Annotated in this window: 47 protein-coding genes, 2 pseudogenes and 1 CRISPR repeat array; of the genes and pseudogenes, 23 read left to right on the top strand and 26 right to left on the bottom strand. The window is 72.1% G+C overall.

The annotated features are described in order from the left end of the window. From AC060L_RS30800 to AC060L_RS30780, 5 genes are all read right to left on the bottom strand, one after another. Positions 1-671: urease accessory protein UreF (locus tag AC060L_RS30800; RefSeq protein ID WP_483800311.1), on the bottom strand; the 671-nt coding region annotated here is incomplete at its 3' end. After that, positions 668-2,392, bottom strand: a complete 1,725-nt coding sequence (gene ureC / locus AC060L_RS30795; RefSeq protein ID WP_483800312.1) for an urease subunit alpha — start codon at positions 2,390-2,392, stop codon at positions 668-670. The genes AC060L_RS30800 and ureC, both read right to left, overlap by 4 nt. After that, entirely contained in the window at positions 2,392-2,790 is a 399-nt protein-coding gene (locus tag AC060L_RS30790; RefSeq protein ID WP_483802244.1) for an urease subunit beta, read from the bottom strand. The genes ureC and AC060L_RS30790 overlap by 1 nt, the downstream gene beginning before the upstream one ends. Before the next feature lie 43 nt (positions 2,791-2,833). Further along, entirely contained in the window at positions 2,834-3,580 is a 747-nt protein-coding gene (locus AC060L_RS30785) for a sirohydrochlorin chelatase (protein ID WP_483802243.1), read from the bottom strand. A gap of 3 nt (positions 3,581-3,583) precedes the next feature. Next, positions 3,584-3,889, bottom strand: coding sequence for an urease subunit gamma (locus tag AC060L_RS30780; protein ID WP_483802242.1), 306 nt, complete (start codon positions 3,887-3,889; stop codon positions 3,584-3,586). Between the two features lie 404 nt (positions 3,890-4,293). Between AC060L_RS30780 and AC060L_RS30775 the strand changes: the two genes are divergently transcribed. Further along, the gene (locus AC060L_RS30775; protein ID WP_483802241.1) at positions 4,294-5,859 is read left to right on the top strand and encodes a nucleobase:cation symporter-2 family protein; all 1,566 of its coding nucleotides are present in this window, start codon (positions 4,294-4,296) and stop codon (positions 5,857-5,859) included. 86 nt (positions 5,860-5,945) lie between these two features. On the opposite strand, the gene AC060L_RS30770 is transcribed toward AC060L_RS30775, so the two are convergent. After that, the gene (locus AC060L_RS30770) at positions 5,946-6,149 is read right to left on the bottom strand and encodes a cupin domain-containing protein (protein WP_483802240.1); all 204 of its coding nucleotides are present in this window, start codon (positions 6,147-6,149) and stop codon (positions 5,946-5,948) included. 469 nt (positions 6,150-6,618) lie between these two features. Between AC060L_RS30770 and AC060L_RS30765 the strand changes: the two genes are divergently transcribed. Continuing rightward, the gene (locus tag AC060L_RS30765; protein WP_483802239.1) at positions 6,619-8,079 is read left to right on the top strand and encodes a DNA adenine methylase; all 1,461 of its coding nucleotides are present in this window, start codon (positions 6,619-6,621) and stop codon (positions 8,077-8,079) included. Between the two features lie 137 nt (positions 8,080-8,216). Here the strand turns inward: AC060L_RS30765 and AC060L_RS30760 are convergent, their stop codons facing one another. The 4 genes from AC060L_RS30760 to AC060L_RS30745 form a co-directional block, all read right to left on the bottom strand. Then, the gene (locus AC060L_RS30760) at positions 8,217-10,499 is read right to left on the bottom strand and encodes a ricin-type beta-trefoil lectin domain protein (protein ID WP_483802238.1); all 2,283 of its coding nucleotides are present in this window, start codon (positions 10,497-10,499) and stop codon (positions 8,217-8,219) included. A 600-nt stretch (positions 10,500-11,099) separates the two neighbouring features. Next, positions 11,100-13,964 (bottom strand): helix-turn-helix transcriptional regulator, encoded by a 2,865-nt coding sequence (locus AC060L_RS30755; protein WP_483802237.1) that lies wholly within the window; start codon positions 13,962-13,964, stop codon positions 11,100-11,102. Between the two features lie 186 nt (positions 13,965-14,150). Then, positions 14,151-14,849 carry a response regulator gene (locus AC060L_RS30750; RefSeq protein WP_483802236.1) on the bottom strand — a complete coding sequence of 233 codons (699 nt, stop codon included), beginning with the start codon at positions 14,847-14,849 and terminating at the stop codon, positions 14,151-14,153. After that, positions 14,846-16,066 carry a sensor histidine kinase gene (locus tag AC060L_RS30745; RefSeq protein WP_483802235.1) on the bottom strand — a complete coding sequence of 407 codons (1,221 nt, stop codon included), beginning with the start codon at positions 16,064-16,066 and terminating at the stop codon, positions 14,846-14,848. Before AC060L_RS30745 ends, AC060L_RS30750 begins: the two co-directional genes overlap by 4 nt. Positions 16,067-16,199: 133 nt before the next feature. Between AC060L_RS30745 and AC060L_RS30740 the strand changes: the two genes are divergently transcribed. Genes AC060L_RS30740 through AC060L_RS30730 form a run of 3 tightly spaced genes read left to right on the top strand, consistent with a single transcriptional unit; the run spans position 16,200 to position 18,088 of the window. Further along, entirely contained in the window at positions 16,200-17,111 is a 912-nt protein-coding gene (locus tag AC060L_RS30740) for an ABC transporter ATP-binding protein (protein ID WP_483802234.1), read from the top strand. Next, a complete protein-coding gene (locus AC060L_RS30735) occupies positions 17,108-17,950 on the top strand; it encodes an ABC transporter permease (RefSeq protein ID WP_483802233.1) in 843 nt (280 codons plus the stop codon). The genes AC060L_RS30740 and AC060L_RS30735 overlap by 4 nt, the downstream gene beginning before the upstream one ends. Positions 17,951-17,953: 3 nt before the next feature. After that, positions 17,954-18,088 (top strand): hypothetical protein, encoded by a 135-nt coding sequence (locus AC060L_RS30730; protein WP_483802232.1) that lies wholly within the window; start codon positions 17,954-17,956, stop codon positions 18,086-18,088. A 31-nt stretch (positions 18,089-18,119) separates the two neighbouring features. On the opposite strand, the gene AC060L_RS30725 is transcribed toward AC060L_RS30730, so the two are convergent. Then, positions 18,120-18,557, bottom strand: a complete 438-nt coding sequence (locus tag AC060L_RS30725; protein ID WP_483802231.1) for a hypothetical protein — start codon at positions 18,555-18,557, stop codon at positions 18,120-18,122. After that, the gene (locus tag AC060L_RS30720) at positions 18,554-19,507 is read right to left on the bottom strand and encodes an alpha/beta hydrolase fold domain-containing protein (RefSeq protein WP_483802230.1); all 954 of its coding nucleotides are present in this window, start codon (positions 19,505-19,507) and stop codon (positions 18,554-18,556) included. The genes AC060L_RS30725 and AC060L_RS30720 overlap by 4 nt, the downstream gene beginning before the upstream one ends. A gap of 192 nt (positions 19,508-19,699) precedes the next feature. On the opposite strand from AC060L_RS30720, the gene AC060L_RS30715 reads away from it, so the two are divergent. Then, complete coding sequence (locus AC060L_RS30715; RefSeq protein WP_483802229.1) at positions 19,700-20,332, top strand: TetR/AcrR family transcriptional regulator; 633 nt, start codon at positions 19,700-19,702, stop codon at positions 20,330-20,332. 10 nt (positions 20,333-20,342) lie between these two features. Here AC060L_RS30715 and AC060L_RS30710 read toward each other — a convergent pair whose 3' ends face one another. Beyond that, positions 20,343-21,101 (bottom strand): DeoR/GlpR family DNA-binding transcription regulator, encoded by a 759-nt coding sequence (locus AC060L_RS30710; protein WP_483802228.1) that lies wholly within the window; start codon positions 21,099-21,101, stop codon positions 20,343-20,345. 150 nt (positions 21,102-21,251) lie between these two features. Further along, positions 21,252-23,246 carry a ricin-type beta-trefoil lectin domain protein gene (locus AC060L_RS30705; protein ID WP_483802227.1) on the bottom strand — a complete coding sequence of 665 codons (1,995 nt, stop codon included), beginning with the start codon at positions 23,244-23,246 and terminating at the stop codon, positions 21,252-21,254. Between the two features lie 518 nt (positions 23,247-23,764). On the opposite strand from AC060L_RS30705, the gene AC060L_RS30700 reads away from it, so the two are divergent. From AC060L_RS30700 to AC060L_RS30670, 7 genes and pseudogenes are all read left to right on the top strand, one after another. Next, positions 23,765-25,042: an extracellular solute-binding protein gene (locus AC060L_RS30700; protein WP_483802226.1), complete on the top strand. Its 1,278-nt coding sequence runs from the start codon at positions 23,765-23,767 to the stop codon at positions 25,040-25,042. 264 nt (positions 25,043-25,306) lie between these two features. Continuing rightward, a complete protein-coding gene (locus AC060L_RS30695) occupies positions 25,307-26,260 on the top strand; it encodes a carbohydrate ABC transporter permease (protein ID WP_483802225.1) in 954 nt (317 codons plus the stop codon). Beyond that, positions 26,260-27,105, top strand: coding sequence for a carbohydrate ABC transporter permease (locus AC060L_RS30690; RefSeq protein ID WP_483802224.1), 846 nt, complete (start codon positions 26,260-26,262; stop codon positions 27,103-27,105). The genes AC060L_RS30695 and AC060L_RS30690 overlap by 1 nt, the downstream gene beginning before the upstream one ends. A gap of 72 nt (positions 27,106-27,177) precedes the next feature. After that, a complete protein-coding gene (locus AC060L_RS30685; protein WP_483802223.1) occupies positions 27,178-28,134 on the top strand; it encodes an SIS domain-containing protein in 957 nt (318 codons plus the stop codon). Beyond that, positions 28,127-29,101, top strand: a complete 975-nt coding sequence (locus tag AC060L_RS30680; RefSeq protein ID WP_483802222.1) for an ROK family protein — start codon at positions 28,127-28,129, stop codon at positions 29,099-29,101. The genes AC060L_RS30685 and AC060L_RS30680 overlap by 8 nt, the downstream gene beginning before the upstream one ends. After that, positions 29,098-29,241: pseudogene (locus AC060L_RS30675) on the top strand (1-phosphofructokinase); the annotation flags it as partial. The gene AC060L_RS30680 and the pseudogene AC060L_RS30675, both read left to right, overlap by 4 nt. A 133-nt stretch (positions 29,242-29,374) precedes the next feature. Continuing rightward, a complete protein-coding gene (locus AC060L_RS30670; RefSeq protein WP_483802221.1) occupies positions 29,375-30,211 on the top strand; it encodes a class II fructose-bisphosphate aldolase in 837 nt (278 codons plus the stop codon). 162 nt (positions 30,212-30,373) lie between these two features. Here the strand turns inward: AC060L_RS30670 and AC060L_RS30665 are convergent, their stop codons facing one another. From AC060L_RS30665 to AC060L_RS30630, 8 genes are all read right to left on the bottom strand, one after another. Then, positions 30,374-30,574 (bottom strand): hypothetical protein, encoded by a 201-nt coding sequence (locus tag AC060L_RS30665; protein ID WP_483802220.1) that lies wholly within the window; start codon positions 30,572-30,574, stop codon positions 30,374-30,376. Between the two features lie 8 nt (positions 30,575-30,582). Further along, positions 30,583-31,332: an SRPBCC family protein gene (locus AC060L_RS30660; RefSeq protein ID WP_483802219.1), complete on the bottom strand. Its 750-nt coding sequence runs from the start codon at positions 31,330-31,332 to the stop codon at positions 30,583-30,585. Between the two features lie 55 nt (positions 31,333-31,387). After that, positions 31,388-32,665, bottom strand: coding sequence for a cytochrome P450 (locus AC060L_RS30655; RefSeq protein WP_483802218.1), 1,278 nt, complete (start codon positions 32,663-32,665; stop codon positions 31,388-31,390). A gap of 11 nt (positions 32,666-32,676) precedes the next feature. After that, positions 32,677-32,892 (bottom strand): MbtH family protein, encoded by a 216-nt coding sequence (locus AC060L_RS30650; protein ID WP_483802217.1) that lies wholly within the window; start codon positions 32,890-32,892, stop codon positions 32,677-32,679. 3 nt (positions 32,893-32,895) lie between these two features. Beyond that, the gene (locus AC060L_RS30645) at positions 32,896-56,910 is read right to left on the bottom strand and encodes a non-ribosomal peptide synthase/polyketide synthase (RefSeq protein WP_483802216.1); all 24,015 of its coding nucleotides are present in this window, start codon (positions 56,908-56,910) and stop codon (positions 32,896-32,898) included. A 105-nt stretch (positions 56,911-57,015) separates the two neighbouring features. Next, positions 57,016-59,274: an ATP-binding cassette domain-containing protein gene (locus AC060L_RS30640; protein ID WP_483802215.1), complete on the bottom strand. Its 2,259-nt coding sequence runs from the start codon at positions 59,272-59,274 to the stop codon at positions 57,016-57,018. A gap of 249 nt (positions 59,275-59,523) precedes the next feature. Continuing rightward, positions 59,524-59,865, bottom strand: coding sequence for a DUF5132 domain-containing protein (locus AC060L_RS30635; RefSeq protein WP_483802214.1), 342 nt, complete (start codon positions 59,863-59,865; stop codon positions 59,524-59,526). A gap of 256 nt (positions 59,866-60,121) precedes the next feature. Continuing rightward, on the bottom strand, positions 60,122-61,864 hold the full coding sequence (locus AC060L_RS30630) for a DUF885 domain-containing protein (protein ID WP_483802213.1): 1,743 nt from the start codon (positions 61,862-61,864) through the stop codon (positions 60,122-60,124). A gap of 223 nt (positions 61,865-62,087) precedes the next feature. Between AC060L_RS30630 and AC060L_RS30625 the strand changes: the two genes are divergently transcribed. The 5 genes from AC060L_RS30625 to AC060L_RS30605 are packed head-to-tail and all read left to right on the top strand — an operon-like array spanning position 62,088 to position 68,731. Further along, entirely contained in the window at positions 62,088-63,671 is a 1,584-nt protein-coding gene (locus tag AC060L_RS30625) for an ABC transporter substrate-binding protein (protein WP_483802212.1), read from the top strand. A 14-nt stretch (positions 63,672-63,685) separates the two neighbouring features. Further along, positions 63,686-64,699 (top strand): ABC transporter permease, encoded by a 1,014-nt coding sequence (locus tag AC060L_RS30620; protein WP_483802211.1) that lies wholly within the window; start codon positions 63,686-63,688, stop codon positions 64,697-64,699. A 7-nt stretch (positions 64,700-64,706) separates the two neighbouring features. Beyond that, complete coding sequence (locus AC060L_RS30615) at positions 64,707-66,608, top strand: dipeptide/oligopeptide/nickel ABC transporter permease/ATP-binding protein (RefSeq protein ID WP_483802210.1); 1,902 nt, start codon at positions 64,707-64,709, stop codon at positions 66,606-66,608. Continuing rightward, a complete protein-coding gene (locus AC060L_RS30610; RefSeq protein ID WP_483802209.1) occupies positions 66,605-67,378 on the top strand; it encodes an ABC transporter ATP-binding protein in 774 nt (257 codons plus the stop codon). The genes AC060L_RS30615 and AC060L_RS30610 overlap by 4 nt, the downstream gene beginning before the upstream one ends. 30 nt (positions 67,379-67,408) lie before the next feature. Further along, a complete protein-coding gene (locus AC060L_RS30605; RefSeq protein ID WP_483802208.1) occupies positions 67,409-68,731 on the top strand; it encodes an NAD(P)/FAD-dependent oxidoreductase in 1,323 nt (440 codons plus the stop codon). Here AC060L_RS30605 and AC060L_RS30600 read toward each other — a convergent pair. Continuing rightward, positions 68,721-69,803: an alpha/beta fold hydrolase gene (locus AC060L_RS30600; protein ID WP_483802207.1), complete on the bottom strand. Its 1,083-nt coding sequence runs from the start codon at positions 69,801-69,803 to the stop codon at positions 68,721-68,723. The genes AC060L_RS30605 and AC060L_RS30600 overlap by 11 nt on opposite strands. Positions 69,804-70,317: 514 nt before the next feature. On the opposite strand from AC060L_RS30600, the gene AC060L_RS30595 reads away from it, so the two are divergent. Continuing rightward, positions 70,318-70,896 carry a hypothetical protein gene (locus AC060L_RS30595; protein WP_483802206.1) on the top strand — a complete coding sequence of 193 codons (579 nt, stop codon included), beginning with the start codon at positions 70,318-70,320 and terminating at the stop codon, positions 70,894-70,896. 16 nt (positions 70,897-70,912) lie between these two features. Here AC060L_RS30595 and AC060L_RS30590 read toward each other — a convergent pair. Beyond that, positions 70,913-71,353, bottom strand: a pseudogene (locus AC060L_RS30590) (flavodoxin family protein); the annotation flags it as partial. A gap of 343 nt (positions 71,354-71,696) precedes the next feature. Here AC060L_RS30590 and AC060L_RS30585 point away from each other — a divergent pair. The 4 genes from AC060L_RS30585 (at position 71,697) to AC060L_RS30570 (ending at position 81,348) form a co-directional block, all read left to right on the top strand. Continuing rightward, complete coding sequence (locus AC060L_RS30585; RefSeq protein WP_483802205.1) at positions 71,697-73,379, top strand: AAA family ATPase; 1,683 nt, start codon at positions 71,697-71,699, stop codon at positions 73,377-73,379. A gap of 6 nt (positions 73,380-73,385) precedes the next feature. Beyond that, positions 73,386-76,817, top strand: coding sequence for a hypothetical protein (locus AC060L_RS30580; RefSeq protein ID WP_483802204.1), 3,432 nt, complete (start codon positions 73,386-73,388; stop codon positions 76,815-76,817). A 1,383-nt stretch (positions 76,818-78,200) separates the two neighbouring features. Further along, complete coding sequence (locus tag AC060L_RS30575; RefSeq protein ID WP_483802245.1) at positions 78,201-78,332, top strand: hypothetical protein; 132 nt, start codon at positions 78,201-78,203, stop codon at positions 78,330-78,332. A 1,423-nt stretch (positions 78,333-79,755) separates the two neighbouring features. Then, a CRISPR array of direct repeats spans positions 79,756-80,272; the repeat unit is 29 nt; unit sequence CTCCTCCCCGCGCGCTCGGGGCTGCTCCG. A gap of 191 nt (positions 80,273-80,463) precedes the next feature. Continuing rightward, positions 80,464-81,348 (top strand): HD domain-containing protein, encoded by an 885-nt coding sequence (locus tag AC060L_RS30570; RefSeq protein ID WP_483802203.1) that lies wholly within the window; start codon positions 80,464-80,466, stop codon positions 81,346-81,348. A gap of 131 nt (positions 81,349-81,479) precedes the next feature. Here AC060L_RS30570 and istB read toward each other — a convergent pair whose 3' ends face one another. Both istB and istA read right to left on the bottom strand, forming a co-directional pair. After that, a complete protein-coding gene (istB, locus tag AC060L_RS30565) occupies positions 81,480-82,253 on the bottom strand; it encodes an IS21-like element helper ATPase IstB (protein WP_483799922.1) in 774 nt (257 codons plus the stop codon). A gap of 60 nt (positions 82,254-82,313) precedes the next feature. Beyond that, on the bottom strand, positions 82,314-83,789 hold the full coding sequence (gene istA, locus AC060L_RS30560; RefSeq protein WP_483799923.1) for an IS21 family transposase: 1,476 nt from the start codon (positions 83,787-83,789) through the stop codon (positions 82,314-82,316). Positions 83,790-83,937 lie beyond the last annotated feature (148 nt).

The following is an 83,937-nucleotide window of genomic DNA, read 5'->3' as shown; positions in this document are numbered from 1 at the left end:
TCGGCGCGCTCGTGGCGGCCCGACATGACGTCGGCGAGCGGTACGCAGCCGCCGAGGTCGGCCGCCTCCCGGTGCAGTGCGGCCTCGGTGACCTCCTTGATCACCGGGGCGATCGCCCGCAGCGTGATCTGGGCACGGCGGTGGTCGGTCAGCCGCAACCGCAGTGCGGCTCCGGTGAAACTGACGGCGAACGCGAACAGGTCGCCGGCCACCGCCTGTTCGGCGCCCACGCCGCCGGCCGCGTACGCTACGCCGGCCGCGACGGCCTGACAACAGGGCGTCCGCTTCGCTGCCACCAGCTCCGCGAAGCGGTCCAGGGCGGCGCCGCCCAGCGCGAGTTGCGCCGTGTCCAGCATCTGCCGTCCGGTCCGGGTGGCGGCCAGCCGCAGCTCGCGGTTGAGCTTGCTGGCGTGCAGCCGTTGGTCGATCTCGACGACGGTGTCCCAGTCCCCTTTGGTGGCGGCCCGGTTGGCGATGGCGAGTGCGGTGGCGTCGGCCGGGCCGACCGAGTGGCGCAGGAGGTCGGTGAGTAGTGCGGGCATGCTGTGCTGGTCGACCTGCCCGGCCTGTCGGAAGCCCTCCAGGCTGTGGGAGAGGGTGTAGAGGCCGCTGGGGAACGCGGAGTCGGTGAGTTGGAGGCTGACCAGCAGTGCGTCGAGGGTGGCGGTCATGCGAGGTAGAAGAGGTGGTTGAGCGGCAGGGTTTCGGCCGGCGCGATGGTGGCCGGTTCGCCGTCCAGCGTCACCTGGTACGTCTCCGGGTCGACCTCGATCCGGGGCAGCGCGTCGTTGCGCACCATGTGCTGCTTGCCCACCGTCCGGCAGTGCCGAACCGGCAGCACCCGGCTCTCCAGGCCGAGTTCGGTCGGCACCCCGCGGTCGATGGCGGCCTGGGACATGAAGGAGACGCGGGTGGCCTGTCGGGCGCGGCCGTAGGCGCCGTACATCGGGCGGTAGTAGATCGGCTGGGTGGTGGGCAGCGAGGCGTTGGGGTCGCCCATCAGCGCCCAGTTGACCATGCCGCCCTTGATGACCAACTTGGGTTTGGCGGCGAAGGAGTTGATCGGCCACAGCACGATGTCGGCGAGTTTGCCGGGCTCGAGTGAGCCGATGTAGTCGGCGGTACCGGCGGCGATCGCCGGGTTGATGGTCAGCTTGGCCAGGTAGCGCAACACCCGGAAGTTGTCGTGGCGTTCGCTGTCGCCGCCCAGCTTGCCGCGCTGGTCCTTGCAGTGGTGGGCGGTCTGGAACGCCCTCGCGAAGGACTCGCCGATGCGGCCCATGGCCTGGGAGTCGGAGGAGAAGATGCTGATCACGCCCTCGTCGTGCAGCACGGTCTCGGCGGCCACCGTCTCCGCGCGCACCCGCGAATCGGCGAAGGAGACGTCCTCGGGGATGTGGTGGCTCAGGTGGTGGCAGACCATCACCATGTCGAGGAGCTCGTCGATCGAGTTCACCGTGTACGGCAGCGTCGGATTGGTCGAGGAGGGCAGGACGTTGGGCTCGCCGGCGATCCGCATGATGTCGGGGGCGTGACCACCGCCGGCGCCCTCGGTGTGGAAGGTGTGGATGGTCCGGCCATCGATCGCCGACACCGTGTCCTCGTAGAAACCCGACTCGTTCAGGGTGTCGGTGTGGATGGCGACCTGCACGTCGTACTCGTCGGCGACCCGCAACGCGGTGTCGATCGCCGCCGGCGTGGTGCCCCAGTCCTCGTGCACCTTCAGACCGCACACACCCGCCTCGACCTGCTCACGCAGCGCCTCGGGCAGTGAGGCGTTGCCCTTGCCGAGCAGGCCCACGTTGACCGGCAGGTCCTCCACCGCCTGGTACATCCGCCCGATGTTCCACGGCCCTGGCGTGCAGGTCGTGCCGTTGGTGCCATCGGTGGGCCCGGTGCCACCACCGATCAGCGTCGTGATGCCGTTGGTCAGGCCCTCCTGGACCTGCTGCGGGGCGATGAAATGGATGTGCGTGTCGATACCACCGGCCGTCGCGATCAGATGCTCACCCGAGATCACCTCCGTGCCAGGGCCGATCACCAGCTTCGGATGCACACCACTCTGCAACCGCGGGTTCCCGGCCTTGCCGACCGCCGTGATGAAACCGTCCCTCACACCGATGTCACCCTTGACGACACCCAGCACCGCATCCAGCACCACCACATTGGTGATCACCAGATCCAGCGCACCCTGCCCACTGGTCGCGGCCGGATCCTGGGCCATGCCGTCCCGGATGACCTTGCCACCGCCGTAGACCGCCTCGTCGCCGTAGTGGCCCTGGTTGAAGTCGTGCTCGACCTCCACCACCAGGTTGGTGTCGGCGAGGTGGAACCGGTCACCGACGGTCGGACCGAACAAGTCGGTGTACTGCCTGCGAGGGATCATCGCCATCAGAGCTCGCCCCCCGTGTGCTCGATCGCTGCGCCCCGGAAACCGAGTTCACCCGCGCGGCGCAGCGCCTTGGCGCGGGTGTCCGTCGAGCCGAGGCCGCCGTTCACCAGGCCACTGAAGCCGACCAGGCGGCGACTGCCCGCGTACGCCGTCAGCTCGACCTCTCGGGTGTCCCCCGGTTCGAACCGGACCGCGGTGCCGGCTGGCAGGTCCAGGTGCATGCCGTAGGACCGGTTGCGGTCGAACGCCAACGCCCGGTTGACCTCGAAGAAGTGGTAGTGCGACCCGACCTGGACGGCCCGGTCGCCGGTGTTACTCACCGACAATCGCACCTTCTCCCGGCCCGCGTTGATCTCCACGGGATCGTCTCCGTACAGGTAGGCGGGTCTGCCTGCCATGGCGTCTCTCTTTCGGACGTGCGTCGGCGTGGTGGGGGCGCGGTCAGTGCTGGTGGGCCGCGTGCGGATGGGGGCCGGGGTGGGGGTGCGGGTGGCCGTGGCCGTGGCCGGCTGCGATTCCGGCGGTGATGCCGTCCTCGCCGTGGCCGAGCAGGTGCAGGGCCGCGGCGGCGCGGGCGTGCAGCACCTCGGCGACGGCCCGGTGACTCAGCAACGGGCCGCCGAAGCCGGCTGGGAGCTGGGCGACCCGTCGGGCGCCGAGGCGGCGACAGCGCTCGAGCCCCTCGGCGATGTCCGGGTCGCCGCCGTCGAAGGCGACCTCGACCGTGCGGTGCTTGCCGTACTGACGCACCAGCCGGGCTGTCCGGTACAGCTCCGCATCCGCCTCCGGGCCGGCGGCGGGTGCCGTGACCAGCAGGGCGTCCGCGTCCGGCTGGGCGCCGGCGGCGGCCCGGAGCCAGCCGACCAGGTGGCCGGTGGTGCCGAACGGCTCGGTGAGGGCGAGCCGGCCCGGACCGGCCGACCCGGCCAGCCAGCGCAGTGCGCGCGCTGTGTCCGCCACCAGCTCGGGGTCCCGGCCCAGGGTCATCGGGACCACGCAGACCGGCTGGGTACCGAGGGCGAGGGCGTCGGTGACGGCCCGGATGAGCTCGCGCCCGACCGGTGCGGCGCGCAGCGCGTATCCGTGCTCGGTGAGGCTGTACAAGTCCCGGGCGCCGTTGCTCTCGTGGCCGCCGGCCAGGACGAGCGTGACGGCGGGCCGCGGGTGAGTCGGGGAGGTGGGCCGCACTGTTCAGGCGCCGACCGGGTCGTGGCAGGAGACCAGCTTGGTCCCGTCCACGAAGACCGCCTCGACCTGGAGCAGCGGGAGCATCTCGCGCACGCCGGGCATCACGTCCTCGGAGCTGACGACCGTCTTGCCGAGCTCCATGCACTCGGCCAGCGAGAGGCCGTCCCGGGCGCCCTCCATGAGCGCTTCGCTGATCAGCGCGACGGCCTCGCTGTAGTTGAGCTTCACACCGCGGGCGCGACGGCGGCGGGCCAGATCGGCCACCACGTAGATGTACAGCTTGTCGATCTCCCGCGGGGCGAGGTTCATCGGACCCTCCTTCGAGAGGTTCAGGGGTGGGTGAGCACGGCGGTGCAGGCGACCCGCCGGAAGCGTCTGCCCATGGGAGCAACGGTTTGTTTCGGGGAGTTTGACGAATTGTCACAACCACCGGACCGGTTGCCGGATATGTTGGAACGTACAAGCACGAGTGGCTGAACCGTCCGCCCTGATGTCAGATCACACAGTTGCCCGGGTCACTGTCGGGACCTCTAGAGTCTCCACATCCGGATGCCGGCACCCCGTACCAGGCGGGATCAACGCCTCCCGGACGTTCTTCCCTCCCTCTTCTCCCCCCTCTCCTCGCCACCCCTGGCACCGTTCCTGCCGCCAGGAACACCTCGTCGTAGCGCCCGGCCTGACACGGCGCTGTCCGCGCACAACCGGAGGTCCCGATGCACCCGCAGAGCGAGTCCGAGAGCGCCACACCCGGCCCCGCGCCGGCCCATCCCGTCGACCAGGTGCTGCCCGCACCCCGGCTGGCGGTCCTCGGTCTCCAGCACGTCTTCATCATGTACGCGGGCGCTGTGGCCGTCCCGTTCATCGTGGGCAGCGCCCTCAAGCTCGACCTGCACACCATCGCCCTGCTGGTGAACGCGGACCTGCTGGTAGCCGGCATCGCGACGATCATCCAGGCGGTCGGCATCTCCCACCTCCTCGGCGTCCGGCTGCCGGTGGTGGCCGGTGCCACCTTCACCGTGGTCAGTCCGATGATCACCATCGCCGCCAGGCACGGACTGCCCACGGTCTACGGCGCGATGCTCGTCTCCGGCGTGTTCGGCCTGCTCATCGCGAAACCCTTCGCCAAGATGATCAGGTTCTTCCCGCCGCTGGTGGCGGGCACGGTCATCGTGATCATCGGGCTCTCACTGATCGGCCCGGCAGCGGGCATGATCGCCGGCCATGACACCTCGGCCGCCGACTACGGGAAGCTGTCGCACATCGCCCTCGCCTTCGGCGTGATCGCGCTGATCGTGCTCTTCAGCCGGCTGCTGAACGGCTTCCTGGGCCAGCTCGCGCCGCTGCTGGCGCTGGCCCTCGGCACCCTGGCTTCGATCCCGCTGCACCTGTTCGACCTGAGCGGTGTCCGCTCCGCAGGCTGGTTCGGCATCGCCGCGCCGTTCCACTTCGGCGCACCCCGGTTCGACGCGGCGGCGATCATCTCGATGTGCGTCGTGATGCTGGTGACCTACACCGAGTCCACCGCGGACATGCTCGCGGTGGCCGAGATGACCGGCAAGGAGCTGACCGACGCCGACATCGCGCGCGGCCTCGCCACCGACGGCCTGTCCGCCGTGCTCGGCGGCTTCATGAACTCCTTCCCCGACACCGCGTACGCGGAGAACGTCGGCCTGGTCCAGATGACGGGGGTGCGCAGCCGCTGGGTGGTCGCCGTGGCGGGCTGCTTCCTGCTGGTGATGGGCCTGGTGCCCAAGGTCGGTGCGCTGATCGCGGCCGTCCCCGAGCCGGTGGTCGGCGGCGCGGCCCTGGTGATGTTCGCGATGGTCACCGCGGTCGGCGAGCAGACGCTGAGGAAGGTCGAGTTCAACGGCAACCACAACCTCCTGATCGTCGCGGTCTCGCTCGGCGTCGGCCTGCTGCCGGCGGTCGCCACCGACCCGCACGGCAACGAGGTGTTCTTCCAGCACTTCCCCGCCTGGGCGCAGACCATCTTCGGCAGCCCGATCACCCTGACGGTACTCCTCGCCTTCACCCTCAACCTGCTCTTCAACCACCTCCACCTGCCGACCCCCGGTCCCACCTCGCCGCCCGCCGCCACAGAGACGGAGGCGGCGACGGAGCCGGAGCCGGAGCCGGAGCCGGATCGGGTGCCGCCGGTGGCGGGTTGTTCGACGTCATGCGCTCAGCGGGCCACCTCGTCATCACAGACGTTCTTCTGGGAGTCCCCGCACCCCGGCGTCTCCACAGCGCGAACCCGACTGTGCGGGTGCGACGGCTGACCACCGCGCTGCCGACACCCCGTTGCCCCCACGCACTCATCGGCCGGCCTTGACCGAGCGCCCGGGCAAGGCCGCCTGACGAACAGTCACTCTTCAGCCGACTCCACGATCACCAACGCACCATGGCTTCCGGGGCGGACCCTGTGCCCGGCTCCCGCCGGCACCATGTACAGCTCGCCCGCCCGGACCGTCACCGGCGTGCCGTTCACGTCCAGCTCCAGTCGGCCGTCGAGCACGATCAGCGCCTCATCAGTAGCGTGGCTCTCCTCCGCCACCGACAGCTCGTCCATGCGCAGGACCTTCACGCAGGTCGCCCCCACCTGGCCCAGCCTGCGAGAGCTCCACGCTTGCGGCAGACCAGCCGCAGTCGCCATCAGATCGACCACACTCACGGCACACCCCTCCCAACGGACCCGTTCGGTCGCGCCGACCAGTCCCGCATCAAGATCAATGGATGCCTCGGAAACTACCCGAGCAGGAGCACGAAGCGGTCGACCGTTTGGCAAAGACTTCCGTCTTCCACCGACGGGCGCGGGGTGGTCAGCCATGCCGGATCTCTGACCGCGCCTCGCCGGCGGGCGGCCGTGCGATAAACAGCCCTTTGACAGCGACTATATGACGGATCATCAGTTGCCACAGTCATTCCTGTTCCCCCGCCACGGCCCTACTGTTCTGTCAGACAGACGGGGGCAGACCCTGAGGGGGACCATGCACATCTACTGCGATCGCTGCGGGTTCGAACGCGACTACACCGGCGCCATGAACCAGAACGGCGTTGTGTGCGCCGTCTGCGGCTTCGGCCGCATGCGCAACGGCGTGCCGCCCCGTGGCTTCACCATCACTCCGGACCGCCGGGCGATCCCGCGCAACCTGCCCGTCCGGCCGTACAGACCGGTCACCACGGGTGGGATGGGCGTCTCCTCGGACTTCGAGTACTTCGCCGGCCAGACGGGCGGGCTGTACGAGAAGTACGTCCGCGCGAACAGCCTCTACATCGGCAAGCTGACCAACCTCTGGGTGCCCGAGCCGGAACAGTTCGCCTGGCTCACCCCGTACACCGGCAACAAGCACAACCGCGCCCACTTCACCCAACTCGTCCTCGCCAGGGTCGGGCGGGCCAAGTTCACCGACAACGGCGGCAAGCTTCCCCGGCTGATCGAGCCGTTCGTCGGCTCCGGCCAGATCTTCCTCAACGCCTCGTGCTGGGGGCCGTCGCTCAACGACGGCCTGCCACTCTTCGGTTCGATCGTGGCGGGCGATCTGAACCCGTACGTCATCGGCCTGTACCAGGCGGCCATCGAGCTCGGCGACTACTTCGTCCGCAAGTACCGCAGCCTGGCGATCGAGTGGGACACGACCCCGCAGCGCAGTTACGGGCAACTGGTGGAGGACCTGGAGTACGGCGGGCGGGCGGCGCTCGCCGGCGCCGCGGGCGATCCGGACTTCGCCCGGCTGACGATCAGCAAGTACATCTGGCTGGTCAACCGCTGCACGCGCGGCACCAAGCTCACCAAGCGCGGCGGCGTACAAGGCGCGCTCAACCCGGAGGCGGTGCCGCGCCTCCAGGAGATCCGCGACCGCGAAGTGCGCACGCTCACGGCGGTGGTGGAGCTCTGCGGGCAGGCCCCCATCGAGGACTTCGCCTGCCGCGACTTCCGGGAGACCTGCTACCTGGCCCGACCCACCGACATCGTCTTCATGGACTGCCCGTTCCCGAAGTTCACCAACGCGATCCCGCCGCGCGGCACCGCCAACCCGGAGACGTACCAGTCGGAGTCCGCCAACACCTACGGCACCGGCGACGACGGCGCCGCCTTCCAGACGCTGATCCTGGACATGGCAAGGCAGTTGGTCCAGCGGGGCACCACCGTGCTGCTCTGCAACTTCGCCAACCCGGGGCTGATCCAGGCGTACTCGCGGCTGCTCGGTGACGTCCCCGCCGCCGAACTGAAGTACTACACCTACACCTACCGCTCGCCGAGCACGCTGAGCGAGGCGTACCAGCTGACCGTCCTGCCGGGCCGCAACAACCCGACGGTCGCCGGGTGCCCGGAGCGGATCCTGTCCGACTGGGTGCGCAGCGGCGGTGACAACGCGGTCGCCGGCGAGTTCTTCGCATCGCAGGAGCGACTCAGCGCGGCCGACCGCGCGTACGACGCCCGGTACGCGGAACAGGAGCAGAAGCGCCAGGAAGCCGACGGGGACTTCGACATGGGCTAGCCTGCGCGTCTCACTCGGTGCCGAGCTCCTGCTCACCCTTGGAGGCCCCACGGTAGGGCGCGAAACGGCCATGCGGACCGCGCGGGTGAACCGCATGGCCGTTTCCGCTCACCTACCGACCGAAGGGGCGGGTGGGGCTACGGCAGCTTCCACTGCTGGTTGGTGCCGCCGGTGCAGTCCCAGATCTCCAGCCGGGTGCCGTTGGCGGTGGCGGCGGCCGGGTCGTCGAGGCAGCGGCCGGACTGGGTGCCCTTCAGGGTGCCGTCGGCTTGCGGGACCCACTGCTGGTTGGCACCGCCGTTGCAGTCCCACAACTCGACCTGGGATCCGTTGGCGGTGGCCGCGCCGGTGACGTCGAGGCACTTGCCGTCATGCGTCAGGCTGCCGTTGGACCAGTTCCACACCTGCGAGCTGCCGCCCGTGCAGTCCCACAGCTGAACCGCGGTGCCGTCGGCGGCGGAGTCGCCGTTGTCGTCAACGCACTTGGCGGGCAGGGCCGAGGCGACCGGGCCGGTGTGGTTGCTGGGCGTGCCCGGGGTGAGGGCGAAGTTGTCGAACTGGTCTGTCTGGTAGCCGGTCACGCCCAGGCCGGCCTGGCCGTTGGTGAAGCTGCCGTCGGTGGCACTGCCCACGGTGCGGCCGTCGATGCTCGCGGTGAGGGTGGTGCCCTGCATCGACAGACTGACGGTGTGCCAGTGACCGGTGCCCAGCGGGGCGGTGGTGGTTCCGCCGGCCAGGGTGGTGAAGTTCCAGCTGGTGTCGCTCTTGACGATCGACCAGGCGCCGGTGTCGCTGACCCGCAGGTGGTAGGCGTTCAGGCCGTTGTTGTTGCGGCCTTGCTGGTTGACCCGGCCGAGCAGCTCGACGCTGCCGGCCTGTTCGAACATCGTGTCGGCGCTGACGGTGTAGTTGGACCAGCTGCCGTCGCCCATGATGGTGTACGGGGCGTCATAGGGCTCGTCGGTCCAGCGGATCGGCTCGGTCGGGGCCATCTGGCGCAGGCAGGTGCCGGTGCGGCCACCGCCGCAGCGGACCGTCTGGAAGGCGCCGTTCATGTCCGTGAAGTACTTCGGCGAGGTGGTGGTGGCCGGCGTCTCGAAGCTGTCCGCGTACGGCAGTTGGAGCGGGCCGGCGGCCGGCGGGGTGGCGGCGCCCTTGCCCTGACCGGTGGTGGTGGTCACCGTGTAGACGTGGCCCGGCTGCAGGCCGAGCGTGTAGCTGCCGTTGACCGGGGTGATGTCCTGCTGGTGGACGAACCAGTCGGCCGGATTGGCGGAGTCGAGGTCGGTTGCCCAGACGTGCACCTTGCCGGTGGACAGGCCACCGGTGACGCTGAACTTCGCGGTCTGGGGAGCGGTGGCGTCCATCGTCTCGATGACGCTGCTGTAGTCGCGGTTGTCGGGCGACTTGAGCGTGACGTAGCTGCCGTTGGCGCGGTCGCCGCCGAGGTAGCCGTCGGCGGAGTCGATGTACTGCCAGCCCGGCTTGGTGAACTGGGTGGTCTGCGCGGTGACCCAGGTGGTCTTGCCGATGGTGTAGTTGCCGGACCAGGGCTGGTTGGCGATCGACATGCCGTCGGTGGAGAAGAACAGGTTGGGGTAGAGCGCGGCGATCACCGGCCAGTTGATGAACGAGGTCATCTTGCCGTCGATGTAGTCGCGGTTGATCGCGCGCGCCACCGAGGCCGCGCCGTCGTTGGCGTCCTCCGAACCGTTCTCGCTCGCCCACAGCGGCTTGCCGAGCGCCTGGGCGTTCGCGGTGCTGGGGCAGCTGGTGAAGGACCCGAGGTAGCCGCAGGGGTAGTGGACACCGACGATGTCGACGGCGTTCTTGAACGCGGGATCGGCGGCCATGTCATCGGCCACCGACCAGTCGGAGTCGGCCGCGACCACCTTGGTGGCACCGTAACCGCGCGACACCAGCGTCGACTTGAGGTTCTCGTACCAGCCCTTGTCGTAGCCGCGCTCGTTCCAGCCGCCGAGGTAGCTGATGTCCAGCTGGTGCTTGCCGGCGCAACCCATCCAGTCCATCAGGTAGTTGATGGTGTCCTGCGACCAGAAGTTGCCGCCGCTGCCGGTGTTGCCGATCCAGCCGGGCGCACCCCAGGCCAGACCGTAGAACCTGATGTTCGGGTTGCGGGCCTTGGCCTGTGCGGCCAGCCACCACTCGTAGCCCTGGTTGCAGTCGACGGTGCCCTTGGTGTGCTCGATGCTGGGCTCGGCGCCGTCGGTGGAGTTGGCGTCACCGCCGATCTCCAGCTTCAGCACCTGGAGATCGGCGCCGTAGCCCGGCTTGAACAGGTAGTCGAGCAGCCGGCTGCGCTGCGGCTCCGGATAGTCCACCAGCAGGCGGGAGTTGCCGCCGCCACCGGAGATCGCGCCGACACCGTCGAAGGTGAGGCCCGGCTTGGTGCCGTCCACGGTGATGGGGGTGGATATGGGAGTGGAGATGGGGGTGGAGATGGGGGCCGGTGTGGCGGACGTGGCAGGAGCGACGGCCAGGGCGGGGGTGGCAGCCTGTCCGGCGACGAGTGCGCCGGACAGCAGGAGCGAGGCGGCGACGGCCGCCCTCCTGAGGGTGCGTCCGGGACCGGACGGGACACGCGGGACACGCGGGACACGCGGGACACGGAGGAATCCGTGCATGGGGGATGCCTTTCGTACGACGCCGGAAGTGGCTTACCGCACACCGCCTCCGGGCGGTGGGGTGGGTGGGGAGATCGCAATTGCCCAGAAGCAAACAGATACGACCAGCACCGCACAGTAGGGCCACGGAGAGTCGACGGTCAACGGCCCCATCGCGGGCACCGCCAAAGATCCTGGTACGCATTCTTTTCGCGGAACCGGATCAGTGCGGCCGGGGCCGAAGAATCCGCCGTATCCGCCGCATCCGGGTGGACTCCGCATACGCAATCAATGGATCGGAAATTACTGAGTAGTCCTTTCCATGGGTATTTTCGGGTTCCCGTCAGCTTTTGAAAGTGATGACACGTGATCGGTCCTGTGGCATTCGGTCCGGCCTCACTCGTCCGTCCGATAGACGGCCGCCACCCGCTTCCGGCTGGTGCCGAGCTTCTTCAGCACCTTGGCGACGTGGTTCTCGACCGTCCGCGGCGACAGGGACAGGGCCTCGGCGATCCGCTGGTTGGTGACTCCGGCGGCAAGGAGACCGGCGACCTCCTGCTCACGCGGCGAGAGGCTGCTGCCGTACCCTCGGCGGCCGGGACCGCGGCGCAGGACACCGAGGTCGCGCAGCACCTGTGCGCAGCGCGCGGCATCGGCGGTGGCCCCGAGGTCCGTGAAGAGCGCCAAGGCCCCCGTCAGGGGTTCGACCGCCGCCCCCGGGGCGGTTCGACGCCGTGCTTCGCTCTCCCGCTCGAGGGCGCGGGCGGTCTCGTACGGGCGGCCGATCCCCCGCCACCTGCGTGCTGCCTCGGCGAAGTGCCCGGCGGCGGAACCGGGGTCGGCCTGCTGAAGCAGCAAGCCGCGGATGACGTCCAGGTCGGCGGCGGCCGCCGGGGCGTCGCGCCCGCGGAGTCCGCGCTCGATCTCGGCGCTCAACTGCTCGGCGGCCCCGCGCCGGTCGCAGGCCAGCGCCGCCTCGACCGCCGCCGACAGCAGGCCCGCCGCCCGTGGCCACGCGGCGGCACGCCGCACGGTACCCACGGTCTTCTCCGCGACCGCCCATGCACGGGGGCCGTCGCCGGTGGCGAGGTGGAGGGGGATCAGGCCGGCGGCGGCCCGCAGCTCGAAGCCCACCAGCAGCTGATCGGCACCGGTCGCGAAGGCCTCGCCGAACAGTTCCAGCGCCGCGGTGCGCTGTCCCCGGACAGCGGCGAGGGTCCCGGCCAGGATCGCTCGCTCGGCGCGAAGGCCGGCCGCGGTCGGGTACTCCTCGATGAGGGAGTCGAGGCGTCCTCGGAGCCCGTCCCAGCGGCCGGCGAGGGCGTCCTGCCGCAGCAGGACGCCGCTGGACAGGACGACGGAGACGGGCCTTGCGCCGTGCGTGCCGAGCTGCCGGGCCTCGGTCGCCATCGAGGCGGCCCGCCGATCGTGACCCAGGTAGGTGGCGGTGTCGGCGACGTTGAGCAGGGTGCGCGCGGTCTGCCCCAACAGCTCGCGGTCTTCGGTGTGGCGTGGCAGTCGTTCGGTCAGCTCCCAGACCGCCGGGTCGCCCTGGCACGTCATCAAGGTGAGGCGGGTGGCGAGCACCGTGGCCCGCAGCACCTCGCTGCCGCTCTCGCGGGCCGTCTCCTCGGCACGCTCCAGCCAGGCACGCGTGTACTGCGGCCCCTCGGCCTCCTTGAGGGCCAGGGCGACCATCGCTCGGACGGCGAGCTCGGGGCGGCGGCCCGCCAGCTCAGCGGCCGCCTGCTCGACCTCCTCGAACGCGGCGCCGACGGCGTTCTCGTTCAGCAGACCGATGCCCAGGCGGAGCCGGATCTCGCCGCGGATCTCCTGCGGCAGCCGGCGGTCGTCGAGGAGCCGGCGCAGCAGCCCGGCATGGGTTCGGAAGTCGAGGCTGGTGGCGGCGACCCCGGCCAGGGCCAGAGCCGCCCGGGACCGCGCCTCACCCTCCAGTTCGGGCCGGTCGAGCACCTGGTGCAGCAGAGTCGCGGCCGTGCCGCCGTCGCGCACGGCGATCGCCTGGTACGCGGCCTCCTGAGCCCGCAGCAGCCAGCCGGCCGGGTCGCCGATGGCGAGGGTGTGGTGCGCGATCTGCACCAGCGGGACCGGAGTACGGGCCTGGAGCACCTCGATCGCGCGCCGGTGCAGCCGGAGCCGGGCGGGGGCGGGGACGTGCTGGTAGGCGGCCTGCTGGGCGAGCGCGTGCCGGAACGCGTACGCGCCATGCTCCGCCTCGCGCAGCACCGACGCCCGGAGCAGTTCGATCAGCGCATCGGCGCCCTGATCCGCGTCCAGGCCGGCGAGGGCGGTCAGCAGCTCCTCGGGCGCGGGGACCTCGAGCACCGCGGCCGCCTCCGCGATCGACGCGGCGGCGGGCGACAGCCCGGCGAGTCGCTCGGTGACCGCCTCGCGCAGCCCGCGCGGCACGTCGGCCACCCGCAGCCGCTCCACCGCCTCGGTGTGGCCGTCGGTACCGCTGTGCTCGGCGAGGGTGATCAGGTCCTCCTCGGCGACCAGCGGCAGGCCCTCGCTCCGCCGGTAGAGGGTGGCGCCGAGGGCGGCGGTGGCGCGCGGACCGAGGGCGGCGGCAGCCAGCTCCCGGACTTCGGACTCCAGCAGCGGGCCGAGCTGGATGACGGATCCCCCGGTGCCCGGCGGGCGACGGTAGGCGGCACCGAGCACGGCACTCCCCTGCGGCAGCTCCTCGGCCCGGTAGGTGAGCACCAGGCTGAGCCGCGGGGGCAGGTCGCGGGCGAGCAGCAGGAGCAGATCGCGGGTGGCCTCGTCCGTCCAGTGCAGGTCCTCGACGACCAGCACGGTCGGCCCGAGCGCGGTCAGGAACGACCGGACGGCCTGCGGAAGTCGGAAGCGCCAGCCGACAGGGCCGACCGACGGGGGTGGCGGCGGGAGCCGGTCGGCCAGATCCGGCAGCAGCAGGGCCAGGGCGCCGGCGCTGGGCGGGAACGCCGGGGCGTTCGCCAGGTCGGCCCTGCCCAGCGCGTCCGCCACCGGCCCGTACGGGAGCGGCTCGCGCAGCGGGTGGCAGAAACCGGTCAGCACCTGGTACCGCTCGGCGCGCAGCACGGCGCAGGCCTCGCGAACCAGACGCGACTTGCCGATCCCGGCCTCGCCCTCGACCAGCACGACCGCGGGCGGCTTCCGCACCGCTGCCAGCAGCCGGCCGAGCTCCCGCTGCCGCCCCACCAGCGGGAACCGCTCACTGCGGCCCGCCGTCCCGCCATCGAGGCCCCGAATCACATGATCACCATGCCGCGCAACCCTAGAACGCGACGTCGAACGGCGACAACGCGGCCCCGGGCCCTGCCTGGCAGCTGATCACCGCGCGGAGCACGAGCGGAGCACGAACGGCGAGGGCCGGACGCCCAACGCACCGCCGCTGGCGTGCGCGCGGTGGCCTGGAGGGCACCTCGACCGGGGCGCTGCTCAGCGGGGCAGTGTCACCAGGCCGCTCTCGTAGGCGAGGATCACCAGTTGCACGCGGTCGCGGGCGTCGAGCTTGGAGAGCAGCCGTGTCACGTACGTCTTGACGGTCGCCATGCTGATGACCAGCTCGGTGGCGATCTCGGTGTTGGACAGGCCGCGCCCGACGAGGGTGAGGATCTCGCGCTCGCGGTTGGTGATACCGCTGATCCGCCGCGCCGCGGGGGCAGGTGTGGGTGCGAGTGCGGGGGCGGGTGCTAGTGCGGGTGCGGCCTCGCGCCGTCCGGCGAACTCGGCGATCAGCCGGCGGGTGACGCTGGGCGCGATCAGCGCGTCCCCGGCTGCGACGACCCGGATCGCGGCGAGGATGTCGTCCAGCGCCATGTCCTTGACGAGGAAGCCGGACGCACCCGCGCGCAGTGCGGCGTAGACGTAATCGTCGTCGTCGAAGGTGGTGAGCACCACGACGCGCGCGTCTGCCGGGCCGGCGGTGACCAGGTGGGTGGCCTCGATGCCGTCCATGCCCGGCATGCGGATGTCCATCACCACCACGTCGGGGCACAGCTCCTCGGTCAGCCGGACCGCCTCGGCGCCGGTCGCGGCTTCCCCGACGACCTCGACATCGGGTGTTTCGGAGATGACCATCTCCAGGGCGGCCCGGACCAGCGGTTGGTCGTCGGCCAGCAGGACGCGGACGGTCATCGTGCTCCTCCCGCCACGGGCAGCCGTGCCGAGACGCGGAAGCCGCCTTCGGGCCGGGGTGCGGCGTGGAACTCCCCGTGCAGTAGGGCGACCCGCTCGCGCAGTCCCGCCAGGCCGTAACCGCTGCCCGGAGTAGTGCCGTGGCCGCGGCCGCGGTCGGTGATCTCGATGGCCACCTCGTCTCCTCTCCTGCAGTCGATGGACACGTGACAGGAGCGGGTGTCGGCGTGGCGCACCACGTTGGTGACCGACTCCTGGACGATGCGGAAGGCCGCAAGGTCGATCTCCGGCAGAAGCGGGGACCGCTCGCCGTGCCACCGGACGTCGACCCGCACACCGGCGGCCGTTGTCGCGGCGGTCAGCCGGTCGAGGTCGGCCAGGCCTGACATGTGGTGCGGGTGGGTCGCCTCCGCGCCTGCGTCCTGATCGGCTTGGCGCAGGGCGCCGAGCATGCGGCGCAGCCCCGCCAGCGTCTCCCGCCCGGCGGCCTCGATGTCGGTCAGCGCTTCGCGCGCCCGGTCCGGCCGGCTGTCCATGACCCGCCGGGCCGCACCGGCTTGCAGGGCGACGATGCCGATGCTGTGGGCCACCGTGTCGTGCATCTCGCGCGCGATCCGCAGCCGTTCGGCGGTGACCGCCTGCGCGGCCGCCTGAGTACCCAACGTCGCAGCGTGCTCCCGGGCCTGACGCATCGAGCGGCCGACCAGCCAGGCGATGAGGGCCATCAGGAGGCCGCCGTCCGAGGCGCCGATGGTGGTGCCGGTGTAGAACAGGCCGCCGCCCATCTCGTGGAGCAGAGCCAGGTGGCCGAACAGCACACCGACCACCATGGCTGCGGCGGCGCGCGACGTCCGGCGCGGACAGCCGGCGGTGACCAGACAGAGCGCGGCATCGACCGCCAGCAGTGCGGTCGGCGGGAGCTGCACGTTCGAGCGCCACGCTTGCGTCTGCGCGATCGTGGCGACGATCAGCAGACCGGTCGCCGTCAGCGGCCGACGGCGCAGCAGAGCGGCGGCGGTGAACGCGACGAGCGTGGCGAGCGTGATGGTCGCCCAGTCCCGGTGCCCCGGAAGGAGGCCCGGGGAGGGTGAGAGAACCGGCTGGCGGTCCGGCCGGGCCACGATGGAGGGGTACGCCACCGACGCGCACCAGGCCAGGGCCGTCCACGCGCCCGGTGACACGCGCTTCAGCAGGGGCAGGGGCGGCTTCACAGACATGCGGTGATCGTAACCAAGCGCTCGTCTGCGGGCATCGGACCGCGGGTGTACGACCAGGGTTGACCAGCGTCGCGACCGAGTGTCAGCTCTGCTCTGATGCCCGGCCGGGTTCTGCCGCGGCACCGTTGGTCACGTGATCGAAGTCAACGAACTGACGAAGCGTTACGGCCGCACCACCGCGGTCAGCAACCTCACCTTCACCGTCCGCCCGGGTCACGTCACCGGGTTCCTCGGCCCGAACGGCGCAGGCAAGAGCACCACGTTGCGCATGGTCCTGGGCCTGGACGATCCCACCAGCGGCACCACCACGGTCGACGGCCGCCCGTTCCGAAGTCGCCCGCGCGGCCTGCGCCATGTCGGCGCACTGCTCGACGCGAGCGACGTCCACGGCGGACGCAGCGGCCGCGCCCATCTGCGCGCTCTGGCCCGCAGCAACGCCATCCCGCGCAGCCGGGTGGAGGAGGTGCTGCGCGAGGTCGGGCTGGCCGGCGCGGCGGGCCGCCGGATCGGTGGGTACTCGCTCGGTATGAAGCAGCGGCTCGGCATCGCGACCGCGCTGCTCGGTGATCCACCGGTGCTGCTGTTCGACGAGCCGCTCAACGGGCTGGACCCGGAGGGTGTGCTGTGGGTGCGCGGCCTCTTCAGGCGCCTCGCGGCCGAGGGGCGGACGGTGTTCGTCTCCAGCCACCTGATGAGCGAGATGGAGAACACTGCGGACCAGCTGGTCGTCATCGGTCGCGGCGAGCTGATCGCCGCCGAGAGCGTGGCGGAGTTCGCCGCCCGCGGCACCCGGCTGACCGTGACCGTCCGTACGCCCGAACCCGCCACGCTGACGGGCCTGCTGACCGCCGCGGGCGCCACGGTCCACCCCGGCGAGGACGGCACGCTCAGCGTGACCGGTCTCGACGCGACCCGGATCGGCGAACTCGCCCTCCACCACCGGCTGCTGCTTCAGGAGTTGACCACCCGCACCGCCTCCCTGGAGGAGGCGTTCATGGAACTCACCGCCGACAGCGTCGAATACCTCGCAGGAGATCACCGATGACCACCCTGTCCCCCGCCCCGGACGCACGCCGGACCGCCACCGAACCACCGGGCCGATTCCGCGATCTACTCGCCGCCGAATGGATCAAACTCTGGTCGCTGCGCTCGACGCCCTGGGTCCTCGGGATCAGTGCACTGGTCATCATCGGCGCCAACCTCAAATCCGCGAACTACACCTACGACCACTTCGACCCGGACCCGGCCGCCAGGTACCTGCAGACTGCGCTGGACGACTCGTTCAACGCGATCGCCGCCGACATCCTCATGCTCGTCGCGGGCAGTATCGGCGCCATCGTGATCGTCAGCGAATACGCCAGCGGGATGATCCGCACCACCCTGGCGACCGTCCCCGACCGCCGCGCGGTCCTGACGGCCAAGGCGTGCGTACTGACGGCGGTCATGCTCGGGTACGGCATCCTCGCCGCGGGGGCCTCCTTCGGCCTCACCCAGGCGATCCTGTCCGGACGACACATCGGCCTGTCGATCACCCACCCCGGCGCCCTGCGGTTCGTCGCGGCGGCCGCGCTACTCGCCCCGGTCTGCGCGCTCGTCGGCATGGGCCTGGGCGTCCTGATCCGGCACAGCGCGGCCACCGTGGTCGGCACGGTGCTGGTGCTCTTCTTCCTGCCCTCGTTCTTCACCGACACCTACCACTGGACGGCCGACGTCTCGCACGCCATGCCGCTCACCGCCTGGCGCCGCCTGGCCCAGGTCGACATGACGGACCAGTTCGTCTCGCACTACCCGGCAACGGTCGGCGGCGCGTGGATCACCTTCGCAGCCTGGCCGCTCGTCTCGGCCGTGATCGCCACGATGGTCATCCACCGCCGGGACCTGTGACGCGTGCTCGCCATCGCCACGTTCATCGGGCTGTTCATCGCACTGCGCCGGGGCCGCGTGCCCCAGGCCGCCGCGAGCAGCACGGCGCTGAGGACCTTCGGCCGCGGCTACCGCCTCGTGGTGGCCGCCGAGTGGTGATGCGCCGACCGCCTGGCTCGCCATGACAGGCTCACCGAAGTCGAGCCGGCGCCCCGCTGCTCAGCAGGCCGGCATGGACGGGCCCGGGATCGCCCGGGACCGTCCAGGTGGCGGGAGCGGCCGGCCTCGGCCTGGCGGGGAGTTCGATCACCCGGCAGTCGGCGTCGGTCAGTGCTCGGATCACCACGTCGGCCTGGAGGGTGTCGAGGCCGAACACCCACGGGCCGGGGATCAGCACGACCTGGTAGAGGCCGCCGGCGACCGCGTCCAGCAACCGGCCGAGCCGGGGGCGCTCGCCGTCGCCCCGGCAGCCGTTGTCGAGGTGGACCAGGGGTTCGGGCAGGCCCAGGTGGGCCGCGTGGTCGCGCAGGGCTCGCTGGTGGCAGCTCATCTGCCAAGGGTCGTGGGGGTAGCAGCGGAGGTAGGCGGCGGTGTGCGGTGACACGGGGCGCGGGTCGATCGGCTTCATCTGCGGCTCAGCTCCAACGGCGATCCGGTCGGCTGGTACAGGTGGTAGGCGAGGAAGTCCGTGCTGTCGGCGACGATCTCCTCGATGTCCGGGGCACCGCGGAAGAGGTGGCCGACGCCGGGGATGGTGATCAACTCGGTTGACTCGTTGTGGACTTGCAGCCGTTCGGCGAGCAACTCGCTCTGGGCACACGGCACGACGTCGTCCTCGGCGCCGTGGATCAGCAGGAACGGTGCGGCGGCTCGGTCCGCATGGCTGACGGGGCTGGCCGCGCGGGCGAGATCCGGGCGCTGGTCGGGCGCGGCGCCCAGCAGCGCGGAGTAGGGGTCCGCGATCCCGGCCGGCAGCATCGGGCAGGCGGCGTACGCCGAACCGATGTCACTGACGCCGCACCAGTCGACGACGGCCTGGACGGTGCTGCCGGCGTCGATGACGCCCTCGGCGCCTTCGAGGCCTGCGCCGTCGGCGAGTGCGGCGAGGGCCGCGAGGTGGCCGCCGGCCGACTCGCCCCAGAGGCCGAGTCGATCGCCATCGACGCCGAGGGCGCCCGCGAAGTACCGCAGGTAGCGGATCGCGGCTTTGACGTCGTGCAGTTGGGCGGGGAAGGGCGCCTCCAGGCTGTGCCGGTAGTCGACGGTCGCGACGGCCAGTCCGGCCGTGAGGATGGCCTCGAACAGCAGGTCAACGGGGACGGAGGACGACGGGTGACGGCGGTCGCCGTCCGCCCAGCCACCCCCGTGGATCCACACCACGAGAGGCACTCGCCTGCCTCCGGCCGGGACGCGCACGTCCAGCAGGCGCGGGCGGTAACCCGGGGTCCGTGCGTACGTCGCACCCTCGTGGTGGCGCGTGCCGTCGCGACCGATCACCGGCGCCGGCGGGGGGAGGAACGACGGGGGCGGTGCGGGCGGGGGCGGGGGGAGAAGCGGTGAGAGAACGCGACGGGCCATCAGGCTTCCTCGGTGGGGTGGTGGGATCCTCGCGCAGCACAGCGCCGGGCGGCAGTGTGGCGGCGGGGCGACCGCGCCGCGAGGTCCCGAAGCGTGGGCGGGGGGTGACTCCGCCCTGTTCCACCAGGGTAAACATGAAAACTTAGGAAGTCGAGGTTTTGGTGCCCCCACCCTCGGAGCTAGAGTTCTGCGGTGACCTCCAAGCACCCCCGCGGCCCCTACGCCAAGAGCGCCGCCAAGCGGAAGCTGATCATCGACGCGGCCCTGGCGGCATACGCCGAGGCCGGCAGCCGAGGGGTGTCGGTCAGGGACATCGCCGAGCGCGTCGGGCTGACCGACGCCGGCGTACTGCACCACTTCGGCAGCCGTGAGGCGCTGCTCACCGCCGTCCTGGAGGCGCGCGACGCCGCCGCCGCGCAGACCTACGGCGACACCGAGTCGTTCTGGCACCCCGACCTGCTGATGGCGAACGCAGACACCCCCGGCCTGGTCAAGCTCTTCGTCGACCTCGCCGCGGCCGCCGCCGAGCCGACGCACCCAGCGCACGACTTCTTCACCGAGCGGTACCGGACACTGCGCGGGCGCATTGCCCAGGCCGCCGCCTCCCCGCCGCCCGCGACCGAGCGCACCCGCGCGGCCATCGAGGGCTACGACGCCGACTGGGTGGCCCGGGTCCTGCTCGCCGCCACCGACGGCCTGCAGCTGCAGTGGCTGCTGGACCCGTCGATCGACATGGCCGCCGACCTCACCCGACTGCGTGACGTCCTGCTCGACGCGCTCGAGCGCGGAGGCGTCGCAGATCCGAAGGACGCACCCGAGGCCTGAGACCCAGAGGTCAGGCGCGCAGCACCCGCACGCCGCGCGCGGTGATGGCCTTCTCCTGCTCCTCGTCGAGGACGTCGTCGGTGACCAGGTCGTCGATCGTGGCGAGCGGACAGATCTCGGCGAAGGTCACCCGGCCGATCTTGGTGTTGTCCGCGACGACCACGGAGCGGGCGCTGCTGCGCAGGAAGGCGCGGTCCGTGTGGGCCTCCATCTCGTCGTGCGTGGTGCAGCCCTCGCTCGGGGTCAGGCCGTCCACGCCGATGAAGGCGATGTCCAGGTGGTACTGGGCCAGCATCCGCTCCGCCGCCGGTCCGACCAGTTCGTAGCTGGCCGTGCGGGCGTTCCCGCCGACGACCACCAGCCGGATCTCAGGCCGGACGATCAGGTCGGCGGCGATGTTGACCGCGTTGGTGACGATCGTGATCCCGCTGCGCTCGGCCAGCGCGTGGGCGACCTCGGTGACGGTGGTGCCGCCGGTCATGCCGACCACGGCGCCGTCCGGCACCAGGCGGGCGGCGGCGCGGGCGATCCGTCGCTTCTCCTCCTGCTGCCGGCCGGCCCGGTGGCGCAGCGGCAGCTCCAGGTTGACCGCGCCGATCATCGCGCCGCCCCGGGTGCGGTGCAGCAGTCCCTGCTCGTGCAGGCTCTGCAGATCGCGACGGACCGTCGCCCCCGACACACCGAGCAGCTCGATCAGTGCGTGCACGTCCGCACTGCCTTCCTGGGCGACGTGATCAAGAATGCGCGCGGTTCGATCAGCTTTGAGCATGTCGGGAGTGTAGCTCCAGGTAGGCGCGGTGCCGGTTGCGGTCCACTTCCGGCCCTGCGGATGGCCGGGTGGGGGGCTGCGGCGATGAGCCGTGCCGCAGTCCCCCACCCGGGGAGTGTCAGGTCAGGTCAGGCGCGGGTCAAGCGCGGGTCAGGACGTGGGCGGGGTGCTGAAGGGAGCGGCCCAGGTCTGGTTGGTCTGGACGGCGTTCGGCGAGGCGCCGCAGCTGTAGAGGTCCACCGGGGTGCCGGGCACGGTGGTGGTGCCGCTGTAGACGTCCAGGCACTGGCTGGTGCCGGCGAGCTTCAGGTTGCCGTCCCGGTTGTAGGTCCAGGTCTGGTACCCGGGAGCCGAGCCGCAGGGTGCGACACCCACCCACTGGCCCGACTGCCCGTTGACCGCTCCGGTGCCGGCGCCGCTCTGCGCGGTGAGGCAGAGGTTCGAGGTGCCGGTCTGCATGAGCTGGACGGAGCCGTCGGCGCCCAGCTGCCACTGCTGGTTCGAGCCGCCGGTGCAGTCGTAGACATCGACCGGGTTTCCGGTGCCGGTGCCGGAGGTGTAGTTGTCCAGGCAGAGCGAGGCCTTGCCCCAGTCGTCGCGCGAGGCGGTGATCTGGCCGCGCGGGGCGACGGTGCCACAGCCGTTCTGCGGGGTGATCTTCAGCATCGCGTTGTCGTGCGAGCCGATGGTGAGCGGCACGCTGCCGGTCGAGGTGCCGGTGCTGTGCGCCCACAGGTCGCGCACGTCGTAGCCGCAACCGGTGCCCGAGAAGCCGAGACTCGGCAGCGAGAGCGTGTAGTTCGCGGCCGTCGCGCCCTTGTTGAGCACCACGACGGCCCGGCTGCCGTCGGCGAGCGGCTTGGCGACGACGTCGATGCCACTGCTCGCGGCCGGTGAGCCGTCAGCGTTCGCGCCGCCACCGGACACCCGGTAGCCGCCGGCGCCCAGCGGGTCCTGGTCGACCGCGATGACCTCGGGATTGCCCAGGATCGCCACCGAGGCCTTCAGGTGCGCGGCCTCGCTCGGGTGGGCGGCGATGTAGGCGGGCTCGAACTTGCGGGCGTCCGTGGAGATCACCAGCGGGGCGGCCAGCGCGGAGAAGAGCGCCATCTGGCTTCGCTCCTCGGCGGTGGTCATGCCGTTGTCGCCGATCAGCAGCATGTCGGCGTCGTTCCAGTTGCCGGGGCCCTGGTAGCGGCTGAGCTCAAGGGTGTTGTCGAAGCTCTGGTAGGCACCGAAGTTGTAGCCGCCGCTGGGCAGCGCCTGGTTCCACGGGTCCTTGCCGTCGCCGTGGTTCCAGATGTCCGGGCCGACCCGCCACAGCTGGCCGAGCGAGCGCACCGAGTTCATCGAGGCGAACTTGTCCGGGCCGTTGCCGAGGCCGGCCGGCGCGGAGATGTTGAACATGACGTTCGGCGTCGGGGTGCCGGCGTTGTTCGCGTTGGTGACGGCGGTGTTCAGGTCGCCCGACATCCGCGCGTCGAGGGTCGGGATGGGCTCCTGGGGACCGCAGTTGTCGTACTTGAGCTCGTCGACGCCCCAGGAGACGAGGGAGTTCGCGTCGTTCTGCTCGTAGTGCTCACTGCCGTTGGGCAGGTTGGGCGCGGTCGGCGCGGCAGTGCTGCAGGTGTGCGTGCCAGAGGTCTCGTAGATGCCGAACTTGGCGCCGAGGCCGTGCAGGTAGTTGCCGTAGGCGGTCAGCTCGTAGTCGAAGCCCGGCTGCCGCGCGGTGTCGCGGACATCGGTGGCGCCGCCCCAGTTGAGCGCGCCGTGCAGGTAGCCGGAGCTGTTGCGGTACATCCAGCAGTCGTCGACGGTGACCGTCTTGAAGCCCGCGTTGATCAGGCCGGCGTCGGACAGGCCCTTGGCGTTGTCCTCCATGTACTGCTGGAACGAGTAGTTCAGCGGGTTGGATCCGTCCAGCGGCGCCTGCGGCGTACAGGTGGCGCGCGACCAGTTGTTGAAGCCCATCGGCGGGACCGGCGCGAGCGGGGTGTTCGGCGTCGCGGCGGAGGAGAAGTTCGCGGCCGACTGGCTGACGCCGTCGTTGGCGGTCGCGGTACCGGTGCCGAGGAGGCAGCCGGCGGGGATCAGCGCCACGGTCAGCGCGGCGAGCAGGGGTCTGCGGAGCGTGCGGATTGCCACGGGGGTTGGCTCCTTGGGGCGAGGGTGGTTGCCGCGCGGCACTGCCGGGCCGCGGTGGGCGACGGCTCGTCATGGGCGGTCGGCGTGTGGGGTGCCGAACGGTCCTGTCATGGACAGGGGGCCTGGCGAGTGGGTGACATAATCTGCGCATTAGTGGGGCTGAGTCAACAGGAACGCGCATCGCTACTCACTTGCGATGCCTGACCACGCCGACCACAGTGGATCGCAACGGTCCCGTAACGACATCTGGACCTGGCGGCCCGCCTCGTGAATACTTCGCGGACGGCAAGGGCTTTCGGAACTGCTTGAAACCTGCGGACTGTGCGCAAGATTGCGCAACAGCTCCCAGCCTTCACGCAGTGCGCCCGGCCGGTCAGGCGAGTCGGCGTGCGGCCCGGCAGCCATCGACACGGCTACCCCCACGCGTGGTGATTCCGAAGGCGGTTGCCGGCTCTCACACCCTCATGAGTGGCACCCCGTCCCGGCGCGGGTCCGCAGGCACGAAGGCGGTAACTTCAGTGAACAAGCGCGTACTCAGTCTCTCGGCGGTCTGCGCGATCGGCGCTCTCGCACTCACGGCCTGCGGCAGCAGCAGCGGCGGCAGCGGCAGCGGCGCCGCGAGCGGTCCGGTGACCCTCAAGCTCGTCGCGGCCGACTACGGCGACAAGGCGTCCAACAGCTCGACGCTGTACTGGAACGACGTCGTCAAGGGATTCGAGGCCGCCAACCCGAACATCAAGGTCGACGTCCAGGTGATCAACTGGAACGACATCGACAAGCAGGTCAAGACGATGATCCAGAGCGGCAACATGCCGGACGTCCTGCAGACCGGCGGTTACGCCGACAAGGTCGCCGACAAGCTGCTCTACCCGGCCGACGACGTCCTCTCCCCCGAGGCCCAGGCCAGCTTCATCGACAGCTTCGCCAAGGCCGGCCAGGTCGCCGGCACCCAGTACGGCATCCCGTTCGTCTCCTCGGCGCGCGCCTTCTTCTACAACAAGACGGTCTTCGCCCAGGCCGGCATCACCGCTCCGCCGCAGACCTGGGACGACGTGAAGGCCGACGCCGCGCTGATCAAGGCGAAGGTCCCCGGGGTCACCCCCTACGCGCTGCCGCTGGGCCCCGAGGAGGCGCAGGGCGAGAGCATGATCTGGGAGCTCGGCAACGGCGGCGGCCCCACCGACGGTTCCGGCAAGTACGCCCTCAACAGCCAGGCCGACATCGACACCTTCAGCTGGCTCAAGTCCAACCTGGTCGACCCCGGCCTCACCTACGCCAACCCCGCCACCACCGACCGCAAGACCGCCTTCGCCGACTTCGCCGCGGGCAAGGCCGCCATGCTCAACGGCCACCCCTCGCTGATCCAGATGGCGACGGACGGCAAGGTCGACTACGGCGTGGCGCCGATCCCCGGCAAGGCCGGCGCGCTCAAGTCCACCCTGGGCGTGGCCGACTGGATGATGGCCTTCAAGAAGAACGGCCACAAGGACCAGATCAAGCAGTTCCTGGACTACGCGTACTCCGAGCAGAACACGCTGAAGTTCGACGAGACCTACAACCTGATGCCGGTCACCACCGACACCCTGACGGCGATGACCTCCAGCGGCAAGCATCAGGACCTGGCACCGTTCTTCGCGCTGCTGCCGCAGGCCTCCTTCTACCCGGTGGGCGACACCACCTGGGACACCGTCTCGGCCCAGATCAAGCAGAGCATCGGCACCGCCGTCAGCGGCGACCCGGCCAAGGTCCTCGGCGATCTGCAGAAGAAGGCCCAGGACGCCGTCGCCGACAACTGACGCCCCCGGACGCGGGGGGGGGGGGGGGGGGGGGAGGGGGAGCCCCCCCCCCCCCCCCCCCACAACCCCGCACCCCCGCAAGCAGCTAACACCCCAGGAAGGGGGTGGGGGAGCGCCGGCGCCGGACGGCCGCTCCCCCACCCGCCACGCACCGCACCGCACTTGCGCTGCACCGGACCGCGCTGCACTGCACCGCAGCGCGCTGCACCGCACGTCGAAAGCCGTACGGCAGGCACTGCCGCACACACACGGAAGGCACCACCCGTGTCCCTCACCTCCACCGCCCCCAATGCCTCCGGGCCGAAGCGAGGCGAACCGCCCCGCCGGGCACAGGCAAAGCCGCGGCGCTCGGGCCTCGAACGACTGGGCCCCCTCCCCTGGATCGCGCCGGCGGTCCTGCTGATCCTGCTGGTCGTCCTCTGGCCCGTCTACGAGATGGTCCACACCTCGTTCCTGCGGATCAGCAGCAGCGGGTTCGTCCGCGGCTCGGCCGGCCTGGACAAGTACCGCAAGCTCTTCGCCGAGCCCGACCTCGGCCACGTCCTGGTCTCCACGGTCATCTGGACCGTCACCGTCGTCGGCCTGACGATGCTGCTCTCGCTGGCCCTGGCGCAGCTGTTCAACCAGCAGTTCCCGGGGCGCCGGCTGACCCGCTGGGCGCTGATCGCCCCCTGGGCGGCGTCCGTCCTGATGACCGCCATCGGCTTCAAGTGGATGCTCAACCAGACGGCCGGCGTGCTCAACACCGCGATGACCGACCTCGGCCTGATCAGCGGCCCCCAGGACTGGCTCGGCAAGCCCTCCACCGCCTGGCCGTGGATGATGTTCGTCGCCGTCTTCGTCTCGCTGCCGTTCACCACCTACACCCTGCTGGCCGGACTGCAGACCGTCCCGGGCGAGGTGTACGAGGCCGCGCGGGTGGACGGGGCGTCCACCTGGCAGACCTACCTGCGCATCACCCTGCCGCTGCTGCGCCCGGCCTTCCTGGTCGGCGTGGTGATCAACCTGATCAACGTCTTCAACTCCTTCCCGATCATCTGGGGCATGACGCAGGGCGGACCCAGCAGTGCGACGGCCACCACGACCGTCTTCATGTACCAGCTGAAGGACACCGACATCGGCGAGTCCGCGGCGATGTCGGTGGTCAACTTCGCCCTGGTCGTGGTCATGGTGCTGGCCTTCCTCAAGGTCAGCCGCTGGAAGGAGGACGAGAGCTGATGAGCCGTCAGACACTCACCGTCAAACCGCGGTTGCGGCCTCGCACGATGGTCGTCGCCGCCGCCGCCTGGCTGCTGGCCGCGGTCTTCCTGCTGCCGTACCTCGAAATGGTCGTCACGGCACTGCGTCCGGCCGACGAACTGCGCGATCCGGGCTACCTGCCGCACCACTTCGCCTGGTCCAACCTCATCGACGTCTGGCGCGACTCCACCCTCGGCGACAACCTGAAGGTCACCCTGCTGGTGGCCGCCGGCTCCACGCTGCTGGCCCTGCTGGTCGCGCTGCCGGCCGCCTACTACACCGCGCGGATGAAGTACCGCGGCCGCAAGTACTTCCTGCTGCTCGTCCTGGTCACCCAGATGTTCCAGCCCACCTCGCTGCTGGTCGGCTTGTACCGCGAGTTCTTCCAGCTCGACATGCTCAACTCCGTCTGGACGCTGATCCTGTGCAACGCCGCCTTCAACCTGGCGTTCGCGATCTGGATCCTCACCGCCTACATCTCCTCGATCCCGGTGGAGTTGGAGGAGGCCGCCATGATCGACGGCCTCGGGCGGCTCAGCGTGCTGCGCCGGGTGGTGCTGCCGCTGGCCATGCCGGGCGTGGTCACCGCCGTCATCTTCACCTTCATCTCGGCCTGGAACGAGTTCGTGATGGGCCTGACCCTCTCGACCGTCCCCACCAGCCAGCCGCTCACGGTCGGCATCAACAGCTTCATCGGCGACTACACCGTCCAGTGGAACTACCTCTTCGCCGGATCGGTCATCGCCATCCTGCCGGTGGTCGTGCTCTTCGCCTTCATCGAGCGCCAGGTGGTCTCCGGCCTGACCGCCGGATCGGTGAAGTAACCGCCACACCGACCGCCACACCCCCGCCTCAGCGCCCGCGCCACCCCCCTTTCACTCCCAAGGAGTCCCCGCATGCCCACCGCCACGCCCTCCCGCACCTCGGTCGAGATCGCCTCCCAGCCCGCCTGCTGGCGTCAGGCGGCCGAGTCGCTCACCCAGCACGCCGCCGCCCTGCCCCGCCGGGGCGAGCGCGTCGCGGTCATCGGCTGCGGCACCTCCTGGTTCATGGCGCAGTCCTACGCCGTCCTGCGGGAGAGCGGCGGCCACGGCGTCACGGACGCCTTCGCCGCCTCGGAGTTCCCGCAGGGGCGCGGTGACTACGACCGGATCCTCGCCATCTCCCGCTCGGGCACCACGACCGAGGTGCTGGCCCTGCTGGGCCGGGCGCGCGCCGCGGGCGTGTCCACCGCCGCCATCACCGCCGACCCCGCGACCCCGATCATGACGACCGCCGACACGGTCGCGGTGCTGGACTTCGCGGACGAGGAGTCGGTGGTGCAGACCCGCTTCGCCACCACCGCGCTCGCCCTGCTCCGCGCCCACCTGGAGGCCGAGGACGCGCTGCCGGCCGGCGTGCGCACCCTCGCCCGGGCGGCGGACGACGCCGAGCGAGCCATCGGCACCGAGCTGGCCGCCGAGGTGTGCGGCGCCGAGCAGTTCACCTTCCTGGGCAGCGGATGGACGTACGGGCTGGCGCTGGAGGCGGGGCTGAAGATGCGCGAGGCGGCCGGTGCCTGGACCGAGGCCTACCCGGCCATGGAGTACCGGCACGGACCGATCAGCATCACCCGGCCCGGGCGGGTGGCGTGGATGTTCGGTGCGCTGCCGGCCGGACTGGCCGGTGACATCACGCGGGTCGGCGGCACGCTGGTCGCCGACTCCCAGGACGACGCCGGTGGCCTGGACCCGCTGGCCGACCTGGTCCGGGCCCAGCGGCTGGCGGTCGCGGTCGCCGAGGCCCGCGGCTACGACCCCGACCGGCCGCTCAACCTCACCCGGTCCGTCGTGCTGGACAGCGCCGATGCCTGACGGCAGGGACGCGGGCGACTGTGTGATCGCCCTGGACGTCGGCGGCACCGGCATGAAGGGCGCGCTGCTCGACCGTGACCTGCGGCCGCTGCTGACGCTGCGCCGGGCCACTCCCCGGGGAGCCGGCCCGGAAGCGGTCGTGGACGAGATCGCCGCCGCCCTGCAAGAGCTCGCCCGGCGGGCCGCCGAGCTCGGCTTGACGGTCCGGCACAGCGGCGTCGTGGTCCCCGGCATCGTCGACGAGGACCGCGCCCGCGCCGTCTACTCGGCCAACCTCGGCTGGCGCGCCCTCCCGCTCGCCGAGCTCCTCGAAGCGCGCACCGGACGGCCCGTGACGCTCGGCCACGACGTCCGGGCCGGCGGGTACGCCGAGACCGTCCTCGGAGCCGCGCGCGGCGCGCGCGACGTCCTCTTCGTGGCCATCGGCACCGGCATCGCCGCCGCCGTCATCAGCGACGGCCGCCCGGTGCGGGCCGGCGGCTACGCGGGCGAACTCGGCCACCTGGTGGTCGAGCCGGACGGTGCACCCTGCGGCTGCGGTGGCCGCGGCTGCCTGGAGACGGTGGCCTCCGCGGCGGCCATCGCCGCCGCCTTCAGCGCGCGTTCCGGGCGGGCCACCGAAGGCGCCGACCATGTCGCCGCCCTGCTCGCGCAGGGCGATCCGAACGCCCAGGCGGTCTGGCAGCGCGCGGCCGACGCGCTCGGCACGGCCCTGGCGACCGCCGGCACGCTGCTCGGCACCGAGCTGATCGTGCTCGGCGGTGGCCTCGCGCAGGCCCGCGAACTCCTGCTCACGCCGGTGCGGGCCGCACTGGCCGCTCGGCTCAGCTTCCAACGCAGGCCGTGCGTGGTGTCCGCCGCGCTGGGCGACGAAGCCGGCTGCCTGGGCGCCGGGCTGCACGCCTGGCGCGCGGTGAGCGACGCCCTCGCGCCACCCTTCGAGTTGACGGGCAGTCAGACGCCGTGATTCTCACGGTCACCCTCAACGCGGCCCTGGACGTCACCTACTTCGTCGACAGCCTGGTCCCCCACGGCTCACACCGCGTCGACGCCGTCCACGAACGGGCCGGCGGCAAGGGCATCAACGTCCCCCGCGTGCTCGCCGCCGCCGCGCCGTGGCCCGAGATCCTGCGCGAGGCCGTCGCCCTCTCGGCTGCCGCCGTCCCGTGCCCGGTGGCCGGCGACTTCGACACCGGCACCTTCCACCAATTGCGCACCACCGTTCCCGTGGAGGAGATCCATGACGCTCACCCCGACCGATGAGATAGCCCGAGCCGCCGCCGAAAGCACCGTGGGCGTGGGCGCGTTCAACGTCGTCCAGCTGGAGCACGCCGAGGCGATCGTGGCCGGCGCCGAGGCGGCCGGGCTGCCGGTGATCCTCCAGATCAGCGAGAACACCGCCCGCTACCACGGCGCCCTGGAACCCGTCGCACTCGCCTCGCTCGCCATCGCCCGGGCCGCGAACGTCCCCGTGGCCGTCCACCTCGACCACGCCGAGTCCGCCGACCTGGTGCGCGAGGCCGTCGAACTCGGCTTCACCTCGGTCATGTTCGACGCCGCCAAGCTCCCGTACGAGGAGAACGTCGCCGCCACCCGCGACATCACCGCCTACTGCCACAGCAGGGGCGTCTGGGTCGAGGCCGAACTCGGCGAGGTCGGCGGCAAGGACGGCGCCCACGCCCCCGGCGTGCGCACCGACCCGGCCGAGGCCGAGCGGTTCGTCGCCGCGACCGGCGTGGACGCCCTCGCCGTCGCCGTCGGCAGCTCCCACACCATGCTCACCCGAGACGCCGTCCTCGACTTCGCCCTCATCTCCCGCCTGCGCGAGGCCGTGCCGGTGCCGCTCGTGCTGCACGGCTCCTCAGGCGTCAGCGACGTCGACCTCGCCAAGGCCGTCCAGGCGGGCATGACGAAGGTCAACATCTCCACCCACCTGAACAAGACGTTCACCCGGACCGTTCGCGCACATCTCGACGCGCACACCGAGGTCGCCGACCCCCGCAAGTACCTCGGCCCCGCCCGCGAGGCCGTCGCGGCCGAGGTCGCTCGCCTGCTGCGAATCCTTTCCGCAAGCTGACGCATCGTCACATCGACTATGAGGAGCTTGCGTTGAGCGGCGAACCGCAGGCTGCCGCCCCCGCCCGCGGCCGGCTCCTACGGCCCGTCACCGCCTGAGCGGGCCAGGCCTGTTCGACGCCGGCCCGGGGCAGGGCAGCACCGGGCCGGCGTTCGGAGAGGTCTACCAGCGGACTCGCGAGGGAGCCGGGTTGAGCTTGGCGGCGAGGGCCGCGAGGAAGGTGGGGAGCTTGTCGACCATGCTCCTCGGCACCGGGGTGGTCTGGACGGTGCCCCGCCGGACGTCCTCGACCACGAGCGTGTAGGTGCCGTTGTCCTCGACGAGTTCGGCGGCGAAGAGCAGGGTTGCCGTGGAGGTTTGCATCGAAGGTCCTAGGCTTGGGTGTCGTTGAGCCAGGCGGTCCAGGCCTTGGTGGCCGGCTCCTCGTCGGCGTCTTGCGCGAACAGGTGGTGGCCCAGCCAGATCGGCACGTTCCAGCTGCTGCCGTTGAAGAACCGGTACAGCGCATCCGGCCCGCGCAGGCCGACGAAGTCGGGGCTGAGCCAGTCCACGACCACATCCACCGGACGGCCGTCCGCACCCGGGAGGTCGAGCGACAGCCGGTCGCCGGCGGCCGTGCCCTCGGGGAGGCCGAGGCGCCGGCGCAGCGCGGCGAAGTCGGCCGGGTCGGCGGTGGGTTCGGAGCGGACGGCCCTGACGTAGACGGCGGGGCGACCGGCGAAGTGCCGGAGGTACTCGGCGAGGCCGTGCTGGTAGAAGTCGACGTGCTTCTCGGCCGCGTCCGACTTGGCGTCCCACCTCCAGGTGTCGTCGACGACGCCCGTGTGCACCCAGTGGATCCCCATCCGCAGGTGGCTCGTGCCGCCGTCGGCCGGCTCGATGCGGTAGGTGAGCGTGTTGGAGAACCCGCCGTCCTGGGTCGCCCGGACGGCGAAGTGCCTCGGCGGCTCCCATGCCACGACGGTGGAGTCACCCCTGGTGGCCTTTCCGCCGACGCGCGGCTCGACCTCCATCGGGTACAGCCAGCCGAGGTTGCCGGCGCCGGTGGCGACCGCGTCCCAGACCTGCTCGGGTGCGGCAGGCAGGTCCTGCTCCCGGCGGACCTCGAACTCTCGGGCCATGATCGGTTCTCCTTCGTCGTCGTTCGTGGGTCGGTAACGGGTCAGTAGGTGAGCGTCAGTAGGTGAGTGGGAGTGCGCTCAGCCGGCGTTGCAGGGGATTCGGCCGCCATGCGAGGGCCGCCCCGCCGGCGGCTTCGTCGGCCAGCCGCAGGCGTGGCAGCCGGCGGACCAGCGTGCCGATGGCCACCTCGGCCTGGAGCTTGGCCAGCGGGCCGCCGAGGCAGAAGTGCGGGCCGTGGCCGAAGGTCAGGTGCCGGTTGTCCGGGCGGGTCAGGTCGAGCCGGTCGGGGTCCTCGAAACGCTCGGGGTCGCGGTTGGTCGCGGCGAGGAACAGGTACACCAGCTCGCCCTCGCGCAGCGTCCGCCCGCCGATCTCCAGGTCCTGCGCGACGACCCGGACGATCGCCTGGGTCACCGTGTCGTAGCGGGCCAGTTCCTCGACGGCGCCGCGGATCAGCCGCGGGTCCGCGCGCAGCCGGGCCAGCTGGTCGGGGTGGCGCAGCAGGGCGAGCACGCCGTTGCCGATCAGGTGGGTGGTGGTCTCGTCGCCCGCGGTGATCAGGACGAAGCAGGTGGACAGCAGTTCGGAGTCGGTGAGCCGGTCGTCCTGCGCCTGGGTGGCGACCAGGGCGCTGATCAGGTCGTCGCCCGGGTCCGCCCGGCGCCGGCGGACGAGCCCGGCGAGGTACTCCTCGTACTGCGCGATCGCCGCCTCGGACTTGTCGATGTCCTCACCCAGCCGGCCGAAGCGGCGGAACCAGGTCTTGACCTGCGGGCGGTCCTCGGGCGGGATGCCGAAGAGCTCGCAGACGACGGACATCGGCAGCGGGGAGGCGACCGCCTCGATCAGGTCCATGGTCGGCCCGGCCGCGACGGCCTGGTCGATGAGCCGGTCGCCGATGCGCTGGACGCCGTCGCGCAGGGCTTCGACGCGCCGGGCGGTGAAGGCCCGGTTGGCCAGCTTGCGCAGCCGGGCGTGGTCCGGCGGGTCGGTGTTGGTCATCACCCGGCCGAGCCGGTCCGTGAGCCGACTGAAGGCCTTGAGGTCGCCGCCGAGCGCGCCGTAGGCGCGGGTCATCCGGTCCCGGTCGTTGGACAGCCGCAGGTCGGTCAGGGCCGCCTCGACGTCGGCGTACCGGGTGAGGTACCAGATGCCCTGGGCGCTGCGGTGGACGGGGCTCTCGCGCCGCATCCGGGCGTAGCAGGGGTACGGATCCCGCTGGGCCTCGGGGGTGAGCAGGTCCGCGGCGAGGTCGTGGGGCGGGGCGAGGTCGCGGGGCGGGGCGAGGCCCGCCGTGGGGCGGGCCTCGTCCGTGGTGTCGGTCGGGTTCACTGCGATCCGCGCTACTGCCGGGCGTTCATGGCGTCGGCGAGGCTCCTGGGCCGCATGTCGGTCCAGGACTGCTCGACGTACTCCAGGCAGGCGGCGTTGCTGTCGGGGCCGTGGACGACGGTCCAGCCGTCGGGGACGTCCGCGAACTGCGGCCACAGCGAGTGCTGGTTCTCGTCGTTGACGAGCACGAGGAAGGTGCCGTCCTGGTCGTCGAAGGGGTTGGTCATGGGTCAGTCCTCCTGGTGGGAAAGGGTGGTGTCATCTGTGGCCCCGGCGATCCTGGCGGCCAGGATCGGCCCGATCTGGGCCAGCGAGCCGGCCTGGGTCATCCGGTCGTGCCGGGTGGTGATCTCGTGCGATTCGATCCGGCCGCTGACGTAGGGGCGCCAGGTCTCGGGCCCGGCGTTGTCCTCGGCCCGGTCGATCGTGGAGTTGAAGAGCAGCAGGTCTCCGTCGAACCCGCCGGGGACGAAGTCGACCGCCAGCCCGGCGTTGTTGATCATGATCTCGACGATCACCTCGATCTGCCGCTCGTTCAGGCCGGCCAGCGCGCTGCCCCGCCGGTTCAGCACCTCGGCCACCTCGGCGTAGGTGATCTCCCGGTCGCCCAGCTCGTCCGGGTCTACGTCGAGCACACCGACGAGCACGTCCCGCACGGTGGGCACCGGAGCCACCTCGAACCGCACCTCCTTCACCGGGTAGGCGTCGAGGATCGCCAGCAGTGCGGTCCGCTCGCCGCGCGACTGCAGCTCGCAGGCGAGCGCGTGGGCGATCAGCCCGCCGGCGGACCAGCCGAGGAGCAGGTACGGGCCCTCCGGCTGGATCTTCTGGATCTGGTCGGCGTAGTCGGCCGCCATCTCCTCGTAGGACGCCGGCAGGGGTTCCGGCCGGCCGAGGCCGCGCGCCTGGATGGCGTAGACCGGGTGCTGCGGGCCGAGGTGGTGCAGCAGACCGCTGTACGACCAGCTGATGCCGCCGCCAGGGTGGATGCAGAACAGCGGTGTGCCGGTCCCGGTCGAACGCAGCGGCAGCACCACGTCCAACGCGTCCGCGGGATCGTCCATGAGCAGGCGCTCGGTGAGACCGGCCACGGTCGGTGCCTCGAAGAGCATGCGCAGGCTCAACTCCAGGCCGAGTGTCTCGCGAACGCGGGAGGCCAGGCGGGCGGCCAGCAGCGAGTGCCCGCCCAGGTCGAAGAAGTTGTCGTCGATGCTCACCATCTCCCGGCCGAGGACCTCGGCGAAGAGGCCGCAGATCAGCTGCTCCTGCGGCGTCCGGGGTCCCCGCCCGGCATCCGAGGCCCCGTACTCGGGGGCGGGCAGGGCCGCCCGGTCGAGCTTGCCGTTGGCGGTCAGCGGCAGCGCGGCCACGGTGACGAACGCCGCCGGCACCATGTAGTCGGGCAGGTCGCGGCGCAGCCGGGCGGACAGCTCGCTCGCCTCGGGCGCGCCCTCGGGGGCGGGCACCAGGTAGGCGACCAGCCGCTTGTCGCCCGGCCGGTCCTCCCGAGCGACCACGGCCGCCTGGGCGACGCCCGGGCAGCCCGCCAGGACCGCCTCGATCTCCCCGGGCTCGATCCGCAGGCCGCGCAGCTTGACCTGGTGGTCGGCGCGTCCGGCGAAGTCCAGCGTGCCGTCGCTGCGCCACGACGCGAGGTCACCGGTGCGGTACATCCGGCTGCCGGACGGCCCGTGCGGGTCGGCGACGAAGCGCTCCGCCGTCAGGCCGGCCCGGCCGAGGTAGCCGCGGGCCACGCCCGTCCCCGCGAGGTACAGCTCGCCCACCATGCCGGTCGGCATCGGGCGCAGCCGGTCGTCCAGCACGTAGGCGCGCATGTTCGCCATCGGGCGGCCGATCGGCACGGTCGCGGCGTGTTCGGCGAGGTCGCCCACCGGGTGCCAGGTGGCCAGGGTGGTGGCCTCGGTGGGCCCGTAGCCGTTGACGACCTCGATGCCGGGGCAGGCCGCCAGCACCCGGGCGACGGCGGCCGGGGAGACCACGTCGCCGCCGGTCCACACCTCGCGCACCCCCGCGAGCAGGCCCGGGCGCTCCTCGGCGACCAGGCGGAACAGCCCGGCCGTGAGCCACAGTCCGGTCACCCCGTTCGAGGCGATCGTGTGCTGGAGCAGGTCGAGGTCGAGTTGCTCCGGCGGTGCGACCACGACCCGGCCGCCGTTGAGCAGCGGCACCCACAGCTCGTAGGTGGAGAGGTCGAAGGCCGTCGGGGAGTGCATGAGCACCCGCTCGTGTCCGCCGCCGCGCCATTCGGGAGTGAGCGCGAGGCCCACCACGTCACGGTGGGTGACGGCCACCCCCTTTGGCCGACCCGTCGAGCCGGAGGTGTACATGATGTACGCCAACTGCCCGGGTTCACACCGGACTTCGACGCTGGACGGATCGGCGACCGCGGACTCCAGCAGCGCGCCGAGCACCTCCCGGGTGAGCACCAGGGCGGCCCCGCTCTCCCGCAGGATCAGGTCGATTCGGGAGGAGGGGAAGCGCGAGTCCAGGGGCACGTAGGCGCCGCCGGCCTTGATGATCGCCAGGATCGCCACGACCAGCTCCACCGAGCGGTCCAGCATGACCGCGACCGGCGTCTCCGGCCGTACGCCATGGCGGATCAACGCCCGCGCCAGCCGCTCGGCCCGCAGGTCGAGCTCCGCGTAGGTCAGCTCGGTGCCGCCCGCCACGACCGCGACCGCCTCCGGGGTGGCCCGCACCTGACGGGCGAACAGCTCCGGCACCGCGGCCCCGGGCAGCTCGGCCGCGGCACCGCTGGACGCGGCGAGCAGTCGGCGGCGTTCCTCGACGGGCATGATGTCGATCCGGCTGATCGGCTGGTCGGGCTCGGCAGCCGCCGCGCGCAACAGACGGGCCAGGCGCTCGAACAGCAGCTCCACGGTGGGCGCGTCGAACAGGTCGGTGGCGTACTCCACCGCGCCGACCAGACCGTCGGGGGCGCCGTCCGGGCGGAACTGCTCGGCCAGGCTGAACGTCAGGTCGACCCGGGCGGTCCCGGTCGGCGCCTCCAGGTGGCCGGTCTCCAGCCCCGGCAGCGCGAACTCGCCGAGCGGCGCGTTCTGCAGGGCCAGCATGATCTGGAACAGCGGGTGGTGGGCCAGCGACCGCGCCGGGTTGACCACCTCGACCAGGTACTCGAACGGCACGTCCTGGTGGTCGTACGCGGCGAGCGCCTTCTGCCGCACCCGGCCGAGCAGTTCGGCGAAGCCGGGGTCGCCGCTCGTGTCGGTGCGCAGCACCAGGGTGTTGACGAAGAAGCCGATGAGCTCGTCCAGCGCCTGGTCGGTACGGCCCGCGATCGGGCTGCCGATCGGGACGTCCGTACCGGCGCCGAGCCGGGTGAGCAGCGCGGCGAGGCCGGCCTGAAGCACCATGAACATGCTGGCGCCGCGCGCGGCGGCCAACTCCCGCAGCGCCTGGTGCAGTTCGGCGTCCAGCCGGACCACCACCCGGCCACCCCGCTGCGAGGCCACCGGCGGCCGCGGCCGGTCGGCGGGCAGCTGCAGCTGCTGCGGGACGCCCGTCAGCTCGTGCTTCCAGTAGGCCAGTTGCCGGGCGAACAGGCTGTCCGGGTCGGTGGCGTCACCGAGCAGGTCGCGTTGCCAGGCGCTGTAGTCGGCGTACTGCACCGGCAGCGGGGACCACTGCGGCTGCTCGCCCCGGCAGCGGGCCGCGTAGGCCGCGGCCAGGTCACCGGCGAGCGGGCCCATCGACCAGCCGTCGGCGGCGATGTGGTGCACCACGACCAGCAGCGCGTGCCGGTCGGGGGCGAGCGCGTAGAGCTCCGCCCGGACCGGTGGCTCCGCCGCCAGGTCGAAGCCGCGCCGGGCCGTCTGCGCCAGCCGCTCGGCCAGCCCGCTCTCGTCCGACTCGACAACGGGGAGCGCCGGGTGCGCCTGCGCGGCGCTCAGCACGACCTGGTGCGGCACGCCGTCCGTCTCACGGAAGACGGTCCGCAGGCTCTCGTGCCGGGCGACCACGTCCGCCAGCGCGGCGTGCAGGGCCGGGCGGTCCAGCTCGCCGGTCAGGCTCAGCGCGAGCGGCATGTTGTAGGTGGCGCTCGGCCCGTCCATCCGGTGCAGGAACCAGAGGCGGCGCTGCGCGAAGGAGAGCGGGATCCGGTCCGGGCGGGGCTGGGCGGTGAGCGCGGGCCGCGCCGTTCCGGAGCCGTCCAGGCGGGCCGCCAGGGCGGCCACGGTCGGGGTCTCGAACAGCGTCCGGACCTCCAGCTCCGCGCCGAGCGTCGCCCGGACCCGCGAGGCCAGCCGGGTCGCCAGCAAGGAGTGCCCCCCGAGGTCGAAGAAGCTGTCGTCGACGCCGACCTGCGCCAGGCCGAGCACCTCGGCGAACAGCTCGGCGAGGAGCTGCTCCTGCGGGGTGCGCGGCGCCCGGCCGGCCGCGACCGGGCCGAGGTCGGGGGCGGGCAGCGCACGGCGGTCGAGCTTGCCGTTGGCCGTCAGCGGCAGCGCCTCCAGCGCCACGAACGCCGACGGGACCAGGTAGTCGGGCAGCCGGCTCCGCAGCCAGTCGCGGAGTTCGCCCAGGAGGGCGCCGGTGCCCCGGCTGTCGGTCGGGCGGTTGGTCAGCGAGGACAACGCCCGGTACGTGGCCCGGTCCGGCCGGTACGCCTCGACCGGAGAGCCGCGCAGTGCCTGCGGGTCGGTGAAGGCCACGTCCACGGCGTCCGCCGCGGTGGCCGACCAGGTGACGGCCACCGAGCGGCCGAACTCCGCCCCGAGGGCGTGGAAGTCCTCCGGATCGGGGAGGTCGTCGGGCAGGTCGCCGTCCTGCGGGGCGTGCAGCCGTTCCAGCAGATCGGCGACCGAGCCGTCCCCGTTCTGCACCGCCCGGGCCAGCGCGGCCTCCCGCGCCACGCGGCGGTTCGGCACCCCCGCGACCCGCAGCACTCCGGCGGGCGGCTGAGCGAGCAGCTCGCGCAGCTCGGCCGGCCCGGCGACCTGCCGCCCCCACGCCAGCTCGACGGACCGGCCCGGGGCCGCCGGGGCCACCGGCGGCCTGTGCAGCGTCACGTCGTAGCGGTAGCGGCTCAGTTCGTTGTGGTGGCGACCCCGCTTGACCTCGACGGCGATCGCGCCGATCCCCGTGCCGTGCTCCCGCAGGGCGGTGAAGAAGTCCGGGTCGACCAGGAGCTCCTTCTCCGTCCGCAGGGCCTGCTCCACCGCGCGGCGCACCGCGCTGAGGTCGGTGCCTTCGCCGGCCCGGTGGAGTTGGACGGCGGTGGCCAGCGGGCGCAGCAGCCGCAGGTTGCGGACGTCGCCGACGAACAGCGCGCCGCCGGGGGCGAGCAGCCCCATCAGCTTCCCGATCACGTCGGCGAGGTACTCGGCGGACGGGAAGTACTGCACCACCGAGTTGATCACGATGGTGTCGAACTCCCCGGCCGGGAGCCCGTCGGTGTCGTGTGCCGGGCGGGTCTGCAGCACCACGCGCCCGGCCAGGTCCTGCTGCCCGGCCACCTGGGCGGCCAGCGCCTCGATCGCGGTGGCGGAGAAGTCGGTCGCCCAGTAGCTCTCGCAGTGCGGTGCGACCTGCGAGAGCAGCAGACCGGTGCCGACACCGACCTCCAGCACCCGGCGGGGGCGCAGGGCCAGGATCCGGGCCACGGTGGCGTCCCGCCACTCCCGCATCTGCTCGACCGGGATCGGGTCGGCGTCGTAACTGCTGTTCCAGCCGACGAAGTTCTGGCCGAAGGCGGCTTCCTCGGGAGCGATGGGCAGGGCGTCGTAGATGTCCTGCCACTCCCCCACGTGGTCCGCCTCCAGGCCGTCGTCCCGGGCGGTGTCCTGGCGCGGAACGACGTAGCCGACGAGCCGGTCGTCCTGGGCAAGGACGGCGGCCCGGGCGACGGCGGGGTGCTCGGCCAGCGCCGCCTCGACCTCGCCGGGCTCGACCCGGAAGCCGCGGACCTTGACCTGGTCGTCGGCGCGGCCGACGTACTCCAACTGACCATCGGCACGGAAGCGGACCAGGTCGCCGGTGCGGTACATGCGGTTCCCGGCCGGGCCGAACGGGCACGCGACGAACCGTCCGGCCGTCAGGCCCGGCCGGTTCAGGTAGCCACGGGCCAGGCCCGCGCCCGCGACGTACAGCTCGCCGGGCACGCCGGGCGGCACCGGCCGCAGCCGGTCGTCCAGCACGTACACCCTGGCGTTGGCGATCGGCCGGCCGATCGGCGGCACGCCCGCCCCCGGGAACAGCGGGTCGCTCATGGTCGCGCACACAGTGGTCTCGGTCGGACCGTAGGCGTTGACCATCCGGCGCCCCGGCGCCCAGCGGGCCACCAGCTCCGGCGGGCAGGCCTCACCCGCCACCACCAGCGTCGACACGGTCGTCGCGCCCTCCGGCAGGGCCGCCAGGACGGACGGCGGCACGGTCACGTGGGTGACCGCGAGGTCCGGGTCGGTCAGCGCGGCGACCGGATCCGCCGCCGGGGGCAGCACCAGGGCGGCGCCGCACAGCAGCGCGGTGTAGATCTCCGACACCGAGGCGTCGAAGCTGGGCGAGGCGAACTGGAGCACCCGGCTGTCGGGGGCGATCGCGAACCCCTCGATCTGCCCGGCGACCAGGCTGGCCACACCGGCGTGGGCGACCACGACGCCCTTGGGGCGGCCGGTCGAGCCCGAGGTGTAGATCACGTACGCCGGGTGCCGGACGTCGAGCGCGACCACCGGGTCGGTCTCCGGCCAGTCGCCCTCCACCACCATGGCGGGGTCGTCGACCATCACCGCCGGACGGGCGTCCGCCACCATGAAGTCGATCCGCGACTGCGGGTACGCCGGATCCACCGGCAGGTACGCCGCCCCGGCCTTCAGGACGCCCAGGACGGCCACCACCGCTTCCACCGACCGCGGCAGGGCCACCGCCACCAGCTGCTCCGGGCCCACCCCGCGGGCGATCAGCGCGTGTGCGAACCGGTTCGCCCGCGCGTTCAACTCCCGGTACGTCAACTCGACATCGCCACGGACCAGGGCGACCGCATCCGGCGTCGCCGCCACCTGGGCGGCGAAGGCCTGCGGCACCGGTACGGCGCCCACCTCGCGGGCGGTCTCGTTGCCCCGCTCCAGCAGCCGGTGCCGCTCCTCGCCGTCGAGGAGGTCGATCCTCCCGATCGCCCGGTCCGGGTCGGCGGTGACCGCCGCCAGCAGGAGCGTCCAGCGCCGGACGAGGGCCTCGACCGTCGAGCGGTCGAACAGGTCGGTGGCGTACTCCGCCGCGCCGACGATCCCGGCCGGCTCCCCGTCCGGACCGAACTGCTCGACGAGGCTCACCCCGAGGTCGAACTTGGCGGTTCCGGTGGCCACCGCGTAGCCGGCGACCTCCAGGCCGGGCAGCGAGAACCGGCCCATCGGGGCGTTCTGTACGGCCAGGATGGTCTGGAACAGCGGGTGGTGGGAGAGCGAGCGGGACGGGTTCAGCGCCTCGACCAGATGCTCGAACGGCACGTCCTGGTGCGCGTACGCCGACAGCGCCGTCTCCCGCACCCGCCCCAGCAGCTCCGCGAAGCTCGGGTCGCCGCTCGTGTCCGTCCGCAACACCAGCGTGTTCACGAAGAACCCGACCAGCTCGTCCAGCGCCTCGTCGGTACGCCCCGCGATCGGACTCCCGATCGGAATGTCCGTGCCCGCGCCCAACCGCGTGTACAGCGCCGCCAACGCGGCCTGCAGCACCATGAACAGACTGCTGCCGGTGTTCCGCGCCAACTCGGCCAGCGCGGCGTGCAGTTCGGGCCTCAGCTGCAGGCCGACGTGATCGCCGTGCCGGCCGGCGACGGCCGGCCGCGGCCGGTCGGTGGGCAGCTGGAGCAGCTCCGGCAGGTCGGACAACTTCCCCTTCCAGTAGTCGAGTTGCTCGGCGAACCGGCTCTGCGGGTCGGCGGCGTCGCCGAGCAGGTCGCGCTGCCAGAGCGTGTAGTCGGCGTACTGCACCGGCAGGTCCGGCCGGCTCGGCGCACGGCCCTCGCTCCGGGCGGCGTACGCCTCGGCGAGGTCGCGGGCCAGCGGGCCGGTGGACCATCCGTCACCGGCGATGTGGTGCATCACCAGCAGCAGCACGTGCTCGTCCGGCGCGAGCGCGAACAGCTCCGCCCGCAGCGGCGGCTCCGCCGCCAGGTCGAACGGCCGCCGGGCGAACTCGGCGAGCTGACTGTGCAGTTCGGCTTGCGAGACCTCGGTCAGCCGGATGCGGGGCCGGGCCGCGGCCGGGTCCAGGACCCGCTGGCACGGAACGCCGTCCACCTCCGGGAACACCGTCCGCAGGCTCTCGTGCCGGGCCACCACGTCGGCCAGCGCCTCGTCCAGGGCTGCCCGGTCGAGCGTTCCGGTCAGCTGGAGAGCCAGCGGGATGTGATAGGTCGCGGCCGCACCGTCCATGCGGTGCAGGAACCAGAGCCGGCGCTGGGCGAAGGACAGCGGCACGGCCGCCGGCCGCTCCCGTGCGGTCAGGGCCGGGCGGGCACTGCCGGCCTGCGCCAGTGCCCCGGCCAGACCCGCCACCGTGGGCGCCTGGAACAGCGCGCGCAGCCCCAGTTCGACGCCGAGCACCGAGCGCACCCTGGCGGCCAACCGGGTGGCGAGCAGGGAGTGCCCGCCGAGGTCGAAGAAGTCGTCGTCGACCCCGACCCGCGGCAGGCCCAGCACCTCGGCGAACAGCTCGGACAGGATCTGCTCCTGCGGGGTGCGCGGCGCCCGGCCCGTCTCCCTGGTCGTGCCCGGCTCCGGCGCGGGCAGCGCCACCCGGTCCAGCTTCCCGTTCGGCGTCAACGGCAACGCCTCCAGCAGCACGAACGCCGACGGCACCAGGTAGTCCGGCAGCCGCTCGCGCAGGTACGCCGCCAGCTCCGCCGGACGGACGGTCGCGCCTGGACGAGCCGTCACGTAGCCGACGAGGCGGTCGTCCTGGGCCAGGACGGCCGACTGCGCGACGGCGCAGTGCCCGGCCAACGCCGCCTCGATCTCGCCGAGTTCGATCCGGAAGCCACGGACCTTCACCTGCTGGTCGGCGCGGCCGACGTACTCCAGCTGCCCGTCGCCGCGCCGGCGGACCAGGTCGCCAGTGCGGTACATCCGGGCACCGGCCGGGCCGAACGGGCAGGCGACGAAGCGCTCGGCGGTGAGCCCGGGCCGGTCGAGGTACCCACGGGCCAGGCCGGGGCCGGTGACGTAGAGCTCCCCCACCACCCCCGGCGCCACGATGCGCAGCCGCTCGTCGAGCACGTACACCCGGAAGCCCGCGACCGCCCGGCCGATCGGCGGCACGCCGCCCGCTGCCGCCGACAGCGGGTCACTCATGGTCGCGCAGACCGTGGTCTCGGTCGGACCGTACGCGTTGATCATCCGCCGCCCGGGCGCCCAGTGCTCCACCAGCTCCGGCGGGCAGGCCTCACCCGCCACCACCAGGGTGGTCGCCGTGACGTCGGCGCTGTCCACTGCCACCAGGGCCGAGGGCGGCAAGGTGACATGGGTGATGCCGAGCCGCCGGTCCGTCAGGGCCTCCAGCGGGGCGTCAGCCGGGGCCAGGACGAGGGCGGCACCGGTGAGCAGGGCGCTGCACAGGTCCCAGAACGACGCGTCGAAGCTGGGCGAGGCAAGCTGGAGCACCCGGCTGCCGGGCGCCAGGCCGAGCCGCTCGCCCTGCGCCGCGACCAGGCCCGACACACCGGCGTGGCAGACCACGACGCCCTTGGGGCGGCCGGTCGAACCCGAGGTGTAGATCACGTACGCCGGGTGCCGGACGTCGAGCGCGACCACCGGGTCGGTCTCCGGCCAGTCGCCCTCCACCACCATCGCCGGGTCATCGACGACCACCGCCGGGCGAGCGTCCGCGAGCATGAACGCGATCCGCGCCTGCGGGTACGCCGGATCCACCGGCAGGTACGCGGCCCCGGCCTTCAGCACACCGAGGACCGCCACCACCGACTCCACCGAGCGCGGCAACGCCACCGCCACCAACTGCTCCGGCCGCACACCCCGCGCGATCAGCGCATGCGCGAACCGATTTGCCCGGGCGTTCAGCTGACGGTACGTCAACCCCACATCGCCGCACACCAGCGCGACCGCGTCCGGCGTCGCCGCCACCTGCGCCGCGAACAGCTCCGGCAGGCTCGTCGGAACCGCCCCGCCCTCGACGGCGGGCAGCAACTCGCGCCGCTCCTCGGCAGAGAGCAGGTCGATCCCGCCGATCGGCTCATCGGGTGCGGCGGCGACGGCAGCCAGCAGCCTGGTCCACCGGGCGACCATCGACTCGATCGCCGGGCGGTCGAACAGGTCGGTGCTGTACTCGACGGCGCCGCTGATCCCGGCCGGCGCACCGTCGGCCCCGTGCTCCTCCGCGAGGCCGAAGGTCAGATCGAGCCGCGCGGTCCCGGTGAGCACGGTCATCCCGGAGACCCGCAGGCCGGGCAACCGGAAGTCGCCACCGGGCGCGTTCTGCACCACCAACCCGGTCTGGAACAGCGGGTGGTGGGAGAGCGAGCGGGACGGGTTCAGCGCCTCGACCAGGTGCTCGAACGGCACGTCCTGGTGCGCGTACGCCGACAGCGCCGTCTCCCGCACCCGCCCCAGCAGCTCCGCGAAGCTCGGGTCGCCACTCGTGTCCGTCCGCAGCACCAGCGTGTTCACGAAGAACCCGACCAGCTCGTCCAGCGCCTCGTCGGTACGCCCCGCGATCGGACTCCCGATCGGAATGTCCGTGCCCGCACCCAACCGCGTGTACAGCGCCGCCAGCGCCGCCTGCAGCACCATGAACAGGCTGGCTCCCGAACGCCGCGCCAACTCCAGCAGCGCGGCGTGCAGTTCGGCGTCGATCCGGAGTTCCAGGAGGTCGCCGCCGTACGACATGGTGGCCGGGCGGGGCCGGGAGAGCGGCAGTTGCAGTTGCTCGGGCAGACCGGCCAGATGCTCGCTCCAGTACCGGACCTGCCGGGCGAACAGGCTGTCCCCGTCGTGCTCGTCGCCGAGGATCTCGTGCTGCCACAGCGTGTAGTCGCCGTACGTCACCGGCAGCGGCGGCCAGACGGGCGCCCCGCCACCCCGCCGGGTGGCATAGGCAGTGGCCAGGTCGCGGGCCAGCGGGCCCATGGACCAGCCGTCACCGGCGATGTGGTGCATCACCAGCAGCAGCACGTGCTCGTCCGGCGCGAGCGCGAACAGCTCCGCCCGCAGCGGCACTTCCGAGGTCAGGTCGAAGCCGCGCACCGCTGCCTCGCGCAGCAGGTCGGGCACCTCCGCCTCGCCGGCCGCGCGCACGGCCAGCGGGACCGGCACCTCTGCGGGGTCCAGCACCCGCTGGTGCGGGATGCCCGCGACGTGCGGGAAGACCGTGCGCAGCGTCTCGTGCCGGCCCAGCACGTCGGTGAGCGCGGCGCTCAGCGCGTCCCGGTCGAGCTCGCCGCTCAGCCGCAACGCCAGCGGCATGTGGTAGGTGGCGCTCGGCGCCCCGAACTGCTGGAGGAACCAGAGCCGGCGCTGGGCGAAGGACAGCGGCATGGGCTCGCGGCGGGGCCGGGGAACCAGGGCCTGCCGCGCGGCGGCGGCGTCCTGGAGCCCGGCGGCCAACCCGGCGGGCGTGGGCCTGCGGAACAGGGCGCGCAGCTCCAGCTCGACCCCGAGGGTCGCCCGGACCCGGGAGACCAGCCGGGTGGCGAGCAGGGAGTGCCCGCCGAGGTCGAAGAAGTCGTCGTCGACTCCGACCCGTGGCCGGCCCAGCACCTCGGCGAACAGCTCGCACAGGATCTGCTCCTGCGGGGTGCGTGCCGCTCGGCCCGTCTCCGTGGTCATGCCCTCCGGCGCGGGAAGCGCCGCCCGGTCCAGCTTCCCGTTCGGCGTCAACGGCAGCGCCTCCAGCAGCACGAACGCCGACGGCACCAGGTAGTCCGGCAGCCGCTCGCGCAGGTACGCCGCCAGCTCCGCCGCGGTGGCCGGCTCGGACGCCGAGGGCACCACGTACCCGACGATCCGGGTCTCCCCCGGCCGGTCCTCGCGGGCGAGCACCGCGACCTGGGCGACGCCCGGGTGCGCGGTCAGCTCGGCCTCGATCTCGCCCGGCTCGATCCGGAAGCCGCGGACCTTCACCTGGTGGTCCACCCGGCCCGCGAACTCCAGCTCCCCGTCGGCACGCCAGCGCACCAGGTCGCCGGTCCGGTACATCCTCGTACCGGCCGGGCTGAACGGGTCCGCCACGAACCGCCCGGCGGTCAGACCCGGCCGGTTCAGATAGCCACGGGCCAGCCCGGCCCCGGCGAGGTACAGCTCGCCCAGCACCCCGGGGGCGACCGGCCGCAGTGCCGCATCCAGCACGTAGGCCCGGCAGTTGGCGATCGGACGGCCGATCGGCACCGGCAGCGGGCAGTCGGCGGGGTCGGACGGCAGCGTGTAGGCGGTGATCACATGGGTCTCGGCGGGCCCGTAGTGGTTGTGCAGCACCCGGCCCGGCCGGCGGGCTTGGAACCGGCGCACCGCACCGCTCAGCCGCATCGCCTCGCCGGCCTGTGCGAGCAGTCGCAGGGCCGGCAGCTCCAGCCCGGCTTCCTCGGCGGCCTCGGCGAGTGCCTCGACCACGAGGTTCGGTGCGAACAGCTCGGCCACCTCGTGCCGGTCCAGCCACCGGGCGAACAGCTCGGCGCTGCGGCGCTGCTCCTCGGTCGGCACCACCAGGGTCTTGCCGTACAGCAGCGCGGACAGCACCTCCTGCACCGAGACGTCGAAGCTGATCGCGGTGAACTGCGCGGTGCGGGTGCCGGGTTCGCCGCCGACGGCCGCGTGGTGCCACTCCAGCAGGTTCAGCAGCCCGGTGGCGGGCATCACGACGGCCTTGGGCCGGCCGGTGGACCCGGAGGTGTAGATGACGTACGCGGGATGGCGCCCGTCCACGGCCACGGCCGGATCGTGCTCCGGCAGGTCCCCGGCCGACGTGATGGCGGCGAGGTCGTCGAGCACCACGGCCGGGCCCGCGTCCTGAAGCATGTACGCGATGCGGGCGGCCGGGTAGTCCGGATCGACCGGCAGGTACGCCGCGCCCGTCTTGAGTACGGCGAGGACGGCGACCACCAGCTCGGCCGAGCGCGGCAGCCGCAGGGCGACGGTCTGCTCCGGTCCGACGCCGCGCGCGATCAGTGCGTGGGCGAGGCGGTTGGCCCGGCGGTTCAGCTCGCGGTAGGTCAGCTCGGTGTCCTCGAACACCACGGCCGGGGCCTGCGGGGTCGCCCTGACCTGCGCCTCGAACAGCGCGGGCAGATCAGCCGTGCGGACCGGGCGGGCGGTATCGTTGCGGGCGACCAGCAGCTCGCGCCGCTCCTCGGCGGTGAGGACGTCGATCCGGCTCAGCGGCCGGTCCGGCTCGGCGACCACCGCCGCCAGCAGCCGCAACCACCGGGCGACCAGCGTCTCCACCGTGGCGTGGTCGAACAGGTCGGTGCTGTACTCGACCCGGCCGACGATGCCCTCGGCCGGCCCGCCGGTGCCACCGCGCTCCAGCAGGTGGAAGCCGAGGTCGAACATCGCGGTGGGCGTGCGCACCAGGAGGATCTCGGAGCCCAGACCGTCCAGCGCGAACTCGGTGCGGGGCACGTTCTGCAGCGCCAGCAGCACCTGGAACAGCGGCTGACGGGCGAGCGACCGGGACGGGTTGAGGGCCTCGACGACGTGCTCGAACGGCAGGTCCTGGTGGGCGTAGGCGGCCAGCGCGCGCTCGCGGACCCGGGCCAGCAGCTCCGCGAAGGTCGGGTCGCCGCTCGTATCCGTACGGAGCACCAGGGTGTTGACGAAGAAGCCGACGAGCTCGTCCAGCGCCTGGTCGGTCCGGCCGGCGATCAGGCTGCCGACCGGGATGTCCGTGCCCGCGCCGAGCTTGTCCAGCAGCGATGCCAGGGCGGCCTGCAGCACCATGTAGACGCTGGCGCCGTGCTGCCGGCCCAGCCGGACCAGGCCGGCGTGCAGGTCGGGGTCCAGTTCGACGTCGAGCTGCCCGCCGGCGTAGGAGGGGGTCGCCGGGCGGTGGCGGTCGGCGGGGAGCTTGAGCTGCTCCGGCAGATCGGCCAGCGTCCGCGTCCAGTGGTCCGTCTGGCGGGCGAACAGGCTGTCCGGGTCGGCCGGGTCGCCGAGCAACCGGTTCTGCCACAGGGTGTAGTCGGCGTACTGCACGGGCAGCGGCGCCCACCGCGGCTCCTCGCCCCGGCGGCGTGCCGCGTACGCGGTGGCCAGGTCGGCCGAGAACGGGCCCAGCGACCAGCCGTCACCGGCGATGTGGTGCATCACCACCAGCAGCACGTGCTCGTCCGGCGCCGTCTCGAACAGCTCTGCGCGCAGCGGCGGTTCGGTCGCGAGGTCGAATCCGCGCGCTGCCGCTGCCGTCAGCAGCTCCGGCAGGTCCGGCAGGTCCGCCGCGCCCACCCGGGTGACGGCCAGTCGGGGTGCGGCCGTTCCAGCGTCCAGCACCTCCTGGCGGGGAACCCCGTCGACCTGGGGGTAGACCGTGCGCAGGCTCTCGTGCCGGGTGACGACGTCTCCGAGCGCCATCTGCAGGACGGTCCGGTCGAGTTCACCGGTCAGCCGCCACGCCAGCGGCATGTTGTAGACCGATCCGGCCTCCTCCAGCTGGTGCAGGAACCACAGCCGCCGCTGCGCGAAGGACAGCGGGACCGGGTCGGGCCGCTCCGCGCGGCTCAGCGCGGGCCTCGCCCGGCCGGCCCTGCCGAGCCCGGCGGCCAGCCCGGCCACCGTCGGCGTCTCGAAGAGGGCGCGCAGCTCCAGCTCCACCCCGAGGGTGGCGCGCGCCCGCGCGACCAGCCGGGTGGCGAGCAGGGAGTGCCCGCCGAGGTCGAAGAAGTCGTCGTCGGCCCCGACCTCGGCCACGCCCAGTACCTCGGCGAACAGCTCCGCGAGGACCTGCTCCTGCGGGGTGCGCGGGGCCCTGCCCGTCCTCGGCGCGGTGTGGACGGGCGCGGGCAGCGCGCGCCGGTCCAGCTTGCCGGTGGCTGTCAGCGGCAGGCTCCCCAGGGGCACGAAGACGGCCGGGAGCATGTGGTCCGGCAGTCGCTCGCGCAGGTGTGCGCGCAGCTCGTCCGGCTGGAGCTCCGCCCCGGCGACGGCCACCGGGTAGGCGACCAGCCGCGCGTCCCCGGCCCGGTCCTCCCGGACGGTCACCGCGACCTGGGCGACCTGCGGATGCTCCGCCAGCGCCGCCTCGATCTCGCCGAGTTCGATCCGGAAGCCGCGGATCTTGACCTGGTCATCGGTACGGCCGAGGAACTCCAGGTTCCGGTCGGCGCCCCACCGCACCAGGTCGCCGGTGCGGTACATGCACGAGCCGGCCGGCCCGAACGGGTCCGCCACGAACCGCCCGGCGGTCAGACCGGGCCGGTTCAGGTAGCCGCGGGCCAGGCCCGCACCGGCGAGGTACAGCTCACCCGGCACACCCGCGGGCACCGGCCGCAACGCGGCGTCGAGCACGTGCAGCCGGATGCCCCCGAGCGGCCGGCCGATCACCGGACGCGGACTCGATCCCAGCGACGCGACGACGGCGTCCACCGTGCATTCGGTAGGCCCGTAGTAGTTCAGGCAGGACACACCCTCGACCGCCCGCAGCCGCTCCCACAGCTGCTCCGGAACGGCCTCCCCACCCATCGAGACCACCGCGGGACGGCGCTCCGGATCGTCCAGCAGCCCCCGCGCGACAAGGACTTGCAGATAGGACGGGGTGGCGTTGACGTAGTCCAGCCCGGCGCGCGCGACGTAGCCGACGAAGGCGTCCGGGTCGGACCAGGTCGCCTCGTCCAGCACGTGCAGTTCGTGGCCCGCGTACAGGCTGGACAGCTGGTCACAGGAGGCGTCGAACGACACCGACGTGGTCAGTCCGACCCGCCGCCGCCCCTCCGGCCGCTCCGGGAACAACAACGGTCGCTGGCTGGCGAAGAGGTTGAGCAGGCCGCCGTGGGTCGACACCACGCCCTTGGGCCGCCCGGTCGACCCGGACGTGTAGATCACGTACGCCGGGTGCCCCGGATCGACGGCAACCTCCGGGTCCGCCGCCGGGCAGCCCGCCACCAGTGCGGCCGTCGCCGGGTCGTCGAGCACCAGCCACCCGGCGCCGCCGGCCTCCGACAACCGGCCCCGGGTCCGCAGATCGGTCACCACCAGCACCGGCCGCGCGTCGTCCAGCATGTACCCGATCCGCGCGGCCGGGTACTCGGGATCGACCGGCACGTAGCCCGCCCCGGTCCTGAGCACCGCGAGGATCGCCACCACCAACTCGGCCGACCTCGGCAGCGCCACCGCCACCAGCCGCTCCGGACCCGCGCCCCGCGCGATCAGGGCATGCGCCAACCGGTTCGCCCGCTCGTCCAGCTCCGCATAGCTCAGCGAAACGTCCCCGCACACCAACGCCACCAGCTCCGGCGTCGCCCGCACCTGCGCCCGGAACAGCTCCGCTACGCTCGCGGCCGGAAGCTCCACCTCCGGTCCGGTGCCCAGGGCGGTCAGGTCAGCACGCTCCTGAGCGGAGAGCAGGCCGTAGCGGCTGAGCCGCCGCTGCGGGTCGGTGACCACGGCGCGGAGCAGTCGCTCCCAGCGGCCGAACATCGTCTCGACGGTGGCCGGGTCAAAGAGGTCGGCGGCGTACTCGACGAGCCCGTCGATCCCCGCCGGGGAGCCGTCCTGCGCCTGCCGCTCGGACATGGTGAAGATCAGGTCGAGCTTGGCGGTGGTCGTCGTCAACGGCATGTCGTCGACGCGCAGCCCGGGCGGCGCGAAGTCGGCCCGGGGCGCGTTCTGCAGCGCCAGCATGACCTGGAACAGCGGATGGTGCGCCAGCGAGCGCACCGGGTTGAGGGCTTCGACCAGGTGCTCGAACGGCAGGTCCTGGTGGGCGTACCCGGCCAGCGAGGTGTCCCGGACCCGGTCCAGCAACTCCGCGAAGGTCGGATCGCCCGAGGTGTCGGTGCGGAAGACCAGGGTGTTGACGAAGTATCCGACCAGCTCGTCCAGCGCCTGGTCGGTCCGGCCGGCGACCGGGCTGCCGACCGGGATGTCGTCGCCCGCGCCGAGCTTGCTCAGTAGCGCCGCCAGTCCGGCCTGGAGGACCATGAACAGACTGGTGCCGCGCTCCCTGGCGAGCTCGCGCAAGCCCCGGTGCAGCTCGGCGTCCAGTGCGGCGTGCATGAAACCGCCCCGGTGCGAGGCGGCCGCCGGGCGGGGCCGGTCGGCGGGCAGCTGGATCAGCTCCGGGAGACCGGCCAACTGCTCGGTCCAATAGGCCGCCTGGCGGGCGAACGGGCTGTCCGGGTCGGTGGCCTCACCGAGCAGCTCGTGCTGCCAGAGGGAGTAGTCGGCGTACTGGACCGGCAGGTCTTCCCACTGCGGCTCCTCGCCGCGGCAGCGCGCCGCATAGGCGGCGGTCAGATCCTGCGCGAGTGGGCCCAGCGACCAGCCGTCACCCGCGATGTGGTGAAGCACCAGCTGGAGCACGTGCTCCTGCGGCCCCAGCTCGAACAGCTCGGTCCGCAGTGGCGCGTCGCCCGCCAGGTCGAACGGCAGGTGCTTCGCCGCCGCCATCAGGGCGGACAGCTCGGCCTCGGTGGTCCGGCTCAGCAGCAGCCGCGGGCGGGCCGCCACGACATCCAGCACCTGCTGGTAGGGCACGCCGTCGACCACCGGGAAGACGGTGCGCAGGCTCTCGTGCCGGGCCACCACGTCCGCCAGCGCGGCCTCCAGGGCCCGCCGGTCCAGCTCCCCGGACAGCCGCCAGGCCAGGGCGATGTGGTAGTTCGCACCGGCGCCCTCCAGCTGGTGCAGGAACCACAGCCGCCGCTGCGCGAACGACAGCGGGATCGCCTCGGGGCGCTCGCGCTTCACCAGGGCGGCCTGCGCCGGTCCGGCCGCCACCAGGGCGGCGGCCAGGGCGGCCGGGGTCGGTGCCTCGAACAGGGTGCGCAGCGGCACTTCCAGGCCGAGCGTCGCACGGATCCGGGCGGCCAGGCGGGTGGCGAGCAGGGAGTGCCCGCCCAGGTCGAAGAAGCCGTCCTCGACGCCGGCCGACGCCACGCCCAGGACCTCGGCGAACAGCTCGCAGAGCACCTGCTCCTGCGGGGTGCGCGGCGCGCGGCCGGTGGCCGCCGGGGCGAGGTCGGGGGCCGGCAGGGCGCGGTGGTCCAGCTTGCCGTTGGCGGTCAGCGGCAGCGCGTCCAGCACGACGAACGCCGACGGCACCATGTGCTCGGGCAGCCGCTCGGCGAGGTGTCCGCGCAGGTCGGCCGCGCGCGGCGCGGCGCTCGGCGCCGGCACCAGGTACGCGACCAGCCGGGTGTCGTCGGCCCGGTCCTGCCGGGCCAGCACGGCGACCTGGGCGACGTCGGGGTGCGCGGCCAGCACCGCCTCGATCTCGCCGAGCTCGATCCGGAAGCCCCGGACCTTCACCTGCTGGTCGGCCCGGCCGACGTAGCGCAGGCCACCGGCCGGGGCACGGCGCACCACGTCTCCGGTGCGGTACATCCGGGAGCCGGCCGGCCCGAAGGGGTCGGCGACGAACCGCCCGGCGGTCAGGCCGGGCCGGTTCAGGTAGCCGCGGGCCAGGCCGGGACCCGCGACGTACAGCTCGCCGGGCACCCCCGGGGCCACCGGTCGCAGGCCGCCGTCGAGCACGTACGCCCGCAGGTCCGGCAGGGCCGCGCCGATCTCGCCGGCTGCGGCGGCGGACCGGTCGAGCGCCGCGTACGTGACGTGCACCGTGGTCTCGGTGATGCCGTACATGTTGACCAACCGCGGCGCGTCCGCCGGGTGCCGCTCGTACCAGCTCGCCAGCCGGGCGTGCTCCAGCGCCTCACCGCCGAACACGACGGTCCGCAGGGCGAGTTCACGCGGGTGCTCGGTGTCCGCCTGCATCAGCTGGTAGAAGGCGGAGGGCGTCTGGTTGAGCACGGTCACGCGCTCGCGGACGAGGAGGTCGAGGAACCGGCCGGGTGAACGGCTGGTCTCGTGGTCCACGACCACCAGGCGGCCGCCGTGCAGCAGGGCGCCCCACAGCTCCCACACCGAGAAGTCGAAGGCGTAGGAGTGGAAGAGGGTCCAGACGTCGTCGGCGGTGAAACCGAACAGGTCCTCGGTGGTGCCGAAGAGTCGCACCACGTTGCGGTGCGGAACCACAACGCCCTTGGGGTTGCCGGTGGATCCGGAGGTGTGGATGACGTAGGCGGCGTGGCCGGGATCGACGGTCACCCCCGGGTCCGTGTCCGGCAGCCCGTCCAGGTCGGCACCGTCGAGTAGCAGCCGCTCCAGGTGGTCCAGGTGGTCGGCCCCCGGCAGCTCGCCGGTCCGGATCGTCGTGACGAGCAGCGCGGGCCGGGTGTCCTGGAGCAGGTAGGCGATCCGGGCCGCCGGGTACGCCGGGTCCACCGGCACGTAGGCGCCGCCCGCCTTCAGCACGGCGAGCACCGCCACGACCAGCTCCGCCGAGCGCGGCAGCGCCAGCGCCACGAGTCGCTCCGGCCCCACCCCCCGCTCGATCAGGCCGTGCGCGAGCCGGTTCGCGCGGGCGTTCAACTCGCGGTACGTCAGCTCGACTTCGCCGTCCGTGAGGGCGACGGCGGTCGGGTTCGCCCGGACCTGCCGCTCGAACAGCGCGGTCAGGCTGCTCTCCGGCAGGTCCCGGCCCCGGTCGGCCTCGGCCGGCAGCAGCGCGCCGAGCTCCTCGGCGGAGAGCACGTCCAGCCGGCCGATGCATCGGCCGGGGTCGGCGACGACGGCGCGCAGCAGCCGCAGCCACCGCTCGACGATCCCCGCCGCGGTGGCCTCGTCGAACAGGTCGGTGCTGTACTCGACCACGCCCGACAGCCCCTCCGTGCCCGGCTGTTCGGCCAGGATGAAGGTCAGGTCGCACTTGGCCGTCCCGGTGTGCACCAGGTCGGTCGTCACCCGCAGCCCCGGCAGGTCGAAGGCGCCGAGCGGCGCGTTCTGCAGGGCGAGCATGGTCTGGAACAGCGGGTGGTGCGCCAGCGTCCGGGTCGGGTTCAGCGCCTCCACCAGGTGTTCGAACGGCACCTCCTGGTGGGCGTACGCGGCCAGCGCGTCGCCGCGCACCCGGCCCAGCAGCTCGGTGAACGACGGGTCGCCCGACAGGTCGGTGCGCAGCACCAGCGTGTTGACGAAGAAGCCGACCAGGTCGTCCAGGGCCTCGTCGGTGCGGCCGGCGATCGGTGTGCCGATCGGGACGTCGGTGCCCGCGCCGAGCTTGCCCAGCAGGGCGGCCAGTCCGGCCTGGAGCACCATGAAGAGGCTGGCGCCGCCGTCCCTGGCGAGTTCGCGCAGGCCCTGGTGCAGCTCGGCGTCGATCCGCACCGGCAGGTGGGCGCCCCGGTAGGACATCGCGGCCGGCCGGGGCCGGTCGAAGGGCAGCTCGACCTGCTCGGGCAGGTCCGCCAGCTGCTGCTTCCAGTAGGCGAGTTGGCTGCTCAGCAGGCTGCCCGGGTCCGAGCCGTCGCCGAGCAGCTCCTGCTGCCAGAGGGTGTAGTCGGCGTACTGGACCGGCAGCGGCGACCACTCCGGCTTCGCCCCGTCGGCACGGGCCGCGTAGGCGGTGCTCAGGTCCCGCAGGAGCGGCCCCGCCGACCAGCCGTCACCGGCGATGTGGTGCACCACGAGCAGCAGCACGTGCTCCTCGGTGCCCAGCTGGAAGAGTTCGGCATGCAGCGGCGGCTCCTCGGAGAGCTCGAAGCCGTACCGGGCCGCCTGCGCCAGCCGCTCCGGCAGCTCGCGCTCGCCGACCTCGGTCAGCCGCAGCCGCGGTCGGGCCGTCTCGGGGTCGAGCACCCGCTGGCACGGCACGCCGTCGACCACCGGGAAGACGGTGCGCAGGCTCTCGTGCCGCTCGACCACGTCCGCCAGCGCGGCGTCCAGGGCCCGCTGGTCCAGGTGTCCGGACAGCCGCAGGGTCAACGGGATGTTGTAGGTGGCGCTCGGGCCCTCCATCCGGTGCAGGAACCAGAGCCGTCGCTGCGCGAAGGAGAGCGGGACGGTCTCGGGCCGCTCGCGCCGCCCCAGGGCCGGGCGCGCCCGGCCCGCGACGTCCACCGCGGCCGCCAGCTCCGCCACCGTCGGCGCGTCGAACAGGTCGCGCAGCCTCAGTTCCACGCCCAGCACCGACCGGGCCCGGGCGACCAGCCGGGTGGCCAGCAGGGAGTGCCCGCCGAGGTCGAAGAAGTCGTCGTCGGCGCCGACCTCCGCCGCGCCGAGCACCTCGGCGAACAGCCCGGCGAGCAGGTGCTCGGTCGCGGTGCGCGGAGCGCGGCCCGGGTCGGCGGGCTGCCGGTCGGGCGCGGGGAGGGCCCGCCGGTCCAGCTTGCCGTTCGGGGTCAGCGGCAGGGCGTCCAGCAGCACGAAGGCCGACGGCACCATGTGCTTGGGCAGCCGGCCCCGCAGGTATTCGCGCAGGTGTTCGCGCAGGTCGGTGTCGGTCACCGTCGCGCCGGGCTCGGCGACGGCGTAGGCGACCAGCCGGGGCTCCTCCTCGGTCTCGGTGCGCACCACGACGGCGGCCCGGGCGACCCGCGGGTGCTCGGTGAGGACGGCCTCGATCTCGCCGAGCTCCACCCGGAAGCCGCGGATCTTGACCTGCTCGTCGGTCCGGCCCAGGAACTCCAGCTGCCCGTCCGCTCCCCATCGCACCCGGTCACCGGTGCGGTACATTCGCGCACCGGCCGGCCCGAACGGGTCCGCCACGAACCGCCCGGCGGTCAGCCCCGGCCGGTTCAGGTAGCCGCGGGCGAGGCACGGGCCGGCGATGTACAGCTCGCCCGGCGTGCCGACCGGCAGCGGCCGCAGGGCGCCGTCGAGCACGTACAGCCGGGCATTGCCGGCGGGCCGGCCGATGACCGGGAGGAGGCTCGAAGCCACGGACGCGATCACCGGGTTGACGGTGCACTCGGACGGCCCGTAGAGGTTGAGGCAGCGCACCCCCTCGGCCGCCCGCAGCTGCTCCCACAGCCGCTCCGGAACGGCCTCGCCGCCTGCTGCGACCAGCGCCGGGCGCCAGCCGCTGTGCCCCAACAGCCCGTGAGCGACGAGGACTTGCAGGTAGGACGGGGTCGCTTCGATGTAGTCCAGCCCGCAGCGCGCCGCATAACCCACGAATGCCTCAGGGTCGGTCCAGGTCGCGTGGTCCAGGACGTGCAGCTCGTGGCCCGCAAACAGGGCGAGCAGCTGGTTCCACGACGCGTCGAACGACACCGAGGTGGTCAGGGCCACTCGCAGCCGCTGCCGGTCCCCGAGCGCCGCCGGGAAGTGCACCTGCCGGAGGTCGCCGAGCAGGTTGAGCAGGCCGCCGTGGGTCGGCGCCACGCCCTTGGGCCGTCCGGTGGAGCCGGAGGTGTAGATGACGTAGGCCGGGTGGCCGGGATCGACGGCCACCAGCGGGTCGGCCGCTGACAGACCTTCCACCAGGGCAGCCGTCGCCGGGTCGTCGAGCACCAGCCGGTCGACAGGACCGGCCTCGGACAGCCGGCCCTCGCTGCGGGAGTCGGTCACCAGCAGGGTCGGCCGGGCGTCGTCGAGCAGGTACCCGATCCGCGCGGCCGGGTACTCCGGATCCACCGGGACGTACGCCGCGCCGGTCTTCAGCACCGCGAGGATCGCCACCACCAGCTCGGCCGACCTCGGCAGCGCCACCGCCACCAGCCGCTCCGGGCCCGCTCCGCGCTCGATCAGGGCGTGCGCCAGCCGGTTCGCCCGCGCGTCCAACTCCGCGTAGGTCAGCGAGACGTCCCCGTCCACCAGCGCGACCAGCTCCGGGGTCGCGCGCACGTGCTCCCGGAACAGCTCCGGCAGACTCACGGCCGGAGCGGCCGGAGCGGCCGCCACCGGCCCGGCGCCGAGCGCCGCCAGCTCACGCCGCTCCTCGGCGGTGACCAGGTCGATCCGGCCCAGCAGCTCGTCCGGGTCCACGTCCGCGACGGCGTCGAGCAGCGCGAGCAGCCGCTGCTGGTGCGCCGCGAGGTCCTCGTCGCCGTACGCCTCCGGCGCGCCGTGCAGCCGCAGCAGCGGGGGGTTGCCGTCGCGGTAGTCGAACACCCAGACGGCGAGGTCGGTGGTCGACCCGGACACGAAGTGGTGCACGGCGGCGGGGTGCCCGGCGAAGCTCGGCCTGGAGTTGAAGGCCATGATGTTGACGATCAGCGGGAACGCCGTCCCGATGTTGCCGGACGCGCCGAGGTCCCGCAGCAAGTCCTCGCTGCGGTAGCGCTCGTGCGCGACGGCCGCCTCGACCTCCCGCGCCACCTGGGCGACGAGGTCACGCCACGGCATGTCCGGTCGCACGGTCAGCCGCAGCGGCACCACGTTGGACATGGTGCCCGGCACTGTCATCAGCTCGCGGTCCGCGGACCGACGGGCCGTCACGGGGAGGGCGAACACCACGTCCTGCGTGCCGGTCAGCCGGTGTGCGTAGAGCGCCGCCGCCGCGATCACCAGGCGGGACCACCGGACACCGGTCCGGCCCGCCGCCGCCCGCAGCGCGTCCGGGCGCCGCAGCTCCCGCTCCTCGCGCAGGCGCAGCGCGCGGTGCGGATCGGTCGGGGCCGTGTCGGCGAGCCGCGTCGGCGCCGGCCGGTCAGCGAAGCGCTCCGTCCAGTAGGCGCGGTCCGCGGTGAAGTCGGCCGACGCGCGGTAGGCGGCGTCGGCATCGACGAGGTCCCGCAGCGAACCGAACGGGGACGGCGGCACCGGCCCGCCCTCGGCCAGTGCCGAGTACACGTCGGCGACCCGCTGCCGGACCAGGGCGCTGCTGATCGCGTCCAGCACCACGTGGTGGTAGTTCAGGTACCAGAGGAACCGGGTCGGCGAGAGCCGGATCAGCGCGTGACCGAAGAGCGGATCACGCGCGAGGTCCAGCGGGCGCATCAGGTCCCGCTCCATCCACTCCATGGCCGCCGCGCGGGGTGCGGGCTCCCCGCTGAGGTCGAGGTGCGCCGGTGCCCAGTCCCAGCTCTCCCGGAGGACCTGGCGCGGGCCCTCCCCGTCGTCGACGAAGGTCACGTGCAGGGCGTCGACCTCGGAGACCACCCGGCGCAGCGCGGTCTCGAACAGCTCCGGGTCCACCGGCCCCTGGATCTCCAGGCACTCGCCGACGCGGTAGCCCGGGATCGGTGTCCGGGAGCTCTGCTCGGCGAGCCAGATCTCGCGCTGTGCCGCCGTCAGGGGAAGCGCGTCACCGTCGCGACGGGACATGGGGGTACCTCCAGAAGAGTGGGCAGGCGTGGTGGCCGGGCACGCCGGACCACGCCGACCGCGGTGGCGTCACGAGGTCGGCGGGTGGGCGCGGGTGCTGCGGGGTCAGGCGGCTGGTTCGCCGGCCTGGAGCTGCCAGAGGGATGCGTAGAGTCCGTGCTGGGTGACGAGTTCGTCGTGGGTGCCCTGTTCGGCGACGATGCCGCCCTTGTCCAGGACGTAGATCCGGTCGGCGTGGCGGACGGTGGAGAGCCGGTGGGCGATGACGACCATCGTCCGGCCGGCCGCGAAGCCGCGCAGCGTGCGCTGAATGGCGGCCTCGGTCTCGTTGTCCACGGCGGAGGTGGCCTCGTCGAGGATCACGACCGGCGAGTCCTTGAGGATCGCGCGCGCCAGGGCGATCCGCTGACGCTGGCCGCCGGAGAGCGCGGCGCCGCGTTCGCCGATCAGCGTGTCGTAGCCGTCCGGCAGCGTCGAGATGAAGGTGTGTGCCTCGGCCATCGCGGCCGCCTCGACCACGGCCTCGTCCGAGGCCCCGAAGCTGCCGTAGCGGATGTTGTCGGCGATGCTTCCGTCGAAGAGGAACGGGTCCTGGGCGACGAACCCGATCGCGTGGCGCAGGTCGTGCCGGGGCAGGTCGCGCACGTCGCGCCCGTCGAGCAGCACGCTGCCGGATTCCGCGTCCTGGAAGCGCATCAGCAGCTTGGCGACCGTCGTCTTGCCGGAGCCGGTGGCGCCGACGAGGGCGGTGACCTGCCCGGCGGGGATGCTCAGCGAGAGGTCCTCCAGGACCGGCGGCCGACCGGGGTAGGCGAAGGTCACGTCCTCGAGGACGATCTCGCCCTTCACCGTCTCGACGTCGAGCGGTCCGCCCGTGCCCTCGGTCTCGACGGGCAGGGCCCGCAGCCGCTGGACCCGGTCGTGGGCGGCAAGGGTGCGCTGGTACTGGTCGACGATGCCGCCGAGCCGGTTCATCCGGAACAGCACCATCTGCGGCAGCCCGATCAGCGGGCTGAACACCTCGAAGCGCAGCGTGCCGTTGAGCACCGAGCGGCCGCCGACCAGCAGCGTGCCGGCCATCGAGGCGGTCGTGCAGGCGCGGACGGTCTCGGCGTGGCGGATCGTGCTCCGGGCGGTCTGCTGATTGCTCTCCTGGACCGCCTCGCTCAAGGCGTCGATGCGTTCGGCCTCGTAGTCCTCGGTGCAGAAGCTCTTCACGGTGGCACCGGCCTCCAGCGTGTTGACCAGCTGGCTGTGCAGCCTGGCCCGGTTCTCGCCGGAGACGGCGTAGTCGCCCGCGACCTTGTCCTGGTAGTGCAGCGACAGCCAGGCGATGACGGGGATCGGCAGGAAGGCGATCCAGGCGATCTGCGGCGCCATCAGCAGGAAGACCGGCACCAGGATGGCCAGGCTGGTCCCCAGGTGCAGCACGTCGTTGGCCGAGGTGGCGAAGAAGGTGCCCAGCTGACTGACGTCCTCGGTGAGCGCACCGGCGACCCGGCTGGTCCGCTCACCCTCCAGGTGCCGCAGTTCGAGGTGCTGCACGTGGGCGTACGTCCGGCTGCGCCAGTCGTGCTCGATGTCCTGGCCGAGCCCGCGCCACTGGAGGTTCGAGGCGTACGACAGGCCCGCCACGGCGGCGCAGGCCGCCGCCACCAGACCGGCCAGGCCCCAGAGTTGGGCGGACGCGGTGGTCAGGCCGAGGCGGGCCAGCGGCGCCGCCTCGCCCTTGATGAGCACCAGTCCCGTCCAGCCGAGGAAGGTGCCCAGCGCCATCTCCGAGACCTGGCAGGCGACCGAGAGCGCGGAGGCGCGGTAGAGCCGCTTCCGGTTCGGTCCGACGATCTCCAGCAGGGGGTGGCGTGTGGCTCCGGTCTCGGACGGGTCCCTGGTCGTCTCGACCGTGCTGCGCCAGGCCTTCCGGACGACGGCCGCGGTCGCCACCGCGACCCCGCCGAGTGCCACCAGTTGCCTGCTCAGCGCCGACCCGCGAACCAGTGCGATGCCGGCCGCCACTCCACCGCCGACGGCGAGGACGGGGCGTACGACGAGGCCGCGGTCGGGTCGCGGGGCCGGCACGGCGGCCGGGCGGGCCGACGCCGGAGGTCGCCTCCTGGCCGGCCCCTCCGCGACCAGGGCGACCGCCCTGCGCATGATCCGCCCGATCTCCGCGGCGGGTACCCGTACGTCGTGTCGGACGAGGACGCCACCGGTGACCGGGTTGGCCTGGGCCGCGGTGATCCCGGGGACGCGGCGCAGGGCGGCGGCGAGGACTTCGGCCGTCCTGGGCCGCCCGATAACCAGCTTGACGTCCCAGCGCTGACGGCCCGGAACGACCGAGCGCGGTCTTGCGTCCGAATCCACGGGGCCGAATCCGGCTGCGGCACCCAGCAGAGATGGCATGTGTACGATCACCTGTTTGCGGGGGTCACGGTAAGTCCGTCCATGGGCACGCAGAATTCTGCGCACGGCGGATTACTGCGACGGAGTGGAAAATCCGAAGGAGGGGGAGACGCGGCCGAAAGGGCCACGGCCGACCGCCGCGTCGACACGCCTTCCAGAGGTCTACCGGAGGACGCGCCCAGGCGGCGGGCCGGGCCGCGGTTCAGGGCGTCAGTGTGCCTTGCCGGCGCCGACCCCGGCGGTCGCCCGGATCTTCGGCGACCGGGCCTCGCCCGTCTCGCCGTTGGAGGCTTCGCCCGTCTCGCCGTTCGGGGCCGCGTTCTCGGCGGGGCGGTAGCCGTCGGACGCGACGACCTGCGCCGCCATCATGTCGGCAGCCACCTCGGCCGCGATGTCGTGGATGTTCTCCCCGGCCTCGTGGGCCGCCTTCTTCACCTCCATGACGACACCGACGGACGTCTTGACGACACCCAGCATCAACGGCTTGAGGATGCGCTTGGCCAGTGGCGCGACGATGAGACCGATCAGGAACGGCGGAACGACGGGCGGCATGATGCTCCAACCTCTCTACGCAGACGTATGACAGAGGACCCCGGGCACTGCGGACTCCGGAGCGCGCACAGCGGTACGGACGGCAGCGCCCATCTTCGGAATTCTCGATTCCCGTGCCGGATTCCCTGCCGGGTCGAATTCCCATCGATGGGGCGCACCGCCCATTCCTCGATCACCGTAGTCCAGTCATGTACATCGAGGCCAAACAGACCCGGCTGGTTTCACTCATGAGAGTGCTATCCACAGTCCTATTAACCTATTTCTCGGGATCGCCTTCGTGGCGGCCGCCCAGTTCGCGCGCCACCCTCCGGCGCAGGGCGGCGAACGGCAGCGCGCCGCCGCCCAGCACCGCCTCGTGGAAAGCCCGCACGTCGAACCCGGCACCCAGGTCCGCCTCGGTCAGCGCCCGCAGCCCGGCGAACTCCAGGTAGCCCGCACGGTAGGACAGCGCCTGCCCGGGCAGATCCGTCGAGTACCGCAGCAGATCGGAGTCGATCTGGCCGTCCGCCTCGGTGGAGTTGGCCCGCATGAAGTCCCGGGCCTGTTCCAGGCTCATCGTCCCGAGGTTGAGCCCGGTGTCCACGACGAGCCGCTGCGCGGTGAACCGCTCCTGCGCGAGGCGCCCGTAGGCGTCCCACGGGTCCTCGTAGAGACCCATCTCCCAGCCGAGGCCCGCCGCGTACTCGGCCCAGCCCTCGTTGAACGCGCCGAACTCGGCCACCTCGCGACGCAGTTGCGGCAAGGTGCGGTCCTCCGCCTGCCGGGCGAGGTGGAAGTGGTGCCCCGGCGCCAGCTCGTGGTGGATCAGCGAGGCCGAGCCGAGCAGGGACCGCCGGTCCAGGTCCGAGCCGTTGTAGCGGTAGCGCCCGACCGGGTCGGCCGCGGTCGGCGCCTCGTAGTACCCGAAGGTCATCCCCGGCTCCAGCGCCGGATCCAGCCGGGCCAGCCCGTACGGCGCCTGCGGCAGCACGGCGAACCAGCGCGGCAGCAGCGGGGCCAGCCGGTCGAGGTGGCCGCGGTAGCGTGCTTCCACCTCCTCCGGCGTCCGGGCGTGCAGCCGGGGCTCGGTCCGCAGCCGCTCGTGGAACTCGGCCTCGGAGCCGTGGAAGCCCAGCGCCGCGCGCACCTCCCGCATCCGCTCGGCGAGTTCGCGGCACTGCTCCCGGCCGAGCTCGTGCAGCCGCTCGGGCGTGGTGTCGCCCCCGGTGTGGGTCCGGACGAAGTCCCGGTACGCCTCCTCGCCGCCTTCGTACCGTGCCCAGCCGACCTCCTGTGGCGCCGCACGCAGATAGGCCGGATCGTCGAGGACGGCGAGCAGCCGGTCGAAGGCCGGTGCCAACTCACCGTCCACCAGCTGCCGAACGCCGTCCCGGAGCCGTCCGCGCCCGGTCGGGCCCAGCCCGCCGAGCCGCTCCCCGTCCACCTGCGCTCCGTCCACCTCCACCCTGCTCGCGACAGAGGCCCGCAGGCCCGCGACGGTGGCGCGCGCTCCGGCCAGGGCCGGCGCCGGCACCCGGAAACCGCGCGCTGCCTGCCCCGCCACCTTGTCCCCGATCGAGCCGACCACCCCGGCCAGCTGGTGCACCAGCGCCAAGTACCGCTCGGCGTCCGCTCGTTCGGCGAAGCGGAAGGGGCGCAGGACCGCGTCGGTGTACAGCGACAGCGGGAACAGCCGGTACGGCGTGGCGGCGGGCGTCAGCCAGTAGCGGCGGTGCGCCCGCAGCTCCTGCTCGGCCAGTCCGGCCAGGAAGGCGGCGGTGTCGGCCTCGACGCCGGGCAACTCAGCGCCGGGCAGCTGGGCGCCGTCGAGCGCGCGTACCCGGTCGAGCACCTCCTCGGCGAGCCGCGCCCGCTCCTCGGCTTCGGCGAGCGACGCGCCCGGCAGCGTCTCGACCGGAAGCCCCTGGCGGACCCTCAGCATCGGATCCCGCGCCAGCAGGAACTCCCAGTAGCGGTCGGTCAGAGAGCTGATCCCGGGGCCCGGTTCGTTCGTCCTCATGCCACCATCCTGGCGACGACCGGCCACCGGGCAGCCCGGACCAGGTGACGCCGACCGCGACACCCCTCGAAAGGGTGAATCGCGACCGCAGGTGACCGCACGTCCCGGCCGCCGCCCGCGGCTCCCGGCCGGGCCGGCAGGCCGCCGCTCCGGCCGTTCGAACACGCTTACCGCACGCTTCAGTTGCCTCGCCACGGCCGACACCGGTGACACCATGGCGCCCATGTCCCGACGCACCCTGCCGGCCGCGCTCACGGCCCTGGTCACGGCCTCGGCCGTGGCGCTGAGCAGCTGCGGCGGCGTCACCACCTCCTCGACGGCCACGCCCCTGGTGGAGCACGGGACCGTCCGGATCGCCGAGGCCAGCGAGACGCCGAGCTTCGACCCGTACTCCACCTTCGGGGCCAGTCAGGCCCGCTACGCCTACGACTCGCTGGTCAACCTCGCCCCCGACGGCACCCTGGTCTCCGGCCTCGCCGCCTCGTGGCAGGCCACCACGACCACGGCCACCTTCACCCTCCGCCCGGGCATCACCTGCTCCGACGGCACCCCGCTCACCGCCTCCGCCGTGGCCCGGGCGCTCGGCTACGCGGGCGACCCGGCCCACCAGCTCGCCGGCGCCCGGAGCGTGCTGCCCGACGTCCCGTTCACCGCGAGCGCCGACGACCGGGCCGGCACCGTGTCGGCCGGCACCGCCGCGCCCTTCCCCTTCCTCACCCGCACCCTCGGCCTGCTGCCGATCGTCTGCCCCGCCGGCCTCGACCGGCCCGGCTCACTGGACCGCACCACCCAGGGCACCGGCCCGTACGTGCTCACCCACTACACCCCCGGCGGGCCCTACGAGTTCACCGTCCGCCAGGGCTACAACTGGGGCCCGAACGGGGCGACCACCGCCGCACCCGGCCTGCCGGCCCGGATCGTCCTCTCGGTGGTCCCGCAGGCGTCCACCACCGCGAACCTGCTGCTCACCGGGGGCGTCGACATCGCGACCGTGAACGGGCCGGACCGCGCCCGGCTCACCGGCCACGGCCTGGCCACCGCCGACGTGGCGACCGTCGTCGGGCTGACCTTCTTCAACCAGCGCCCCGACCGGGCCCTCGCCGACCCGGCGCTGCGCCGCGCCCTGGTGTCCGCGCTCGACCGCCAGGGCCTCGCCAACGTCGCCGTCGGCGGCACCGGACGGCCCGCCACCGACTTCGGCGCCGAGGGAGCCGTCTGCCACGCCGACCTCGCCGCCGCCAACCTGCCCGCGCAGGACGCCGCCGAGGCCCTGCGCGCCGCCGGCTGGACCCGCACCGCCGACGGCCCGCTCGGCAAGGACGGCCACCGGCTCCGGCTGCGCCTGATCACCAGCCCCGACCTCGGCCCGACCCTGCCGTCCGTCGCCGAGCTGATGGCCCGCACCTGGACGGCGCTCGGCGCGGACGTCCAGGTGACCACCGAGAGCCTGCCCGCCCTCGTCAACGCCATGTACCAGACCGGCGACTTCGACGTCGTGGTCGGCAGCACCCCGGGCTTCGCCCTGCCGGTCGGCTTCGTCCCGTTCTTCTCCGGCCCGCTCCCCGCCCAGGGCCTCAACTTCGCCGGCGTCGCCGACCCCGCGTACGACACCCTGGTCGCCCAAGCGCTCCAGGAAGCCGACACGACCGGCTGCGGCACCTGGAACCAGGCCGCCGCCGCGCTGCTGCGCGCGGCCGACGCCCTGCCGATCGCCGACGGCCTGAGCACCGTGTACGGCCACCGCACCACCTTCGCGACGAGCTTCGGCGGTCAGCTCGTCCCCACCAGCATCCGGCTGCACCGATGAACCGGGGGCCCGACGTGTCCTTGCCCAAGCTGCTCCAACCCCAGCTGCTCCGGCACCAGCTGCCCCGACCCCAGCTACTCCGGCACCCCTGGACGGTGTTCCTGGCGCGCCGCACGGCCCGGCTGCTGGTCTCCCTCGCGGTCGTGCTCACCGCCTCGTTCGCGATGGTCCGCCTCGTCCCCGGCGACCCGGTCCGCGCCGCCCTCGGCATCGACGCCGCGCCCGCCATGGTGGCCGCCCGGCGCCACCAGCTCGGCCTCGACGCACCGTTCCCGGCCCAGTACCGGCACTACCTGGGCGGCCTGCTGCACGGCGATCTCGGCACCTCGCTGGTCACCGGCACGCCGGTTGCCGAACTGGTCCGCACCAGGCTGCCGGCCACCCTGGAGATCGCCGGCCTGGCGTTCCTGGTCACCCTCGCCGTCGCCCTGCCCGGCGGGCTGCTCGCCGCCGTGCGCACCCGCGACGGCCGGCACCCGCGCAGCGAGCTGGCCTTCACCCTGGTCACCACCGGGCTGGCCGGGGTGCCGGACTTCGTGCTGGCCGCCGGGCTCACCGCGCTGCTGGCCGTCGGCCTCCAGCTGCTGCCGGTGGCCGGCGCGGCGGGCGCCGACTCCTTCGTCCTGCCGGTCCTGGCGCTCGCCCTCGCGCCGACGGCCGTGCTGACCCGCATCGTCCGGGTGGCGGCGCTGACGGTGCTGGGTGAGGACTACCTGCGCACCGCCCGGAGCAAGCGGCTGTCCGCCACCCGCCGCTACCTGCGGCACGCGGCACCCAACATGGCCACCGCCGCGCTCACCGTCGCCGGGAGCCTGCTGCCCGCCATGATCGCCGGGACCGTGCTGGTCGAGAAGGTGTTCGCCTGGCCGGGCATCGGATCCGCGATGGCGCAGTCGGTGGCGGCCGAGGACTACCCGGTGGTCCAGGCGATGGTGCTGATCCTGGGCACCACCGTGCTGCTCTCGGGCCTCCTGGTCGACGTGCTGCTGGCCGTGCTGGACCCGCGTTCGACAATCCGGGAGAGCTGAGGACCGTATGCGCCTTCCCCTCAGGCACCCGCGCTCGCCGATGGCCTGGGTCGCGGCGGCCATGCTGGCCTGCCTGGTCGTCCTCGCGCTGGCCGGCCCGCTGCTGTGGGGCACGGCGGCCGACCACCCCGACCCCTCGGTGGTGCTCCAAGGCCCTTCCGCGGCCCACCCGTTCGGCACCGACGGCCTCGGGCGGGACGTGCTCGCCCGGGTCCTGACGGCCACCCGGCCCTCGCTGCTGCTCGCACTGGCCGCGACCGCGCTCGGCGCGACCGGCGGCGTCCTGCTCGGCGCCGCCACCGCCGTGGTCGGCCCCCGGACGCGCAGGCTGCTCACCGCACTGATCAACCTGCTGCTCGCGTTCCCCGCGCTGCTGGTCGCGCTCTTCCTCGCGGTCGTGTTCGGCGCGGGCGCCGGCGGGGCGGTGCTCGCGCTGGCCGTCGCGGGCGTCCCCGGTTTCGCCCGGCTCGCCCAGACGCTCGCCGCCGGGGTCGCCGGCACCGACCACCTGGCCGCCGCCCGCGTCCTCGGCCTGCGGCGCCACCGGCTGCTGTGGCGGCACGTCCTGCCCAACATCGCCGAGCCGCTGCTGCTGAGCACCACCACGGCGGCGGGCACCGCCCTCGTCGCGCTCTCCGGGCTGAGCTTCCTCGGCCTGGGCGTCCAGCCGCCGGGCTACGACTGGGGACAGCTCCTCAACCAGGGGCTCGACCGCATCTACGCCCAGCCGCTGCCCGCCCTCGCCCCCGGCCTGGCCATCCTCTACGCGGCCATGACCTTCCAGCTCCTCGGCGAGGTCCTCGCGGGCGGCGCCGCCCGGCGCAGTCCGGCATCCCGAACGTCGTCACCTCCGACGATCACGCCGAGCGGGCCCGCCGAGGACGGCCTCGTGCTCCAGGTCGAGGGCCTCGGCGTCGAACTCCCCACCCCGGCCGGGGTGATCCGGCCGGTGCACGACGTGAGCCTGTCGCTGCGCCCCGGCGAGATCGTCGGGCTGGTCGGCGAGTCCGGCTCCGGCAAGTCGCTCACCGCGCTCGCCATCGCCGACCTGCTCCCGGAGCGCGCCCGGGTGACCCGGCGGACCCTGCGCCTGCTCGGCGCCGACCTCGCCGCGATGACGCCCAGGGAGCGCGACCACCACCTCGCCACCGGCCTGGCGATGATCTTCCAGAACCCCGCCTCCGCACTCAACCCCTCCCTGCGGATCGCCACGCAGCTCACCGAGACCGTCCGGGCCCACCGCGGCGCGAGCCGGGCGCAGGCCGCCGCGGAGGCCGCCGACGCGCTGCGCCGGGTCGCCCTTCCCCCCGGCCTGCTGCGCTCGCGCCCGCACCAGCTCTCCGGAGGCCAGCGCCAACGCGTGATGATCGCCTCCGGACTGATGGTGCGACCGCGGCTGATCATCGCCGACGAGCCGACGACCGCGCTCGACGTCACCGTGCAGCGCCAGATCACCGACCTGCTCGCCGACCTCCGGCGGGAGACCGCCGCCGCCATCCTGTTCATCAGCCACGACGTCGCCCTGGTCGGCGAGTTCTGCGACCGTGTGCTGGTGATGTACGCGGGCACCATCGTCGAGGCCCTGCCCGCCGAGCGGCTCGCCGACGGCACCCGGCACCCCTACACCCGGGCCCTGGTCGAGTCGGTGCCGGACCTCACCGCGGACCGCGACCGCCCGCTGCCGACGGTGGCGGGCACGTCCCCCGATCCGCGCACACCCGGCCCCGACCAGCTCACCCCCGCGCCCGACCAGCTCACACCCGCCCCCGGCTGCCCGTTCGAGCCCCGCTGCCCGCGCCGCCACGACCGCTGCGCCGAGCAGGCCCCGCCGCCGGCGGACCTGGACGCGGTCCACCGGGTCTCCTGCTGGTACCCGGTACCGGTCGGGGCGGAGGTGGCCGCGTCATGACCGCCCTTCAGGTCTGCGACCTCACCGTCCGCCACCACGGCCCGCGCGGCCCCGTCACCGTCGTGGACTCCGTTTCCCTGGAGATCCCGTCCGGCACCACGCTCGGGCTGGTGGGCGAGTCCGGCTCCGGGAAGTCGAGCCTGGCCCGCGCGATCGTCGGCCTCGTCCCCGTGCACGGCGGCCGGGTCCTGCTCGACGGGCGGGAGGTCCGCGCCCGCACCGTCCGCGACCGGCGGCGGCTGGGCCGGCTGGCCCAGGTCGTCCTCCAGGACCCGGACACCGCGCTGGACCCGAGGATGACGGTCCGCCAGACGCTCGCCGAGGCCGCCACCGTCTTCCACCGACTCGACCGGCGGGCCCGGGCCGACCGGGTCGCCGGCCTGCTCGAACTCGTCGGCCTCGACCCCCGGCTCGCCGACCGCCTGCCGCACCAGCTGTCCGGCGGCCAGCGCCAGCGGGTCGCCATCGCCCGCGCCCTGGCCGTCGGACCGGGCCTGCTGATCGCCGACGAGATCACCTCGGCGCTCGACGTCTCGGTGCAGGCCGCCGTCCTCAACACGATCCGCGAACTCCAGCGGCGGCTCGGCCTGACCATGCTGTTCATCGGCCACAACCTGCCCGTGGTCTGCCACGTCTCGGACACGGTGGCGGTCATGCAGCGCGGCCGGATCGTCGAGACCACCACCACCGAGGCCCTCCTGCGCGCCCCACAACACCCGTACACCCGGACGCTGCTCGCCTCCGTACCGAGCCTGAGGAGGCTCCGATGACGGTGCTCCGATGACCAGGACGGTGCTCCGATGACCAGCAGCCAACCGGACGCCATCGTGGTCGGAGCCGGCGTGATCGGCTCCGCCATCGCCCTGGAGCTCGCCCGCGCCGGGCGCCAGGTGCTCGTCGTCGACAAGGCCGGCGCCGTCGGCCACGGCTCCACCAGTGCCTCCAGCGCGATCATCCGATTCAACTACTCCAGCTTCGACGGTGTCGCCACGGCCTGGGAGGCCCGGCACCTCTGGACGGCCTGGCCCGACCACCTGCGGCTGACCGGCCGCCGCCCGCTCGCGTCCTTCCACCGCACCGGCGCCGTGCTGCTCGACTCCCCCGTCGCCACGCCCTCCGCCGTCACCGCCCTGTTCGACCGCGTCGGCGTCCCGTACGAGCGGTGGGACGCCGCAGCGCTGCGCCGGCACCTGCCCGGGATCGACGCCGGGCGGTACTGGCCGCCGAAGCCGGTGGACGACGACGCCTTCTTCGCCGGCCCCACCGGCGAGCTCGGCGCGCTGTTCACCCCGGACGCCGGGTACGTCGACGATCCTCAGCTCGCCGCCCAGAACCTCGCGGACGCGGCGGGCGAGCTCGGCACGCGCTTCCTGTTCCACGCCACCGTGGCCGCCGTCGAGCGGACCGCCGACCGGGTGACGGGCATCCGCCTGACCGACGGCGCGCGGATCGCCGCACCGGTCGTGGTCAACGCCGCCGGACCGTGGTCGGGAGGCCTCAACCGGCTGGCCGGCGTCGGGAGTGACTTCACCATCGGCGTGCGCCCGCTGCGCGAGGAGGTCCACCAGGTCCGCGCGCCGGGCTCCGTGCCACGCTCCGTGCCGGGCTCCGCCGTGGGCGGCCCCGTCGTCGCCGACCTCGATCTCGGCACCTACCTGCGGGTGGCCCCCGGCGGCCACCTGCTGATCGGCGGCACCCAGCCGGACTGCGACCCGCCCGAGTGGATCGAAGACCCGGACGCCGCCGACCCCCGCCCCACCGCCCGGCGCTTCCGGGCCCAGGTGACCAGAGCCGCGCGCCGGTTCCCGGCGCTCGGCGTCCCCAGCCAGCCCCTCGGGATCGCGGGCGTCTACGACGTCGCCGACGACTGGACCCCGATCTACGACCGCACCGCCCTCGACGGCTACTACGTCGCCATGGGCACGAGCGGCAACCAGTTCAAGAACGCCCCGCTGGTGGGCCGCTACCTGGCGACCCTGATCGACCGGGTCGAGGCCGGCCACGACCACGACGGCGACCCGGTCCGCCACCGCTGCGAGCACACCGGCAACGTCGTGGACCTGGGCTCCTTCTCCCGTCGACGCCCGGTCCGGGCAGGCTCCGCGCGGACGGTCATGGGCTGATCACCCGCAGTTCCCGCACCAGGTCCTCGACGACGCCGACCACGAACTCGGGTGCCTCGTGCGGGAAGTCGTGGCCGGTCCCGTCCGGCGTGTACACCAGCCGGGACGCCGTCGACGCCGCCAGGTACCGCACCCTGGTCCGCAGGTAGAAGCGGCTGATCCGCTCGGCCTCGACCGCGTCCCGGGCGCCGGCCAGCACCGCCTCACCGCCGATGAGATCCCGGGGTATCACCAGCACCAGCGGCAGGTCCCCGAGATCCCCGTCGTACACCACGGTCTCCCAGCCCACTCCCGCCAACCCGGACGGCGACAGCTCCGCGAAGATCGACGCGGCGGCGCAGCCCTGCCCGACCCGGCTACCGGGGCCGCGGCCGGCGCCGAACAGCTGCCGCACCGCCGCCAGCAGGAAACCACGGCGCATCCCCGCGACCAGCCGGTTGGCCGGCGCGAAGGCGATGACCTCCAGGGGTGTCGGGTCCAGCAGCACCAGCCCGGCCACCAGATCCGGCCGACGCCTGGCCACGTTCGCGACCAGTAACCCGCCGAAGGAATGGCCGACGAAGACGAACGGGCCCCGCTCGCCCGCCGCCGCCAGCGCCGCCGGCAACTCCTCCGCCTCGGCCGCCGTCGTCCGCGGGAACGGCCCGACATCGCTCCAGCCCGTCCCCAGGCGGTCGACCAGCACCGACCGGGCCCGGGCCGACAGCATCGTGTGCAGCTCACGGAAGTCCTCACCAGGGGCGTGCCCGCCGGGCACCCAGACCACCGTCGGCCCGTCCCCGGGCTCCCCCGCACCCAGGACGTGCATCCGGTGGCCGCCCACGTCCACCAGTCGCCCCGGCGGCGGATTCTCCCGCGCCTCCCGGGCCACCAGCACCAGGTGACGAACGGCCCCCGCCGCCAGCAGCACACCGACAGCCACCACCAGGCCACCGAGCACCACCGCCCACGCCGCCCCCACCCCGAGCAGCCCACCACCCACCGCCACCACCAGCACCGCAAGCGGCACGCCGAGCCAGTCCCGGCTCAGCACCGCGAGCAGGCGGCTCGCCATCCGTCCGTCCCGTCGCATCGGCCCTCCGCAACGGTGCTCGAAATGCAATCCCTGCCAGTCTCCGTCCACCGTCCACCTGCCACAACGGCAGGCCGACGCCCGAACGCGCGCCCGGGTGGCGGCCAGGCGACTCGCGGGATGACGTAACCCCGGGGGTCCTGAAGCGTTCTCACGATGTCCGACTGGTTCAACGACACGGGCGACAGCCACTGAAGGAGATCCGCACGGAGAGGTCCGAGTCCGGGTCCGCCCCGGCCCTCGCGGCTGTTCCGTTCACCGAGCCGGCCGAAACCGGTGCCGCGCCGGCGCAGCCGGCCACGGTGGGCCCGGAAGCCGTCCCCGTCCGCCGGCGTCTCACCGCGTTGGACGCGTTTCGCGGCTGTCTCGTGGTTCTGCGCATCTTCATCGGCAGCCAGGTGGCGGAGATCGCGGCTCCCGTCCTGCTGCACGCGAACGGGTTCGGGTTGACCGTCGCCGACTTGGTCGCTCCCGGGTTCCTGTTCATCATGGGCTTGGCGGTGCCGGTGTCCATGTGGCGTTTCTCCGGGCGCCGGGCGCAAGCGATCCGGGCGGGCCGGACAGGCGGCCGCAGCTGCTGCGCGTCGCTCTCACCCCCGGCCAGGCGTACTACCACGGCCCCCAGCGCAGCATCCACGACCAAGCCTGCGCCGGCCGGAACCTCCCGGACACGGACACCTACCCCACCGACTTCCTCGACCGCGTCGGCCTGGAAGGCTTCGGCAAGACCGTCCACGGGGACTACCTCGGCTGGGACTTCACCCAGCACTGCTACTTCTCCACCAGCCGGCCACCCGTCGGCTCCCACGAGAACCCCCTGGTCCCCTGGCAGTCCGTCGCCGCCAACCAACTGTCACCCGGTAGCCGGATCCACGTCCTCGACTGCGGCCAAGGGCTCTCCCCCGACACCTGCGCCCGGGTGAAGTCCGCGAACTGGCACGTCGACGACCTCTGCAGCATCGGCTGCGACGACGCCAAACACCTCGACCTGTACATCGGCGAACAGACCCAGGCCAACCTCGAGGACCAGGACTCCTACTTCGTCACCACGAACGCGAAGGTCCAGGCCGGCAGCCCCGAAGCAGCGAACTGACGTCTCGGGATCGTCGTCAACGGTGCTCCGGATTCTCGAAGTCGAATCGGCATCCCGCGTCCCACTCCGACCGCTGGTTCCCGTGCACCGGCATCCCCCCGGCGTCCTTGAGCATCCGCGCCACGTGCAACTGGTTCCACGTCATGAACGTGGTGTTCCGGTTCGTGAAGTCGTTCTCCGGCCCACCGGAACCCGGATCCAGGTACGACGGACCGGGCCCCGCCTCCCCCACCCACCCCGCATCCGCCTGCGGCGGAACCACGTAACCCAAGTGCTGCAGGCTGTACAGCACGTTCATCGCGCAGTGCTTGGCACCGTCCTCGTTCCCGGTGATCAGGCAACCGCCCACCCGACCGTAATAGGCGTACTGACCGTGCTCGTTGAGGATCGACGAGCAGGCATACAACCGCTCGATCACGCGCTTCATCACAGAGGAGTTGTCTCCCAGCCAGATCGGCGGAACACTCTGGCACCCTACCTGACCTGCGGCTATCGCAAGGAGCAAATCCGACGAGCAGATCGGGCTGTTTCGGGCCGGCGATCTGCAGATGCTGAAAGACCGCAGGGTCCAAGAGCTTCGGGAGCAGGCCGACGAGCTCTTCTCCAGTGCAGTCCGCGAGGACGTGCTCCAATCTCGCCAGGGCGCTCAGCACACCGCTGATGGTCACCATGGCGCGCGCCGTCTATGGCGCTCCTGGGCGCGACCCGTCGGAGCTGCTGGATCCCTGTCCTCGGGCGCTCAGCCCTGCGGAAGCGTGTACCGGTGGCACGTGAAGCACCGACCACGAACAATTGTGCCTATGGAGGCGTTAGCGCTTCGCCTGCTCAAGGTGCTCCTACCGGTGCTGGCCGCTCGGCTGGCAGTGGTCGGCTTGTCCGAGGATCAGATATTGCGCTGGCTGCGCCGGGACCCTCCTCGGCTGGCGATGCGATCGGCCTTGACCGCTGCTCTCGACGCCGTGGAAGTGCGTCACCCCCTCAGCGCGTCGACGTTCTCCGACAAGGCCTTCCTCGACTCCTCGCCAGTGGTCGGACTGCTGGCCCGATGTGTGCCACCACAGGAGCCGCCGACCGCCGCGGAGCTGGCCGGGCTCTATGTGGATCACGTGGGCCCGGGCCCTGATCGGGCAGGAGCCGTCGACCAAGCCACGCCCATGGCCGAGGACTTCCTCACCACTCTGCGTGAGCGGTTGCGTCACAGCGAAGCGTTCCGCCCCCTGTTCGACAGTGCCTCGGCCGACTCGGCGGCGGCCTCACTGATCCGGCTGGTGGAGGTACTGCCGGACCTGATGACCCGGCTCGACCGGGCGCCCGCTCGGCTGCGGTCGCATGTCAAGTCGCTCAGCACCCTGCGGGAACGGCTCACGGCGAACTTCATCGGCCGCGAGTTCATCATGAACGCGATCGACAACCGGCTCCTCAACCCCGACCGGCCCAGCGGGTACATCCTGATCCAAGGCGAACCGGGAATCGGCAAGTCGACCGTCATGGCCGAACTGGTGCGCACCCGGGACTACGTCCACCACTTCAATGTCAAAACCGCCGGTGTCGTATCCGCAGACCAGTTCCTGCGAAACATCTGCGCCCAGCTGGTCCTCAGGTACGAGCTGCGGTACGCGGAACTTCCGGCGGATGCCGGCCTCGACAACGCCTTCTTGGACATCGTGCTACGGGCCTCGGTCGAGGTGGCCGCGACGACAGGTGAACTGCCTCTGGTGATCGCGGTCGACGCGCTCGACGAAGCCGAGGAGCCGATTGGGGCGCAGGAAGGGATGAACCGGCTGCTGCTGCCGCACGACCTCCCCGACGGTGTGCATGTGGTGGCCACGATCCGCAGCGGAGTCGACGACCGTCTCGATGTCGCGCAGCGGGCCCTGCCGATCGAAATTCGCGACAACGATCCACAGAACATCGCCGATGTGCGGGCTTATGTCAGAGACTTCCTCCGTCGGCGGTCGGACGTCATGCCTCGGCGCCTGAGCGAGTGGAAGGTCGGGGCGGAAGCATTCACCCGCTCGGTCACCGACCACAGCGAGGGCAACTTCATGTACGCCGTGAAGATGCTCGAGGACATCGCGAGCGGCCGTATCACCCCGCGGACCTTCGGCGGTCTGGAGGGCCTGCCGAGCGGCCTGCAGGGCTACTACCGCCGCCACTGGCGCAGCATGCGCGACCCCGATGCGCGACGGTTCGACCAGGTCCAGCTCCCGGTGATCGGTGTCCTGGCCGCGGCCCCGGAGGCCGTCACCGCCCTCCAGCTGACCCAGTGGATCAACGGCAGCAAGGTCTTCGCCCCCATCGAGCAGCGCGACGTCGACCGCGTCCTCGCCGAATGGCAGCAGTTCCTCAACCAGGAACCGGGAATCCCACCGCGCTGGCGGATCTACCATCTGAGCTTCCTGAACTTCCTGGAACACGAGCTGGACCTCAGGCGGTACCGGTCAGCCATCACCGAGGCCATCCAAGGAAAAATCCACTGGTGATTCCTGATGCCCGAGCCTTTCGACGATCTCAACGACACGGAAATCCGGCGCTTCATCCCCATGCTGCTCCAGCAACCCGAGAAGCTGCCCTATGTAATCAAGACGCTGTCACACCCCGGCTCCACCGGCGCGAACGCCTGGTTCGCGGCCCGAGACCGTCGCCGCGAGCTCGATGGCTACCTGGCGGAGGTACAGGACGCCTGGCGCTTCGCGAACGGCCTGCCCCTTGGCGCCGAGACGCTCGGTCTTCAATGCATGTGCGCACTGATCCTCGCAACAGTCGCTGATCTTGCCGCGCAGATCCCCCCGACACTGAGCGAGCGCTTGATAAGTGGTGGCGTGTGGACGCGTGAACAGGCTGTCTCCTATGCCCGGGCCAACTACGACGCTGAAGCAGCCCTGGAGGCGATCAGCGACTCCGTGAAGAGTACGGCCGACGGCTCCACCGATCCTACTGTCGCCGCGCGCCGCGAGACGCTGCTCGCGCTGGCCCTGGCCACTGGCAGACGCCGGATGACGGAACGCAAGATGACGCTCTTCGCGAAGCTGGTCGACGGTGCCGCCCCGCACGAGATTGCGGCACTGCTCGATGGTGTGGCCGGCGAGCTGAACGAAGGCACCCGGCTGGGCGGGATGAGGGAGATCGTCCCCAAGGTTCCTCCGGATCTCCTCGCCCGCGCGGCGAAGATCGCCCGGGACTTCTCGTCCCCGAGCATGAGAGCCGAGGCCCTCGCGGTAGTCGCAGCCCGGATGGCCGACGACCGGCAGCCGCCGGTCCTCGATGAGGTGCTCGCGCTCGCTCGGTCGGATCCGACTAGGGCCCTGCTGGCGGAGCTCGCAGCAACTGTTCCCGACTCCTACCTCGGGGCGGTGGTTGCGCTCGCGGATCAAGTCGACGCGGAAGACGGCGCAGCTCAGCGCGTCGCCGCCGCCGTGCTCTGCCGCAGGGCCGAGAACGATCCCGATGCGGTCGACGCGGAGGCCGAGCGCCTGACCGGTGCGGAGAAGGACTTCGTACTGGCCGCCGTGGCCGTCTCGTTCGCCCGTCGCGGGGACTGGCCTCGAGCCATCGCGGTCACATCACGGATCGCCGATCAGGGCATGGCGCTCGACGACGCGCTCACCGCGATCCTCCCGGCGCTGCCGGACGTCGACAATGCCAGCTTCCTGCGCGAACTCACCAAGCTGGACGGAGGGCACCTCACCCGGTACTTGCGAAAGGCGATCGGGGCGATCCCGCTGACCGAGCACGCCGCCCGAGCACTGTTCGCGGTCGCCAAGTCCTGCTCCGACGAATTCGACCGCTCCGACGCATGCGCAGTGCTCGCACCCGCGCTCGGTGAAGAGCACGTCTCGGACCTGCTGGCAGGCATTCTGAGCGGCGAACTGCACTCTTCCGAAACGGCATTGGCCGATCTCGCCCCGGGCCTGACCCTGGCGCAGACGCGCGAAGCCTTCGACCGGCTCACCCCCGAGAGCCAGCTGAAGGGCGCCGAGAGCGCAACCGCCCTTGGACTGCGGCTGGCGGAGCTGGGCTACCCCGAGGAAGTCATTACCCGATTGAGTGAGGGTCAGCTGCAGTTCGAGCGGCCTGGGGCGCTGGCAGCCCTGGCGGCGCACGTACCGGACCAGTTGCTGCCAGCGATCCGAGCCGCATGCCAGCCCCGCTCGGTGACCGAGGAACGGATCGACGCTCTCCTGGCCCTCGTGCCTCATCTCGCCCCCGATCGGGCGGAGCTCGCGACAGGCGAAATCGTCACGGACGCCGTCGGAATACCGTCCGGGTCGGTCCGCCTGGCTGCGCTAGCGCGACTGGTCTGTGACGGCGTCCGGGCCGCAGAGGTCCCGCTCCTCGAGACGATCCAAGGGGCTTGCACTGCGCCGTGGGGCGTCAACTCCGACAGCGACGTAGTCAAGGCCCTCAGAGCCGCCGGCCCCATCGCCTGGCCACCGGGGCTCCTGCCGTCGCTCTCCCGCTTGAAGGCGCCGCACCGCCTGTCGGCGCTGCTCACCGTGGCACTCACCCCCAGCGCTGCCGCAGCACAAGCCGCACAGGCCGCAGTCGACCTGTTCCTGACGAGTCCGGAGGCCGTCGAGGACACCGACTGGGACTGGGATGAACCGACCAGTTCGACAGCAGTCGCCGCCGCCGTTCTCGCGCTGACGGACGATGAGGACTTCTCCCGGGCAGCGGACCGCTTCGTCGCGTTTCTGGGCCCGGCTGACCTCACTCGCGCGGTTCACCGAGGACAGACACTCAGATCCGCCCGAGTCAGGATTCCCCTGCTCAGGCTCCTCAGTCTGACTTTGCAGTCAGCACAGCAGCCGTCAGGAGAGGGTCAGGACAGCCCGGCAGGGATCGCCGCGACCGAATATGCACGTCGCGAGGAGTGGATCAACGACGACGAGCTGCTAGTCGACGCAGCTGTCGTGCTCGGTGCCGACCCGGCGCTGCGCGATGAGCTTCTGAATCTGGCCGACACAGCCGAAAGGACTGTAACCAAACCCGAGGCCGCGCTGGACCTGGCTCTCCAGATCTGTCGGATCCTCGACGATGAGACACCCGCCGATGTGGTCAGTCGCGGCGTGGCAGCCGTTCTCGATCTCAACAACAGCGACGCGTGGTGGTGCCTCACCTGGTTGGCCAAATGGGCGAACGAGCCGGACGTCGAGCGCCTCATCCATGCTCTCAGCGATCAGGCGACGGTGCAGTGCCGCAGCGACGTGGCGGCCTTCGCTGCGGCGGCGCTGGCTCGCCGGGCCGACGAGCTCGGTAACAGGGTTCTCGCCAGGGTCTCCCTTCGCTGTCTGAACCACGCCGCCGGGAATCTGGTCGAGGCAGCCGATGCTCTGGCGACTCTCCCGGACGACCTCCTCAGCGCCGCGGACCATGGAGACTATGACGATCAGGCATACGGCGCGCTCGCACTTGCAGCTGCGGAACGAGGCGACGCAGACCTGGTCGCAGTGGGCCTGGCGGGGATTTCCTCATCGTGGATCGGGCGGAACACCTGGCAGGACGCTCTGGAACACATAGCCGCTCGGGCCGAACCCGCGATCGCCGGCGACCTCCTGGACCTCGTGGGCGACCTGCCACCCTACCTGGGGGCGGAAGCGCTGGCCGTGCTTGCTTGCAAGTTCCCCCCGGCCGAGCGCGGCGCGGTGATCCTCCGGGCGATGACCGCGGCCTTGGAGCTCCCTGCCTCCTACCGGCGTCGCGTCATGGAGATTGTCGGTCCCCACCTCACCCCGTCCGCCACGACCGCGCTCGCGGATCTGTGGAAGGACGCCGTTCGAGCCAGCTCTGCATCACGTCGCGGCGACGTCCTGTCCGACGTTGCCACGTTCGCCGGACTCCTCGTCAGCTGCTTCGGACCGGCCGTGGCAAGCTCGCTAGCCGACGCGATAAGAGCAGGTGGAGCAGACCGTTGGCCCTGACAGCTGTCCTCGCGCGAGGGCAGAATTGTGGCGGGGGATACTTCGAGTGTGTGGGCGCCATGACCTCGCCAGGGCAAGCTCAGGCCCACGGCCCGCGGGCCGAGCGACAAGTCCGCTCACCGAGCACGCCGGGATGTTCCGCGCTCGGGTCAGGAACCAGGTCCGGCGGCTCTGCGCGCCGCCCCCAGGTCTCCTCCGAGGGGCACTTCACCACCTATCGCCCCCGGACACCCCTGACATGCTCCAGATGCCAGAGTGTTACCCCCACCCCAGACCGGCGGAACACTCTGGCACCCTACCTGAACTGCAGAAACAAAGGAACCAAGGCCAACTGACTGCCGCCGCGAGATTCCAGGCGCACGACAACGCGGGCGCTTCTCGCACCCCCTTGACCCCCAGCATCGGGAGCTCCTCCCCGCGCGCTCGGGGTTGCTCCGACGCAGAACTGGTTGGACGCCTGCGGGTCGTCCATCTCCCCGCGCGCTCGGTGCTACTCCCCGGACCCGGGCCGGAACACCCTGCGGGCTGGGCTTCTCCCCGCGCGCTCGGGGCTGCTCCGATCTGCGACCGTTGGTCCGCATCAAATAGCGCCCCTCCCCGCGCGACCGGGGTCACGCCGAGGACCAACACACCGACGCTGACCGCCACATGGCGCACCCAACCACTGCGCCGACACCGGCGCCGACCCCGATGCCCTGCATACCATCGCCTCACTGACATCGGCAGCGGCTTCGACGCCGACCGGCTCACCATCACCGCTACCCTGTAAGTCGCCACACCTCAACGCTCCTTGACATAAGCAAAGAACAAGAAAGGCCCCGCACTACCGCAGCTGGTGAAGCCCCTCCCCGCGCGCTCGGGGCTGCTCCCGAGGATGGCGTGAAGCCAATGGAGTGGTTACTCTTCTCCCCACACTCGGGGCTGCTCCGCCCTCCATGTCCGGGCTGACCTGAACGAATGCCTTCTCCCCGCGCTCGGGGCTGCTCCGGCCGAGCTGTTCGCCCACTTCGACCGTGGCCACTTCTCCCCGCGCGCTCGGGGCTGCTCCGGTGATCCGCTCTGCAGCGAACACATACTCGGCCTTCTCCCCGCGCGCTCGGGACTGCTCCGATGGGCTTCGGGATCCGCTTCGCCGCCAGTCCTTCTCCCCGCGCGCTCGGGGCTGCTCCGAAGCGCCGCTAGGCGCCAGCGGGCGGCCCCAGCTTCTCCCCGCGCGTTCGGGGCTGCTCCGGCCCGGGTCGCGGTGATCCTGCTGTCCCAGGACTCCTCCCCGCGCGCTCGGGGCTGCTCCGATCTGCGACCGTTGGTCCGAGGCAAATAGTGCCCCTCCCCGCGCGACTTGAGATCTAGCGGTCGTTGCAACACCCCAGACCAGGGGACGTTGTGACCTTCGAGATCCGCAAGGACCGAGGTCCTCAGGGGCGGAAGAAGCTGACCGCTGAACGGGCGGCATACTTCGAGCTCATGCGTCAGGGCTTCGGCACCGGCCTGCTCACCATCACCGCTACCCTGTAAGTCGCCGCACCTCAACGCTCCTTGACATAGGCACAGAACAAGAAAGGCCCTCGCGTTACCGCAGGTGGCGAAGCCTTCTCCCCGCGCATTCGGGGCTGCTCCGTCGGCGGGCCGGGTGCACGCGGCGTAGACCTCCGTCTCCCCGCGCGCTCGGGGCTGCTCCGCTCGCGGCGATCAGCCCGAACACCCTGACCTCCTCCTCCCCGCACGCTCGGGGCTGCTCCGGCGACCATCTGCGGCACGCTCACCTCGGCCAGCTTCTCCCCCGCGCTCGGGGCTGCTCCGACCTACGCGGTCTTCCGGACCTACCGGGCCGATTTCTCCCCGCGCACTCGGGGCTGCTCCGTCGACCAGGTCCAGCATCAGCACCGCCGGGTGCTTCTCCCCGCGCGCTCGGGGCTGCTCCGCCGCCTGCGAACTGCGTAGGCAGGTCCCGGCGCTTCTCCCCGCGCGCTCGCGGCAGCTCCGCCGTGGCTGGTCATGTTCGACAGCGCCGCCATCTTCTCCCCGCGTACTCGGGGCTGCTCCGCACACGCCGTTCAGCATGCCCTCGCCGTTGTCCTCCTCTCTGCACGCTCGGGGCTGCTCCGGACCCCACCCGCCTGGCCGTCGAGACCCACGGGCTTCTCCCCGAACGCTCGGGACTGCTCTCCTCTCTGACTGCCAGTCACGAGATTGGCCACCCTTTTCCCCACCCGCTCGGGGCTGCTCCGCGCTGTCTGCGCCAGAATCCGGACCACGTGATCTTCTCCCCGCGCACTCGGGGTTGCTCCGACGCAGAACTGGTTGGACGCCTGCGGGTCGTCCATCTCCCCGTGCTCGGGGCTGCTCCGGAGCTTGATAACGTCCTTCGGAGTCGGCGGCGCTCCTCCCCGCGCGCTCGGGGCTGCTCCGTCCCGCCATGGCAGAGGCTCCGAGCCCTTCAACTCCTCCCCGCGCGCTCGGGGCTGCTCCGGAACCGTGCCCCTCACGCGGCCCGACCGCCGACCTCCTCCCCGCGCGCTCGGGGCTGCTCCGACGCTGGTCAGCACCGGATGCGCCATCTGGCTCTCCTCCCCGCGCGCTAGGGGCTGCTCCGTCCCGCCATGGCGGAGGCTCCGAGCCCTTCAACTCCTCCCCGCGCGCTAGGGGCTGCTCCGGTGACTGGGGAGGCCCTGCAGGACTGGCTGGACTTCTCCCCGCGCGACCGGGGTCACTCCGAGGACCAGCACACCGACGTTGGCCACCACATGGTGCACCGAGCCACTGCGCCGCCACCGTCGCCGACCCCGATGCACTGCACACCATCGCCTCACTGACATCAGCAGCGGCTTGGGCACCGGCCTGCCCACCACCACCGCTACCCTGTAAGTCGCCACACCTCAAAGCTCCTTGACATAAGCAAAGAACAAGAAAAGCTCCCGCGTTACCGCAGATGGCGAAGCCTTCTCCCCGCGCGCTCGGGGCTGCTCCGAACGCGGCGTCCACGGCGACCAGGACGCAGCGCTCCTCCCCGCGCGCTCGGGGCTGCTCCGCCCTTCGACCCGAGCGACACCCGGTGGGACGGCTCCTCCCCGCGCGCTCGGGGCTGCTCCGTTGATTGTGGCAGGCCAGCAGGCGGTTACGCCCTCCTCCCCGCGCGCTCGGGGCTGCTCCGTCATATCGGATGAACGATGCTTCCGCTAGCTTCTCCTCCCCGCGCGCTCGGGGCTGCTCCGATCGCCACCCGCAGTGCGGCGTCGGCGAAGTCCTCCTCCCCGCGCGCTCGGGGCTGCTCCTCAGGCGGGCAGGACTGGCCGGGGCGGGTGGTCCTCCTCCCCGCGCGCTCGGGGCTGCTCCGCCGTCCAGGATCAGCAGGCGCTGGATCATCACCTCGTCCCCGCGTGCTCGGGGCTGCTCCGCCGACGGACCGTCAGATCGGGTTGGATTCCCCTCCTCCCCGCGCGCTCGGGGCTGCTCGGTAACCCGGCGTCCCTCGACCGCCGATAACGGCTCGGGCATAGGCTCCTTCCCGTGCAACAAGGCCGTTGAGGTTGCCCAGAGCCTGCGGGCCGATCTGCCTACGACGCGGAGGCTCTCGCTCCGGACGTGGGGTTCTCCGGCGGCTCCTTCGAACTGGTGATCGCGTTTTGTCGTTTCTCTGCGTTTGTCAGTGGCTACGCATAGCATCCGCGGCGTGGATCCTAGTAACGATGCCTCGGCTGGCTTACAGCCTCAGTTGGTTGATTGCGCGTTGTGGGGGAAGTCGGATGGACTTCCGCCGGGAGTGGTGTATCCGCTGATCGGGCACCTGCTCGACGCTGCTGCGGTGGCCTGGTGCGCGTGGGACCTGTTCCTGGTTGAGCAGCAGCGCCGCGTCCTGGTGCGCGGCATGGGCCTGGACCCGGCGGTGGCTGAGGAGCGGGAGTGGGTTCGGGCGCTGGTGGCCTGTTGGGCAGGCTGGCACGATCTGGGCAAGATCGGCGCGTTCCAGCTGAAGGACACTGCTGCGTGCTCTCGCCTGTCCGGCTATCCGGTCGTTGATCGGAAGCGTTCGGCTTCTCATGGTGAGGCCACGCACCTCTTCCTGGCGTCTTCGCTTCCCGGGGTCGGCTACGACGGAGAAGGGGACGGTCTCGCGCTTGCGTCGCCGGCCCGGCGGGTTGGCCAGCTGCTTGGTGGTCATCACGGGCGGTACTTCTCGCAGCCCTCCTCGCGCTCTCTCCAGCATGCGGTGATCCGGGAGCGGGAGTTGGGCGGCGGCAGGTGGGAGGAGCAGCGCGCGGTTCATCGGGATGCGGTGGCTGCGGCCGTGGGTGATCCGGCTGCGCCTGTTTCGCTGTCGGTGGAGGCTCCGGTGCTGGCGACGGAGCTGGTGGTTCTGTCCGACTGGTTGGCCTCTCAGGAGCACTATGTCGAGGCCCAGTTGCTGGGGATGCAGGGTGTCGGGCCGGACGCGGTTGTGGGGCATTGGGAGCGGGCGCTGTTGGCGGCGCCGGGGTTGATCGCGCAGGCCGGGTTGGGTGTGCCGCAATGGAAGGAAACCCCGCTGGTATGACGTTCCGTGACTGGTTTGGCTTCGAGCCTGTCAACGGCCATTGAGATGCCCAGGTGGGTGGCCGTTGGGTGTCCAGGCTGGTGGCCATCAGATGCCCAGGTGGGTGGCCAGTGGTGTTCCTGGGGTGGGGGTCAGTTCAAGGGGACCACTCCCTTCCCGGCGAGGGCCTCGGCGAGGCGGTGTGAGTCGCCAGTGGTGGTCACGAGGTGAGCGTGGTGCATGAGGCGGTCGGTGCTGGCGCCGGCGAGAGTCTTGGGCATGATCGTGTCGAAGCCTGAGGGGTGAATGTTGCTGGTCACCGCGATGGACCGGCGTTCGTAGGCAGCGTCGATGATCCGGTAGAACGCCTCGGCGGCGTCCTCGCCGACCGGCAGCAGGCCGATGTCGTCGATGACGATGAGGTCCGCGCGGCAGATCCGGGCGACGGTCCGGGCGGTGGACCCGTCGACCTTCGACTTCCCGATCGCGGCGCTCAGCGTCTCCAGGGTGAACCAGGACACCCGCAGGTCCTTCTCGATCGCGGCCTGGGCCAGGCCCTCGGTGAAGTGGCTCTTGCCCGTCCCCGACGGGCCGGCGATCACCAAATTCTCGGCGCGGCCGATCCACTCCAGGGTGATCAGGGAGTTCTGGGTGGGTTCGGGGATGGTGGAGTCCTCGGCCCGCCAGGAGCCCAGGGTTTTGCCGGTGGGGAAGTTCGCCGAGTGGCGGCGAAGGCGCCGGGTGGCCGCGTCGCGGCCGGTGACCTCCTCGGCTATCAGCAGCCGCAGGACCTCGGCGGGGTCCCAACGCTGGGCTCGGGCGGTGGCCAGGACGTCCGGGGCCGCTTTGCGCATGTAGGGCAGGCGCATGCGGCGCATGAGTTTGTCGAGTTCCTCGGGGATGGCGGGCGGGCTGGGAAAGCTCATGGGGGTGCCGTTCTCTTGGGTGACGTGCAGTCAGAATGCTGTGGTGGGCGGCGTGTTGGCTCAGCGGCCCAGGGCCTGCCAGCCGATGGTTCCGTTCTGGACGGAGTGGGCCTCGTCCGCGCGCACGACCTCGCCGGCGGGCTTGCTGTCCGCGATGTGTCCCAGGATCGAGAGCAGGTCGTCGTCGGCGAAGCGCCCGGCCGTGGCCGCCAGACCGAGGGCCTGGTCGACTTTGTCGTTGCCCAGGACAGTGGCCAGCTCGACCGCGCGGGCCATCTTGGCGCGGATGCGGATCGCGCCGGCGGGTCCGGCCTCCTTGAGCCAGCGCCCGGCCCCGGGCCCGATGCCCACGAACGCGATCTCCGCCTCCGAGCGCGGCCGCAGCCGCGGCTGGTGAACGCTGCGGCCGTCCGGGTGGTCGGGATAGTGCGCGTCGATGATCTGCGGAACACCCGGGGTGGACAGCTGGTGGCGCCAGATCTCCGACAGGTCCCCGGATTCGGTGCGGGCGGTGATGGAGAGTTCCTCGCCGACGACCCGGCACCACACCCTCGCGCCGGTATAGCCCGGCGGGGTCGAGTAGCGCACCGAGTTGAAGCTGATCGTGCGGTCCGAGCCGACCAGCCTCTCCTCGCCCAGCGCGAGCGCGAGCGGCTCGATGGGCAGGACGTGCAGGGTGGTGCGCTCCACGTCCAGGCGGCTCGCGGGTATCTGCCCGGTCGCCCGGTGACGACGGGAGTTCACCTGCTCGCACCAGGTGCGGCAGGCATCGGTGAGCTCGGCGAAGGAGTCGTAGGCGGGCAACAGGTTCGCATCCGTGGGCACCAGGTCGGCCTTCGCGATACGGACCGTGGCCTCCGCGCCGCCCTTCGACTCGGGGTCGTAGGGCACGCAACTGACCACCTGGCAGCCGTAATGCCGACCCGCGGCGACCATCTGTGGATGACGTACCGGGATCCCGGCGATGTGCTCGACGGTGACCGTCTTCGCGTTGTCCGTCAGTACATACGTCGGCGCCCCGCCAATCCGCCGCAACGCGGTGTCCAGGCAGGCCACCAGCGTGCCCAACGTGCAGTCCCAGACCGGGATCACGACCCGGAACCGCGACCAGGACAGCCACGCGCAGAACAGCCAGGTCCGCCGGCCGCCGATCCGCGGCCCCTCGCCCCAGTCGAACTGCAGCCACCGGCCCGGCTCGGGAATCCAGGGTCGGTACGTCCGGCGCTTGCCCGTCTTCCACGCGGTCTTCGCCGCGTTCACCGCCCGCCTCGTCGAGCGCGCACTTCCCCGGTAGCCCATCTTCACGAGCTTCTCGTGGACCACATCGGCGCGGATCGTCGCCTTCGACTGCTCGACCCACTCCTCGACCTTCTCCAGGAACGCGTCGATCATCTTCGGCCGCGGCTCTCGCTCATAAGGATTGCGCCCGCCGTCGCGGGCCTCGACATACCGCTTGACCGTCTTCGGGTCGTGCCCCGCCAAGCTCGCCGCCGACCAGACCGTCCCGGTCAGGTCGTACGCCTCAAGGATTTCCATGATCTCTCTGTCAGACTTCGTCACAGGACCTCTCCGACCGGTTCGCTGATGCTTCGCAAACACCAGCAAACCGGACGGAGGGGTCTCCTTCGATAAGGAAGCGATCAGGAACACCACAGGTCAGACGGCCATCCACCTGGAATTCCGG

Source organism: Kitasatospora sp. NEAU-69, assembly GCF_057158765.1.
This window is presented reverse-complemented; position numbering and strand designations above follow the sequence as displayed.

Coding starts and splice junctions, on each gene's coding strand:
- ureC (WP_483800312.1), bottom strand. CDS start 2,392: ATGGCGATGATCCCTCGCAGGCAGTACACCGACTTGTTCGGTCCGACC.
- AC060L_RS30790 (WP_483802244.1), bottom strand. CDS start 2,790: ATGGCAGGCAGACCCGCCTACCTGTACGGAGACGATCCCGTGGAGATC.
- AC060L_RS30780 (WP_483802242.1), bottom strand. CDS start 3,889: ATGAACCTCGCCCCGCGGGAGATCGACAAGCTGTACATCTACGTGGTG.
- AC060L_RS30775 (WP_483802241.1), top strand. CDS start 4,294: ATGCACCCGCAGAGCGAGTCCGAGAGCGCCACACCCGGCCCCGCGCCG.
- AC060L_RS30770 (WP_483802240.1), bottom strand. CDS start 6,149: ATGGACGAGCTGTCGGTGGCGGAGGAGAGCCACGCTACTGATGAGGCG.
- AC060L_RS30765 (WP_483802239.1), top strand. CDS start 6,619: ATGAACCAGAACGGCGTTGTGTGCGCCGTCTGCGGCTTCGGCCGCATG.
- AC060L_RS30750 (WP_483802236.1), bottom strand. CDS start 14,849: ATGACCGTCCGCGTCCTGCTGGCCGACGACCAACCGCTGGTCCGGGCC.
- AC060L_RS30745 (WP_483802235.1), bottom strand. CDS start 16,066: ATGTCTGTGAAGCCGCCCCTGCCCCTGCTGAAGCGCGTGTCACCGGGC.
- AC060L_RS30735 (WP_483802233.1), top strand. CDS start 17,108: ATGACCACCCTGTCCCCCGCCCCGGACGCACGCCGGACCGCCACCGAA.
- AC060L_RS30725 (WP_483802231.1), bottom strand. CDS start 18,557: ATGAAGCCGATCGACCCGCGCCCCGTGTCACCGCACACCGCCGCCTAC.
- AC060L_RS30720 (WP_483802230.1), bottom strand. CDS start 19,507: ATGGCCCGTCGCGTTCTCTCACCGCTTCTCCCCCCGCCCCCGCCCGCA.
- AC060L_RS30710 (WP_483802228.1), bottom strand. CDS start 21,101: ATGCTCAAAGCTGATCGAACCGCGCGCATTCTTGATCACGTCGCCCAG.
- AC060L_RS30690 (WP_483802224.1), top strand. CDS start 26,260: ATGAGCCGTCAGACACTCACCGTCAAACCGCGGTTGCGGCCTCGCACG.
- AC060L_RS30685 (WP_483802223.1), top strand. CDS start 27,178: ATGCCCACCGCCACGCCCTCCCGCACCTCGGTCGAGATCGCCTCCCAG.
- AC060L_RS30680 (WP_483802222.1), top strand. CDS start 28,127: ATGCCTGACGGCAGGGACGCGGGCGACTGTGTGATCGCCCTGGACGTC.
- AC060L_RS30670 (WP_483802221.1), top strand. CDS start 29,375: ATGACGCTCACCCCGACCGATGAGATAGCCCGAGCCGCCGCCGAAAGC.
- AC060L_RS30665 (WP_483802220.1), bottom strand. CDS start 30,574: ATGCAAACCTCCACGGCAACCCTGCTCTTCGCCGCCGAACTCGTCGAG.
- AC060L_RS30660 (WP_483802219.1), bottom strand. CDS start 31,332: ATGGCCCGAGAGTTCGAGGTCCGCCGGGAGCAGGACCTGCCTGCCGCA.
- AC060L_RS30650 (WP_483802217.1), bottom strand. CDS start 32,892: ATGACCAACCCCTTCGACGACCAGGACGGCACCTTCCTCGTGCTCGTC.
- AC060L_RS30645 (WP_483802216.1), bottom strand. CDS start 56,910: ATGTCCCGTCGCGACGGTGACGCGCTTCCCCTGACGGCGGCACAGCGC.
- AC060L_RS30635 (WP_483802214.1), bottom strand. CDS start 59,865: ATGCCGCCCGTCGTTCCGCCGTTCCTGATCGGTCTCATCGTCGCGCCA.
- AC060L_RS30630 (WP_483802213.1), bottom strand. CDS start 61,864: ATGAGGACGAACGAACCGGGCCCCGGGATCAGCTCTCTGACCGACCGC.
- AC060L_RS30625 (WP_483802212.1), top strand. CDS start 62,088: ATGTCCCGACGCACCCTGCCGGCCGCGCTCACGGCCCTGGTCACGGCC.
- AC060L_RS30615 (WP_483802210.1), top strand. CDS start 64,707: ATGCGCCTTCCCCTCAGGCACCCGCGCTCGCCGATGGCCTGGGTCGCG.
- AC060L_RS30610 (WP_483802209.1), top strand. CDS start 66,605: ATGACCGCCCTTCAGGTCTGCGACCTCACCGTCCGCCACCACGGCCCG.
- AC060L_RS30605 (WP_483802208.1), top strand. CDS start 67,409: ATGACCAGCAGCCAACCGGACGCCATCGTGGTCGGAGCCGGCGTGATC.
- AC060L_RS30600 (WP_483802207.1), bottom strand. CDS start 69,803: ATGCGACGGGACGGACGGATGGCGAGCCGCCTGCTCGCGGTGCTGAGC.
- AC060L_RS30585 (WP_483802205.1), top strand. CDS start 71,697: ATGGAGGCGTTAGCGCTTCGCCTGCTCAAGGTGCTCCTACCGGTGCTG.
- AC060L_RS30580 (WP_483802204.1), top strand. CDS start 73,386: ATGCCCGAGCCTTTCGACGATCTCAACGACACGGAAATCCGGCGCTTC.
- istB (WP_483799922.1), bottom strand. CDS start 82,253: ATGAGCTTTCCCAGCCCGCCCGCCATCCCCGAGGAACTCGACAAACTC.
- istA (WP_483799923.1), bottom strand. CDS start 83,789: ATGGAAATCCTTGAGGCGTACGACCTGACCGGGACGGTCTGGTCGGCG.